Below are 115,343 nucleotides of genomic sequence, written 5' to 3'. Positions count from 1 at the left end.
TCCATACCATTTCGCATACAAGGGTTTCACTTTCTATGCCAGAGTTTCCCAACTCTTTCTGCTATGATATAGATTTGTAACTTCATGTAGATTGTCCTACAACCCCAACATTCGTTGGTTTGGGCTCTTCTACGTTCGCTCGCCGCTACTGATAGAATCATTATTTATTTTCTCTTCCTGTTGCTACTAAGATGTTTCAGTTCACAACGTGTCTCGCTCAAGTAACTATTTTATTCATTACAAGGCAACCGAACATTACTTCGGTTAGGTTTCCCCATTCGGAAATCCCCGTTTCGTAGCTCATATCCAGCTCCACGAGGCTTATCGCAGGTAATCACGTCCTTCATCGACTTCCAGACCCAAGGCATCCACCATAAACTCTTACTTATTTAAAAGTACAATATTTTCCTATTGTTGATGTTTATTCAAGACATTTTAATAAATTATTTATTAATTTTAATTAATAATTAACTCGGTATCAAAACAAATAGACATTTGTTTTAATTGATGTCGTTGTTATATTAATTTTATTTAATATACTATTCAGTTTTCAAAGAACATTTTGAGAGATTGTTCTCTCAAAACTAGATATACACTATTGGACTATTTAACAATAGCAACATAACACAGATTTAAAAATAATAGTCAGTAAAAGTCGTTAATAACACTTAAAAGTGTTTTTTTGTACTCCGTAGAAAGGAGGTAATCCATCCCCACGTTCTCGTAGGGATACCTTGTTACGACTTCACCCCAGTCACCAGTCCTGCCTTAGGCAGTTGTCTCCGTGGTTAACAAAACCGACTTCGGGCATTACCAGCTCCCATGGTGTGACGGGCGGTGTGTACAAGACCCGAGAACGTATTCACCGTAGCGTAGCTGATCTACGATTACTAGCGATTCCGACTTCATGTAGTCGAGTTGCAGACTACAATCCGAACTGAGAACGGTTTTTTGAGATTTGCTCCACATCGCTGTCTTGCTTCTCTTTGTACCGTCCATTGTAGCACGTGTGTTGCCCCGCTCGTAAGAGGCATGATGATTTGACGTCGTCCCCACCTTCCTCCCAATTACTCGGGCAGTCTCCTTAGATCATCTAACTAAGGACAAGGGTTGCGCTCGTTGCAGGACTTAACCGAACATCTCACGACACGAGCTGACGACAACCATGCACCATCTGTCATTCCGTTAGCCTCCACTATATCTCTATAGCTTTGCGGAAGATGTCAAGAGCGGGTAAGGTTCTACGCGTATCTTCAAATTAAACCACATGCTCCACCGCTTGTGCGGATCCCCGTCAATTCCTTTAAGTTTCACTCTTGCGAGCATACTACTCAGGCGGATGATTTAATGCGTTAGCTGCGCCGATGAGTTCCCCATCAGCTAATCATCATCGTTTACGGCGTGGACTACCAGGGTATCTAATCCTGTTTGCTCCCCACGCTTTCGTCTCTCAGTGTCAGTGTATGTCCAGTAAGCTGCCTTCGCCAAGTTGGTGTTCTTCCTTATATCTACGCATTTCACCGCTTCACAAGGAATTCCGCTTACCTCTACATAACTCTAGTTTGCCAGTATCCAATGCAATTTGGGGTTGAGCCCCAAGTTTTCACACCAGACTTAACAAACAACCTACAGACGCTTTACGCCCAATAATTCCGGATAACGCTTGCAACCTATGTATTACCGCGGCTGCTGGCACATAGTTAGCCGTTGCTTTCTGACAAGGTACCGTCAAGATCATAGCATTTCCTCTATGATTTTTTCTTCCCTTATAACAGCAGTTTACAACCCGAAGGCCGTCATCCTGCACGCTGTGTCGCTCCATCAGACTTTCGTCCATTGTGGAAAATTCCCTACTGCTGCCTCCCGTAGGAGTCTGGGCCGTATCTCAGTCCCAGTGTGGCGGATCAGTCTCTCAACCCCGCTAAACATCATCGCCTTGGTGAGCCTTTACCTCACCAACAAGCTAATGTTACGCACCCCGATCCTCTAGCGAAGCAAACGCTTCTTTTATATATTAATCATGCGATTAACATAAGTATCCGGTATTAGCGACCATTTCTAGTCGTTATCCCAAACTAAAGGGTACGTTAAGTACGTGTTACTCACCCATTCGCCGCTAAGTTCCGAAGAACTCCGCTCGACATGCATGTATTAGGCACACAGCCAGCGTTCATCCTGAGCCAGGATCAAACTCTCGAAAAAATTGACTGTCATGTTTTGTATATCTAGTTTTCAAAGAACAATTTTGCATCACCTAAAGCGGTTTGCTTAAATATGATAACACAAAGAAAAAAAACACAAAATATTTTTTTGAAAAAAAAAAAAAAAAAAATAATTAATTAATTTTCGTTTGTGTCTAGAAAATTAATTAATTTAATTTTTCTTTCTTTTTTGTTTTTTGATAACTCTAAAATTACACCATTAAATTGACATAAATTAGGACTTACTGTAAATTTAGATTTGCCATCAAAACGCATTTTCTCGTAAACTTCTTGAAAATTTGCTCCGATTGCTGAATTTGTTGGTCCTGTCATTCCTGCATCAGTTACATATAAAGTACCATTTGGTAAAATTCTTGCATCATTAGTTTGTACATGAGTATGTGTACCGCATATTGCATCAACTTTTCCATCTGCATAAAGTGAGAACACTGATTTCTCACTTGTTGTTTCTCCATGAAAATCAATAAAATGGTAATCAGTTTTTATAGATTCACTAATTAAATTATCAAAACAATCAAAAAAGTTATTTGCATAATCTTCATTTCATGGTTCGTTTAATCTGTTAAAAGCAATTCCCATTAAAGAAGTGACTCTTAATTTGATGCCTTTTACATCAAAAACGTAAGTACCGTGCCCAGCATAAGAGTTAGAAATATTCAAAGGTCTAATAATATTATTGTTGTTAATAATATTTAAAATTTCTTTTTGTGCTCAAACATGATTACCTAAAGTAAAAGCATCAACTCCTGCTGACATTAAGATTTCATAATCTTTAGGAACAAAACCCTTTCTACCCGAAACGTTTTCTGCTTGAGCGATTACAAAATCAATTTTATTGTTCTCTTTAATTTTAGGTAAATACTTTTGGACAATTTTTATCCCAGGATCACCAAATACATCTCCTATAAATAAAATTGTTAAATTCTCAGTTTTTATTGTTGACATATAAAACCTCGATTCTACTAATTTTCAACAATATTATTATAAGATTATAAAGTATTAAGTTAAATTTTAAAATGAAGTTAAAAATTCTTTTTCTATTTCTTTAAATATTTCTTGGTTTTCATTTAAATAATCTTTTAGTGATTTTCGTCCTTGTGCTAATTTTTGATCTTTATATGAATATCAACTTCCTCTTTTTTCGATAATATTCAAATCCACACATAAATCGATTAATTCACCTAATGAATCAATTCCTTTTGAATAAATAATTTCAGATTCTGCTATTTGATAAGGTGCACTTAATTTATTTTTTACTACTTTAAATTTAATTTCATTACCAATTAAATCTTTTCCTTCTGAAATATTTGTTCCTTTACGAACTTCTAACCTAATTGATGAATAAAATTTAAGTGCTCTACCACCACTAGTAGTTTCAGGGTTTCCAAAAACCACACCGACTTTTTCACGAATTTGATTAATAAAAATAACTGTTGTTTTGTTTTTGTTTAAACTAGCTGTGATTTTTCTAAGTGCTTTGGACATAAGTCTTGCTTGAGTACCAATTTGTTGGTCTCGCATGTCACCGTTTAATTCTGACTCAGGGACTAAAGCAGCTACAGAGTCAACTACAATTAAATCAATATTTCCATTTTTGGCTAAAATGTCAACAATCTCTAAAGCTTGTTCTCCAGAATCTGGTTGACTGATAATTAAATCATTAACATTTACACCTATATTTGAAGCATATGTTCGATCAATCGAGTGCTCAGCGTCGATAAAAGCGGCTATCCCACCTTGTTTTTGTATTTCGGCAATAGCATGTAAAGAAATAGTAGTTTTTCCAGAACTTTCAGGACCGTAAATTTCAATAATACGCCCTTTTGGAAATCCGTTAATACCTAAAATTTTATTAAGTTTGTAACTACCAGACGAAAATGTTTCAACTACTGTGTCATCATTTTCACCTAAAAGCATTACGGATTCTCTTCCGAACTTTTTCTCTATTTCTTTTAAAGCTTCGCTTATTAATTGTTTTTTTTCATTCGTTGTTATATTTTCCATAATTTTTCTCCTCATTATTAATAAGCGAAAAAAATCAAAAAATAAAAAAATAAGCTCAAAAAGCTTATTTACGAAGATTTAATTCTGATAAACATTTGTTGTATTCTTCAATACTTGAATTTTTTAAGTGTTGTAAAAGAACACGACGTTTAGCGATTTTAGCCATGAAACCACGACGTGAGTGGTTATCTTTTGGATTTGCTAAAAAGTGAGGTTTTAAGTTTTCAATATCTTCTGTTAAAATAGCGATTTGAACAAAAGTACTTCCTGTATCTTTAGCATTTTTTCCATATTTTTTAACTAATTCTGCTTTTTTGTTTTTTGAAACCATAATTCTCCTTTACGTGAATATGTTTTACCCAAGTTTATAAAAACAATATAAACCTAGAATAAAATTAATTGCAGTTTGCTAGCAAATTATACACTATTAGTCAGAAATTTTAAACAGATCTAAAAAATATTCTTTAATAGTTTTTAGATCATTATCTTTGATATTATATTGTCCATTATGTAACAAATTAAATCTTCCCCGAACTTGAATTATTACTTCTTTTATACTTTCATCTAATTTAAAATCAAGCAATTGAATTTTTTGACATTCATTATTAATTAAAATAACACCATAGTACAAAAAATCTTCAACTAGAATCTCGATTGGATAAATTCCATTTGGTAATTTCACTAAATTATCGATATAAGACCATTCATTATTTTCTAATAACTTAACTGTAAAACTATAATCGCGGTAAAGTAAAGAGTTTAAAAAAACAACATCTCCTTGTTCAACTAATTCTTTTAATTTACTCGTACTTATTTTGACGTTTTTATATTTAAAAAAAGGTACAACTTCACAAAAAGCATTAGGTAAGTATTCATTAATTTGACTTAGTGATTTTTGAGCATTTTTTCCAAATTTAAAATCTGGTCCACTCACAAAAATAAAATTACTAAATGTCCCAGTAAGTTTGGTAATAAAATCTTGTGGACTTAAATTCTTAACTTCTTCAAAAACTAATTTAATTCCATTATCAATTGGAAGTGTACTTAGAATTCGTTCTTTATTTTTTTCGTCAGTAAAAATTTTTTCACTTTTAAATTTACTACTGTTATCAAAAAAAACTAATACCAACTCAAATTCCGGCTTTTCTTTTTTTAGTTCTAGACCTTTTTTGATTAGTTGATAATGACCTAAATGAAATGATTCAAAAGCACCTAAAATAAAAATTTTTTTATCTTTAGGAACTCAACTATCCAAATCATAGATAAGAAATGGTTTTGTCATTAAATTAATTTTAATTCCTTAAGTTTTAAATATGCACCTGCATATTCACAATCAATCGCAATATCCTTGGACACACTTTTGATTCTTGGATTTGCTCTTTGCATTGCTATTCCAAAAAATGAATCTCTTAACATTTCATAATCATTTGAAGAATCACCAAAAGAGATTAAATTATTAAAAGTCAGATTTTGTGTTTTTAATAAATATTCTAATGCCGAACTTTTGTTAACATTCTTAGGGCTTAAAAATAAACCATGACTTCAGCTAGAATTTATTTCAAAATTTCAATTATTTTCTTTAATTTTTTGATTTATTATTTCTGAAACTTCATGTGGTTTATTTGTACTTATTGTCACTAATATAATTTCATCATTTGGAACTATATTAAAATCTAGCGGTTGATAATTTTGAATATTAGGTCTAATAAATCAAGTGTCTAAATTAGCATCTTGACTATAGTAACATTTATCTGCTGCAGTAATTAAAAAAGCATCATATAAATGTTTAGTTTCTTCATAAAGTGCAATCAATTCTGTTTTACTGATTACTTTTTTATTAACATATTTTTGATTATCAACATCAAAAATAAACGCTCCATTTGCCCCAATGAAAAAATCTGGTTTTAATTGTGTAAGGAAAGTGTTAATTGTTGAAAATTCACGAGCTGTTGCCAAAACAGTTAAAATCTCTTGTTCTCTTAATTCATCAAACATTTGAACTACACGATGGTCAAACACAGTTTTACCATTAGGTAAGATTGTCCCATCAATATCAAAAGCGATCATTTTAATTTGTTTTTTTAAATTATTCATAAACACTTAACCTCTTTAAAAACATTTTTTTTACTTTACCGACGTAATTATTCACCTCTAAAATTCCTGCTACTTCATTTTTAGAATTTATTAGTAAATATATCCCATCTGGTTCATTAATTATAATATTTCTACCATCTTTTAAAAATAAATAATCTTTTTTTGAAAATGAGTAAGTTGGCAGTTTAAAGAGTTGACTGTACTCTATTTTTTTATAATCGTCCCCACCTAAAAGATTCGAACTTAACTCTCCTATTTCACATCTGTCTAGCTCTAACATTGTCCCTAAGGAATTGCACATTAGTCCCAAATCATGAACTAAAGTTCGAATATAAGTGCCCTCACTAACTTGAAAATAAATTTTAAATTTTTGTGTCTCTTGGTTAAAATGCAAAAGCTGATAGTCAAAAACTTTAATTTTTTGTTTTTTCATTTCGACATGAATATTCTGTCTTGCTAAATCATAAGCTTTTTTTCCGTTGATTTTTTTAGCAGAAAAAACCGGAGGATATTGAAAATCAATTCGACTTAATTTTAATAATTGTTGATTTAATGTTTCTAAATCTACTACAGAATCCACTTGATTTGTAACGTTACCAGTGCTATCGTATGAATCAGTTGAATACCCAAATTGTCCCTCAACAATGTATCCTTTAATTTTATTATCAATATATTGAATTAATTTTGTATCTTCATCACTAGCTACCAACAACAAACCTGTTGCTAAAGGATCAAGTGTTCCAGTGTGTCCAATTTTCTTAATTCCGTGTTCTTTAGCAAACTGCCTAATAGCACTAAAAGATGAAATATCTTTATTTTTTTTGATTAAATAAAACATTCTGTCTCTTTTCAAAGGTTAGAAAAAAACCACATCTAAAATGTGGTTTTTACATTATTAATTATTATAAGCTCACAAATATCGATTAAACTAACTCAATAATTGCCATTGTTGTGTTATCACCTTGACGTGAAGGTAATTTAATAATTCTTGTGTATCCACCATTTCTGTTTGCGTATTTAGGTGCGATTTCATTAAATAAGTGTGTTAAAACATCAACGTTTTTTTCTGTTTTGATTGGACGTAAATATGCAGCAACAAGACGACGGTTTGCTAAAGTAGGATTTTTAGCTTTTTGAATCATTCTTTCTGCATGTCTACGCATTTCTTTTGCTCTGGTTAAAGTTGTTGTAATTCTTCCATTAACGTATAATTCGCTCACTAATGAACGCATTACTCCGTTTCTTCATTTTGTATCACGTGAATAGATTTGTTTTGGATTTGCCATATATTATTCGTCTCCTTTTTTAAGTGAATAACCATAATCAGATATTTTTTTAACGATTTCTTCTAAAGATTTTTTACCAAGGTTTTTTGTTTGTTCTAATTGATCATAAGTCATATTAGCAATTTCAGAAACCTTGACTTTTCCGATTCTTCTTAAAGCATTTAATGAACGAACAGAAAGGTTTAATTGAGTAATATCCATATCTTGTTCTACTGGTTCATCTTGCACTTCTTCTTCAGCGAAAACATCTAATTTCATTTCATCGACATTTCCAATAAATTTAAAGTGTGCTACTAAAATTTCACATGCTTGTGATAAAGCTTTTTCAGGTTTTACTGTACCGTCTGTTAAAATGTTGAAAGTTAATCTTTCTTCAACTTTTAAACTCGAAGAGTTTAATTCATCAATTTTATAAGATACTCTTTCAATTGGTGAAAAATTCGAATCAACAGCAATGAATTTACCTTTTTTGATTTTCGTTTGTAATTCGCTTTCGTATTTATTTACTAATGCTTTATTTTCTTCACTTGACATGAATCCACGTCCTGGACGTAAATACATTTCAAATTTTAATGAATTAGCATGAGTTACATCAGCAATATGAATATTATGGTCAATAATTTCGATATTTGGATTGTCAACAACTTGTAAATATCTTGATGTAATTTGACCAACTTCGTCTGCTTTTAATTCTACTTTGATAATTTCATCATCTTCAATAACTTCAGGATCGTAACTAAAACGAACATTTCTTAAATTCATAATTAAGGTTGGAACGTCTTCGACAACCCCTGGAATTCCTTGGAATTCATGATTTACACCTTCAATTCTAATACAGAAAGGTGCTAAAGATGTAATACTTGAAATTAATACTCTTCTTAAGGCGACAGCTAATGTGTTACCAAATCCTCTTTCAAGAGGTTCTAAAGTGAAATTTGTTTCAAAATCGTTTACTTTATTGAATGTAGGAATTTTTATATAATCCAGTTTTTTCATTTTTTCCATAAATGCCTACTTTCTCTGATTATTTATTTTTTTCACGTTTTAAAATACGTTTTGGTGGTCTTGTACCGTTGTGAGGAACTGGTGTAACATCCTTAATTTCTGTTACTGTGATACCTGAAACTTCGATTTGTTTTCTTGCAGCATCTTTACCTGCTCCAAGACCTTTTAATTCAACTTTAACTGTTTTAATACCGTGTTCTTTAGCAGCTTCAGCAGCTGCAGCTGCAGCTAAACCAGCAGCATATGGAGTTTTTTTCTTTGTCCCTTTGTAACCAATTGCACCAGCTGATGATCAAGCAATAACATTACCATTTTCATCTGCGAAGGTAACAATTGTATTTTGGTTAGTAGAGTGGATGTGTGCTACACCACTTGTAATATTTTTTTTCTTACTTTTACGAGCCATTATTATTTACCTTTCTTTCCAGCAACTGTTTTTCTAGGACCTTTACGTGTACGAGCATTCTTTTGAGTTGATTGTCCACGTACAGGTAATCCTTTACGGTGTCTAATTCCACGGTAACATTTAATTTCCATTAAACGTTTGATGTTTAAGTTAACTTCTCTACGTAAGTCACCTTCTGTTGTATAAATTTTTGCAGCTTCACGAATTCTTGATAATTCTTCTTCGCTTAAAGTTTTAACACGAGCATCTTCACTAATTTTAGCGTCAGCACAAATTTTCTTTGCTAAAGTAGGTCCGATACCGTAAATGTATGTTAATGACACAACAACACGTTTGTCATTAGGAATTTCAACGTTTAAAATTCTAGCCATTCTCTTCTCCTATCCTTGTCTTTGTTTGTGTTTAGGTAATAAACAAATTACACGAATAACACCTTTACGTTTGATAATTTTACAGTCTTTACACATCTTTTTAACACTAGCTCTAACTTTCATCTTTTCTCCTTAACCAATATTACTTATGTCTATAGGTAATTCTTCCTTGAGATAAATCGTATGGACTAATCTCAACTTCAACAGAATCACCAGGTAAAATACGTATATGATTTACACGCATTTTTCCAGAAATGTGAGCTCTAATAAGCATACCGTTTTCCAATTCCACTTCATATAAGTCAGCAGAATGAGCAACTTTTACAACGGCAGTCATTTTAATTGCATCTTTTGCCAAATTTAGATTCCTTTCGTTAATACAACACCTTTTCCGTTTTTAATTAATACGGTGTGTTCGTAGTGCGAAGTACGTGAACCGTCTTTTGAAATGACTGTTCAGCCGTCTTTTAAAATTTTAATTTTTGGTACTTGAGTTATCATTGGTTCAATGCAAATTACCATACCATCTCTTAAAAGTGGTCCTGTCCCTTTTCGACCTGAATTAGGTATATTAGGATCTTCATGTAATTCTAAACCGATTCCGTGTCCACAAAATTCACTAGGTGTATATAAATTTTGACTTTTGATATATGTCCCAATTGCATAGGAAATGTCCCCAACACGAGCACCCGGTTTAATCGCTCTTAAACCAACATTAAATGCTTCAATAGCAACATCGATCAATCTTTGATCTTCTTTACTAATCTTACCAACACCTTTGGTAAAAGCACTATCACTTTTGTAACCTTTGTAGTCACACCCCAAATCAACGCTGACAATGTCACCTTCTTTTAAGACGTAATTACTAGGAATACCATGGATCAATTCTTCATTTACAGATATACATGCTGTAGCCGGAAAGTCATATAACCCTAAAAAAGCAGGTTTTGCTCCCCGTGCAATTATTTCTTTAAAAGCTAATTGATCAATATCTTTTAAAGAAACACCTGGTCTTACAAAGTCATAAATTATTTGCTTAACTTCTGCCAAGATTTGACAACTTTTTGTAATTTTTTCAATTGCATCTTTGCTTTTAATTCTTATCATAATAACCCTTATTAATAGAAAAAAATACATTTACAATGCAAATGTATTTTAATTTTATATTATTTTATTAAAAATAAAATTTTTTCTGCAATTTTTTCTGGTGTTTCAGTAGCATCGACTTGAATTAAACGTTGAGACTCTTTATAGTAGTTTAAAAGTGGTTCAGTTTGTGTTTTATATACTTCAAATCTCTTGATTATCGCTTCTGGTTGATCGTCTTTTCTTTGGATTAATTCACCGTCACAATTGTCACATTTGTTCTCAACTGAACTAGGTTTAAATTTGATGTGGAATCCAGTACCACAAATAGAACAAGTTCTACGTCCACTTAATCTTTCTAAAATAACTTCTTGCGGTGCAAATAATTCAACAACAACAAATTTATCATCTTGTGAAATTGAATCTAAGAATTCAGCTTGTTTGATTGTTCTTGGATATCCATCAAGAATCATTTTTTTGTTTTGTTCTCTTAAATCATTAATTTTATTTTTTACAATTTGATTTGTAATTTCATCTGGTACGTAATTTCCACCTTGGACTAATTCTTTAACTTTTTGTCCTAATTCAGAATTTTTGTTAATTTCTTCACGGAAAATACTTCCGGTAGAAACGTGAACCATTTGAGTTTTTTCTGAAACTATAGCTGCAGCTGTCCCTTTACCAACACCAGGAGGTCCCATAAAAATAATGTTGTTTTTTACTATCATAATAATCCATTCTTTCTGTTATTTTTATTTTTAACAAAATTTGCTCTTGTTATTCGTTTTGCTTTAGCTAATTTTGTGGTCTTATTTCTTGCCTTTAATTGTCCCCAAGTTTCTAATGAAACACTAACTAAAATCATTAATCCTGTCCCACCAAAAGCAGTCTGAGGGGTTAAAATATTGAAAATAATTTGTAACGGTTGCATAATAACCAATAACACTAAGTAGAATGCACTAAAAATACTTAATCTAAATACTATTCCGATTAAATAATCTTGTGTTTCTTCCCCAGGTCTGACACCAGGAATAAAGGTTGAACTCTTAGCAAAATCTTCTGCTATTTTATCAACACGAGATTGTTGAATCCCCATCAATAATGAAAATACAAAAGTTATTGTAACTAACAAGATCAGTCCCAGCGGGCTTGTGAATTGTAAGTTTTCTCTAATTCATTGTCTTGAGAAGTTATCTGCTGGTAAAATATTCGCTATCATAGTCGGAAATGATAAAACCATCATCGCAAAAATAATAGGCATAATACCACCAGGATTTAATTTAATTGGTAGCTTTCCCATCTCTTTGATATTACGAGAACGTCCTGAACCAACTTGTTGAATTGGTATATGTCTTTCAGCGTTGTAAACAATAGAAATTATTAAGACAACAAATAAAAATACTAAAACATAGAATGCAAAGTTAATTGTCCCAATTGCGGTACTTTGCGAATCTGAATTACCTGCTAATTCGATATACGCACCTCTAAATTGTGCAGGTAATCTCATTGCAATACCGACAAAAATAATTAAACTTGTCCCATTACCAATCCCTTTATTTGTAATTTGCTCTGAAAGAAATAAAGCAAATAATGAGGCTGCGGTCAGAATAATCGGAATGTAAAAATAGGTAATTTGACCTATTGAAATTAAATCAGTACCTGTTATAGTAATGAAACTATTTTGTAATGATTTAGTTAAGAAAATTGCTTGCGGATAGGCAATTACAACAGTAATAATTCTTGTAATAATATTAATCTTACGTCTGCCCTGTGGACCGCTTTGACTTAATTTATAAACAGGTGGAAACAATCTAGATTGCAACACCATCATAATTAAAGAGGAGTTAATAAATGGACTGATACCTAAAGCAAAAATTGAAAACTGTGAAAGTCCTCCACCTCCAACTAAGTTTAAAGTATCAAAAAAAGCATTGTTACTTAGAGAACTTCCGGTATTTAACTTAATAAATGGACTAGTAATAGTGGTACCAATCACATAAATAGTTAATAAGACAATTGTATAAAGAAATTTTTTGGTAATGTCTTTATTTGTCCAAAAATCCGAAAATTTATTTTTTAGATTGAGAAATATTCAGCTCAACCTTGTTATTAAATTATTCAATATTTTCATTACTCTCCTATTTAGCAATGTTAATTATATAAAAATTTTGAATAAAAAAGAATAAAAGCTACCAATACAGTAGCTAATAGAGTATCATTCAATGGTCTTGTTTGAATTTATTTAGTTCTTTATATCAGTTAAATCCTTTTTCGTGTGATTTATTTGTTAAAAATGTACGTGGATTAAAGTAAAAATTGCACGGTCTATGTTCAAATGCTTTTTTGTGTTTTCTATAGCTTAAATGAACATTTTCACAAAAACATTTTGGACATGATGATATAAAGGAACTAGCATATTTGTATAAATCTATTTCTAAATCATTGATGAATTTTTCTCTAACGCAAAATGGTTGGTTATAAAATAAGTTTTCTGCGTTGTTTAATTTGTATTCAATTTGTTCTTCAATTATTTTTGTCATATTTTCTCCTCATATATATAATGTTGAAAAACTGCAAAAATAAAAAAAATAATAGGTTTTTTACCTATTATTTGGATATTATAATTCGTTTACTGAACCACCAGCTTGTTCAACAGCATTTTTTGCTGATTCACTAGCTTTGTGTACAACTACTGTTAATTTTTTAGTTAGAGTTCCATTACCTAATAATTTAATAGGTAAAGTTCTTTTAATTAATCCTTTTTCAAATAATGATTCAATGTTTACTTCATCACCATTGTTGTATTTTGCTTCTAAGTCCTTTAAGTTAATAACTTGAAATTCAACGTGGTTAACATTTTTGAATCCACGTTTTCCGATTCTACGGAATCAAGGAGTTTGACCCCCTTCGAATCCTAATCTGTGTCCTTTACGTTTGTTTTGTCCAGATTGTCCCTTACCAGCTTGTTTCCCTTTTCCGGCTGCGTGTCCACGTCCTTTACGGTGTTTTTCTGGTCTTGAACCTTCAGTGTATTTTAATTCATGTAATTTCATACTAAATTAAATCCTTTACATCTTTATCTCTAATTTGAGCAATTTGTTCTGGTGTACGTAAAACTTTTAATGCTTCCACAGTAGCTTTAACGATATTAACTTTTGAACGTGATCCGTAAGTTTTAGTTACGATATCTGTATACCCTGCTAATTCAACAACAGCACGAACTGTTCCTGAAGCGATAAGCCCTTTACCTTTAGGAGCAGGTTTTAACATAACTTTAGAAGCTAAGAATTTAGCGTTTGTTTCATGTGGTACTGTTCCATTGTAAAGAGGTACGTTTACTAAGTTGTTTTGTGCGTCTTTAACAGCTTTTTTAATTGCATCTGGAACTTCATTCGCTTTTCCGTGTCCGTATCCAACCAATCCTTTTCCATTTCCGACAACAACAAAGGCTGAGAAACTAAATCTTCTTCCACCTTTAACAACTTTAGTAACACGAGCAATATCAACTACTTTTTCGTTGAATTCGCTACGAACTTCTTCTCTTTTTGGACGACGAGATTCTTTTCTAACTGGACGTTTTGCACCTTCTGTACGTGATTTTTTATCTGATTTTTCAGAAGGTTTACGAGTAACTACTTTTGTAGAATTTTCTTTGTTTTCTACATTAACATTTTTTTGGTTTTCCATTAGAATTTAACTCCCTTTTCTCTTACAGCTTCCGCAAAAGCTTTAACACGTCCATGGTAAATGTACCCTCCACGATCAAATACAACTTCTTTGATACCTAATGCGTTAATTTTATCTCCCATTAGTGCACCTAATTTTGAAGCTGCAGCCACATTTCCACCGTATTCAGCATCTTTTAATGTTGAAACGCTAGCTAATGTAACTCCTTTTGAATCATCGATTAATTGAGCATATAAATTTTGGTGTGATTTAAAAACGTTTAAACGAGGTTTAACAGCTGTCCCTGAAATGTGTTGACGTAGACGAACATGCTTAATTTTTCTTGCTTGATTTCTAGATAATTTAGCCATATTTTATTCTCCTTCAAACAACTATTTAGAAGCTGTTTTCCCTTCTTTACGTCTAATGTATTCACCTTTATATGCAATTCCTTTTCCAGAATATGGATTAGGTTTTCTAATAGCTCTAACTTGTGATGCAAATTGACCAACACTTTGTTTGTCAATTCCACTAACTGAAACTTCAGTAGGTTTAGATACAACAACTTGTACATCAGAAGGAATGTTTAATGTAACTTCGTGTGAGTAACCAGCACTAATTACTAATTGACTTCCTTTTAATACCGCTTTGTAACCAACCCCTTTAATTTCAAGATCTTTTTTGAACCCTTCACTTACACCTTTAAGCATGTTTGCGATGTGAGCGTTAGTTGTTCCGTGTAGTTGTTTTGTATGTTTTTCTTCGTTTGCACGAACTGTTGTAACTTGATTATCTTCTACTTTAACTGTAATTTTTGGACTGAAAACTCTTTCTAATGTTCCTAATTTACCTTTTACAGTAACTTTAGTACCATCAACTGTAATAGTTGTTCCGGCAGGAATTGTTAAAACACGATTTCCAACACGAGACATATCAACTACCTATCAAATGTAGGCAACAACTTCACCACCTACATTTTCCTTTCTAGCTTGTTTTTCAGTCATAATTCCTTTAGATGTAGAGATAATTGCGGTTCCGTATCCTGATAATACTTTCGGTAATTCATCAGCTTTTACGTAAACTCTTAATCCAGGTTTTGAAACACGTTTAATACCAACGATTGCTGATTGTGTTCCTTTGTATTTTAATGTAACAAGTAATGATTTTTTAACACCTTCACCTTCAACTGAAAATGAAGTAATGTATCCTTCTTCTAAAATTAGTTCAAGAATTTTGGCTTTTTTATTTGAGTAAGGAATTGAAACAGTTTTGTGTTTTCTTTGATTTGCGTTTTTAATACGCACAATCATATCTGAAATTGGATCTGTAATAAACATTATCAACTCGCTTTCTTCATACCTGGAATCTTACCTTCATGAGCAAGATTTCTAAAACAAATACGACATACTTTGTATTTTCTTAAAACTGCGTGTGGACGTCCACATAATTCACAACGTGTGTAAGCACGAGTAGAGAATTTTGGATGACGTTTCGCTTTTTCAATTAATGCTTTTCTAGCCATTATTTATCTCCTTTTTTCTCAAATGGCATACCAATTAATTCTAATAAACTTTTAGCTTCTTCATTTGTATTTGCACTTGTTACGATTAGGACGTCAAGTCCTTTAATACGACGAATTTTGTCAAATTCGATTTCTGGGAAAATGATTTCTTCTTTAACACCTAAAGCATAGTTCCCTCTTCCATCGAAAGCTTTAGGATTTGCACCACGGAAATCACGAATACGTGGCATTGCAACATTGATTAATTTTTCTAAGAAATCTCACATTCTTTCTCTACGAAGAGTAACTTTACCCCCCATAGGCATTCCTTCACGTAATTTTCATGAAGCGTTTGATTTTTTAGCAACAGTTTGATATGGTTTTTGTGATGAAATTTGAGTTAATTCGTTTAATACTTCTTCGATTGCTTTTGAGTTTGAAACTTCTTTACCAGCTGTCATGTTAAGTACAACTTTTTCAATTCTTGGAACTTGCATTACTGATGAATAATTATATTTTTCTTTTAAAGCTGGAACAGCTTTTTCTAAATAAACTTGTTTTAAATTCATATTAGATTTCCTTTTGAGTCTTTCTTGCAACTCTTACTTTTTTACCATCTTTTACTAAGTATCCAATTTTTGAGAATTGAGCTGGAGCATTTTTTCCTGCTTTTTTAACTAAAATCGCAATATTTGAAACATGAATTGGAGCTTCTTTAGTTGAGATAGAACCTTCTGTATTTTGTTGTGATGGTTTGTTGTGTTTTGTCACCATGTTTAAATCTTTAATAATAACTGTTTGTTTTTTGTGATCTACAGATTCGATACGTCCTGTTTTCCCTTTTTCACGACCAGCAATAACGATTACTTCATCGTTTTTCTTAAATTTGATTTTGTTCATATAATTTTCCTCTTATTATAAAACTTCAGGTGCTAGTGAAACGATTTTTGGGAATTTTTCACGAATTTCACGAGCAACAGGTCCGAATACACGTGTTCCACGTGGTGATAGATCTTCTTTTAAAATAACAACAGCATTATCATCAAAACGAATGTATGATCCATTTTGACGTTGAATTCCATAACGACTTCTTACAACAACAGCTTTAACAACTTGACCTTCTTTAACCATACCGTTAGGGATAGCTTTTTTAACTGAACACACAATAATATCACCGATTTTTGCTACTTTTTTCTTACTTCCACCTAAAATACGGATAACACCGATTTCTTTAGCACCAGAGTTATCAGCTACGTTTGCTTTTGATAATTCAATTAGCATTATTTAGCTCCTTCGATTGCACGTTCTTTAATAGAAACTAATCTAAAGTGTTTTGTTTTAGATAATTTACGTGTTTCCATAATAACAACAATATCGTTTAATTTAGCTTCATGGTTTTCGTCATGTACAGCGAAACGTTTTGTTGATTTAAAACGTTTTGAGTATAGGGGGTGTTTTTTGTAAGTATCAACAGCAACAATAATAGTTTTTGGAGTTTTACCGGCTGAAACTACTGTCCCAACACGAGTTTTTCTTTGATTTCTTTCCATATTATTTTGCTCCTTTTTCATTTAAAGCAGTTAAAACTTTAGCAATATCTTTTCTGATTAATTTAATTTTGTGTGTTTGGTCTAATGAACCAGTTGCGTTTTTGAATCTTAAGGTTCATAATTCAGCTTTAAGGTCATTCACTAATTTTTGAAGTTCTTCTGTGCTTTTTTCTTTAATGTCTTTGTATAACATTAGTTTTCTCCTTCTTGTTCTTTCTTAACAATTTTTCATGTAACAGGAAGTTTGTGACCACCTAAACGTAAAGCGTCACGTGCGATTTCTTCTTTAACTCCACTAACTTCAAACATCATTGTGTTAACTTTAACAGCTGTATATCATTTGTCAGGAGAACCTTTACCAGATCCCATACGTAATCCAATAGGTTTAGAAGTTTTTGCAAAGTGAGGGAAGATACGGATAATAACTTGTCCTTCACGTCCCATACGTCTTGTAATAGCAATACGAGCACTTTCGATTTGACGAGCATCTACTCATGCACTTGAAGTAGCTTGTAAACCAAATTCTCCAAAAGAAACTTTGTTTCCTTTGTGTGCACGACGTTTATCGTGTTTTAATAAGAAAGGTTTACGGTATTTAGTTCTTTTTGGTTGAAGCATTATTTATCTCCTTCCAAAATTTCACCTAAAGAAACTCAAACTTTAACACCAATAGCACCGTAAGTTGTACGAGCTGTAGCTGTTGCATAGTGTACGTTTTGTCTTAATGTATGTAGTTTCATTTCACCTTCTGAATATCCTTCAGTACGAGCCATGTCCACTCCATTTAAACGACCACTAACTGCTGTTTTGATTCCTTTAGCACCTGCACGTAAAGCATTTCTAATTGCCATTTTTTGTGCAATACGGAATGATTCACGGTTTTCTAATTTTGTTGCAATCATTTCTGCTAATAATTTAGCGTTTAAATCAGGATTTTTTAAGTCTACAACTTGTAGATTTAATTTAATGTGTTTGTTTTTAATGAATTTTGTTAATTTAACTGTTAGGTCTTCAATGTTTTTACCTTCTTGACCTAAAATTGCTGCTGGTTTAGCTGTGTGTAAAACAACTGTAACTTTATCTGCTTGAGTTCTCTTGATTTCTACTTTTCCGATTTGGTATTGACGTACTAACTTATCAAAGAATTTATAAATTTTAGCGTCTTCAACTAATTTGTTACCAAAATCTGCTTTATCAGCAAATCATGTTGTAACATGTGGTTTTGTTATACCGTAACGAAATCCATTTGGATTAACCTTTTGTCCCATTAGTTTCTCTCCTCTAAAGTAATTGATAAGTGTGATGTACGTTTAAAAATAGAATATGCTCTACCTTGACTTCTTGGTTGAAATCTTTTAAGAGTAGGTCCCTCATTAACTAATACTTCTTTAACAAATAATTTTGATGCATCCATACCATGATTGTTTGTAGCGTTTGCAATTGCAGAGTTTAATAATTTAACGAATAATGGAGCAGCTTTCCGGTTTATATTTTTAAGAATACCAAGTGCCAAACGAATATCTTTTCCTCTGAAAAGATCTGCTACTAAACGAGCTTTACGAGCACTTACACGTTGCATTTTAACGTGTGCTTTTGCTTGTTGTGTATTCATTATTTCTTCTTACCTTTATCTGCACCGTGTCCTGAGAATGTACGTGTAGGAGAAAATTCACCTAATTTGTGTCCTACCATATCATCTGTAACATAAACTTCGATAAATTGTTTTCCGTTGTGAACTGCAAATGTTAATCCAACAAAGCTTGGGAAGATTGTTGAACGTCTTGATCATGTTTTAATTGGTTTTTTAGGTGCTTTACCTTCAACGATTGCATCTACTTTTTTAAGTAAATGTTCGTCAGCAAATGGACCTTTTTTAAGACTACGAGCCATTATTTAGCATCCTTTCTTCTTCTTAAAATCAATTTGTTAGAAGGTTTCTTAGTTTTTCTTGTTTTAACACCAAGTGCTTTTTTACCTCAAGGTGTAAGAGGAGCTTTACGACCGATAGGTTGTTTACCTTCTCCCCCTCCATGAGGGTGGTCTACAGGGTTCATTACTGATCCACGAACTGTAGGTCTAACCCCCATGTGTCTGTTTTTACCAGCTTTTCCTAAATTAACTAATAAGTGTTCTTCATTTCCAACAACACCAATTGTTGCACGACAACGAGCTAAAATACGACGTGTTTCACCTGATTTTAGTCTAAGAACAACGTATTTACCATCGTCATCTTTACCTAAGATTTGAGCAGAAGTCCCCGCACTACGAGCGATGATTCCCCCTCCACCTGGTTGCATTTCAATATTGTGTACAAATGTACCTTCAGGAATGTGACTTAATGGTAATGCATTACCAACAATAATGTCAGCACCTTCTCCTGAGTAAACTACTTGACCTAATTTAATTCCTTTAGGTGCAAGAATGTATCTTTTTTCCCCGTCTGCATATGCTAATAAACAAATGTTTGCTGATCTATTTGGATCATATTCAATTGTTTTAACAATAGCTGGGATATTATCTTTATTACGTTTGAAGTCGATAATTCTGTAAAATCTCTTGACACGTCCACCATGGTGACGAACTGTAATTTTACCTTGGTTGTTACGACCTGCATTATTTTTTAAAATCACTAATAATGATTTTTCAGGTGCGTGTCCACTAAGGTTTTGTTTGTAATCAAGAGAAGACATATTACGACGACCGTTTGTAGTTGGCTTATAGTGTTTGATAGCCATGTCTTTCTCCTTTGCTTAAAAATAGTTGCGGTTCTGTCTTTTAAGCAACAATAATTCCGCTTAATTTTTATTTATTTTTCTATGTTATTGTATTTAATAAGTTGCGGTATATTTTATTCACCACCAACTTTTCTAGTTGTTATTTTTTTAGCAACTGGAGCTTTTGTAGCTTTAGTTGCAACTTTTTTGTTTTTAGCAGCTAATTTTTCTGCAGCTCTTTTTTCTACTGCAGCAGCTTCTTTTTTAGCAGCTTCTTTAGCTTTTTGTTTTTCTTTTAACTCTTCTGAATTAACTTCTTCTTCAGGGAAGAAATTAATTACTTGACCTTCTGCTAATTTAACAATAGCTTTTTTGTAACGGTTTGTGAATCCGTGGAAACGACCGATGTTTTTAGGTTGTTTTTCAACTTTGATTGTGTTAACTCTCTCAACTTTTACTTGGAAAATTGTTTCAACTGCGTTTTTGATTTGGAATTTGTTAGCGTTGTAAGCAACTACAAATGAATAAACATTTGATTCCATTTGTTGGTAACTTTTTTCAGTTAAAACTGGTTTTTTAATAATATCTGTTAATTGCATTATTTAAATTTTCCTTCCAAAATACTTAATGATTCTTGAGAAATAACCATAACATCAGCTAATAATAATAATTCAACAGAAAGTGAGTGTGCTTTTACTGTGTGTACGTTTGGTACGTTTGCAGCTGATTTGTAAACAATTTTATCTTCTGTAACAACTAAAACGTGTTTTAGATTTTGAATACCTTTTTCAGCTAATTTAGCAACAAATGCTTTTGTAGAAATTTTGTCTAATTTTAGATCATCAACAACAACTAATTTATCATTTGCTAATAATGTTAATGCTGATTTTAAAGCAGCGAATCTAACTTTTTTGTTAACTTTTAATGAATAATTTTTCTCTGATTGTGGACCGAATGCTCTACCACCACCAACGAAAATTGGGCTTCTTAATGAACCAGCACGAGCTTTACCTGTCCCTTTTTGTCTTCAAGGTTTTTTACCTGTCCCACTAACTTGAGCACGGTTTTTAACTTGGTGTGTACCTTGTCTTCTTGATGCTCTGTCAGATAAAACAGTGTCGAACATTGCTTGTTCATAGATTTTTTCGCTTCCAAATAATTCTTTTGGAAGGTTAGCTTCAAATTTTAATTCAACGTTTTGAGGAGCTTTTTGATTTTGTGCTTTAGCCATAATTATTTATCTCCTTCTTTCGCTTGTTCTTTTTCCTTAGCTTCAGCTTCTTCAGCAGCTTGAATTAAAGGTAAAAGTTCTGATGAGTGCATTCCTGCAACAACTTCAACATTGTATTTTTTAGCTTTTTCAACTAATTCATTCATTAAAATAACTTCTTGTACGTCAACAAGTGTAATTGCTTCGTGGTTTGGTAAACCTTTAACAGCTTGTTTAATTGTAACAAATGATTTTTTAGGTCCAGGAATTGATCCTTTAATTAAAATAAGGTTTTCATTTGGTAACACTTTAACAACTTCTAAGTTTTGAACTGTTGTTCTAACGTTTCCTAAATGTCCAGGCATTGTCATACCTTTAACAACTTTGTTACCACTAATGTCCCCTAATGAACCGGTTTGACGAACAGGTTGTGAACCTCCCCCTCCACCGTGTGATTTAGGTCCAATAGCTTGGTTGTGTCTTTTAATTGTCCCGGCAAATCCTTTACCTTTTGATGTTCCAATAACATCAACAAGTTCCCCGGCTGAAAAAATTTCAGCAGCAGTAATAACTTGTCCTAATTCGTAACCTGACATGTCACGAATTTCTTTTACGTAGCGCTTAGGTGTTGTGTTAGCTTTTTTGAAGTGACCTGTTTCGGGTTTGTTTGAACGACTTGCTTTTTTATCAAAAACAGCAAGTTGTGTAGCTACATAACCGTCTTTTTCACTTGAAAGCACTTTTGATACAACATTTGGTTGAACTTCAACAACAGTAACTGGAACAGAAATTCCAAATTCTGTATAAATTTGAGTCATTCCAATTTTACGTCCTAAGATTCCTTTCATATTTTCTCCTTAAAATTCTTAAACAGCTCTTTTTGCTGTGTATTTTTATTTAACTTTGATTAAAACTGCAACACCAGCTGGTAATTCTAATCTTTTAATTTTATCTTGTACTTCTTGGTTAGGGTTTTCGATAACAACCAATCTTTGACTTGTTCTAGATTCAAATTGTTCACGGCTTGGTTTGTTAATGTGAACAGATCTTAAAATAGTAACTTCGTCTCTTTTTGTTGGAAGAGGGATTGGTCCACTAACTTTAGCACCTGATTCTTTAGCAACTAAGTAGATTTTTTTAGCTGCTTGATCAACTAAAGCGTGATCGAAACCTTTCACTTTAATATTTAACTTGCTCATTGTTGTCTCCTTTGTTCATTATATTGAACTCAACTCCATATAAAAACTCATCATAACCTTGACAACATTGTTACAATGACAACCTTATACTTCATAGTTGTAGTTGCTTTTAAATTATATAGATAAAAATTTTTTTGCAAAATCAAAAAATGACTTTTTTATTTCTGACAACGCTTTTTGGTGTATCGTGTTTTTTAATAAAGAAAAAAAGGTAAAAATACCTTTTATTCTGCCCCAGAAATTGCTTTATCAATTCATTCTTTCAAAATTTCTTTAGGATAATATTCATATCCTTTGTTTAAAATTTTATCTTTAAAATAAATAATATGTGTTGGAACTTTTAAAATTTGTCACTTATTATCTGTTTCTCTAAATAATTTTGCTTGTTTAGCATCAATTTTGATAAATTCAATTTTTGCTTCATTTTTATATTCATTAGCAAGAGAATTAATAATCCGTGCCATCATTTTACAATCACCACATCATTCAGTTGTAAATTCTAAAAAATAAATTGTGTCTTTATTATTTTCTAATAATGATTGTACTTCTTTTCAACCCTTAACTTCCATTACTTGTCCTTTTCAATTGGTGAAATGCTTTTAAGAAAATCTTCCATACTTTGAACTTTTTTGTTTGTTGTCTTGTTTTTTGGATTTCTTAAATCTTCTTCCGCGCTGTTTTTAATTACAATTTCATCTTTATCAATTAAATTAACCTTATCACTTTCAAATCTTGGTTTTTGCTCTTTTGGTTGTTCGTAGGTTTTTAACACTGGTTTTTGGTGTCTTGATTCAATTTCATCATCATCTAAATCTTGGGGATGATACTGCGGATTAGTGTGTGATTGTGTAGCTGTGTACGATTTAATTTCAAAATCGTCCCAGTCATGTGGTTGTTCTTGATATTCTTCTTGGTACTCAATATGTTTTGCTTCAGGTTCTTGATTTAAAGGTTTTAAATCATAGTCAACATCTTCTTTGACAATTTTAACAACTGGTTCGTTTTTCGCTTTAGGGACATTATCTTCGTGTTTAAATTCCATTCTTAAAGTGTCCACAGGAATCTCTTTTTCTTTTTTATTTGAATCTAAAAACTCTTGATAATATCTTTGGAATGCAGCAAAATTAATCTTTTTTGACTCATTTAAAGCAAATAATTGTAGTTGTACAAATTTATGGTCTACAGGTCCGTTGAATTTTCTAGCTACAAAATAAATAAAATTAGTATATTTTTTGAAATTTGCGGTACTTAAAAAGTAAAAATTACGTGATTCATAGTTTTTCACAATACTTTTTAAACTACCATCTGAACCTAAAAACATTTTGATTGTATAACGAATGTCAATTAAGAATAATTTTAAAATTGCAAACAAGCTCAAACCAATTACAATTAACATAGGCAATAAACTTGATACAGATAAATAATATAAACAGTTATAGATGCTATCTAAAATAACTCCTAAGTTGTTTTGTACATTTGGTCCTTTTCCGCCGTCTTTATATAGTTCTCATCATCCGCTGTGGAACAGATTTTTTTGTGATGGACTAAATTCAAAATCACTTAATTTACTGTAATAATGGTTTAAATGAATTGACAAAGTAACAATAAAGAAAAGTAGAATCAAGAAAATATTAATTTGTTTTTTTAATGTAAAAACATTAACTTTTCTAATTCGCGAAAAGTACGAAAAAGCATGATGCGGTTTAACTAATGATAAAATGTGAAATGACATTGAAATTAAGACTAAAAAACCTATGATGATGATTGAATTACCAAATAAAATCCCAAAAGAATAACGATAGAAATAACCAATAAAACTGATATCAATATAAGTTAAAATAATAAAAAATACTAATAAGCACATTATTATTAAAAACTTAATTACTTCTCAAATAATATTTGGTTTTTTAACTAAAAAACGATCATCAGCTTCGATTTCTTCGACATATTTGAAACCTAAATTATTAAATACTCTTCGGTTTTTGATTAGTTTAAATAAACCAAAAAGACCTATTCGAAACGGATTTCTAGTTTTTTTTGTAATTTCACGATTTAATTTTACACGTTCTCAAAAATTCATTTTTTTACCTTTTAATCTGCATTAAACGTAATAGCAACCATAGGTTCTTTATCGTAAATTTTATAGATTTTCTTTCTAATAACTTTTCTTAGTCTTTCTTGTAAGTCTTTAAGACCTTTAAATTGTTCATCTTGAGTGACTTGAATAATTACACTCTTGATTAATTTATCAATTTCAGCTTTATCTTCACGTCCAATTACGCCAATATAATTTGTTTTAATGTTCGAATTAATTTCCTTAGTTCTTGAATTAAAAATTAAGCTTACAATTACTAATCCCTCACGACCTAACAATTCACGTTCTGAGATAACTTCAGTTGAAATGTCCCCAATCCCGAAACCATCGATAATAGTGTCCCCGCAAGGTTTGATTTTTCCATTTGTACTAAATAACTTACCATTTAGAAAATGTGCGATTTTACCATTTTGTAAAACAATAGGTGTTACTTCATTTTTAGCGAATGTTTCGCTGACATAGTTGCTAATGTCAATTAAATATCTATATAGTCCCTCAACTGGGATAAAGTATTTAGGTTTTAGTACCTTAAGAAGGTCCACCACATCCTCTCTAGCAGGACGGTGTGAGTAATATTCGTGGTGTGTAACGTCAGTAATCATTGGTGAAATTTTAGCAACTTCATCCAGAGCAAACGCTGCTAAAGCCTCAATCCCATTGATAGGCGGAGCAATCATTAAAACACGGTCTGTTGGTCTTAATTTTAAGAGAATATCATTGTTGTGTGCAATTCTTAAAAATCTTGAATATAATCTTTCAATTGAACCAGTCACTAAAATTACTGCGTTAGGATGTTTATTAAGATTTTTATGTTCAATTATCTCAGGTAAATTAATGTCATTTTTAATTTTCTTGAGTAAAAACAATAATTGAGCATAAGTTTTACCATAAGCTGTTACTGGTCGATTCGTTTGCAATGCTAAGTTTAGAATTTGGTCGATCGCAACCATTTCTTCATCATAAGCTCCAACAATAATTCGAGCATCATCTGGTGTTTTTAAGAAAGCATCTTTAACCATTTGTGGTAGCACAATTTTATCAATCGCATAACCAGAATAATTTGAATGTCCTGCATCAGTAATAACGGTTAAAATTTCACGATTTTGAGTAATTTTCTTAATATCTTCATAAGATGATTGACCATAAATCCCTAAATCACCTTTTACATAGTTACATAAGAAAATAATGTCACCATCTTTTGTGACAAAATCGTACCCAACTGACCCCGGCATGCTACCAGCAACCATAAAATTACGCACAGTCACGTCGTTAAACACATTTTCTTTTTTCAAAATTTCAATCTTATATTCTTTTGGACTGATTTTATATTTGTTCAATCTATCCATAATTAAAATTCGATTAAAAGGTGAAGAATAAATTGTTAAATTTGGAATTTGCATCACCAATCATGGCAAAGCAGAAAAAGTTTCGTTTTTTACGTCTGTAATAAAAACACCTCTAATTTTTTCTTTATTTTTCTCTAAATATGAAAAATCAGGTATTAATGTATCCACACCATAAGTTGTATTAATTGGTACTTTTGCACCTGCATTAATAATAAAAATATCATTTTCTGTTTCGATTACGTAACAGTTTTTACCATTTTCATCTAATCCACCAAGTGCAAAAAAATTAACATGAGACATGTAAACCCCTTTCTAAATTAAGTTCAGATCTTTAGTCTTTATTGACTAAAACTTTTTAAATTATAAATAATTTATTTACTTTATTAATAACTAAAAGCAACATTATTAAAAAATGTTGCTTTTACTATTAGTTAACTTAAATAATCTGAAATTGCTTTTGCAGCAATAGCTCCATCACCTGCAGCTGTAACAATTTGTCTTACATTTTTAACCCTAATGTCCCCAGCTACATAAATACCAGGTACATTTGTCGACATTGTTAATTCATCAACAATGAAAAATCCGTTTTCATTTTCCAAATTGAGATTTTTTGCAAAATCAGAAGCAGGAATCATACCGATGTAAGGGAAGAAGCTATTAATTTCAATTTTTCTCTCTTGACCGTTTTCATCTTTGAAAATTGCGTACTCTAATAAATTGTCCCCACCAATTTCCAATAATTGTGAATTGTAAAAACATTCTACATTTTCTTTGCTTAAAAGATCTTCAACAAGTCTTTTTTCAGCTGTAAATTCTGCATCTTTTGTTAAAACATAAACTTTTGAAGCGATCGAAGAAAGGTATGTGGCCTCTTCAACTGCAGAATTACCACCACCTAAGACTAAAGCTGGCATGTTTTTGAAAATAGGACCATCACAAATAGCACAGTAACTAACCCCACGGTTCGTGAATCTGTCTAAATTTTTGACAAAAGATGGTACTCTGTTCAACATTCCAGTAGCAATTAAAACTGTTTTTGACTTAATGACTTCCCCAGATTTTAATGTTGTTTCTTTTTCGAAATCAGAAATTGATTCGATATTTACAACTTCACCATATTTATAAACAGCCCCAAATTTTTGTGCATGATTGAAAAATTCTGTAGCCACTTCTCAACCTTCTGCCATTTCGGTACCTAACCAGTTTTCAATTTTAGAAGTTGATGATAATTTTCCACCAGGAGTACCTTTTTCCACAAACATTACACTTAGATTTGCTCTCGAAGCATAAAGAGCTGCGTTTAATCCTGCTGGACCTGATCCAATAATTAATAAATCTCAAATTTTATTATTCATTTTCAACACCTTTTTTCTTTAATAATAAGTTAATTATATTTGAAAAAGATGATTTTTGTACTCATTTTTGATATAAATCGACGTTTTTCATTTCATAATCAAAATAATAACTTTTTCTTACTCTTACATATTTAACTCTTGAAAAGAATTGGAAATACATAAAAATAAGTGCACCAACTGAAGCAAAAATTAAAGAAACAATAACATATAAATTAAATGAATCTTGTCTCATTGGTTCCATAACAGTTCTGACTATTCCATAATAAAGTAAGTATAAACCAGATGTTGCTCCTGGTCTGAAAACACCAAATAAGTTGAATATTCAAACAATAATAATGTATCCTGTCAAGGTTGAGAATCCCTCATAAAGGAAAAGTGGATATCTATAAGCACCGACTCCTTTTCCAAAAAGTTGTTCTGAGAAAGAGTCTACAATAAACATATGTTGAGCAAAACTTTTTCCAAAAATTAATGATGATTTTCCTGAGTAATCAATTTTTCCGTATAGCTCGTGGTTTGCAAAGTTTCCCCAACGACCGATAAATTGTCCCACCAAAATCGTAGGAATAATTATGCTAGCCACTTTACGTACATCAATATTATTTCTTTGAGTATATCCGTAAATAACACAACAAATTGCCGCTAAGATGATACCCCCTTGAATTGAAAGACCACCATCTCAAAGTGCGTACCAATGTGAGTTTGCAAACGGATTATCTTCGTAAAGCAACGCCTCGACTACATATCCCAAACGTGCTCCAAAAATAGCTGTAGGAATAACTATTAAAATGAAAGTAAGTAAAATTTCGATTTTATACTTTTCACGGTATCAAAAAAATAAAATGGTTAAGATTGAAGAAAGAATCCCCAACATAATCATTAAAGAGTAGACATGGAAATTATAACTACAAATTGAAAATAAATAAATTGACTCATTTGCTCTTATCGGAGCATCTGGAGTTCATGGTGCATTAATAGTATTCATTATCTCTCCTTCTTTTTTCCATTTCTTCTAAAATACTGTTTCCATCGTGTCTTGCTAAATAAGCACTAACTGCAGCCTCAATAAGAGAAGCTGTGTTTCCACCATCTTTGACTGGTATTTGCATTTTTTTGATTGAACCTTTTAAAATTGGATACTCTAAAAAATGAATTCCTAAACGATCTAACTCGTGTTGATTTTGTTTTTGCACTAATTCAACAACCAAATTGATCGTACAGTTTGAAGCTATCGCATTGATACCATATGTGTACTTAACATCAATAATACCAATCCCACGAACCTCTAAAAAGTTTTTGGTAATAAGCGGAGAACGCCCGACAAAACGTCCGCCTGAATATTTAATTAAAACCGCATCATCAGAAATAAATACATGTCCCCTTTGAATTAAATCAAGAGTTGCCTCTGATTTACCTAGACCACTTGGTCCAACAATAAGTACACCAACACCCCCTATTAAAACCAAACATCCGTGTACTTGTGTTTCTTGTGTATAAAAATCATTTAAGTAAGTACCGATTGTTGTGGTAATTAAAGATGTTGAATCTTCAGAAACTGCTACCGGTATTTTATGTTCATTAGCCGCTTGAACTATTCATTTTTGAACACGCTCTGAAACCCCTTTTGATAAAATCACAAGTGGCGGATGATGCTGAAAAACAGCGTTTAAAGCATCAATTGTGTTTTCCTTACCAATAGAATTAAATCATTTACTTTCTGATGTTCCTCAAGAAATAATGTTACGGCCAACACGTTCATTTTTAATTGAACGTGTTAATTCTAATCCAACACGCTTAATTGCTGGTGAATAAATATTCAAATAATTTGGATTATTGTCTGCATTGACGATATTTAATGAAAATTTTTCAATTATTTCAGTTGAACTAATTTTTCTTTTATTCATAAAATCCTTTATTTATATTGATAAAAATAATTATAGATTAATTTTTAATTAATTCCCAATATATCTTTTAGAAACTCAGCTGTATAACCTTTTCCAGAACGTGCAACTTGTTCAGGTGTCCCAGTTACAACAACATTACCACCATTAACACCACCATCTGGTCCTAAATCAATAAGATAATCACAAGATTTGATTAAATCTAAATTATGTTCAATAATTAAAACAGTGTCCCCATTGTCCACGATTCTATTTAAAATTTTGATTAAACCGGCCACATCATGCGTATGTAAACCAGTAGATGGTTCATCAAGAACAAATAAAGTTTTACCTGTTGGAGTTTTTTGTAAATAGGTAGCTAATTTAACTCTTTGAGCTTCCCCGCCGCTTAGGGTTGTTGAACTTTGACCTAATTTAATATATCCTAAACCAACATCTTCTAAAATTTGTAGTTTTTCAACAATTTTTGGTTTATTTTCAAATATTTTCATTGCATCTTCAACCGTTGAATCCAAGATGTCAGCAATTGTTTTATTATGATACTTAATCTCAAGAGTTTCACGATTATAACGTTTTCCATCACATTGGTCACATGGTACGTAAACATCTGGTAAGAAGTGCATTTCAATTTTTAAGTAACCATCCCCAGAACATTTTTCACAACGTCCCCCTGGGACATTGAAACTAAATCTAGATTTGGTATATCCTCTAACACGTGATTCTTCAATATTAGTAAAAATATCTCTAATATCGTCAAAAACACCTGTATAAGTTGCTGGATTACTTCTTGGAGTACGTCCAATTGGAGATTGCGAAACTGGGACAACTTTATCAATATTGAATAGTCCCGAGATCGAATCAAATTTTGCTTTTTTCTTTTCGTTACTAATTGCTAATCCTAATGAATGTTGTAAACCACCAACTAAAATTTCATTAACTAACGTACTTTTTCCTGAACCTGATACTCCTGTAACACCAATTAATTTACCTAAAGGTATGGTTACATCGATATTTTTTAGGTTATTTTCAGACGCATTCTTAATTGTTATTACTTTACCATTACCGCTTCTTCTGCTTCTTGGAATTGGTATTTTATATTCACCTGAAAGATATTTAGCAGTAATTGAGTTTGGTGATTTTAAAATGTCGTCAATTGTACCCTGAGCGACGACCTCTCCACCATGCACACCAGCTTTTGGTCCGATGTCTACAATTCAATCTGCTGAGTACATTGTTTCTTCGTCGTGTTCAACGACAATAAGAGTATTACCTAAATCAACCATTTTTCTTAATGCATTAATTAGTTTTAAATTATCTTTTTGATGTAAACCGATTGAAGGCTCATCTAAAACATAAAGAACCCCAGATAAATTCGAACCGATTTGAGTAGCTAATCTGATTCTTTGAGCTTCCCCACCGCTGAGCGTTTCCGCATTACGATTTAAAGTTAAATAATCTAAACCTACATTTTTCAAGAATGTTAAACGACTAATTAATTCATTAGTAATTAACTTCGAAATATTCTCTTCCATTTCATTGAAATTTCTATTTTCAACCGCTTCTAAAATATCTAAAACAGGTAATTGAACATAATCATAAATATTTTTATTATTAATTTTAACCGCTAAAGCTTTTTCATTTAAACGTGAACCACGACACTCTCCACAAGTAAATGTCCCCATGTACTTTTTCAGCCAATCTCTAATTCTGTCACTTGATGTATCGTAATATTGTCTTTCGACTTTTGTTAATATTCCATCAATGATCTTTGTGCGTCTAATTTTATTACCAGAGCTTGAAATCAGTATAAAATCAATTTCTTCCTTGCTACCTCATTTAATAATTTCGATTTCTTTTTTAGTCATTTGTTCAATCGGTTTGTCAATCGAAATACCATAATGATCTAATAGAACCTTGAATTCTTGTCATTCAAGATTTTGTGTTCCTACTGTGTTTTCAAAAATTTTAATCGCTCCTTCTCGAATTGTTCTTCAAGTTTCTTGAACTAACGCATCAAAATCAGCTTTAATTTCAACACCTAAACCTTTGCAGTGTTGACACATTCCAAAAGGAGAGTTGAATGAAAAAAGTCTTGTTTCGATTTTAGGCATTTCAAAATCTTTATAAATACATGAGTGCGATTTAGAATATACATTAGTTTCTTTGATATCTAAATTCTCAATTTTTACCATACCACCAGATAAATCGGACGCGATATCTACCGCTTCTGCAATACGATTGTAATTTTCTTCATTTAAAACAATACGATCGATAATTAAATCAATATCGTGTTTGATATTTTTGCTTAGTTCGATTTTATCTTCTAATAAAAAAATATTACCGTCGATTTTAGCTCTTATGTAACCGTCTCTTTTCAATTTTTCAAGTAAATTTTTATGTGTCCCTTTTTCTTGTTCAACTAAAGGTGCATAAATGATCAATTTACTATTTTCTGAATTTTCGTAAATTGAGTTTAATATGTCTTTCGAAGTTTGAGAAGAAATTTCAATGTTGTGATTTGGACAATATGGTTTACCAACTCTTGCAAACAACAATCTAAAATAATCATAAATTTCAGTAACTGTCCCAACTGTCGAACGGGGATTGTTATGAATTGTTTTTTGCTCAATTGAAATCGATGGTGAAAGACCATCAATACTATCCACATCAGGTTTAGTGGTACCGCCTAAAAACATTCTGGCATAAGCACTTAAGGAGTCTACGTATCTTCTTCGTCCCTCTTCATAAATCGTATTAAATGCTAAACTACTTTTACCTGAACCACTTAATCCAGTGAATACAACTAATTTATTTTTTGGTATTGTCAGTGAAACATTTTTTAAGTTATTTTCACGTGCTCCTTTTACAACAATTTCGTCTTTTGCTGACATTTTCGCTCCTTTATTTTTTAGATTGTAACTCTAAAATAATGTCTCTTAATTCAATAGCTCTTTCATAATCAAGCTCCTTTGCAGCTTGATTCATTTGTTCTCTAAGTTTTTGAATTAATTCTTCTTTTGATTCTTTTCCTTTTTTAGTTTTTGTATTGACTTCATTTGTTAATATTTTTTCAACTTGATTTTCTAAATCGTCCCCGTGGATTGGTTCTGGGATTGGTTTAATAATTGTTTGCGGAATGATGTTGTGTTTCTTGTTATACGCAATTTGAATTGATCTTTTTTCATTATTATCCCTAATACACTCTTCCATACTTTTGGAAATATGGTCCGCATAGAAAATAACCTTACCATTAACGTTTCTGGCTGCACGTCCAACAATCTGAATTAAGCTACGTGTATTACGCATAAAACTTTCTTTGTCTGCATCCAACACAACAACAAGCGAAACCTCAGGTAAGTCAATCCCCTCTCTAAGTAAATTAATCCCAACAACCACATCAAAAATCCCTTTTCTTAATTTTCTTAAGATTTCATTTCTTTCAAAGGTCGTGTGTTCAGAATGAATATAAGCGGCTTTTATGTTTTTAGATAATAAATAAGCACTTAATTCTTCAGCCATTCTTTTAGTTGTGGTTAAAATAATCGTTCTTTCATTTTTGCTATTTTGTAATTGAATTTGATCGTAGATGTCTTCGATTTGATTTTCAGTTGGTTTAATTTCAATTGTCGGATCTAAAAGTCCGGTCGGTCTAACATATAGCTTGGTAATTACACCTTCGGTTTTATCCAACTCATAATCTCCCGGAGTAGCTGAGATATAGATCTTTTGGTGGTTGAATGACTCTTCAAATTCTTCGAATTTTAATGGTCTATTTTCCAGTGCCGATGGCAATCTAAATCCGTACTCAACAAGAGTTTCCTTACGACTTCTATCTCCTTTATACATACCATTTAGCTGTGGAATCATCATATGTGACTCATCAATGATAATTAATGCATCATTTGGTAAATAATCAAATAAAGTATATGGTCTTTCTCCAAAGGTACGTCCATCTAAATACATTGAATAGTTTTCAATTCCATTACAAAAACCATACTCTTTCATGTCGTCCATATCGTTAATTACACGATCACGAATCCGCTGAGCTTCTAATAACTTACCTTGATTTTGAAAATGTTTTATTCTTTCTTCTAATTCGCTATTAATTAAAGGTATAACTTTGTCAAAAACTGAGTTTTCGACCGCGTAAGCCTCCCCAGGGTAAATTGTGTATACTTTAAATTTTTCTATTATATTTTTTGTTAATTTATCTACATGGTAAATTCCTTCAATTTCGTCCCCGAAAAAATCTACTCTAATTAAATAATTTTCACTGTCCGCAGGTGTAATAAAAACAGAGTCGCTTTTAACTAAGAAAGTCCCAGAAACGTGGTCAGCATCATTCCGATCATACTTAATTTGAACCAATTTATTTAAAAACTTCTTCATTCCATATTCAAGTCCGACATAAATTTCAAAAATATTTTTTTGATATTCATTCGGATTTAAAGCACCATAGATTGACGAAACTGAAGCTACAACAATAACATCTCTTCTCTTCATTAGCGAGTTAATTGTGGACATTCTTAGTAATTCAATATCTTGGTTAGTCGCAGAAACTTTCTCAACATAGGTGTCCGATGTCGGGATATAAGCTTCAGGTCTATAATAATCAAAATAACTAACAAAATACTCTACAGCATTGTCAGGAAAGAAACCTTTTAACTCGCTATAAAGCTGGCTTGCTAAAGTTTTGTTGTGTGACAAAACTAAAACTGGTCGATCAAAATTTTTGATAACATTTGCTATCGTAAAAGTTTTACCAGATCCAGTTACACCGACTAAAATTTGTTCTTTTAATCCATCATTAATTCCCTCGACTAACTCGGAAATTGCATGTGGTTGATCACCGCTAGGTTGATAATTAGCTTTTAAATGAAAAATACTCATAACAATAATTTTATATTAAAAAATGCATTCCCAGTGGAACGCATTTACAATAATTATTATTAAAAAATGAAATAAAAAAATGGCGATCACGAGAGGATTCGAACCTCCGACCACAAGCTTAGAAGGCTCGTGCTCTATCCAGCTGAGCTACGCGACCACGCTAATAAATTTTAGCACATTTTTCAATTTTGAAATAAAAAAAGACCAATAGACACAACACTTCCTGATGCGGCTGCTACGATTAAGTCCTGACCGAGTTACTGGGTTATTGTTCTAAAGGCCTATTTATTATATCATGATAGTCTAAAAAGCACTTTGTGGAAAAATTTTTTTCACATTTTATTTCAAAATAGTGTTATATTTGTTATCATTTAGATATGAAAACAATTTCTTACAAAGATATATCAAAAATGGCCAATGTTTCAATTTCGACTGTAAGTAGATATTATAACAACGGTTACGTTTCAAAAAGAACAAAAGAAAAAATCGAAAAAGTAGTTCAACAATTCGAATACTATCCAAATCATGGTGCTAGATTAATTCGTGGTAGGGACAATTCAATCTTCATTATTGTCCCAGAATGACCACAAGGTTTATACATGGCAATTGCTAATGGTATTGTACAATCAGCAAAAATTCACAACAAAAAAGTAAATACAACATTTACTGAAGTAAGCACAAAAGAATACATTGAAACAGTTAGATACGTACTATCATGAAGACCAACATCGTTAGTTTTATTTGTCCCAGAATACGATGAACAATTATTTAGTTATCTAAGAACAATTGAAGATACTTCAATCGTAGTCTTCGGACACGAAGTTGAGGGATTAAACTGAATTAAAGTTGATGAAACACATGCATTCTACAACTTAACTAACGTTTTCCACTCCACAATTACTGATAATCAAAAAATGATGTTAGTTGTTGACAAAAAACTAAACAAGGTTCAAATTGAAGACCGTAAACAAGGTTTTATTAACGCATGTAACGATTTAGGTATCGAATACGAAATCTATGAATTAGCTGGAAAATCAAAAAGTAGCATTGCAGAATTAAATAAATATACTCGAAAACAAAAAATTTCAAATGTTGTTTGTTCAACACACGAAGTATTTATCTCATTAAACGTTTTAGGGGATAAATCTCTTCGTCTAACAGATTTTGGATATCAATCAGTTTATGACTATATTAGAACATATAAAGCAAAAATCTTTGTCGACTATCCAAGCATTGGTGTAGAAATTGAAAACATGATTTGAGTTCATAATGTTGACTATGTATTAAAATCTAAATTAATAAAAACACGTATCATTAGTTAATAAAACGTGTTTTTATTTTATATAAAGGATAAAAAATGATTAAACTCGGAAGTCACATTTCATTCAAAGCTCCGGACTATTTAGTCAGTGCGGTCGAAGAATCATTAAATAATAAAGCAAATGTTATGATGATTTATCTAGGAGCTCCACAAACTACTAAAAGAGTACCAGTCGAAAAATACAATATTGACAAGTACAATCTCTTCTTTAAAGATTTAATTAAACCTGATGACATTATTGTACACGCGCCATATATTACTAATGCTGCTAATCCCGAAAAATCCCTTTTTGCTTGTCAATTCTTAATTCAAGAAATCGAAAGAATGAACCACATTGGTGCAAAATACTTAGTTTTACATCCTGGTTCTTTTACAATTTTTACACCGGAAAAAGCACTAAAAACACTTGTAAATAGTCTTAAATACATTCTTTCAAAAACCAAAGATGTGGTCATTTGTATCGAAACAATGTCTGGAAAAGGTAGTGAAATCGGGATTACTTATGAACAAATAATGTACCTTATTAACGAAGTCAACGATGAACGTGTGCAAGTTTGTTTAGACACTTGTCACGTATGAGATGCTGGATATAACATTCAAAATTACGAAGAATTTAAACAAGAATTAAAATCATCAGGCATTTTTAAACACATTAAAGTGATACACCTAAACGATTCAAAGAATCCTCTGAACTCACACAAGGATCGTCACGAAAATATTGGAAAGGGACACATTGGGACTGATGTTTTAAAGAAACTAGTCCACGATCCGGACTTTGATAATATACCAATTATTCTCGAAACTCCTTGAGTTGACAATAAACCAATTTACAAAGAAGAAATAGAATTATTATTAAAAAAATAAACTAAAATACTTTGCATTAGTATTTTTAGTTTTATCGTATAATTAAAAAGTATACATTTTAAATATATTTAAAAGGAGTAATTATGCCAAGAGAAGGTTTCACATTGCAATGTGCTGAGTGCAAAATGGAAAATTACATTAGTAAAAAGAACAAAAAAGCTCATCCTGAAAAAGTAGAATTAAAAAAACACTGTTCAAAATGTAATGCTCACACAAACCACAAAGAGAAAAAATAATCTTAATTGCACACATTTTTTGTGTGCTTTTTTTACCTCTTATGAGGTGACAGTCAAGGCATAATTAACATGAAAAATGACAAATTACTTTTAAAAACAAATTGACTCAGCTTATATGAAACAGAAAAGGGATTCATTTATGCGGAACGTAAAGGAGTTGATAGTATTGCTGCTTTAGTATATAAAAGTACCTCAGACGGTTATCAATTTTTAATCCGTTACCAACCAACTCCTAACATTTTAAATAAAAAATTAAATCCGACTTTACTGTACCCCTCTTGCATTACCGGGACAATTGAAGATTGCGAAACTCCACTCGAAACAGCTATCAAGGAAATAAAAGAAGAAGGTGGTTTGATAGTTAAAACTAAAAATTTAGTCTCTGATAGTTTTTATTTAGCAACCACACAGAGTAATGAAGTTGTGTACTCTTTTTTATTTGAAGTGGACACAAATACCGAAACTGTCCCTATTTTGAATGACGGTTCTTATTTTGAATCAATTAGCAAAAGCATTTGAGTTTCGCAAGAAGAATTAGAAACTATGTTGCTAGATCATTTTGTGCATTCTTCGTTATTACAAACATTTTTATTATTCAAATTTAAAAATAAAAAAATATAATTAAATAATTAAAGGAGAAAAAATGAATAGAAAAAGATTAGATCAAATTTTTAAAGATTTAAAAGTTGACGCTATCGTATCAGAAGCTCCACAAACTAGATTATGATATGCTGGAGTTCAAACTTCTGATGGTTTCATTGTTATTGAACCAAATGAAGCGACTCTTTTTGTTGACTCACGTTACATAGAATATGCTCAAAAAGAAGCTAAAAACGTAAATATCGTTCTATTAAAAGGAACAGCAATGAAAGATTGATTTGAACAAAAAAAATTCAAATCAGTCGCTTTTGAAAGTAACTATTTAGTTAAAGCAACTCAAGATCGTTTAGTATCTTTAATTCAACCTCAAGAAATCAAATGAATTAACGGACAAGAATTGAGAATAGTTAAAGACGAACACGAAATCGAATTAATGAAAGAAGTTATTCAAAAATCACTTGCTGCTTATGATGAATTAATGACATGAGTAAAACCAGGAATGACTGAAAAAGAAGTTGCTGCTTACTTAAATTATTTATTAAAAAAACACGGTTGTGATAAAGAAGGATTTGATGAAATTATTGCTGCTGGAGCAAACTCAGCTGAACCTCACCACCATCCAACTGATAAAGTTTTAGAAGAAGGACACTTATTAAAAGTAGACTTTGGTGGACTATATAAAGGATATACAGCAGATATTACAAGAACATCAATTTTAGGTGGAGAAGATAAAGCAAAAGATCCTAAAATGGTCGAAATTTTGAATATAGTTAAAGAAGCTGCTGCTGCAGGTAGAGCTGCTGTTAAACCTGGAATGACAGGAAAAGAAATTGACCAAATTTGTCGTGATTACATAGCTGCAAAAGGTTATGGAGATTACTTTTTACACTCAACTGGTCACGGCCTAGGAATTGATGTACACGAATTACCAAATGTTTCAGTATACTCTACAACTCCATTTGAGCCAGGAATGATAATCACTGTTGAACCAGGAATTTACATTGAGGGACTTGGTGGAGCTAGAATTGAGGATGATGTTTTAGTTACTGAAGACGGACACTTAGTTTTATCTAGATTAAACGAAAAATAAAACAAAATAAAAAGCGAAATGTACTGTGAAACAGTTGTTTTCGCTTTTTTTGTTTATTTTTTAATCAAGCTCACAATTTTATTAATATTATTTTTAATTGCTTGAAACTTAAATTGATTCGTTAAGAAATTTCTTTTCGGATCATTAAATGATTCAACTAAAATATTTAATTTTTTCTGCTTTTTCTTGTATCAAATTTTTAAAACGCTTGAATCATTTAACTTTATTTTATAAATGAATTTATTGTGAACATCTTCATAAGTTCAACGAGTAATCTCTGAAATAAATAGATTTTTAGTAAATGCTTGATTTACTCTAAAAATATTATCTAACTCTGATTCTAATTCGAGATTAAATGAATAAGAAAGTTTTTCAGAACTAAAGAGTCCGTATTCTTTGTGAAAAGTATCTATTTTACTATCTAATAGGTTATTTTTCTTGCTATATGCACCTAATAAATAAGTTAAATTTGCAATGAAATCAATATTATTTAAAGAGAAAGAATAATCATAACCTGATGAAAATTGGTTCGCACTAGCATAAAAAATAATGTCTTTTTCATTACATAATTCATCTTCAAAAATATAATCAATCTTATTTTTTTCTAAATATAAAATAAGTTCTTCGCTTGTATTTAATGGCAATAAAATTTTTTTACCTTCTCATGAATGACGCATATAATCACTATAAATAAAAATTAAATCATTTGTAGATAAATCAACTAATTTATTTTTAATCATTGCTTGTGCACTTACTTGAGATTCTGAATTTAAGTGTCAAATTAATTCAGCTTTTTTTCTCGTATTTTTATTATTTAAGAAACATAAATTATTAAAAAGGTTGGTCAAGTTGATTTTATCTCGATTAACTTTACATTCAAAATCGATCATAAAATTCTTATTATTATGGAAACTGAATTTATCAAAATATTTGTTTTCATTATTCTCAAGATAAAAAACCTTGTTATAACTTAGTTCATTGATTCTTATTTCAGAACTTAAAATTATATCTTTATCATTATAAATAAGGTTGTTTAGGAAATTTGTTTGCTTTTCTGAATCGAGTAAATAACCCTCGTTGTCAAAAATTTTGAAATATCACTTCTTATCATAATCGTCAAATTTAAAATAAATCCCACCATTAAATTTATTTAACACAAAAGCGCGACGAACAGTATTTTCATCTAACTCAAAAGTTTCAGGATAGGTGTAAATAACGTGTCCAAATTGTGAAAAAAGTCTGATTACATTATTTTTTAAACGGTTTTTAATACCTTTGTCAAAAGCAATAAATAGATTCATTTTTCTAAATAAACGGTAACAAATTTCTTGACAAATTTTTAATACAGTTAATTCATTAAATGAGGAATAACCGAAATCATCACTAAATAAAATTCCTTTTTTGGTGATTTGAGGTAATTTTAAAAATCATTCAGAGTTAACTTGAAAATTATTAAAAACTATTTTTGTTTTTTCTAATTCTTCAGGTTGATTTTTAAAGTAATTAGTTCAAATCGAGTAGTAATCTTTTTCATTCATATTGTTAATTATATAACAAGGTAATAAAAAAACCGCAGTGCGATTTTCTTATTCTATGCTTTCTACGTTTTTGATTACTTCTACACTTGTAATTTCATCATCTTCTTTTAAATTAATGATTTTTACACCTTTTGTGTTTCGAGAAGTTTGTGAAATTTCATTTATGTCTAATCTAACAGTCATTCCTTTTGAAGTAATAATTAATAATTGATCACTTAAGTTTACGAATTTAGCAAAAACTAAGTGACCTGCCTTATCAGAATTAATCGCGGATACACCTTTACCACCACGTTTAATAACTCTAAATTCACTTTTATCTGTGATTTTACCAAATCCTTTGCTTCCGATTGATAAAATGTATTCACCTTCTGATTCTGCACTAGCACTAATTATGTTTTCGTCGTCACTTAAATTCATAGCTTTAACTCCAATTGCTGTTCTGCTAAGCGGACGCACATCGCTTGATTGGAATAAAATAACATTTCGATTGTTATTTGCTACAAGGACTTTATCTTCTTCTTCTAAAATAAATGCTTGAACTAAACTATCATCTTCATTTAATTTAAACGCTCTTAGACCAGATTTATTAATTTTTGCAAATGAACTAATTGATGTTTTCTTGATAATACCTTTTTTGGTTATTGTAGTTAAAAACTTGTCATCACTGTACTCATTGACAGGTAAAAGTGAAACAATTTTTTCATTATTAGCCACATCTAAGGTTGGGATAATGTTAATAAACGGAGTCCCTTTACTTTGTTTGCTTCCCTCAGGAATTTGGTAAGCTCTAACTTTGTAGACTTTACCAAATGATGAAAATAGCAATAAATCAGTATGTGTTGAACTTTGAATGATTGATGAGATATCATCGTCATCATAAGTTTTCATTGTGTTTGAACCAACTCCACCTCTTTTTTGAGTGTGGTAATCGTTTAAATTGATCCGTTTTACATAACCTTTAACGCTGGTTGTAATAACTATGTCATTTTCAGCGATTAAATCTTCTTCAGTAATGAATCCAGCTGAATGATAGTCAATTTCGGTTCTTCTCTCGTCTGAATATTTATCTTTAATTTCATTTAATTCAGTTACGATTAAATCAGTTAATTTTTCTTTTGAACCTAAAATTGATTTGCAGTATTCAATTTCTTTTTCTAGTTCTTTGATTTCTTCATCAGTTTTTTCAATACTTAAACCGGTCAATCTTCTCAAGTTCATGTCTAAAATCGCTTTAGTTTGTTTTTCACTTAAATCAAACTTTTCACTTAATTTGTTTTGAGCTTCTTGATCAGTTTTTGAAGATCTAATAATCTTAATTACTTCATCAATATTGTCTGTTGCAATTCTAAAACCTAATAAAATGTGGTGTCTATCTTCAGCTTTTTCTAAATCAAACTGTACTCTACGAGTTACCACATCTTCTTGGTGACTTAAATAAATCGATAAAGCATCTTTTAAATTTAACAATTTTGGTTCGCCATTGACTAACGCAACCATATTTGCGTTAAAATTTTGTTGCAATGGAGATTTTTGGAATAGTTTATTTAATAAAATGTGCGGATTGTAACCTTTTTTAACACTAATTACAATTCTTAATCCTTTTCTGTTTGATTCATCACGTAATTCTGCAATTCCTTCAACTACCTTAGTTTTATGTAATTCAACAATTTTTTCAATAATTGTGGTCTTTTTAATTGCATAAGGTATTTCAGTTACAATAATTTTTGATTTACCATTTGAATATTCTTCAACACTACATTTACTACGAACAGGAATTTTACCTTTTCCAGTTTCATAAGCATCTTGGATACCTTTAACACCTAAGATAGTTGCACCAGTTGGAAAATCGGGACCTTTAATGTGTTGCATTAGTTCACGAATAGTGATTTCAGGATTTTTTGCTAAAGCAATAGTTGCATCAATAGCTTCACCTAAATTGTGTGGTGGAATTTCAGTTGCTAAACCAACAGCAATTCCAGATGCACCCGAAACTAATAAATTAGGAAATCTTGAAGGTAAAACTACCGGCTCTTGTTGTGTACCATCGTAGTTGTCAGTAAAGTCAACAGTATTTTTCTTAATCCCCTCTAACATTTCAGAAGCAACACGACTCATACGGGCTTCTGTATAACGCATCGCAGCAGCTTGGTCACCGTCGATAGAACCAAAGTTACCTTGACCGTCCACAAGAGGATATCTCATTGAAAAATCTTGTGCTAAACGAACCATCGATTCATATACTGCGAAGTCCCCGTGAGGGTGGTATTTCCCCAAAACGTCCCCAACAATCCGAGCACTTTTCTTTCTTTCACTTGAGTGAGTAATCCCTAGTTCCATCATGTCAAATAAAATTCTTCTATGTACCGGTTTTAAACCGTCCCGGGCATCAGGCAAAGCACGAGAAACAATAACTGACATTGCATACTCAAGAAATGAGGTTCTCATTTCGTTATCGATAACTATTGGATGTAATCCATCGATTGGTTCAGTTAAAATTTGAGGTTGCACTTGATACTCTTCTTTATCTTGTGGTACCTCTTCTTCATCATCGTCGTTTTTATTAGTTGTTTGATCTTTTTTACGAAAAACCATACGGTTATCTTCTTCGTATTCGTATTCTTGATCAGTTTCTAAATGAACTAATTGATCGTCTTTTATATCTTTTTTATTTTTATCGTCCATATATTTTCTCACAATCACTTAACACTCTTGGCTAAGGTTTTAATATATAATATATATTAAATTTTACCAAAAAACAACAAAATAAAAAGAGCCATAGCTCTTTGAAACTTAACAAGGTTTTTTAGCTTCTAGATAATTGATATTTTTACCAATTGATGATCATTTTATTTCGTATCCAGTCATAATATTGTTTGAATTTTTTTCATTATTGTGTAAATCGATTGTAAGAAATGTTATATTTCACTTATTTTCTTTTAAACTTTCGATTGAATATTCAAATAATTTATCATTATCAGTTTTAAACTTTAAAACTCCGTTATTACTTAGAATCTTAGCATAAGAATTTAAGAAAGTTTTATATGTCAATCTTCTTTTTTCATGTCTTGCTTTTGGTCACGGATCGCTAAAAGTTAATCAAATGGTGTCACATTCACCAACAAATAACTCATCAATGCTTTGTGCATCTTGACAAACCACAAATAAATTCTTTAAATTTAGATTTTTTGCTTTTTTGACTATTTTTGCTGCTACAGTTGCAAATTTTTCAAAAGCAATAAATCTTTTATCAGGATTTAAATGAGCCATTTCTGTAATCATTTCACCTTTACCTGCTCCAATTTCCAAAGTATCATCATTTTTTAATGTAAAAGGAAAATTTTTGATAGTATATTCATAATCTTCTAATGTTTTTTTAGCGTTTTTATCATTTCTTAATCTCATAGAATTTAATTTTACCAAAGAAAAATAAAAACCCGTACGCACGGGTTTAATAAATTCATTTTTTAAGCAATATTATATGTATTTAAACGATTTTTAAGATTTCTTCTTTTGATTTTCTTTTACCTTCTAGGTTATTTCTTTCAGTATGAATTATTTCAATTTTTTCGTTTGAACGTGTGTGTACTCCGTATTTTTGTCCCCTTCTAAAGCCTTTGATTAATCCCTCAAGATCTTCTAAGTTGTTTGCTTGAGCAATAATTTCTCCGTTTGAGATTAGTTTAGCTTTGTATTTGTACATAAATACCTCCACATTATCTATATTTTAATTTTATCACTTTCAACGTCCTATTTTCAAAACACGAATACAATTCCATAATATTTTCATACCCAAAAATTGCATTTTTTATTTTAAATCTGCTAATTTCATAACTATTTCTTTATAATTTAAAATAGTTATTAAACAGATAATAATGGAGCATAATGAACAAAAAAGACGTAATACTTTTTGGATTAGAAAATTCAATTAAATTAGCTGAAAAAATATCAGATTTATTAGAAATACCTTTAACACCGATTGAAAAAACAATTTACGCCGATGGTGAAATAATGATGGTTTCAACAAAAACTGTTCGGAACAAAGATGTTTTTGTTGTCGCAAACACATCAAGACCTGTTAACGAAAACATCATGGAATTATTGTTATTCATTGACTCACTAAAAAGAGCCAGTGCAAAAACAATTACAGTATGTTTAAGCTACTACGGTTATGCTAGACAAGATCGAAAAGCTAGCGGAAGACAACCGATTGGTGCTAAATTAGTTGCTAATTTACTCCAAACCGCCGGAGCAACTAAATTAATTTGTGTTGATTTACACAATCCTTCAATTCAAGGTTTCTTTGATATCCCAGTTGACGACTTGAGGGGACAATATACTTTAGCAAAAGCTGTTAAAGAAACAGGTAAAAAATTCACAGTTGTTTCACCTGACCACGGTGGGACAGTTAGAGCTCGTAAATTAGCAGAATTAATCGCAGACACTGTAAAAATTTCTATTATTGACAAAAGACGTGTTGGTGTTAACCAAACAGAAGTTATGGGCTTAATTGGGGACATTGAGGGACAAAATGCGGTTATAGTAGACGACATAATTGATACTGGTGGTACAATATTAAAAGCTGTTGATACTCTTAAAAAACACGGTGCAAAAGACATTATAGTCGCTGCCAGTCATGGTATTTTCTCAAAAGGTTTTGATGCATTCGAAAATAATCCAAACGTTACAATGGTTATTGTGACTGATTCAATTGATAACTCAAAACTTGCTGAAAAATACTCAAAACTAAAAATTGTGTCTTTAGCAGATTTCTTAAGTGGTGTTATTAACGTTTCAATGAAAGGCGAAAGTATTTCAAACTTATATTTAGAATCAAAGGCCAGTTTAAATGGAAAACACTAATCAAAAATTAGTACAAAAATTTTGCGAAAATAATGGTTGAGATTTTAACAAACTCGACCTTTATTTTAATTTAATTGAAACTTATAATAAAGTAATGAATCTGACCGGTTTTTCTAGGGACAAACTCTGAGGAGAAGGAATTTTAGAATCCTTAATTTACATGCAAAATGCTGTTGATGAAAATTCAGAACATATTCTTGAAGTTTTGGATATCGGAGCTGGTGTAGGGTTCCCTTCACTTCCTTATGCAATTTTTTCAAAGCATAATTTTACAATTTATGAACCTTTACAAAAACGTGTTAACTTTTTAAACATTGTTATCGAAAAATTAAATCTCAAAAATATACAAGTTAAAAGAGTCCGTGCTGAAGAAGTGACTGATAAAAACATTTTTGATGTTGTTGTCGCTCGTGCGGTAGGGACAGTCAAAACTATGTTAATGTCATCATTTCATCTTGTAAAAGTTAATGGTATAATGTCATTGATTAAAGGTAAAAATTTACAAAATGAAATCGATGAAGCTTATCCAATTTTTAAACTGTTGAAATACGAAACTAAAATTGATAAATTAGATGTTCCTAATTTGGAAAAAGAAAATTATGTTTATAGCATAATTAAAAAGCGTTCATGTCCAAAACAGTTTCCTTTTTCATGAAAAGAAATTAAGAAAAATATATAAAAATTCTCTACCATCGCATGGTAGAGTTTTTTTGACCTTTAATGCATTTTTCTTGTTTTATCCTTTTAGAAATCTATCAGGACTCAAAACACTAATAATCCCAGGTTTCCAAGTTGCTTCAATTAATTTTAAAAATAGCCTTTATTTATAGGGCTATTTACTTTTTTTAAAGAAAAAATTAGACACATAGATTTATAAAATGTAGTCTAAATCTTTATAGATTTTATTTAGTTCTCCTGCGTTTCCAAGTTGTAATGAAGAAAAAAACAAATACACCTACAAATAAGGCGTATTTGTTTTTTTGCTCTTTTAAATTACGATGATAGACCATCAATCGCATATTTAAAATCACTATATATTTTGTTTAATTCTTTATGTTCTGGGTCTAAATTATTCTCGATTTCACTTACAACTTTACCATTCACTGTCTTTGTTGTAATTGTTATAAGTTTCAATGCATCTATAAACATATTTATTGTGAGTTTTTGGATCTCTCCATTATCTTTATAAAATTTCTTTAATTTATAAATGCAATATTTCAAAACAATTAGAGATAAAAAGCATAAAAATACGTGAGATTGAATATGCTCGTCTTTATAAACGTACATCGGTCTAACTTCAATTGCTGATTTTAAGGTTCTGAAACCTTCTTCCACTTTTCATTGTCCCTTATATATTTCATTCGCTTCTTTTGAATCTATGTTTGTTATATTTGTTTCAATCATATAAAAACCATCTTCATTAGCGACTTTTTTAATTTTTTCGATATTTAATCTTCCGAATGTTTTACCATCTACATCCATATACTTTTTCTTATATTCAGGAACCAAAGCACTTAATGGTAATTCACCATTAATAGACTTTTTCTCCAATTTATTAATAAGATTTTGTCTTTTTATTTTGTCTAAAGTTTGTTTTGAAGGACTAAAATAGACAAATTGTTTTCTAAAGGTATCGCTATATCTTTTTTTATTTTTGTTTTTAGCTCAAACAGATTGGACTAATCTAGATTTAGTAAAATAATCATTTTCTTGAACAAACCCTTGATCATTTACTATAAATGCTTTATCTTCTTTTCCAAGAATATCAATACGTTTCTGAACTATATATTTATATCCTTTTTGTTCTAAATATCTTAAATTTGCATTTTGACTAATACCTTTATCAGCAACTATTATTGTGTCTTTTGTTTTGTAAATTCTTTGCATTTCGACTAAAAATTTCACAAGAGTTTTAGAATCTGCAGTATTTCCTTCGAAAACTTTATAGTGAAAAGGAATACCATTGTTATCAACTGCCATAGCCACAACAATTTGATCTTCATCATGCTTTCCATCTTTAGAAAAACCCCTTTGTCTCAAACCGTCTCTTGAAAAACTTTGAAAATAAACAGTTGTATTATCAAAATGCATTAATTTTGTGTTTCTAGTTGTCAATTCTTGCATTTTGTTATAAATATTGACTAAAATTGCATTTTTATATTTTAAAAAAGTATCAAAATGGTTATAAATTGAAGATTTTTTTATATCTATCTGATGTAAAAAGTCATTTTTGTTTTTGTATTGACAAATATAACTTCTTGGTTGAATTATTCTTGTTGCGACAATAAATTGCAATACTTCTTCTAAAGATTTGTGTTTGGTTTTCGGCAATCCTTTAAATAAATCTAGTTCTTTAATTACTTTATAAATCAATTCAATACCAACGTTTTTTACATTTGTTTCGACAGATGTTGGGTTAAGCAATTGGAAAAATTTGGTTTTAACTTCAATTTTATCTTCTCCAACAGGAACTAATCTAGCAATCGGTTTTAAATCATCGATGTTTTGTAGAGAATATTTTTCTTTAATTTCTTCTCAATAACCTAATCCAACTAAATTCCCAATCCCTTTACCGTATCCTTTTGATATTCCTAACGCAACGTAAATCCCTTTTGGATTTTTTCTTTTATACAAAATGTAGTTACTCATATTTATATTATACATTATTGTCATTGTAATCATTGTAAAAAGTTAAAATAATTAAAAATTGTACTTATATACTATGTATATAAGTAATAAGGTAAAAGGTATAAAAAAGAGCTTCCAACTTGGAAACTCAGGGTGTCCTAATGGAAATTGCTATCGGGCTACCACTTTATAATAAGTGGTATTTGTATTATTATCTCGTATTACTTTTCTTTTCAGTTTGTTTGTTTTGAAGTATCAACATAACCCTTGAATTATATTCTCTTAGAAAATCTTGGATAATATAACTTTCTGCCGCTCTTAAATGATCACAATTTTCTGGGTCATATTCTTCCATTTGATATTCATCATCAAAATCATATGCACTATTTTCTAATAAATAATCAATTTTTTTAAGAGCATCTTTTTTCAAATCTTCGCAATTAATATTAATATTAATATCTGCTATTTCTTGAAGATAAGGATCTAGACCACAGTCCATAATAGTAGGTATATCTTTTTTTTCATTGTCCAATCACTCATTAAAATCTACAATTTTAATTTTTTGATTATCTGGTATATCTTTTAAAAAAACATCTTCGAAATATTCATAGTATTTATCTGCTAAAGCTTCAAAATTAAAACTTGAAGCAAGTTTATTAAAATCACAATCTTCTTGAATGATTGTTTTACATAATTCATCTTGATTTCTTTTAATTTCTTGTAATAATTGTTCTTTTGTAAGCATTTTTATTTCCTTTAATATTATTAACTCTTGTATATAAATATGTTATACTTTATCTCATTTTAAGCTTCTTTAATAAATGAACTCATATAGATTTTCATAAACGAATAAGTTAATAATTTTTGATGATTGTTTTTATAAATATTATTTTTCTGTTTCAATACTACTAACTGGGAAAGGTATATTAAATTAAATAATCATGAATTTTACTTTCTTTATGATATAGATTTTTCACATTCCTATTTGGAAAATATATTCCTTATCAAAGAAATAAAATTTTATTGAAAGGAATTTTGATTAAGGAACAAATGAATTTGACAAAAAAACAAAAAATGCATGTACCTCCTACTGTTAAAAATACTTGAGCGAAAATTCGTTCAGGTTTAGAACAGTTTGGTCGTGCTATGATTTTACCTGTTTCTATCATACCGGTGCTTGCAATAATCGGAGCTCTTGGATATATTTTGCAAACAGTTGGAAATAAAACAGGATGAATGAAAATAGACGCTTATAAAGCAGCTGCAGACGCTGTTAAAGTAATTGGTATGGCTCCAATTTACAATTTAGACATTCTTTTTGCAATCGGATTAGCCGCAGGATTAGCAAAAGAAGAAAAAGTTAGTGCCGCACTTGCTGGTGGAGTTGCTTTGATTGGTTTATATTTCGCAGGATATATAATTCTTAAATATACAAGCATATTAAGTACCTTTACTGCTGAGGTTGACCAAAATATTAGAAGTACACTTAAACCTGCAAACGGTGAAACATATACAGATAAGGAATTAGCTAAAATTAAAGATTTAGTTAATGCAGTTGTAAAATCACTTACAATTGAACGTTTTGGAAAATACTCTAAATCATTTAACCTAAATGCTTTAGGTGGAATTTTAGCAGGTTTAACTGGATTTATTGTTCACAAATACACATATAGATTACAATTCCCTAAAGCAATCGCATTCTTTGGTGGACCTAAATTCTCACCTGTTGCATCATTATTAGTTGCATTTATTTTAGGTATACCATTGACATTAGTTTGAGTTCATGTTCAAAAAGCGATGGATAGTATTGGTTATGGAATTAGAAGTATGAAAGCTGGTGGTTCATTCTTATATGGATTTACAAACAGATTATTACTTCCTTTTGGATTACACAATGTACCTAACGCTATTTTAAGATATACCCCAGCTGGAGGTACTTGAACTGCACCTGACAATTCAGTTGTAACTGGATTCTACTCAATTTTACAAGCGAAATTAAGCCATGGTGTTGAGATTACAGCTAACGACTCGATGATTTCAAATGGAACATATCCAACAAACATGTTCGCTCTCCCTGGGGCTGCTGTAGCTATGTTCTTAGCTGTACCTAAAGAGAAAAGAAAAATTGCCGCACCTATTATTTTCGGTGCATTAAGTTCATCAGTTCTTTCTGGTGTTACAGAACCTATTGAATTCACATTTATTTTCACCGCACCTATTCTATGAATAGTACACGCGTTCTTAACTGGTTTCACATACATGTTTATGTACCTTGCTGGTGCTGGAATGGTTTCAGGGACAGGTGAAGGGATCATTACATGATTAATCTTCAACGCTCCTGCTTATGAAATCGTATCTCGTGTATGAATGATGTGAGTATTAGGACCAATCTTCTTCTTAGAATATTTAGTTGTATTCTACTTCTTAATTACTAAATTAAACTTAAAAACTCCTGGACGTGATGACCAAGAATTTAGATTATTTAGTAAAAAAGACTTTAGAAACAAAAATAAAACTGATCAAACAAATACAGATCCTGATTTAGCTGGTGAAAAAGCTGAAGACGTCGAAATGGCTAAACAATTAATCGAACTTTACGGTGGTTTTGAAAACATGAACGAAATCGGAGCATGTATTTCAAGATTAAGAATCTCAGTAAAAGATAAAGACAAAGTTCAACGTGACCAAATTAAGGGGCTTGGAGCTATGGGAGTAGTAGACTCTGGAGAACAAGTTCAAAGTGTCTTTGGTGCTAAAGCAATGGTTTACGCTCGGATCATGAACATTTTACGTCGTAAAGGATAAATTAAAGTGTATATAACAATTGGTATTTTGTGTGCATTTGCTGTTGTGTTATTCATTGCCGGTTTATTAGTAATTGTACATAGACGAAAAAAACAGATTAAGTATGAAATCACAAAAGATATGAAATATACTGAATCTATTTACTATACATTTATTAAGTATTGACCGTACACATTAATTTTTTGTAGTTTGATTATAATCTCAACAGCAATTAGAATATTGCTTTTAAATTAAATTAGCAAGTAGTGCAAAATAAACATTAATACACAATCCAAACAATAAAGAATCAACATTATCTGAAGTTTTTAAAAATTCTTTAATGTTGATTTTTATTTTAGATGATTCCAGCTCAAAGTTTGGGTTGCTTTGTGAAGAGAAATATACAACTTTAGAATCGTTATTCATTGCTAAAATTGTCGGAATTAAAGTTTCAGTTGTATTTAAAGAATTCGAAATACAAATAACCAAGGTTTTTTCATCACTTCTAAGTGCTAATGCATAACGATTCGAAAACTCTTCTGGTAAATAAATTGGATAACCTAAACGTTTGAGAATTGTATAAAACTCACGAATTGAACGTAATGCGCCTCCAGCTGCATTGATGATTATTTGATTTGAACTCTGAATTAATTCAGCAAATTTTTTCATTTGCTTATTATTGATATTTTCGGTAAAAATATTAATTTTTTCAGAAATTAACTTATTATCGATTAAACGTTTTTTATGAGTTAATTTTTTATCACGATAATGCAAAAGTTTTTGCTTAAATTCTTGAAAATCATTAAAACCGATTTTACGAACAAATTTAGAAATTGTGCTTTGTGTGGTAAAAGCTAAATCAGCCAACTCTTGACTATTGACTTTTTCTAAATTGTTTAAATTAGTTAAAATCTTAAAACTAATGGTTGAATATACACCTTCAGTGTATGTCATTGTTAATAACTTTTTAATCAATGCACTACTTTTTATATTGCTATTAAAATTCATAAATAAATTATATTATTTTGTAGGAGAAAAATATGAAATATGACTATCATATGCACACTTTTTATTGCAAACACGCCGACGTTAGTGTTAAAGAGTTAGTTGAAGAATACCACAGAAGAGGTTTCATAGAAATTGGTATTAGTGATCACATCCCATATCCTGGGGAATTAGATTCAAAAGACAACTCACGTATGTACCTTAGCGAAATGCAAACTTATTTAGATGAAGTTCACTTCTACCAAAACAAATATCAAAACGAATTAAAAATCTTTGCAGGTTTTGAAAGTGAATACTTTCCAACAATGGATCATTGATACCGTGAAGTTTTACGTAGAAATGACGTAGATTACTTGATTTTAGGTATCCACGCAGTCGAAAATTTAGATCCAGAAAACAATTTTAATAAAAACTGTACCAATAAATATCAATTAAGTAGATATTGAAAATCCCTTGAAGAAGGGATGCGTACTGGTCTATTCCTTTATGCGGTGCATCCCGATTTTTACATGAAATCATATGAATCTTGAGATCAAGATTGTGAAGATTTAGCTAACAAAATCTGTGATTTAGCACTTGAATTAGATTTTCCGCTCGGATTTAACATTAATGGTTTTTGAAAAGGTCCGCGTCTAATTGGACAAACCGTGCGAAACAAATATCCAATTCACGAATTTTGACAAATTGTCAAAAATAAAGGTGTTAAAATTATTTTAGAATCTGACACACACCACAAAAAACAACTATATGACCAAGATATCATTCAACGCACTTACGGTCTGCTTAAAGAATGAGAAATTGACCACTTATTAGTCGAAAAAGTGGATGTGTTGAAATATAAAGAAAAAGTTGCCAAAATCTTAAAATAAAAGTTAAATTAAAATCTCCGTCTTATTATCTAACGGAGATTTTTTTATATCTATAAGAAATTCATTAAATCATCAACTTGCTCTTTTGTTAAATTTTGTGTTTGACTTAGCACTTCCAAAGTATCAACATTTTTTTGTAAATTTTGCTTCATTTTTGCAATCTTGTTTGACACACTTAATAGTGATTGAATTGCAATTAAGGTTGTAATTGCTACCGAAATAATTGAAATTACCACAAAATAAATCATTGTTTCTTGCGGAAAGGTATTATAACGAATCGAATACAAGTTTAATACTATAGTTGTAGCAGAAATAAAAATAGAAGCTAAACTTAAAAAGATATAAATCCCTTTACTTTTGAAGTATTTTTTCTTAGCAACTTTAGCTAAATTGTCTGCTTTTTTAATTACATTAGTTTTATTATTATTGGCTTTGCTCATTTTTTGCACTTTCCTTAATTAAACTTTCTCTTTGATAACGATCGAATGAAATAATATATAAGATTCTTTTGTAAAGTACATACTCCGGTTTGGTTGTATTTTCTGGAGAATAATAAAGTTCTTTTCCTTTAAAAAGAATATACTCTAGATCAATTCTTTTTAAATTAGTTTTAGCATCCTCAAATTTACTTCCAACAACAAAAAAGCTTAAAATTCCACTGATAAATGAAACACCAGCATTGATGATTGCGGTTAAAATAATGTATAAAGTTGAGTCATTTAAAAATGTTCGATAAGGATTATCTTGTCCTAATCATTTGTTATTACCAGCTAAAAACAAAACTACAGCAATACCTAAAAAAGTCGAACTAGCTATTGTAATTAAGTTAAGTGAGTAGTAAAGTGTCCCCAAAAGGTACTTGTTTAACACTGCTTTTTGTCTTCTTTTTTGAAAAAAACGATCTATTTTTAACATTTTATCCCTTTCTTAATTGTTCTTTTACCACATTCATCATCACAATTTTATTTTTGTTTTTCAATTTCAATCACAATACATCAATATATTTGTCTAATTCTTCTTCATTGATAACTTTAGCATCTAATTTAACTTTTAAATCCATAATTGTATTTCTAATTTTTTGATAATCACTAAATCTCATATTGACTTTGTAAATACTTAAAGTAATTGTCAAAATGAAGTTAGCAATAATAAAAATTGTAAGAATTAAAATTAATATAAATGGTGTTCAGTTTTCTGCTTCTTGATTAATATCTTTGTTTCTCATTTTTTGTAGCAAAATATTTAAAACCAAAATGGCCAAAACTATTACAACGATGTTGCAAATAGTAATTGTTGTTCCAAAAAAACTATCTAATAATTTGTAAATTTTTAAATTTCGACGGTCTTGGTCGATTTTTTTCTTAAGAGCGTTAATAATGTTTTTCATTCATCTCCTTTTAAAAATATTTTGTAAATTTATCGATTTTCTTTTCTTCTAGATAACTATATATTTTATTATATTTTTAGTCAAAAAAATTCGCAATTTAAGTCAAAAAATTTTCTGTTATTTTTACCGTTTTTCGACTAAAAAAGCAATTTATATTAAAAAAATAGCTATTTTTTGCATTTTTTATTTTTTTGTAATAAAATTAAAATATAGATAAAAGGAGAATTAGAAATGGAATTAAAAAATAAAAACCAAAATTGTGAATGCAAATGTGGTTCTAACTGCCCATGCTCAAATTGCACATGCAAATCTCAATGCAACTGCTAAATAAAACAAGGTAAATTCAAATTACCTTTTTTATTTGAATAAATTTAACCAATAAAATATAAAAAATCATTTTTTTAATTAAAAATCGTCGTTTTTTGCTGTTTTTGCTATAATAGTTAAAGTATAACATCGCTTATATTAAGGAGAATCATGTTAAAAGAAGTTGTTAAAAGTGATATCCAAGAAGATTTAAAAAAAGGACTAAAAGTTTTAGTTTTCCACGCAACATGATGTGGACCATGCCGTATGTATAAAAAATCTTTAGAAGAATTATCAGAAAAAATAGGTCTTGATATCTACAGAGTAGATGTTGATAAAGATCAAGCTTTCGCTGCAGAAATGGGGGTTAACTCAATTCCTGCAACATTCGTTTATAAAGAAGGATCATTATTAGCTTCATTCCAAGGTTACAGACCTTATGAACAATTAAACGAAGAAATTAATACTTTAAAATAAAAATCTAGGATTTAGCTCCTAGATTTTTTTAGTATCCTTCAGGGAATAATGCTGTTTTGTGTGTGCCATCTTCAAATCCGTCAGGATAAATTATTCTGAGATTTTCGCGATATGAATTAGTTTGTTTTGGATATAACTCTTTATTTGAACCATCAATTAAATTATACGGTTGTAGGATTCCATGTGCTAATTTCACTTGTGTTCTTTGAATTAAACTTGTGAATGATGCTGAATCTAATAAGTTACCATAGGTATTGTTTGCACGAACACCACTATAAATACCAATAATTTCTCCAAATTCATTATAAACTACTGAACCTGATGCTCCATAGTACAATGACGAGAATTTAATGTTGTAATTTACACCATAAAAGTTTAAGTATGGTTTGTTTCATAATAACTGTGGACTTGGATTTCCACTTTCTAGTTTTGAATCATAATCCAATGTTGCAAGTGCAAAAGCTCTTTTATTTTCAGGTGATTTAAAGTATGAAGTTAATTCTGTTGAATCACGTTCAGTTGGATTATTTTGCATTCAGTATGTTTTTCTGGTTGCACTATTTTTAGGATATCCACCAATATACACATCTTTTGCATTGGCTAACGAGATAGCTTCATAATCTAAATGTTTACCTTTAAGTCTCATTTTACCAGCTGACAAATAATCTGCACTTAAGAATGGTAAATCGTCTACAAAACGATTTGGAGTTTTATTATTAGGGTTTTTATTTCTATTGATGTAATTATCTAATGCTTTAATCGCTTTATTAATTCATCCTTTAAATTTACTATTTAAACGCGGCGAATCTAAATCAACATCAAATTCGAACACACCAAAATCTGAGAAATAAGGAATGTATCTCATTCTAGACATATTCTCCAGAATCTTCGTTTTCTTTTCTTTTTCAACTCTATCATATGTCGGTGCTTCTAATTGATCACCTATTATTATTTGATTTTTATACTCTCTGGTCTTGACTGGGGAATATAAAGTTGAATCACGAATATAATCCACAGCACCAAAAACCATTTTCGGATTCTCAAGTCCTAAAGTTTTTGAATTGTAATAAATTGTATTTCCACCTCGTGAATTAATATATTTGCTGTACGACTCATTAGGTATGCTTCCAAAGTTAGTTGGAGTTTGTTCTGTTTTACCTAAATCAAAATCGACAACAGTAGAACCAGTTGGATCAAAGTAACCTAATTTTTTATCTAAAGTTGTCCCCAACGTATTGCTCATTTGTCCCAGAACGTGCATATTGCTTGCCATGAAAATTTTGTACTTATTACTGTTTTGGTATTTATGATAATCTAATATTCAAGCGGTACCTTGATAGATGTCTCTAATAACCCCACCATTCGGAGTTTCTTTAAATGCATATTTGATAGAAAAAGTACGATCGTAAATTTCTTTGTAAATGTCCACTGGGGACATTTTAGTAAACTCAGATGCAAAGTCGGGATATTTGTGTGCATTTTCATCAAATTTTGGTATTTGAATTGGACCAGTTGGAAAACTTGGTACTACGTTGTCATCGAATTTCAAGTCCTCTTCAACTTTATCTTCTGGTTGTTCGTAGATTGCTTTTTTAACACCGTTTTCATCAATGATTTCTTTAATTTTTTTCAACTTAATTTCAATTGCTTTAAATGACAATTTATGCTCTTTAGAATATTTTTGAATTCATCGGTTTTTTTCGACTATTGATTTTTCCAACTCACCAATTTCAATATTTGTTTGCTTTAATAAATTCTCACTTTGAGAAATTTGTGTTTGATTATTTTCATAATCTCTTTTTGAGTTTAAATAATTTGAATATGTGGTTACTTTGTCTAGTTTTAATTTGTTATATTCACTGTTTATTTGGTTTATTTTAACAATAAGATTTTTAAGTTCGATATCTGTAATTTTTGGATATTCATTGATATTAACATTTAGACCAATTGCTAATTTACCAGAAATTTGTATACCATCTTCAGATTCAAAAAAGTTAAATTTGCTTAATTTTTCTAATTCACTTTCCCTTTTGATTTTGATTTCGTTGATTTGCTCTTGAAGTTTTTCAAATTTTTGATGTTCCGCTTCATATGCTTCTTTTAACGAGTTTGCAGCACTTAAAAATGCTTTTTGTCTCTCGATTGTCTCATTATAAAGTGAGTATTTTTGTTCAATTAGATAACGAGCATTTAAAATATCTTCTTTATACTCATCGATTATTTTTGCACTACCTTGTTTTACTTCAGGTTCAGGATTTCTATCGTTAATTTCTTTTTTTGGTTCAATCGTTTTAATTTGACATGCGACCAATAATGGTGAATAAGTGCCTATTAATGTTGTTGCTAATAATATTTTCTTTAATTTATTTTTATTCATATTATTCCTCAGTTAAATTAAAACGATATTCAGCAGGTATTTTGCTAACACCTTCTGGGAACAAACGAGTTTTAAATTGTCCACCATAAAGTTTTAGTAATGATTGACGGAATGATGTTCTTTGGTTTTTACCACCACCATAAACTAAATCATACGACTCCAATTTATATTTACCATATTGACCATCATAATCATACCCAGGACTGCGTAGGGCTTGTGAAAGGTTAACAAGCGTATTTCCTAAATTGTCTGTAGTTAAGTAGTTTACGGCTAAAATGTTATTATTTAAGTCACGAATACTACTTCCAGATGATCCGCCTAGTGGTTGTCAAGTAGTTAAAACATAACCTAAACCATAGTTCATAAAACCATATCCTTGGTAACTTGAACTCTTATCTCTAAATCCCTCTACGTTAAAAGGTTCATCTTTTGTACTTACATAAATAGGATTAGTAATAGTCATATCAGTAACCCCAGGCTTGTCCACAAAGTTACGGTAAGCTAAGTTTTTTGATAGTGAGTGTCCAAAGTCCCTAATACCATCCCCTTGTGTGTTTGGTTTATTGGTTCACAAGCTTGCTGTATATTTTAAAGCAAACTTGCGATCATCACTTAAAGCAGCATTATTTATTGAATAATCAGTTTCCGCACTAGGATAACCTAAAGCAAGGAAATTTGCATTAATTCTCGGGATAGGGACTTTTTGATTTCCGTCTGTGTACTCAATTACTTCGGTTTCTCATTCATGATATTTACTTAAAACATCATAATTAGCCGGTTTTGCCTTTTCAGATTCTGGTAAGTCAGCGTAGTTATTAGTAATTACACGTGCTAATTCACTGCTGCTTTCGACAAAATTTTCACCACCTGAAACACCTTCAGCTTTTTTGGTGTATTTTAATTTATTTGACGCTAATTTACCAAAATCAACTTCTAGAACTGCAAAATCTGCAAATTCTTCAATATTTTTATGTTTACTATTAGGATCGAGGTACGATTTTGGAGATTGTTTTAAGAAGTCCAGAGCAGCATAAACTATTTTGACTTGAGCTGGTTCTAAATCAACCTGTTGAACATAAGGATCTTTATCGATTGTGTCCAGCTCAATATTTAATGGTACGTCGCTACTAAAATTGTATAAACTAATCCCAGTTGTGATACCGATAAAGTTTTCGTATTTTTCTTTTTTTCTAAAAGCTTTATTGTAGTTAATTAGTCATTCAGAAGGATTTGCTATATCTTGATATTTACTGTAAAAAGCTTTATATTCAGGATCGTCTTCACCTCTGCTCGCTTTGATTTGATCTGCTCTAACTTTTGCCTCGTTAAATTCCGCTTCTAAAGCATTAAATTCTAACAAAGCATCACGTAGTAAATCATGTTCTTCTCGAATTCTTGCATTATTTACGTACAATTCATCTGAATCTCGATCTGTATTGTTTTTATGAAACGGCATAACTACGTGTAAATTGGTCGCAATGTATCATTTTGTTGGGTATGAACCATCCTCGGGAATTTCATAATCTAATATTCAAGCAGTACCTCAAGATTGTTTTCCGGATTTTACCGATTTAGTATCTGGATCTTTTGCAATCTCAGGGTTTTCGTTATTAAATACAATGCGATAAGTATCTAATGCCATTCTCTTGTAATGTTCATTCATTAAAAATCTTGGTTTACCACGATCCCCAGATTTTGAGTCGTAGTATTTTCGAACTGGTTTTATTTTATTTGGATTTAAAACCAAATCTTTATTCGCATTTGGAAGTGAAAAATTCTTAATATAAGCGTCTTGATAAAAGATTTGATAATTTGCAGCTGAAATTGTATTAAATTTATCAACTACATCCTTATTTACATTTTTATAGTTATTGATGATCGTATCAGCTTTATCTTCTTCTTTTAATTTGTATAGAAGTTCTGTTGAATATCTTAATTCATATTCTTTATATTGACCAAGATCTTTTTCGTACTTCGCAAGCTCTGCATCAATATTGAGAATATTAAGGTATTCCAATACTTCGGCACGAATTTTCTCATCTTCAATTTTTTGTTGAACTTCTAAAAGATATCTTTTAATGTCATCTTTGTTTGTTAAGCTATTTAATTTTTCGTGCAATTCAGCTTTTAATTCAGCTGACAAAGCTTCAGATTCATTAATTAATTTACGAACGACATCTTTATGTTTTTCTAATAATTCTATCGATCTTTGTCTTATTCTGATTTTTAACAATTCTTCTTTAATATTTTTAACAGCTTCTTCAAGTGCTCCACGTGTGTTTGCTGCTTCAATTTGCTGTACAAACGTATTTTTTTCTTCTTCGGTTAACTCAGTTTTTTCTTTGAGCTCTGCAATTAAGCGATCTTTGTTATTTTTAAACTCATTAAGAACATTTTGATTTTTAAAGTTTTTATTTTGTTCATTAATATGTACATTTACTGTACAAGAACCTGATAAGGATATCCCAGCTATTGCGGTTAAGGTCGAAAAGAATAACAACTTCTTTTTGTTTCTTTTCATAAGATTAACCACCTATTTTAATATCATCAACCGATTTAATGTATAAAAATGCACGAGCAGGTACATCTAAAAATTCACCTGATAAAATTCTTTCAACTGACGAAATTGTCTCATTTAAAGGTACATACACACCTGGTTCATGTGTGAAATGTTCAGTCATAAAGAAATATTGTGAAAAGAAGTTTTGTAATTGCAAAGTTTTCTTAACAATTATCTTAGATTCATCGTCCAATTCTTCCATACCAAGGATTAAAATAACATCTTCTAATTCTTTATATCTTTGGAATACTTTTTTAACTTCTATAATCGCATTATAGTGTCTTTCACCAATAATAACTGGATCCACACTAGTTGATGTCGATTCAAGTGGATCAAAAGCAGGATAAATATTTTTATATGCTACTTCACGAGAAAGCACCAGCGAACCATTTAAGTGACTAAACACCGCTACTGCTGATGGATCAGATAAATCGTCCATTGGTAGGAAGACAGTTTGGAAACTTGTAATTGCTCCGTTTTGGTTAGTGAACAATCTATTTTCAACTTGTGATATTTCTGTATTTAATGTCGCTTGGTATCCACCAATCGATGTTTTTTTGTCTAATGAAACAGCTGTTTCACTCCCTGCTTGTAGGAAACGGAAAATGTTATCGATAAATAATAAAACATTTTCTTTATTATTGTCTCTTAAATACTCAGCTGCAGTTATCCCAACTGGGACAATTGACATTCTAGCTCCAGCTCTTTCGTTCATTTGTGAAATATACATAATAGAATTATCCATCAAGTCTGATTTAACTAAATCTTGATATAATTCAACCCCTTCACGCGAACGCTCACCAGCACCAATGAAAATTGATGAAGTTTTATTTTGGTTTTTTGAAAGGTTAAAAATGATTTCTTTCATTAAAACAGTTTTACCAACCCCGGCTCCACCAAAAATACCAATTTTCGAACCTTTTAAAATAGGGATAAAGAAGTCAATTGCTTTAATCCCAGTTTCAAGAATTGTTGGTGCAAATGAATAATCGAAATTTTCAATAATGGTTGAATCCATTTCTACATATGTGTGTTTGTCTTTTTTATCTGTTAAAGAAATACCATTAATGTCAAAAATATTTCCTTTTGCTTTTTGACCAACTGGTACCATAAATGATTTACCTGTTGGAAAGACTTCTTGATTAATTTTCAAAGCTTCTTCACTATTTACGATGATTGCAAGCAATTTTTTATCATTTACAATTTTTTTAACCATTAAGGAAGATGAATCATTTTCGGTTTTAATAATGTGGTTGATTTTTGGTAACTCTTGATTTTCAAAAGTAATCTCAACAACATCACTTCAAATCTTACTTATTTTTGCACTCATTATTTAACTCCTGTAATTTCATTGTAAATTTCAACTAATTTGCTTTGATCTAAAGGTAAAAATTTATCATTAGAATTAAGTTTTCAATCTAGTTTATTAGCTTTTGAAAATTGATCTAAAGAATATTTAAAGAAATTTTTTGCAATTTCATCATTATTTTGTTTATTCGATAATAGATTATTGAATAATTCATTTGCTTGTTTGTTTTTCTCAATAAATTTATCAACAAATTTTAAAACTAATGGCAAGTCTTTAATTTCACTCAAGAAACCTCATGTCACTAATTTCGATGTCATAAACATAGCATTTTCTGAGTAGCTTGAAACACCTTTTTGGATAAACATTCTTTCAGCTAAAATACCATTTGAAATCAATTGACTAATGTCGTCATTTAAGTCATATTTAAGTGATGATAATTTAATTTGTCTTTTGTATGATTTGTATAACTTACCAACTTCAGATGCAACACGAGCAATATGTGCTTTTTGAACATTTCCACCAATCCGGCTAACTGATAAATCAATGTCCACAGCTGGAATTTTACCTGCTGCAAATAATTCGGAATTAGTAACGATTTGACCGTCGGTAATAGAAATAACGTTCGAAGCAACTAAAGAAGTAATGTCATTTTCAACTGTTTGAATAATTGGTAAAGCTGTAATTGAATATTTGTTTTTAAATTTTCCACTACGTTCTAAAAGACGAGAGTGAGTGTAGAACATGTCCCCAGGGAATGCTTCTTTTCCAACTGGTTTATTGGTTAATAAAGCAATTTCACGAACAATATTTGCGTGGTTAGTTAAGTTGTCAAAAACAATCAAAACATCTTCTTCGGGGCAAATATTTTCCGCATGTGTCATACCGATATAAGGTGCTAAATATTGCTCATATGGATTACTTGATGAAGCATCGATAATTATAGTGTAGTCCATTGCACCATTTTCTTTAAGTAACTTATAAGCAGCTGTAACTTGCGATTGTTGCTGTCCTATAGCTACATAAATACATTTAATACCTTTACCTTTTTGATTAATAATTGTATTTAATGCAATGTGAGTTTTTCCAGTTCTACGGTCCCCAATAATCAACTCACGTTGTCCCCGACCGATCGGGATTAATAAGTCAATATTAATGTATCCTGTATAAAGTTGTTGTTCTAAAGGTTCATAATCTAACAATTTATTATCATTGTTAAAAATATTATTTTCATGTTTGTAATATCCTTGTGTAAATTTTTCATTAATTGGATATAACACATCATTATTAGTGTTAATAATCTTTCCAAAAATATCTTTTGGTGTTTTAACTTTTTCACTTTCATGAATTGCTACAACTTCTGAACCGATTAATAAATCATTAACCCCAGCACTAGCAAGACAGAACGCTCGATCTGTGGTTGATGAAATTAACATCATTTTGATATCTTGTTTTGAATTTTTTAAGCAAAAAATTTGATTTTGTTGATATTCATAATTACCTGAAATTTCTACAACATAGTCAAAAATTGCTGTTACAATAGGATTTTTCATTATTAAATTCCTCCAATAGCAAAAATAATCATAGCGATTGCAATTCCTAGTGACATTACAGAAATTCCAATTAATACAAAACTATATTTTTTGCCTAATTTTATTTTTTTGTTTTTACTAAATCTTAAGACTAGTCAATTAATTAAAGTGGTCAAACCTAATAAGGTGAAAATAGCACTAACAACATAATAAAGTGTCTTTTGTTTTTCGACATATCCGATCGTTTTAGTTGATTTAACACGATTATATGTTTCTTTAAGCTCAATAACTTTAGGATTATTCGTGTCATTTGGATTAAGTTCATCAGTATTTGTTAAAACAGCTAACTGAATCAAAATATTTTGAATTTTATCAATCACTTCAACGTTTTTATTGTACTTGTCTTGAATACTAAAGGTGTTAGAATTAATTAATCCTTTTCAGTAGTCAAGGTCAAAGTTTAAAATTTCAAAAATTTTATCCAAGGTTGCTAAATCGAACTTAAACATCTGGAATTTTTTAATAATTTCTTGTTTAAGTTCTTTCTTCTCAAGTCCTTCCTTAGCATCGAAAACGACTTTTTTATAGGTATTGTAAAGATATTCGAAAAATTGATATTCAACATTAGTATCATTTTCAACTAAACTACTTCTCTCAATTGAACCTAAAAATAGATTCATTAAATCTCTAATATAGTCAGACGATTCAATTGTTAACTCTTTTTCTTTATTTGACTTGATAATAGTATCTTTGTATTTTTCAATTATTTTTTTAAGCTCTGTGTGATAATCATCTTTTTCCGAAATCATCTTATTTAGATTTACGATCATATTAAACACAGATAAAATTAATTCTTGATTTCCTAAATTTTTAAGTGTAATTTTAGAACCAATACCAAGCGCATCGTAAAATTTAACAATTGTTTCACGGACTAATTTATTTGCTGCTTCTTTAGATCTAGCAAATTCTTTTGAATCATCTTTTAAAATTTCAGTTTCATATGTACGTGAAATACTTAAGTTATTTCTATCTCGAATTAAAACCACAGCTTTTAATCTATCTTCTGTTTTTCTAAGTGCAATAATTGAGTAATGATAACGAGTAAAAATAGAATTTTCAAATTTGAATCTTAAATTTAACTCTGATAAATTGCTGTTATCAGATAATGCTTTTCACTCATCATAAAATTCAGGTTTAAAGTTTTCTCAAAATTCAAATGAAATATAAGGTATTAAATTAGGGACGTTTTCGGTAAAAGCATCAATATTATCTAAAGGATCTGTTACTTCTTTAGGATTCGTGACTGGAATAACAGGAGGTGTTTCAGGTGGTGTTTCTTCAGCATCTGAATTTGAGTTTCTATCTAAGTCAAATCGTAAAAACCTCTTTTCAATTTTCTCTTTAACATAGTCATCTCATTCACTATAACCATTTGGTAAAGTAATTTCAATACCATTATAGAAATCATCAAACAAAATTTCTGTAGTGTCTGAATTATCACTATTTTCTAGTTTTTCACTCTTTAATTTTGGTATATCTCTTTCATTGACAAAAATCTCGTCAAATTGCGAATTCAAGTCCGAAAAATATTTTCTCGTCTGTTCTTGTAATTCTGCATAACTCATAGCATTGATGTTAACTGTGAATTCATCTTTGCGAGCAATATCATCTTCAAAGTAAGTTGTCCCCAATACCGTACCGAATTTAATATTTTCATACTCACGATCATCATAAATTACATTCGAAACGTAAATATCTTTATTTAAAGCTATAACGTAGGGATAAATAATTTGAAAACCAAAAGATTTTGGATCATCGAGAATGTCAAAACGTTTTCTCTGTAGATAGTCAGCAACTTTGTGGTAATAAATGGCTTTAATGATTTCTTCGGTTTTTTCCTTTTCACTCTTACGAATAATCTCATTAGCTTTATTTCTTAAATCAACTATTTTATTATCGATTATTGTTGATAATTGTCTCTTTAATTCCAAATCTACAACCTTTTTGAAAGAATCAAAATTTGGATCTAAAGTAGGTTGCACTTCTTCTTCATTTGGTTGTGTTGGTTGATCTGCCTCTGGTGAAGCTGTAGTTGTCCCAGTGCTAGGATTTGCAGAAATTACTAAAGGAAAGGTTGAAAATAAACTGACTGAACCTAATATTAATCATTTATTCTTTTTCATTCTTCTCCTTTATTTAAGTTGAAATTGACAATTGCTGTTAATCTAAATAATTCTCTTTTTTTGAATATAGTTTCGATTGAAACATCAGTTTGAATATTATTTTTGTGCATTTCATTCAATAAATCAATTTCATTTTTTAGTTCTTTAACTGCTTTTTTATTCACTTCTGGTAAATCATTTTTATTTTGTGCGTTTTTGTAAAATTCTAATTTCGAATTTGAATAACGCAATTCAATTTCATTTTCCTTATAAGAAGCAAATACATTCTCTAAAATCAGATAAATAGTTCGATTGCGATTTCGCATAGTGGTATGAATACGAATTAGAACTCTGGTATAACTGGCAACAGAATTTGGTGTAAAGGTTGTTCAAGAATCTTTTAAATCATTGTTAAATTCCAATTTATTAATGTTAATTTTGTCTATTTCAAATGTTTGTGATACTAATTTAAGTACTGTTTTACTCATTATTCTTCCTTATAGTTCCCCGCTGTGTGCAATAAATCTTTTTTCGAACTTAACAATGAAAGTTGTTCAACTTCCAATTCCCGTTTACCACGTAGCATTGACAAGTGCATTTGTTTGTATTTCTTTTCTAAATCATGAATTTTTTGATTTTGAGCAACTAATTTATATTTTTCATTAATTAATGCTGATTCATTAAGTAATGTAAACACCATATAAGTTAAATAAGAATTTAATTCCGAATTAATAAATTTGTTTAAATTTGGATAAATATTCATTCTTTTAATATTCATCTCTTTTTCCATTTCTAGATGTCGAACATTTAAGTTAAAATCCATCTTCGAAAGTGGTAAAACACTTAGAAAACTTTGTTTGGTTTTACTTGAATTAATAACAAAATTAATATTAAAGAATCCATTTTGTTCCATAAATTCCAAAAGAAACTCAGGTAAAATGTGAACCAAATAATCAATTTGATTTTCACTGTGACTAAAAAGAATTTTGTATTTATTTTGTGTTGCAAAATTAATTGCTCGCTGACCAATCGGAATTATCAAATCATTCTTTTTGATATTCTTAATTAGATTTTTTTCATACTTTAAATACGAGTTAGTTGAATATTTTTCTTCTTCAGTTACATAAATTCAAATTGTTTTAGAAATTGAAAACTTGTTAGATTTTTTGATATTAAAGATATTAAAAGTTGTTTCACCATTTAAAATCGGATTATTAACTATATTCGAACCTAAAAGACTTTCAATTATTCTCTTTGAACTTAATGCTCTTTCATAGTAAAAACTAATTTGTTTAGATAATTTAAGAATGTTAATTAATGTAATATTCTTGTTTGACTCGACTATTTTCATTAATTTCGAAAAACTATTAAGTTTTGTTTTGATTTTTTTAATGTGCATTATTTAATAAATTTCTTTCCAAAATAAATCGAATATTTATCAATCAAGACATCGTATTCGACAATTATTTCCGGTACAATCTCGACCAAAAATCCTTTATTTAAGAGTTTTTCGATTACTTTATTTAATTCTTGCAAGATGTGGTTGGTTTCAGGATCGTTAGCGATTGATAAATTTAAAGATTTTAAATTCACATTAGGTTCATGACTTAAAGTTGGAACTAAAGAGTGTAAACTGAATCTTGTATCACGAACAAAACTAATAATAAAATTCTTAAACACAATTTCATTACGAGTCTCGATTTGTTCTTGTGATTTTTCAGTTATTTCAATTCAGATTGGATTTTTTGAACTTAAATTCAATTCTAAAAGCACCTCATTTGTAAAGGTTGAATAATCTAAAAAGTTCTTTGATTCTCTTGCTTTTTCATAAGTTGAAAAAACTAAATTTTGATACTCAATTTCTTCTTTAGAATATTTTTTGGTTTTTTTATTAAATAACATTTATTTTTTCTCCCTTTCTCTCTTTACCAACTCTAAGGTCGTTTCGTTTGATATAGAATAGTAATTTTGATCATTCATAAATTTGGTAAACAAATCCTGCAAAAATTATTATTAAGGCACTAATTAAGAAAATATCTGAAATATGAATTATAAAAATGAAAATTGACGAAAGTAAATTATTGTTATGAACTGAAATAATGATGTCTAAAGTTTGGAAAAAGACTGCAAACAACGTTAAAATTAACACTAAAGTGTTTGTAAGTAAAAAGCTTTTTGATTTTTTGACATTGTCGATAAAACGGCTCGCAATCATTCCGCTCGCAATAAAAGCATTTAGTAAGATTAAAACTATTAGATTGATAAATGGTTGATTTTGAACGAACCGAATTGAAAGACATAAAGCAACTAAAAAGAAAAATGATAAGGAAATCAAAAAGCGGTTTAAATTGATTTTTTTCATTTTGTCTTTACTCAAAATGAATAATAAGATTAGTGTTATCAAAATAATCAAATAACTACCGATGAAAATTAAATAATAAATGTGTTGAATTTTCTTGGTAACAAACACAAAATTATTTTCTAAACTCATTCCTAAATGTTTTGTTGCAAAAATAATTAATGAAACAGATGCACAAAGAACAAAATTGAGCAAACTTTTTAAAATAAATTTTACTTTTTGTTCGTTGTTTTTGTTTGAAAAATAAGGTCAAAATGATAAAACTATTGAAAATAAACTTAATAAAACAATAATTAAAATGTATAAGAAAGCATATCGATTAATTACAACATTTAAGTTATTGTCAAAGAATCTAAAATTGCTGTTTTGATCAGTGAATAATACGTCGATTCAACTTTTATTCGGAATTGCGGATTCATTTGTTTTACTAATAAAGATATAAAGTAATGTAATTCCGAATATAACGATTAAAAATCTAATAAAAGAACCTGATAATAACATTAAATTCGATTTATTGTCGATTGGATTCTTTTTTCTATTTCAAATAATTCAGCCTGTTTGAACTATTAGATTTAAAAATAAAGCAATAATGATTAAAACAGTATTATTGATAATAACTTCTTTACCAGTGTCGAATGTGATTGGAATTGAAAATAATATTCTTAATCCCGCTAATCCTAAAATTATGAAAATTATCGAAATAGCTAAAATCACAAATATATTTAATGAATATTTTCAAACACTATAAGCTGAAAATAAACAATAAATAAAGGTAAATACTAACATTGCAAAATTAATCAAAAAGATGAAATTTCTTGCTTTGTAATTTGGATTCGAAAAATTAAACAAATTTTCTAAATTTATAAAAGTTTGATTTTGATTACTATTATCCAAAATTGTTTTTAGAGAAAAAATCAAATACGTCAATGCAATAAAGAAAATTATTAAAATCAACCTTTTAAAGTTGGTATAAATTAGATAATTTGCAACTCTTTTAAGTTTTTGACTAATCAAAATTGTATCCTCCTTTTCCTCCGACTACAACATTAAATTGACTACTATATGCTGGAGAGCTTTTTAGTGTTGCAGCAACATCTTCATCGTCGACGATTATTGTTCTTACTGCGGGACTACCATTTTTAAGACCTTCTAATAAACCTTGTAATTGATGAGTTCATTCTCCATGGAATTGATCAGCTCCTCCACTAAGATGAATTTTAGTTGTTGATGAATCACCAAATAAAATTTTTGGTTTTTCAGTAGGACCTCATTTTCCTAAAACTTTGACAAATTGACTATCACAGAATTCTGAAATACTAATTTCAAACACACTACCATTTGATGGTAATTTAAGAACACGGAATATGTATTTACCTAAATTAATACCTTTGAGTGATTTTAAATTAGTTTCAGATAAGTCAATTTTGATTGGTCATCCCTGATCACCATGTGCACCATTGAATACTTTTCAATCTCTATGTTCAAATAAAACTAAATTCATACCTTTATTTACATCATCTAGAGTACTTCCAGCGCCTGGTCTTATAACGTTAAATTGGATAGGACCATATTGTACTTGTATTGAATTGTAGTTGTCGTGACCATATGTATTAGTATAATCATGTGCGACAAATTCCGTATTTAAGAAAGAAATAGGATCGATTCCTCAACCATATCTATTTCCACTAACATCTCCTATATTATCGTTAATATTAGGTTTAGTTGTAACTAATTCAACTTGTTTTAAACGTTTGTCTTTTAAGTATTTAAGACCTGTCATTTTTGTGGTTTCAAAATTCAATGTCAATTTATCGATTTGAAGTGGTAAATTCTTGAATATTTCACTCAAATCTTGATTAGCATCATTTAATCCAATATTTCTAATGAATAAACCTGAAATATTAGGATGTTTTTTTAAGTATGTCAAAATATCTCTTACAGCATTAGGATTAGTAGCATCCATAAACGCCATAAGTTGTTCACCTTGTTGTTTACCTGCTTCATTTGAACTTTCAGGTGTATAAGTGAATGTTACTATACCTCCACCATCAATCGTTATACGGTGTGTCTCATCATTTTCTGATATTCTAGATTCACCACTTGGAGCTCTATAACTTGAATCTTGAGCAGAAAGATTAGTGGATTTTCAACCAGGATATTCACCACGTCCTTGCATTCCACCCGATCTACCATACTTATCTCATTTAGTATTCGAGTATCTAAATCCTCTTTTTGTTGAATTAAGTTTTTTATTGCGAATATATACAGGATTGTTATCGTCAGAAACAAATCCTAAAACCGGATATGGTTCATATCAATTTTTTGGTGGAATTAAAACTTTACCTTCTGCCATATATTTGTCGAAATTTTTTAAGTAATCATTAATATAAGCGTCTCATTGATTGGCAGCTGCTTCTCTCATATCAGCGACAGTATCTAATTGAGTATTATTCATTGCAAGACCAAGTTGTTTGAGTGATTTTTCGCCATTTAATCATTGAACTACTTTTTCTCTCTCGAAATCTTGTAAAGTAGGCATTAATTCCGCGATCGTGTTAACATCTACTTTTTCTCTTCTGATTTTTGCTGAAAGATTTCGCATCTTTAATACGTATTCACGTTGTTTTGATCTATCAGATGAATCTAATGTTACAGGATTCGATGGAGGAATGTCAAAACTAGGTGGATTCGGATCATCAAGCTCAGATTCATTTAATAAACGACCACCATTCGAAACAACTCTACCACCACTTGTTTCATTTGAACTACTAGTATTAGAGTTATTATTAGAATCGGTATTAGGTTGATTTATCGTAGATGAATTCGGTTGATTATTAGGTGTATTCTCATCATTTGGATTATTTTCAACAGGAGGTTTTGGTTTCTCTGCGGGTTCTTCAGGTTCTGCTGGAGGTGGAGTAACAGCCGGTTTTTCAATTAATTCAACAAAATATGAGTTAGTTAAATCTTCTTTACCAATCACTAAGTTCGGATTTTGACCGTCAACTAATTTATATTTTTCAGGTACATATGAACTTGCATAAAGTTCAACATTATCTCATTCATAAAGTTTTACATCTTTAATTACATTACCATCATTAAGTTTGTAAATTACACGAGTGTAAACTTTTTTTCTTGGAATGTAAACTTGCACTTCATTTACTTCACCAAGTTTTATTTTGGTTATGTCAAATTTTTCAGCTACAATGTCGTATCCTTCAGGAATATTTGATTTAATCTCATTTTCGGTAATTTTTGTATATCTAATTTTAACTATTGGAGTTGTCTTGATTAATGCAGACTCAAGCACATAATTAATTGTTGTTGTTTGTAAATCAGGTTTTTCTTTAACATAAAATACAAATTCCCCTCCATCGACAATTGGAGTAAGTTCATGATCTTGGTGTTCCTCAAATTCGTAATTTTCTGGTAAATATTCGTTTGGATCTACTGACTCATCTTCATAAGTTTTAACTTCTTTAATGTAAATTGTGTCTTCTTTAAGTGTACGATAAATCAATGTTGTTTTAAATTCTTCTCTTAATTTAACCACTGGAACTTTATTAATAAGACCTAAAAGGATGGTCGAAAGGTCAAAATCGTCCTGAATTTTATAGTCTTTTGGTACTTTTTCTTGAACATTAATTTCATCTAAATTTTCAGTTTCAAATTCAACATTATCTCCGACTTGTTCTTCTCCATCCATGAATTTAACAGTTGTAATCTTGATATTTTTAATTAAATTGACGAAAATTTTGTTTTCTTTACCAAGGAAAACCTCAATTTCATTTACATTTTCATGTTTGGTTTTGTCAATTTCATAACCTTCTGGAATATCATTCGTAATATCAATGATTATCGGTTTTTTTGCTTCTTCTTCATCATCAGGAATCTTAATATCAAGTCTTTTAACCTTAATAACTTCATCTTCAAAAATGAACAATAATTTTGTCGCTTCTTTTTCTTTTACGTTGTTGTCAGTGATCGAATTGAATTCTGTACGAATGATGATGTTAATTTTGTCAGATAATGTTGGATCAACATAGGTTTTTGAAACAGGTCTATTTTTGATTATGTCACTTTTTTCTCTACCATAGTAGATAAAACTTGTAATAAGAGCAGATGTAGTAAGAGTTCCACCTAAAACCAAAGCACCTTTAAGCAATTTATTTCTTTTTGCTTTGTTCATTATTTCTCCTTTTTTAAATATAAATATTTAAAAAACCTACCAAAAAAAAAAAAAACAGAGTTTTAAAAGTCGATTGAATTACTCTCAAAAAACTTTTATTCACTCGTTTTGGTATTTGTGTTTTTTAAGTTTAAATCAAATGTACATATATCATATTGTTTTTTCGTACTTATTTCAGCAAAAAAACATATTTTCATCATTTTTTTATATTTTTATGCATTTTTTCATTCATTCTGGAAATTTTTTTCATATTCGACCACTTTTTTTTTTTTTTTTGAAAAAACTTTCAGCTGATTTGGAAGTTTTTAACATGCTTTTTTGAATAAAAAATAGAGATTTGACTCCCTATTTTAGATTAAATTTTAAGAAAATTTACGTGAGTATTTCGTTCTTCATCATTTTGTCTTTTTCAACTCATGGATTGAAATAGTTTGGATAATTGTATAAATACCACCAAAGACTCAATAAACTTGAACACCAGCACTGAAAATCACAGTTAAGAACAAGAATAAAATCGACATCATTCTTTGTGTTTTTTCTGATTTTTTAAGTGCTTCACTTTCAGCTAATGTCATTCTTTCGTTTGATCTTCGTTTATTTAAATAACGCGGTAAGAATTGAGAAACGAATTGAATTGCAACAGCAGTGATGATGATAAATAGATATTGTCACTCACCACCAAGTAATTTTTGGTATGATGTTGAACCGAAGTTAATACCTAATCAAACAGTAGTTTTGATTTCAGGCATACCTTGAATAACACGTCACATCGCGAAGAAAATAGGCATTGACACAATCATTGAAGCAAATGAATCTAATGGTTTAATGTTGTGTTTTTTGTATAAAGCACTAATTTCTGCTTGTTTACGCATTTTCATTTGTTTGTTATCTTCGAAACCTTTGTATTTAGCTTCGATTGCAGCTTTTTTAGTACGTAATTCTTCTTGAATTGATTGACTTACAATTCCACGGAATGATAAAGCGAGACCGATTGAACGAACAATAATAACTGCTAGAATAATCGAAATAATTGAAGCTCATCCGCTTAAATCGCTACTAAATGACTGTCTAAATGATTGAGTAATGTAGTTAATTGGATAAACAAGTAATCCGAAATATGGACCTAATTCTCATGCTTTTGCTCATGATGTAACTGGTTTTTGAGCAGTATCATTACGTAATTGTAATGTATAACTAATTGCAGAGTATTCAACCATTCTTTTTGACTCATCAGTAAATGTTGATGTATCTTTATTAAAGACTTGATTAAAATCTCCACCACTAATAACATTAATGTTTAGTAAGTTTAAATAACTAAATATTGTTTTATTATATAACTCAATTAATGCAATTTGATTTGTATTTAACGAAACTTCTTCTCCGTTAACAAATTTATCGTACATATTTTCTTTAATAAATGTACTAATATCTTTACCTTCGAAGTATTCGTTTACATTTCATTTTGCGATTGAATTCACATATAAAAGATTTAAAACATCTCTTGCATATTTAATGTTTGCATCAGCTTGTTTTTTAGCGTCAGCACTCAAAATATCATATCCACCTGCTTTAGTTTGTGGATTAATACTTAATTCTTTACCAATATGACCTAATGCGAAATAATTTTCGTTAGCATTGTTTGAATAAACATACTTTTTAAATTTTGCTTTTTCATCAACACCTTCAGCTAGTTTAGTAGGTTGTCAATCAAGTACTTTTTCAACTTGATTTTTTGAACCTTCTTTAAATGATGCAACTGGAGCTATTACATAAAATTCTTTCATTTCATCTTCTGAGAAAATTGAAGAATACTCTGTTGAATTTTGTGTTTTAAATAAGTATTTATCATTTAATGAATAAATATATTGTGCGTCTCCGTTTGATAAATTAGCTTTATCAGCATTATAAATTGCAACTGATGATGAATATCCACCATATTCACCATAAGTACCGTTATTTGCTTCAGTTTGTGCTTTTAATTTCGCTATTATATCTGCTTTACTTTCATAATAATTTTTATCATTATTAATACTAAAAGTTGGTAGTTTTAAAGTAGAATTGGTGTTATCTTTTTGATTATAAATTGTCTGACTTTGTTCTTTTGTGTCAAATGCACTAATCTTTGGTGCGATTTTATCAGAATTACGATAAAGCTCGACACCACTTCCTGTTTGAGAAGAAGATTTGAGCGTAAAGTTTTGAACACACCCTGTTAGGGTTAGTGCAGCAACAAGTACGTAGATTACAATTTTTGTGTATTTTCAAAAATTCTTAAGACGATCCTTACGTACTTCTTTTGGATCATTACCTCTTGTAAAATAGTCAAACTTTTGAGATCTGTTATTTTTGTTTTGTTTCATTTCTTAATTTTTCCATTAATTTAGCAATTGATTTTTGTTTAACTGCAAAATCTGTAGTTAAAAAATCTTTACGCACAATAAAAACGAATTGGTAATTCAAATCATAAATGTCCAATTCATGAATTATTGCACGTAATTGCCTTTTGTAAAAGTTGCGACCAACCGAACCAGCGAATTTTTTCGGTACTGTGATACCTGCTTTAAACGAATTTGATTTTAAATAATAAATGATAATGTGTCGATTAACCAATTGATGGTTTGAACGCATTACCTTTTCAAATTCTCAGTTCTTTTTAAGTCGGTGCTCTTTTTTCATTATTTATCAGAAACAGTTAAACGTTTTCTACCTTTAGCTCTTCTAGCTGCCAACACTTTTCTACCATTAGCTGTTGACATTCTTGCTCTAAACCCGTGAACTTTAGCGTGTTTACGTTTGTTAGGTTGGTAAGTTCTTTTACTCATTTTCGCCTCCTTCTACATGTTATAAAAATAAGCTTATAAATTATATATTAAAAAATACTTTTTTTATTATGCTTTTGTGGTATAAAAGTTTTTTTGTGAAAAATTCAAAAAATAAAAGAAAAAGATAACACCTTTTAAATCACTTATTAATTTATAAATAAGTGGTTTTTGTTATCTTTTTTATTTTGAATTATTATCAAATTTTGATCATTTTTTCTGAATTAAAATACATTCCATCACCTTCTTGAAGGTTGTATTCTTTTTGGAAATCTGGATTATTTTTTAATTGAACATTTGCTCTTAATTTTGCTGGTGCGTGCACATCAGTTTGTAATAATAATTTTGATAATTTATCAGTATATTTAATTCTTCAAATTGTTGCATAATTTTCGAAGAAGTGTCTAATGTTGTAATCACTTTCTCTTTTTGCTGCTTCAAGTGCACAAGCAAAACCTCCCATGTCGGCAATATTCTCAGAAACTGTTAACTTACCATTACATGGTCCATAAGCTGTCTCTACACCTTCAAAAAGATTAATTACATCTTGAGTTTTTTCTTTAAATTTAGCAAAATCTTCTTCAGTTCATCAATTTTGCATATTACCTTTTTCATCGAAAAGAGCACCATTATTGTCAAATCCGTGTGAAATTTCGTGAGCAATAACTGTTCCGATTCCACCAAAGTTTTGACTTGAATCTTGATCTAATGAATAGAAAGGTTTTTGTAAAATTCCAGCTGGAAACACGATTGAGTTTGTTGTAGGGCTGTAGTATGCGTTAATCATTGCTGGTGTCATACCTCAAAGTTTTTTGTTAACTTTTTGGTTGTATCTTGATAAGTTTCAACGTGTTGATAATTTACCAAAATTAATGATGTTTGAAATGATGTTTCCACCATCAGTGTAGGTTTGTACTTTATATTCATCGTAGTATGGTTCAATCTCTTCTGGATAACCAACCATGATGTTTAATGTGTTTAATTTTAAAATTGCTTTTTCAATTGTTTTTGGAGTTAAAAATGTGTTTTTTTCTAATCTTTCTTTATAAACTTGTACCATGTTGTGAATCATGTTCTCAACATCTTTTTTCGCTTTAGGTCCGAAGTATTCAATTCCATAATATTGTCCAACCGGCATATTAAAGAATGATAAAGCTGTGTTGTGTGCATTTTTTTCTTCAGATTCAGCTTCTTTTGTCCCTGAAACAAATCTTCCGTATTCACCAGATAAAATTCTTGTATCGTTATCTAAAAACTTAGCAAAGAAGAATAAGTTTTTAACAACAAGAAAATCACGGTACATTTCAAAGTTTTCTTCAGTGAAAATTTTTCCAAAGTTATCTAAAATATGTGCACTTCCTAAAATAATTTTTTCAACATCTTGATTAACTAATTGTTTTACATGAACATCAATGTCAAATCCAAATTTTTCTTTTAATACTGTTAATTCAGTTGGATTGTAGAAGTTTGTAACGATCGCTCTTTCTTCACTTGAAAGTTGCATTGCAACTAACAATTCATCAAATTTAAGTGTATTTGCAATAATTCTGTCAATTTCAGATTCGTTTTTACCAAATTTAACTAATAATTTTCTTGCAACTTCACTATATTTATTTAATAATTCTGATTTTCGTTTTTCATCTTGGTATTGTTTTTTCTCAGGTAATATAATACCAGGCACACCTAATCACATTGTATAGATTTCACTGTTTTTGAAATCGTTGTAACAGTCTACAGAATAAGGTAATCCGTAAATTTCATCACTTAATTCAACAAATTTTTCATTAATTTCACTAAACGATTTTAATGATTCGATTTTGCTAATGATTGGTCTAATCGGATCCATTCCAAGTTTTTTTCTTGTTTCTCAATCAGAAACCATTTGATAAAACTTAGCATATTCATGAATTCTAGAATCATTTGGTAGTTCTTTAGAACCTGAAGCTCATCCTTTTGATAAATTAATTAATAACTTTTCTAATTCTAGGTCTAAAACAACGAAAGTTCCGATAGACGAGCGATCCGCAGGGATTTCGTGACTATCTAATCATTCTTTATTCAACGCATCATAAAAGTCGTTTTTTAATAAATTTTTATCCATTTTTCTCCTTTTTTATTTTGGTAATATTTATTATTATATTGTTTTTAAGTTATAAATAAATTATATAATTAAAAAATTATGAGTAAGAAAAGAAGCAATTTTATAGATGCACACAACCATTTAGTCTACACATATTATGATCCAATTCATGTTGATTGAATCATTGAGCAAATGGTGGCAAATAATATTGAATTTATGATTTTAAACGGTGGACATTCAAAAGAAAACAAACAAATTTTGGAAATTGCACAAAAATTTGATCATCTAAACATGATCAAACCAGTTATTGGAATTCATCCTGAAGATTGTCAAGGTGCAAATGATTTTGAACGTTATGAACACTTAATCAATGATAAAGTTGTCGGAATTGGTGAAATAGGTTTAGATTATTACTACGAAGACGCAGCCACAAAAGAAGACCAGTTAGCAAGTTTTGAAAATCAATTGAAACTAGCACAAAAATTAAATCTTCCTGTTGTAATCCACATTCGGGACAAAGAAAATGAATGAAATGCTTACGCAGATGTATACAATCTACTTAAAAAGTATCCGGTCAAACATATGTTACATACTTACAGCGGGAATCTTGAGTGGACACAAAAATTTATTGAGTTGGACTCTTATTTTAGCTTTAGCGGGACAGTTACCTACGGAAGTAACCAACAAGGTCGTGATGTTATTAAAATTGTCCCACTAAACCGGATTTTAGTAGAAACAGACGCCCCTTATTTGCGACCACATCCTTATGCTAACGAAAAGAACGAACCAAACAAAGTAATTTTCACAACATACTATATTGCGGGACTTTTAGGACTGGGGATGGATAAATTTGTTGCAAAAATTAACAGTAATTTAAGAGAGTTATTTAAATTAAAATAATGAAAAAAGAAGTTTACGCAAAGAAAAAATTTGGTCAAAACTTTCTGACCGACCAAAATATAATTTCAAAAATATTAAACATTCATCCACTTGAGGGGAATAAAATTCTTGAAATTGGTCCAGGAAGGGGAGCGCTTACAAAAGAATTAGTAAAACAAGCTAAAGAAGTGGTTGCATTCGAGATAGATGGGGACATGATTAATATTTTAAATAAAGAAATTACTTCTGACAATTTTAATCTTGTCCACATGGACTTTTTGGAGTCTGACATTAGCGATTTTAAAGGTTTTTTGGTTATTGCAAATATTCCTTACTATATTACAAGTGATATTATTTTTAAATTATTGGATTACCGTCAAAATTTTATAGCAGCAACTTTAATGGTTCAAAAAGAAGTAGCGGAGCGAATTGTTGCGAACAAAAATTCGAAAGAATATTCAAAATTAAGCGTTACCGTTCAATCGATTTGTACACCAAAGATTGAGTTTATTGTTAAAAAAACGTCATTTTCTCCAGCTCCTAATGTGGACAGTGCGATTATTACATTAAAATTTGATAAAGAAAAAACAGATTTTGAAAAACTTAAAGATTTTTACAAATTATGTTTTTTAGCTAGACGAAAAAAATTATCTTACTCACTCAAAACAAAATATTCAACAGAAGCGATAAAAAATGCGTTTGAAAAATTAGGTTATGATGATAATTTAAGAATTCAACAATTAGACATCTATGAAATTGATGAATTATATTATTTACTTGAGAATAGAACCGATAATTTATAAAATGGTTCTTTTTTTATTTTAAAGTTGGTTTATCTAAAATATAATATTTTTATGTTTTCGAAAATAAATAAATATAAAAATAAAATTATTGGTTTTTTATGTATTTTAAGTACTGGTTTAGTAGCTTTAAGTGGATCATGTGAATTTGGTTTTTTCAGTCGTTCAACAAATAAAAAAGCTGATCCGGTTAAATTGGAGATTAGCAAAATATCTGATGTTTTTGACTATGATTGAGAACAATTAGAACCACAAACTTCTCAAATAAAACCAGAAGCTTGATTAGAACCTTATGTAAAAAACGATTTAGAAAAAATAAACAATTTCAAAACATTAGAGCATAGTGTTCCGGTTGAAATAAAAAACACTATTACAGGTTTAGAAAGATATTATTACTACTACATTAGTCCTTATACAGGAGTAGAATATCGTGATTTTGCATATTATGATACAGATGGAAATCGCAGATATCTACTTGGTGAAAAAGGATTGATTTTACTTGATTATTTATTTAACCAAAAAGTAACTTTTGGTCCTGAAATTTTTTCATTAAATGCTATCAATATTAATGATTTTGAAATTATTGGTAAACAATACAACGGTTTTTACGTTCCAAACTTACGTGAAATTTTCATTAATGCTGAAGCAATTACTGATAAAGGTATTTCAATTGAAGTTAAATGTAAATTTTTAATTAACACTATTTTTCATGAATATATGCATCATTGAGCAAATGAATATGCTGAAATTGGTTTAAATTTTAATAATGATCAAACAAGTGAAAAAATCATTTCAGAAAAACCTAATTTGTATAATCGTTGAAATAAAAATTTTATTAATGAATTTAAGAAAATTCTTAATTTTAATGATAAGAATATCGTTAATGAAGATAAAAATAGTCTTTTAATTTATAAAAACTACAGTTTAAATGATTTGTGGAATGTTTCAAACAAAGAATATAAAATTAATGAAGAAGAATATAAAAGATTAAATAAATTAAATTTAACTAAAAAATACATCTTTAACAACAATAAATTTTTAGATGTTAAATTTAGTTTAGAAAGAATCAAATATTACTATTCTATAGATGAATTAGTTTCAAGAGAGTGAACTAAAATTGCTTTTTCACCTTTTACAAACTATCGTGATGATATTAATTTTGAAAAGAGCACTTCACAAAGTGATTTATACTATCGTTTCAGCTGAAAAGGTCTTGAAACTATCAGAAAAGATTATGTTGATACTTTAGATATAAATGGAAACATGATTAAAAGTGATCAATATAATTTATATTACTCAGCATTCTTTAATGATTATTTAAAAATTAGACCATATCTAACACACTCAACAGTCGTTGTTGAAGATATGAAAGAAGATAAAGATACTAAAAAACCTTTCAACACCTATATTTATCCAAATGACGTTTACAACTTTAATAGAGCTAAAGAATTGTATGATTTATATTTAAACACGATGAGCTATGGTTATAATATTTCATCAATATTTGCTCATCATTCTTTTGGTGTACTTAAAGTTGAAAAATTAGATGTTACCGTGCAAGAGCAAAGAGATTTAATTTCAAAAATTAAATTTACTGGTTATCTCGATGAAAAGAAAAATTATGACGGTTTTGTGCTAAAAAATAAAAAAGGTGAAAAAGTAGCTTTACCATTTGAAAAACACGCTGAATTCCGCTTCTTTGCAAACCAAAACGATTTCTTTAAAAAGAACTACGAAGAAGTTAAATTAAAACCACAAAACCAATATTTATATTATGTAACTAAAGATTTTGTTGATTTAAACGAATTAGATTTAAGCGAACCAATTTATTGATGAAATGATTTGAATAAAAATAATGTAGTTGATGAAGATGAAGTAATTGATGAAGAAATTACTATCAATCCTAACCAAGTTATTACTAATTTAAGATCGATTAATGATCAATCATCAAAAAAGGTCGCATATTTAGAAAAAAAAGATAATAAAGTAAAAATACATTATAATTCTTAAGCATCACGGTCAGAAAAGGATTATGACTAATGATAAGAAAATTTCCGAACCTGAAAGTCGGGAAAATGATAACGGTCCAAGCTTATAAATATAATGGACAATTATATCGACAATGAAATAAAGCGAAAGTTTTATACAATAACCAAAACCATATTGTTTTGATTTTATTTAAAACAAAAGTTACTGAATCAAGCGGCAAAGGTTGGGTATATCGAGAACCTGTAATATGGTTTTTTTCAAAGAAAAATATGTTTAATGGCCTTATTTTACTTAAGAAAAATGGTCATTATACGTATATTAATCTAGCATCAACACCAATTTTTGAAGATGAAACTTTAAAATTTGTAGATTATGATCTAGATGTGAAATGCTATCCGCATAAAGATTTAAAAATTGTTGATCGTGATGAATTTTTTACAAACAGCAAAAAGTTTAAATATCCACAAAGTCTCAAAAATGCAGTTTACAAAAATCTTTCTGTTTTAACTGAGATGTATAATAATTATCAGTATTTTTTTAATGATAAAATAATTGAATACTACTTAAAAAAAGCAATTGAAGATAAGATAATAAACTTTAATTTTAATGAAATCAAACAAAAAAAACAAAAATAAAATCCTGATTCAACATCAGGATTTTTTGGTCATTTATTAATGAAATGGCGCGCCCGGCAGGAGTCGAACCCGCAACCTTTAGGGCCGTAACCTAACACTCTGTCCAGTTGAGCTACGAGCGCAATTATGGAGGCACCAACGGGATTCGAACCCGTAATCAAAGTTTTGCAGACTCATGCCTTGGCCATTTGGCTATGGTGCCATATATCGAATATTATAACACAAAGCAAGTAATTGGTGCTATATAATAATAGCATATTTTTAAAAAGTTATATAATAAATATTATGACAATAAAAACAATAATTAATATTGTCTCTTGAATCACTGTAATAATTACAATCTCATTAAGTATTCCACAATTAATCAAATTATTCAAAGATAAAAAGACTGGTAAAGTAAATTTTATTTCGTTTTGAATTTTTCATATCGGGATTTTATTATGAACCTGTTATGGAGCGGTAACAAAATCACGCATTAATGATGTTCAAGTGGATTATCATCCGTTCTTAAATGTTATTATTGCAGATGGAATTTCGTTATTTATTAACGGATTAATGATGTTTCTTCTTTATTATTATCTTCCAAATGTTTCAAGAAAGACAATTATCAAAGCTTCTGTAGCGATTGTTGCTACATTAATAATTAATGTATTTTTAGTTTGAATGTGAATCTTTACAAAATGAAGAATTAGCGAAAACGCATCATCAATTTTTGCTCTTATTGCACCTGCATTTACTACTTTTTCTTTTGTACCACAATTGATTACTTCAATTAAAAGTAAAAACTGAAAAGGCGTTTCGCCATACATGTTCTTGCTTTATACATTAAACAACATCGTTTGAATTATTTTCTGAATTTTAAATATTTATGTTGCTGCGAGTGCTGGGGCTTCACTAATTCACTGAATAATCGCTTTGTTATGACAAATTATTTCATTAGTGATTTATTCATACCAACTTTGAGCAACCATTCACTACAACAAAAAACCAAAAAATGCTTAATTAAAATCTCTACCTATTATAGATAGAGATTTTTTTATTTAACTTTATTCAACATCTTCAGAAACAACACGAATAAGTGTGTCATTTACTCAAACAATGTCACCAGGTTTGATTTTCGAACTTCTTCCTTCAGCTTTTTTTCCGTTAATTAAAACTTTATTTGATAAAAGGAATTTTTTAGATTGTCCACCGCTTTGTGTTTCGTCAATTTTCTTTAAAAATTGAGAAACTTTAATCGATTCACCTTTAATTTTTACTGTCATTATGCTCCTAGTATCTTCTTAATGGTGTTATTAATTGTTTATTAAATTCATTTGTTTTCGAAACAACTAACATAATTGTTTCATTATCATTAATGCAAAGATTAATGTCACCATCATCATAAATATTTATTGCTTCTTTTATGAAATTATAGTTAAAATCAATTTCAATTGGTTTTCCTTCGAGTTTAAAATTGGTTGTTGATGCTTCTGATTTACCAATTTCAGGCATTTCAATCATTAAATTAAGATTTTCACTATCTATTTTAAATTGTAACCTATTACTTTTATCTTGGTTAATAAAAATAACTTTATTAATTAATCTTAATAGTTCATTTTTATTAATTGTAATCATTCTGCTAAAACTTTGTGGAAAAATATTATCAACTTTTGAATAAGGAATGTCATTTACAGTCGATTGAATTACTGTGTTTTCGTAAGAAATTCCGATTTTTGTATCATCATAAAAAACAAATATTTTTTTTGGAGCGTCCTTTGTTATCATATTTTTTAAATTACGTCCGGTTACTGAAATATTCATAGTTAAATCATTACTGATTTTAACTGTTTCGGTTGAAAGTCGGTATGTGTCGGTCGCAATTAATCTTAGGTTACCTTCTTTGATTGTTAGGTTAATACATTTTAAAATTGATTTCTTATCATCATCACTCGCAGCAAAAATAACATTACGAATCGCTTTTTCTAGTCTTTCGCTAGAAATTTCAAAACGTTTGTTACTTTGTTCAAAATTAATTAAAGGAAAGTGAGCATCAAGAAGATTAATTACATATTCGGTCTTACCTTCTTTTATTGTTAAGACATTACCTTCAGAAAAAATTAAAATTTCACCACTAAGTTTTTTAATAATGTTTTTTAAATAAGCTGCATTTACTAAAATAACACCTGGTTCTTCGACTTTAATTTTTATTTCATCTACTTTAATTGTTTTTTGAGCTGATATTGTTCCGTCAGAAGCTGTAAAAATAATTTGATCATAATTAACATCAATATTTATACATCTAAATTGAGAATACACGTTAATTGGATCTGTGTACTTAGTTAAAAATTCGATTAAGTTATCTAATAGAGATTTAACTATAGTGATTTTCATATTTTCTCCTTATATAAAATATATATATATATATATATGTTTTGCACATTGTTTAAAAATAGCAAAACATTAATATTTCATTCAATTTTTAGTTATTTTTTAACTTTTTGATTAAAAATGGTATGTTGATATCTGTTAATTATAATTTTTAATATCTTCGCTTAATTCTTTAACAGTCCGCTCTGTTGATGAGTTTGTTGATAACTGTCTTTTTATTTTTTTGTGAGCATGAACAACTGATGAGTGATCTCGAGAGAAAAAGTCTCCGATCGCTTCAAAAGACATTTCTAAAACTTCACGACAAAGGTACATCGAAATGTGACGAGCAACAACAAAAGAGCTATTTCTACTTTTACTTATAATATCTTTTTTATTAATTTTGTAATATTTTCCTACTGTGTCGATAACAGCATTTGGTGAAATTTTGTCAATGGTTTTAGTGATATTTTCAAAGCATTTACGAACATAATAAAAATCGTTTTTGTTTTCTAAAAAATCTTTTTTAAAGAACACAATTCTATTTAATCCACCTGAAAGTTCGCGGATATTTTTATTATGATTCCGTACAATAAATTCTTTTGATTCATCAGACAACAATGAAGGATCGAAGTTTTTACTTTTTAAGTAATAATCTAAATATTTTAAGTAATCTTTGTTTGTTGGTTTGTTAATTGATGTTAAAATTCCTGATTTTAATCTTGAAATGATACGGTCTTCAAACTCAATTGTCAATTCATCAATACCTTTTTCGCAACCGATGATAGTTATTTTTTTATCATTGATTCGATTATCAATGATATTGAATAAAAATCTTAATGTACTTTTCTTATTTCCGTAAGAAAAATTTTGTAAATCATCTAATATTAAAACATCGAGCGAGTTAAAGAAATTCAAAAATTTTGATTTTTCAGCAACTTTGTTTTCTAATAGTATTTTTGTAGCTTTTTCCGAAAATGAAGTTTCATTAATATATAAAGCGTTGACATTTTTATTTTGAAGTTCAGCACAAATAGTTTTTAAAAGATGTGTCTTCCCCATTCCGGACTGACTCGAAATAAAAAGAATTGGAAAATCGAACTCATTTTTAATTATTTGCTTTGAAATATAAGTTACTTCATCATTAAAATCTGCAATAAAGAAATTGTCAAAATTGTAATCTGAGTAAGGAATAATTTGAGATTCTTTGATGATTTTCTTTTTCTTTTCACTTTTTTGATGTAAAACAACTTCATCATCATTAATTGTTTTTGGTAAAACTAAATTATTTGATTCAAAAATGTTAATTTTATCCTCTTCTTGAATTGACTCTATTTCTTCATTACTAATTTTCTCTTGAATGTAGTTTACTGAAACAGATTTAACATGAAATTTTAAATCTTCAACTCCACCTAAATCTTCAAAAACCTTTTTCAATAAATTTTTGTAAAAGGTTTTAACTTCTGATAAACGTTTTTCGGGAATTGTAGTTTCGAAATAAACATCTAACCCTTCTTTTTTAACAGCTTTTCAAGAACTAAAAAGAGTTTTGTAAGTTAATCGGTCAGTATCTAATTCATTACGAACGCGACTTAAAAATTCACGAGTGAAAAAATCTAATTCTTTCTGATTTTTATTATTCATAATATATATTTTATTATATAAATGAACAAAATTGTAAAAGTAGTTAATTAAAATTTATAAACATGTTTTAAACAGAAATATAAACAAATTTTTTAACTATTTTATAGCTGTTTTTGGACTTTATCAACTAAATTTATTTTTTGTTGATAAGTTGTTAATATCTATGTGAATAAAACTAATATTTTTTCTTAAAATAAAACACTAATATTTATGCTATATTATTTATTAATATGGAAAGTAAATATATTGGAAAATTCACTAAAATGATAAAAGGAGTACCTGCTCAAAACTGAGGTTTATTCCTGTTTAAAATTTCAGAAGGAAAAATAAAAAACACTTCTTTTTTAGTTTATGCAAAAAACAATTTACCTGAAACTTTTGTAACTTATGAAGTAGTTTTAAAAGACGGAAATTATCAAAACAACAAAGAGTTGGTGTCATTTTCAAAAGTTATTTTAAAAAGTGAAGTAGTTTTTAAATATTTAAAAGAAGTTGGATTGGACAAAATAACTTTAAAAACAATTAAAGAAAAATATGATAACGATTCAGAATCTTTTTTAAATGATTTTAAGACTAAGAAAAATGATTTGATAAAACTTTTAGATAAAAATGATGTAATCGAAAAGATTGAACAAAAAATTCTGTTTTTAGAAGAAATGATTTTATTTGAGCAAAACGGACTTGGTGATGCTTTGGTGAAAGTTCAAAACACAATTTTTCCAGATCCAAACAACATGATTCCGTTACAAAGTTATTTTAAAACCAGAAATATTTATAACTTCGTTTTCCAAAGAAAGTTGAAATTTGAACAAGTTGAAAAAATCGTGAGTTTGTTAAATTTACCTGTTGGTTATAACAATCGTCAAATCGGATATTTGATTAATGTTTTGCAACAATTAGAAGTAAGTAATGATACAAGATATAAAATAAATCAAGTTTTCCATGAATTTAAAAAACACTCTGAAATTGGCGAATCAGACTTTTCTGAAATAATCAAAGAAGCAATTTTTGCAGGTATTATCATTGTTAAGCAAGAAAAAGATGATTTATGAGTTTCTTTAGCTGATGTTACTGAAAAAGAAAAGTTTATTGCTGATGAATTAATAAAAATTGATAATAAAAAAGCTAAAAAAGTAACTTACAAACAAGATTTTGAGAATATTTTTGATAAATATCAATTCGAAGCATTTAAAAATGCATTTGAACATAATGTATCAATTATTTCTGGTCAACCTGGTTCAGGAAAAAGTTTCTTGATTAAAGGGATTATTGAGACATTTTTGGACAATAAATATCATAAAAAAGAAATTGTGGTTTTAGCTCCGACAGGTAGAGCTTCATCAAATATCATTAAAAAAACAAATTTTAAAGCTTCGACAATTCATAGTTTTTTAAAACTTGATAAAGATTCTTTTGATTCAGCAAGTAATTATGAAGCAGAACCTTTCATGTATGATGATTATAAGATTTTAATCATTGATGAGTTTTCAATGGTAAATTTAGACTTATTCCATTTATTATTAAGTTCATGTCAAAAATTGGAAAAAGTCATTCTCATCGGTGATTATAATCAGTTACCTTCGATTGACATTGGATACTTATTATTTGATTTGATTGAGTCACAAAAATTTGCAACTACTTTTCTTAAAGAGAATCATCGAAGTGATAATGAAGAAATTGTTAAACATTTTTTAGCGATAACTGATATAAATGAAGTACCGATGTTTGATGATAAAAAAGTAAAACATGTAGAACCTATTTTAAGCGATTATATTCCGATCATAGAAAAGACTTTTAAAGAAAAGTATAAACAATACGGTATTGATAATTTGGTTATTTTAGCACCGCAATATAAAAATTCAAACGGAATTCATAATATTAATAAAGCGATTCAGAAAATTGTTAATCCAAAATCGAAAATCATCATAACTAAAAATGATGGTAATTTTAAAATTAATTATCGGATGAACGATCGCGTAATCCAAAATGAAAATCGTAGACAAGATGAAGTTTATAACGGTGATATTGGATATATTAATGATGTTGTTTATGATACGAAAACCGACAAAATCATCTCTATTAGTGTCGATTTTGGTGATGACAAGATTGTTGATTATACAGAAACACAATTTAAAAATGAAGTTAGCTTAGCATATGCGATTACCGTTCACAAATTCCAAGGTTCTGAATCTGATTGCGTAATTTTCATTGTTGATCCTAATACTGATGGAATGTTAAGTCAAAAATTAATATACACCGGAATTAGTCGAGCAAAAAAAGAACTGATTATAATTGGTGATCGTTCATATTATTTTCAAAAGGTCGCGAGTGAAAAAAATAATAAAAAAGAAGTTTTTACACTTCTAAAACATTTTTTGAAAAAGTAAGTGTTAAGCTTACTTTTTTTGTAAAAAATATGGAAAAAATATGAAATTAAAAAGTTTTTATCAAAAATGAATGCCAAAAAAGATTATGATAAAAATATATAAATAAAAAATAGCAATGATGATTTGCTAGAAAGAGGTAAATATGAAAGGTTATGCAATGAAACGTATAGGAGAAGCTGGATGAATTGAAAAAGATCGTCCAAAATGCGGACCTAACGATGCAATTCTAAGACCGTTGGCTGTTGCTCCATGTACTTCAGATATCCACACAGTTTATGAAGGTGGAATTGGTGAAAGACACGACATGATTCTTGGTCATGAATTTTGTGGTGAAGTTGTAGAAGTTGGTAGTGAAGTAAAAAGCTTCAAACCTGGTGACAAAGTACTTGTAGCAGCTATTACTCCAGAATGAAATTCAAGAGAAGCACAAGCGGGATACTCAATGCACTCTGGTGGTATGTTAGCTGGATGAAAATTCTCAAATATTAAAGATGGTGTATTTGGTGAATTTGTTCATGTTAATGATGCAGAAGGTAATTTAGCACACATGCCTGAAGGAATGGATTATGGTGTAGCTTGCATGTTAAGTGACATGATGCCAACTGGATTCCATGCCGCTGAGTTAGCAGATATTCAATTTGGTGATGTAGTTGCAATTTTTGGTATTGGACCAGTTGGATTGATGGCTACAGCAGCAACAAACCTTAAAGGTGCTGGACGAATTATTGTTGTTGACTCACGTGAATTAGCATTTAAAGTTGCAAAAGAATATGGAGCAACTGACATTGTTGATTTTAAGGTAGCACCAAGTGACGAACAAATTATGAAATTAACAAATAACGAAGGTGTTGATAAAGTTATTATTGCTGGTGGTGACCAATCACTATTTGCTACAGCGATGAAAGTATTAAAACCTGGTGGAAAAATTGGTAATGTTAACTACCTTGGAACCGGTGAATTCATCAAAATCCCTCGTGTTGAATGAGGTACCGGAATGGCTCACAAACAAATTTTCGGTGGACTAATGCCTGGTGGAAGATTAAGACTAGAAAAACTAGCAAGATTAATTACATACGGAAAAATTGATCCTTCAAAAATGATTACACACAGATTAGAAGGATTTGACAAAATCGAAGAAGCGGTTCGTCTAATGAAAGAAAAACCAGCTAACTTGATTAAGCCAGTCGTAATTATTGAAAAATAAAAAAATAAAAAACCAAATATGTGCTATTTAAACTAGGACTCGAAATATGGACATTCCATATTTCGAGTCCTAGTTTAATTTTTAGGCACATTTGGCTTTATTTGTTAATTATTTATTTAGTAAACTTTTAATTTTTGTTTCAATTCACTTTGCAAATTCTTTAAGTTCATCAGTAATTTTAGCATCAAAACGATCTTTAATTGGGGAATCAATATCTAAAACTCCATATAACTTTTCATCAACAATGATTGGGATTACTATCTCTGATTTACTATTTGGATCACATGAAATGTGTCCAGGAAATTGATGTACATCTGGAACAACCACAACTTCTTTAGTAGTAGCTGCGTGACCGCAAACTCCTTTGTTAAATGGAATAATTGAGCAAGCTACTTTACCTTGAAAAGTATGTAAGTATAAAGTTTCATTTTTAGCTAAATAATAACCAACTCAATTAAGGTTTTCAACTGTATCATTAATATAAGCAGTTGAGTTTGCAAGTAATGAATTTAAATTAATTTCTTCATTTAATAAACAAATATATTCTTGTTTTTTCATTACATTATTATAAGTAAAAAAATCCATTTTCGACTTAAAAAATTATCTTTTTTGCACTTTTAAAATTTGGAAAAGCGACGCGGAAGTTAAGTGGCAAAAATATAACAATGCTTTTTGAATGTTTAAATTATAAAAAAATAATAAAAAAGAGTGATAGTAAAAAAATATTATCACTCTTTTAATTTACATTTAAATTATTCAAAAAAAAGAAAAAGAAACTAGATTTATCTAATTTCTTTATTGGTGGAATTAAACAAAGATTTTGAAGTTTGTAACTTTTTCGGTTAAGAATTTTTTAAATTCTTCTAATTCTCTAATACTTAATCTTAAATTTTCTAAATCCTCAAATTTAATTCTTGAAACATCTCAACGTAATTGGTAATTATTTGCATTTAAGAAATCTAATAAATCTTCCATAAATCACTCACAATATTTTTCGCTGAATTCTAGACCTTTTCTTAAGTTTTCGCCAAGTTTGATTGTAAAGTGACGGTTGTGAAAATCAACAATATTAAAGTCAAATGATAAACCTAACTCTTGAGATGTTTTGGTTTGTATTACTGTATTTTCCATATTTTTATTCTAATACTTTTTAGGTTGATTTTACAGATTGGTTCTGATTTTTATGGAAAAAAATGGAAACAATATTTTATTTAAAAATGGTATTAATTTTACTAACAAAGAAGTCTTAAAAGCAAAAAATTCATTTTTTAAATAATTGATAAATAATATAATTATTTTAATATTTAGGAGATTTATGTTAAACATTAAATATATTTTAGAAAATGAACAAAAAATCAGAACAGATTTAGTTAATCGTGGTTTTGATATTTCAATTTATGATAGATTAGTCGAATTAGGAAAAGTGCGTGGAAATTTAATGTTCGAAGCTCAACAAAAGAAAGCTGAATTAAGTAAATTTTCAAAACAATTCGCAGTTTTAAAAAACCAACCAGAAGAATTAAAAAAAGTTAAAAACGAAATTGCAATTATTAAAAAAGAACAAATCGAATTAGAAGAAAAAGCTAAATCTTTAAATGATGAATTAGATCAATTATTATTAGCAATTCCAAACGAACCGCTTGATGGAACACCTGTTGGTAAGGACGAAAACTTCAACAAAGTTTTAAATGTTAAGGATAAAATCGGTCGTGGATTGGTTGCTGGAGTTAAACCGCATTATGTAGTTGGTGAAAAACTTGGTTTATTCGATATCGAAACAGCAACAAAATTAAGTGGTGCAAGATTTGTTTTATACAAAAATCGTGGTGCTAAATTAGTTCGTGCATTAATGAATTTCATGTTAGATTTACATGAAACCAAAGGATACCAAGAAATTTTACCGCCAGTTTTAGTGCGTGATCAAATGCTATATGGAACTGGTCAATTACCAAAATTTAAAGATGATTTATTTACAATCAAAGATTGAAATCTATATTTAATTCCAACTGCTGAAGTTCCTTTAACAAACATTTATAACAATGAAATAGTTGATTTATCAACTCCTGCTTGTTTTACCGCATTTACCGAATGCTTCCGTTCTGAAGCTGGAAGTAGCGGTAAAGATACTAAAGGAATTTTAAGACAGCACCAATTTAAAAAAGTTGAATTAGTTAAAATTACTACAAAAGAAGATGCTTTAGCTGAATATGAAAAAATGTTAGAAGATGCTAAAGATGTGTTAGAAAAATTAGAAATACCATATCGTGAATTATTATTATGTACTGGTGATTTAGGATTTTCAGCACGTAAAACAATTGACTTAGAATTATGATTACCAAGTGAAATTAAATTTAGAGAAGTATCATCAGTAAGTTATGTTGGAGATTTCCAAGCTCGCAGAGCAATGATTAGATACAAAGATGCTAATGGTGAAACTCAATATGCTCACACAATGAACGGATCTGGATTAGCGATTGATCGGATTGTAGCTGCAATTTTAGAAAATTATCAAAATCCTGATGGAAGTGTTAGTGTACCAAAAGTCTTAGTTCCTTATATGAACGGACTTGAAATTATTGAATAATCAATAAAAACAGACTAGAATAATTAGTCTGTTTTTATTTATTCTATGTATGTAATTTTATAGTGTAAAAAAATTGAATATGACTTATTTATAGAGTTATTTGCAAAACGAGAAATTACAATTTGGAAACAAAAATCTCCATAAATGAATGGAGACTAAATTAGTTTGCGTATTTGTTTCTTTTGATTTTTGGAATTTTGAGAACTAAAGTAAACTCACCTTTAATCGCTTCTCTTTGAGACAAAGTGTCAAATATGTTTTGAGCAGTTCCTTCAAAAAATTCTTCGTACATTTTGGTTAATTCTTTAGCTAAAAAAATAGATTCTTGTCCTTCAAAAACGTTAGTAATATCAGTTAAAACATTCAAAATTTTATGTGGTGAAACAAAATAAATGTATGTTCCTTCAGTTAATTTTGATAAAGAATTAATTCTTTGTTGTGATTTATCTTTAATAAAACCGCAAAAAGTGAATGTATTGCTTAAACTTGAAAGAGCAAAAGCGGTTGTAACCGCACTAACACCAGGGATTAATTCAAATTCAACACCGGCACTTTTTGCTTGACGAAGCACTTCAAAACCTGGATCTGAAACAATCGGCATACCAGCATCTGAAACTAGAGCGACGTTTAAATTATTTTCTTGAATTAATTTTAAAATCCCTTTAGAACCATTTTTTTCATTAAAGTTGTTGTAAGTGATTAATTTTTTGTGCGAAATTCCAAGAGCATTCAGTAATTTTAAAGTAACACGAGTATCTTCACAAGCGATAACATCGACAAATTCTAAAGTTTTGGTAGCTCGAATAGTAATATCTTCTAAATTACCAATTGGAGTACCGACAAGATAAAGTTTAGCCATAAATCCTCATTAAATTAATTAATAAATTTTCTTTTTGTAAGTGAAAATTACAGTTACTATTGATTGCTTTAAAATAAAAATTAATCACTTCAAAAAAGTGATGAAGTTCGATATTTTTGCGACGAGCAAAAGAGTTAAAACGCAAAAATTTATCGTAATTTACTTCGTCTTTACGGATGATCGAAGGATTGGATGCAAGGTGAATTAAGTTAATTAACAAACGAAGAACAAAAATATTTTTAGTATGGTTTTCGGTTAAATTTTGATCTAAAAAAGCATATAAATAAAATTTATTTTGCACCGAATTTAAAAAACTTTCGATTAATTCATTGATAAATTTAATATTTTTCACATCAGTGTATTTTAATGCTGATTTGGTGGATTCACAACTTCAAGAAAGTAAAAAAGAAATTGTCAAATCAAGTGATGAATTCACTAAATTTTGATAAATTGAATCTGGGTTTTCTTTAAATATTTTAATAATTTGTGAACGTGAGCGAATAGTTGGAATTACTTTATTCAAATTCGAACTTGACATTAAAATGATGGTATTTTTTGGTGGTTCTTCTATTTGTTTAAGAATTGAATTGATTGCATTAGTGCTAGTGTTTTCAATATTTTTGATAACAACGATTTTTAGTTTATCAGGTTCAACACTACTATATTCTACTTTGTCAAAGGTAATTTGCAACTCTTCTTTACTAATACTTTTCTTTTCTGAATCGGAAGCGAGAACAAAAATATTGTGTTGAGCAGTTTCAGTATCAAAAATATCTTTGACTTGACTGTGATTAATTAAATTCACGATATAAGTTAATTCTTTAGAACAATCGTAATTTTGTGGAGCATCAATTAAATAACAGTGCGATAAATTTTTATTTTTTTTAAAAAAGATGTCTAATATTTCTTTTGTTTTTTCAGTTATCATAATAGTTTTTTATCACTAATGAATTGTTGGAATTTTGGATGTGATTCTAATTTTGAAACTGTCTCAGCAAAAACTGTTTCAACGTCTTGTGTTGCGTCAACAATTAAAAAACGCTCTGGCTCTTGTTTGATTAATTCTTTAAAACCGTTGTAAACATTTGAGTGAAAAGCAGAAGATTCGTTATCTAAACGATTTTGTTCATCGCTTGACATACGTCTAAATAAAGCAGTTTTAGCATCGATATCAAAGAAAATTGTGACATCAGGATAAGTTTTTTCGATTACCAACTCAGTAATATTTTTAACTCATTCTAAACCAAGACCACGACCAAAACCTTGATATGCATAGAAGCTGTCGATGTAACGATCACATAAAATAAAACTTCCTTTTTCTAATTCTGGTCAAATAACATGTTCTAAATGAATTCTACGACTAGATGTATACAATAAAGCTTCAGTTTTAGATGATAATTTTGATGAATTATCTAAGATTATGTTACGGATTTTCTCTGCTTCTTGTAAACCTTTTCCACCTGGTTCACGAGTTAAAATGAAATTGATTTGCGGATATTTATCTCAGAGATATTCGTACAATTTATTTATTATTGTAGTTTTACCTGAACCATCTAAACCTTCAAAAGTGATAAACATATTTTCTCCTAATTGGTTCGATTTTTTAAAGCTTGTTTTAAAGTAATGTGATCCATGTAATCGACACTTGAACCGATTGGTAAACCGATTGCAAGTTGTGAACAATTGATTTCATTTTTAATAAAAACACGCTTTAAAATTTCCATTGTAATTTCACCTGCAAGGGTTGGACTAATAGCTAAAATGACTTCATCAAAGTCCTTTGCATACTCGACCAATTTATTTATTTTTTGTTCTATTTCTTCATTTGAAACAAATTCTTGATCAAGAGAATAAGGAAAAATAAAGTATTTTCCTTTAAAAAAACGGTTATTTTCGAATTTTTCTAAATTGTTATGATTTTCGATAATCATTAATTGATTTTCTCGATCTGGATCAAGACAAATTTGACAAAGAGTTTGCTGCGTAAAATAACCACAAATTTCACAGTGTGATATATCAGTAATCATTTTTTTTAACATTGTAATGACTTTTGCTGAATCTTTAGAATCAGTTTTTAAAAATCAATCTACAATTCTCTCTGCTTGTTTTTTACTAACACCATCGATTTTTCGAACGGTGTCAATTGCTTCTTCGATAATTTCGAGTCTATCCATATTAAAATGGCATTCCACCTGGCATTTGTGGAGTTAATTTTTCTTGTTCTTCTTGAATTTGTTCGGTCAATTCATTAATTGCAATCATTAATAAATCTTCTAAAAGTTCTTTATCATCTGGATCGATTAGCATTTCATCAATATTGATTTTAGTAATTTTTAAATCACCTGTACCGATAATTTCAATTCCTTGTTTTTTAACAGTAAATTCTTTTGACTCTAATTCTTTTTGTTTAGCTTCCATTTCAGCTTGCATTTTTTTTAATCTTTTAATCATTTCTGGATTCATAAATACCTCTTTTATTTTTGTTTAATTTTTGGTTTAAAACCAAATATTTTTTGCATTTCTTGTTCTTTTGGATTTGGTAAAGAATAAGGTGTAATTTTTTTGTTCTTGGTTCATTCACGTTTATTTTGTTTTATTTCTTTAACTGTTTCTCTTAGTAACACAACATCTGGAGTGCTTAAGACATAAACGTGCATGAATTTACCAAACACATCTTTTAAATAATCTTGTAATCAAAGTGTATCCTTGTTTTTAATTAGTTTATCACGTTTGATTAGATCATCAACTCTTAAGATTATGAAATTTTCTCCTGCACCTGGAATTGATACATCTCCAGAGTCGAAAATTTTATATTGCTCAATGTATTTTTTATTTGTTAAATTAATGTCAAATAATGGCATTTTCAAAATCTGACGATAACGGTTCGAAATCTGTGAATCAATCTGTAAAGCAGCATTAACTCAATTATCAAACTCACTCATTTCTACCAAATCAGTTTTTGGTTCTTCAATACTTAATTCCAATGTGTGTTCTTTGGCCTGGTTGCTTAAGGAATTCATTAGTGAAATTTCACGTGTATCGATATACGCTGGTTTTTCAAATTCGGAAGTAGTTTCAACATCATTGACTAAATCTTTGTGATTGTTGATTGTTTCGACAAATTGGTTGATTAATTCATCACTTTGATTTATTAATTGAGTTGAATTATCTTCTTTGGAATTAAATAAAGCACTTTGATTTAATTGTTCTTCAATATTTTTTTTAGATTCTAAAAATGGATCTGAATAAATTTGTGTCATTTTATCATCAGGACTAAATCCAAAATATTCATCATCTTGATATGTGTTGTTGTTTTGCTCAATCTCAGTTGTTTGTGTTTCAACTTCTTTTTTAGAAAAATCGATTCCGTTATTTAGTGATGAATCTTGATTTGAAAAGTGAAGTTGATTCAATTCTTTTTGAGTTTTTTGGTATTTTTCAACTTCTTGAGTAATTAAACCTTTGATTAATTCAAGGTCGAATTGGTTATTTTTAGCATCAAAATCAACAATCGGAGCATAATTATTTTCGCTACGAATTTGAGATTGGATTTTCAATGCTTCCAGAATTCCGTATTCTGCAATTTCAAAAGGAATTTCAGAATAAGTAATTTTTTGGAATAACTCTTGAGCAAAAGGAATGAAACGCAAAATGAATTCTTGTGATAACTTAATAGTTTTGACTTCATCTAAAGTTAATGTTTCTAGCAGATTTTCATCCTTAGTTTTATTGTAGATTAAATAATCTTGTGCTACATTAATTAGACCTTTAATGTAGTTAGTTGCTTCCATACCTGAATCTTTTAATTTCTTAAATAAATTCATTAATGGTTTAACTTCATTTGAATAAATCATTGATAAAGTTTTAATTAATAATTCATTTGACACAATTCCAAAAGTTGAAAGCACATCCTGTGTGCGAATTATATTATCACCATAAGCAGCACATTGATCAGCGATTGATAAAGCATCACGCAGTCCACCATTTGCTAAATTTGCAATTAATGGCAGTGCTGATGGTTCTATTTTGATATTTTCATGATCTAAAATCGCTTTAACTTGCTGAATAATAACTGGATTTGGAATTCTACGAAAATTAAAACGTTGTGTTCTTGAAACAATTGTTGCAGGAATTTTTTGCGGATCAGTTGTTGCTAAGATAAAAATTGCATGAGCTGGCGGTTCTTCTAAAGTTTTTAAAAGAGCATTAAAAGCACTTTTTGATAACATATGAACTTCATCGATGATGTAAATTTTATATTGACCTAAGCTTGGTGTGTGTTCAATTTTCTCTTTTAAATCACGAATTTGGTCTACTCCATTATTTGAAGCAGCGTCCATCTCAATAACATCTAGATTATTGTTAAGATTAGCGTAACAATTTGCACATGCTTGTGTTGGATCTTCATTATGTAAACAATTTAAAACGTTAGCGAAAATTTTAGCAATAGACGTTTTTCCAACACCACGAGGACCGCTAAAAATATAAGCATGACTGATTTTTTTTGTTTTTAAAATGTTTTCCAAAGTACGAATAACATGATCTTGACCTTTAACTTCTTTAAATGTTGTAGGACGATATTTTCTATATAATGCTTTATAACTCATTTACCGCTCCTTTTTAATATTTATATTTTATTAAAGTATTAATCAAATTTTTAAAAAAGATTAAAAACTTAATAGTGCTATACATCTAGACTCGAAATATAAACATTTCATTTGTTTTTTGACTTATGAGTCAGAATTTTGATATTTATAGCATAAGTTTGAATTTGAATTGGCTAATTGCGGACAAAAAATACTAGATCGTCCCCTAGGGGCGGATAAAAAATAATGACTTTTCATTTTTTATATATTAATAATTTTGAATATTTCTCTTGCACAATAGAAAAATCATTTAAAAATATTTTACTTAAAAAACTATAAAACAGGTATTATAGTAAAAATCAAAAATTTAACTTGCTTAACTGTCCCCAGGGGACAATTTAACCATTTTTAAATAAAGAATAAAAAATCTCCATTAGAAATGGAGATAAATTATTTGGTTAATTTTACAATTTTTAATTGTTCTCAATTTTGAGATTTACGACGATTGAACTTAATTTTTTTGTTTTCAATAGTTAAGAAGAATTTGTCTTGGTAACAGTAAATAAAGAAAACAATAGCAAAAAATAATGATCCAATCACAATTTGTGAGATAAGTGAAAATGGTCACGATGTAAAAGGATAAAGTTTATCGTTAAATTCGTTAATTGGTCGACGACCATTAAAGAAATAATTTGTTTTTCATCTTGGATTGTGAATGTATGTGTCTGTAATAGAGTTAATCACAAATGTAAGAACAATTAAAAACATTAATAAAGCTCACGCTTGAATAAAATTACGACTTGAGAATTTATATTCTTTGATTACAACAACAATAAAAGGAGTTAAGAAAACAAATAAGTGTGTTAATAAAAATTCTCAGTAAATGTAGTTATCCATTCCAATTGTGAAATGAGTAAGTTTTCCGTTATGGAAGTCAGAAATAAATTTAGTATGATCTGGATTTCAATATCCGACAACAAAGTATCCTAAACTTGGAATTGAGAGACCAATTAAAGCCCCAACAATCGAAGTAAAAGTAATGTGTTTGATATTTTCAATTTTGCCTGAGACAAAGATAAATCCGATTAAAAATAAATTCAGACGACATAAATGAAGCGGAATCATTTCTCAAGTGTTGTAGAAGTCTTGACTAACTAGAATTATTATTCTGACAAAAGCTAAAAAGAGAACTAAAGCCCCGATAAATTGAAATATTTTTTTATCATTTTTGAATCATTTATGTGTTTCAATTAAATTTCTATATCTTTTAGAAATTTCGTACCGGAACAATCACACTAAAACAAAAGCAACAAAGGATAACGCGAACAGTAAATAGAATACTTTTTCGCTAATTCCCTTGAATTCTAGTGAATTACCTAGAAAAGAGAAAAAACCTTTTTCAAAATTCATAATTAAAAAAACACACCGAAAACTAGTTTTGTGTGTTTTCTCTTTCAGCTCTTCTTTTTGCTCTTGCGGCTTCTTTAGCTAATTTGTGTGCTCTTTTAGCAGCACGTTCTTTGTTTTTTAATCTTACGATTTTACGCATAATAAGCTCCTTTTTGTTTTTTTATTTTATTATTTCATAGTAATAAAGTTATTACTAACATAAGTATCGAATATACAAATAATTTTATCTTAAAATATTTAAAACAATATTTAAAAATTGCAAAAAGATGAAAAAAATAGAGTATTTTCCTTTTTTGTTTGACTATTGTTTAAAAGAGTTTTTAATACAAAATCTGATGATTTGACAAAACAAGAAAATTTGACTGTTTTTGGTAAATTTAAAACATAAATAAAAGAGATTTTTTCTAGCACTTTAAAAGAAAAGTGAGAAAAAATAAATAATATATAATATAAATATGAATTTTTTAGAAAATAGAATGCAAAAAGCACTTGCAAAAATTAGTAAAAAAACAACAATTAAAGAAGAAGATATTGTTGAAGTTACTCGTGATATCAAAATGGCTCTTTTAGAAGCCGACGTTAACTTAAAGATAGTTAAAGAATTTGTAAATAATGTTAAAGAAAAAACAATTCAATCAAATTTAATTGGAAAATTAAATCCATCACAACAAATGATTAAAATTGTTCATGAAGAATTAGTGGATATTTTAGGTGGTAAAACAGTTGAACCACAAATCAAAGAAAAACCTTATGTGATTATGATGATTGGTTTACAAGGTTCTGGTAAAACCACTACAACTGCTCGTTTAGCTTATTATTTTAGAAAGAAAAAATTAGTTGAAAAACCTTTAGTTATAGCTGCTGATGTTTATCGTCCAGCTGCTGTGGATCAATTAGTGACTTTAGCAAAAAGTATTCAAGTTGATTATTTTGAAGAAGGTGTTAAAGAGACTCCACAAAATATTGTGAAGCATGCTTTAGAACAAGCAAAAGAACAAAAAAACGATTTGATAATTATCGATACAGCTGGTCGTCTTGCAATTGATGAAAAATTAATGAATGAATTAGTCGAAATTAAACAAATTGCGAAACCAAATGAAATTTGATTTGTTGCTGATGCTATGTCTGGACAAGATATTATTAATGTTGCACAAACTTTCCATGATTCGTTAAAATTAACCGGTTCGGTTATTACTAAGTTAGATTCAGATGCTCGTGGAGGAGCTGCATTAAGCTTAAGAAAAGTACTAAATATTCCGATCAGATTCATTGGTACTGGTGAAAAAATTTCGAATTTAGATTTATTCCATCCAGTTAGAATGGCCGACCGTATTTTAGGAAAAGGTGATGTTCTTTCTTTAATTGAGAAAGCAAGTGATGTCATTGATGAGAAAAAAGCTACTAAAATGTTAGAAAGAATGTTTTCTGGTGAATTTTCACTAGATGATATGATGGAACAACTTGCTCAAATTAAAAAACTTGGAAAATTCTCAAAAATTTTAAAAATGTTACCTGGTAACTTAAGCAACAAAATTAATGAAGAAGAGTTAGATAAAGCTGAAGAAAAGATGAAAATTTACGAAATTTTAATGTTTTCAATGACTCGTAAAGAACGTCAAAATCCAAAATTATTACGTAATGCATCACGTAAAGAACGTGTAATTAAAGGAAGTGGACGTTCAGCACAAGAATTTAATAGATTGATGAATGATTATGACATGATGTCAAAACGTATGAATGAGATGTCAAACAAACTTAAAAAAGGTGGTGGATTCAATCCGTTTGGCGGACTCGGTGGTCTATTTTAGTTAAATTTAGAATTAAAAATATTAGACCAACAAATGAAGAAAAACAAAAATCAGGACAATTATTTGAAGATTTTAAAGAATATAAGGAGCTTATAAGTAAAAAAACTATTGAAATTGCATAAATATGTATAATTGGATACATATTATATATATATATATATATAAAGGCGGTGTTTTATGAAAAATAGAAAAAAGATTAAAAAGATTGTATTAGCATTTAGTGCTACAAGTGGATCTTTACCTTTTTTATTTTTACCAATTTCTCAAAGTAATATAACAGGAAGTTTGCGGGAAATTGATAGTAAATACATGAGTTATAGCCAATACAACAAAGTACAAGACGATGGTATTTATACTAATTATAATACCATTGAAGGTATGTTTTTTGAAGGATGAGCTGTATGGAATAAAAAACAACCTATTTATTTTGGCACAAATCCAAATTACAGTAAAAATGAATCTGGGTATGATAAATCTAGATACTATATCAATGATAGAAATAATTGATATAGATTATATGATTATGATACAAATAAAGCGAAAAGAAATAGATATGGTGAAAATAGTTATAATCCTGCATGAGATTTATTGAATCCTTCTTTAGTTTTAAGTAGCGACTTAATTAATACAAGATATAACTGACAAAGAAATAATAATCAAGATTCTTCATTTTTCAATGGAGATGGATGAGATTCAGTTAATGATACAAAATCTTTCAGAATTGGTTTTAATGTTGACAAATTAAGATCTGATGATAGAAAGTTTTTTGTAGGACTTTGAATTTCTGAAGATTTAATTCTAACTGGAAATATTAAAGCTATTCTTTCCACAAGAAATTCAAATGTACAATTTCAAGAAGCAATTGCAAATCCACAAAATGTTAAAGTTTATAATATTTCAGTCGATGAAAAATATGATGTGAATGACATAAAGGGAGATAGAGGCGACGCCACATGATACGGAAAAGAAGAAAATAAATATCTAATAAATCCTTGAATTTCTAAATCATATGACTATACAGGTGATTTTAGACGAGGTGATAATCATTCAGGTTTTAAATTCTATAGTTCTAATCCAAATAATGAATATGCACAATTCACAAGATATTATGTTCAGGACGAAGGAAGATATACAACAGGTAAAACTTGATTAAATTCAATGCATTATGGTTCTTTTTATAAAACCTTTCCAAAAGAAATAAATCAAAATATTGTTGATCAATATGGAAAATTATGAGGTGGGGTTAATAATGATTATTTCAGAAAAAGAACTATTGCAAACATGATTATTCATGATGAACCATCATTATCTGGTGATTGAAAATATGCACCAGTTGAATATAATGGAGATGAATATAAATTAGGTTTATTTCAAAAACAATATAAAGATAAAAACGACTATATTTATAATTCACTCAATAATAATGCGGGTTCATTATTGATTTTGGAAATAAAATCTGAGGATGAATCTACTGCAGGTTTTACACCATCATTACAATTAGAATTTACAGTAAAAAGGAATCCAAATACAATTGATAATAACGGTGTACGTAGCGGAAATAATGCTAGTCCTCTTTCAAGAGATGCTTCGTCTAAAAAAACATATATTGGATTTGGACAATTTAAATACGAATTCCATAATTATGCTAATAGACAATTTGGTTCATTTATGAAAATGGCAGATCGTCAAGCATATCAAAATATTAAATTCAATACCACAGAAAAATTGGTTAAAAGTGAATATCTTTTAGATAATGATAAATTACCTAATACTACTTTATCTTTAATTCAAGATAATAATGGATCTCAAAGACTAATTCATTCAGTGAATAAATCAAAGTATAATGAAGTAATAAAACAAGACAAAATTCTTGCAGAATATAAAACAAAAAATAATGTTGATTCTTTAACTCAATATTCAAATATAAATAATTTAAGACTTAAAACTAGTTTTGTAAATCCTGAAGACAATAAAAAATGAAAAATTGTTTCTGAAAATTCTTATTTATCTCCAAATCCAAATATTTTTTCTTTTAATACAACAGATCATGATGGATACCTGAATTTTAATGAAATTAGCTATGATTTAACAGATTATGAAAAACTAAAAAGATTTGCAAATGACAGAACAAAAAATAAATGATTAACTATTAAACAAATTAATTATTTATTATCACAAATTGAGCAAAACGAAAACTTTGATAAAACCACATATTCTTTTAATAATCGTAAATGATTTGAATATTTCAAGCAAGAAATTTCTAATTTAAATAATTTACAAGGTCAAGCGGAAACAAAAAGAGCTGAATTAAGAAATTTAGTTCTAAGCACAACAGATAAAACGGATTGAAATAGTGAAATTAGCAATAAAGTTCTTTTTGCTTTTGCAGATCAAAGAGAAGCTAAAGGACCGGCTTTAAAATTATTAGAAATTGAAGGATGAAGTAGTAACCCTTCTACAGCAAAAAAATATGATTTACAATCAGAACTAAACTTAAATAGTGAAGCAGTAGATAGAAACGCTGATTCAAAAGTTACTTTACAAACTGAAGCTGAAGTTACAAAATATATATCAGATGTAAATGATGTTATTACTAAAATAAAACAAACAGGTAAAAATAATTTAGAAAATGAATTCATTGATGCTTTAAATAGTCAAAGTATTACTAATAAGAATTGAAGTAATTATAATTACATACAAGGTACTAAATTTATAATTAATGCAATTAATTCTGCGCTTTCAAGATACAACACTCCTTATGATATAACTACTTTTGTTCCGGCTAATAATATACAATATCAAGGGAATAAAAACACAATTTTAAACAAAATAAAAGCTTTATCTGCTTTATATGATGAAATTCAAAAAATTCAACCAATTATTGAAAATATTAAAAATGATAAATTGGTGTATGGTAAAACAAGTAGTAAACCAACCATTGATAATGCTTGATATACCAATTTTGTTACAAAATTGCAGAACAGCAATAATGTATCAAGTGATTCATCTTATGCTTTTTATTCACAAGGCAATTTGGATACTTTTAAAACACAAAATGCAAGTAATTTAAAAAACAATTGAATTGATAAAATTCTTGAATTAAATGGAAATAAAAATCAATTTATAACTGATATTAATTCATTTAATTATTTAGACACTTCTGTGAAAGAATCATTTATTCAAAGAATACCAACAAATAAAAACTTTGTTTATTCTGAATCAAATTATCAATTAACTGATAATAGAAAGACAATTAATGATCAATTAACTACATTAATTGATGAAGCATTTACTCAAGCAAAAACAAAAGCAAAAGAAAAAATAAATAGTTTTTCTTATGTTTCGCAAACATTAAAAAATACTGCTTTAAATAGTATTGATAGTGCTCAGATTTATAAAAACAAAACTGATAACGCTCAAGATAGTTGAGTTTATTTTGGAAATGACAAAAATTTAAAAACTATTGTAGATGAATTAGAAAAACAAAATAATTATCATAAGGAATTATTTGATTATTTAGATTCAAACACATTAAATGGTAAAAATAATGTTTTAACTCAAAAACAAAAAGAAGCATTTAAAAATGATATTCTTTCTAAAAATTTTGCTGATCAAAATGAAGTTAATGGATATAAAAATTCTATTAACAATGTAAATGATGCAACACAAAATTTAAAAACTTATGTAACTAATTTAAATACTAATACAGATAAATATAATTTTGCTTCTCCAGATAAAAAACGTGATTTTAATGCTTATAAAATGGTTGCTGATTCATTAGTAAGTGGTAAATCAAGTGTAATTGATTCTTCACAAATTTCTAAATTACAAGAAAATTTAACTAATGCTTATAATGCTCTAGATGGTGATAGTTATATTAATAAAATAAAACAATTGCAATATTTAACTGAGAATTTACAAAATCTTATAATCAATCAAATCAAAGCAGCAGCTCCAAATCAAAGACAAGCAATTTATGAAAAAGCAAAAAAATTAAATGATGATTTTGGCACAACTGATTTAACTTTAATTAATACATATAATTCAGCTAAATCAAATTCTGATTATACTAATGGATCAACAGTAAGAAAATCTACCTTTGATTCTGCTTTAGCCAATCTTAATGCTAAATTAAATACATCTAAAAACAAATTGGAACAACCAAATCCAACTCCAACAAATTACACAAGCTTTATTGAAAATTATATTAGTCAATATGATCAATTAAAATCTACTATTGCAACTGCTTATAACAATCTTGATGGAAATGAAATTACCGCTGAAAAAGCAAGATTAAATGCAATTAATTTAACTTTTGATTATCCAAGTAAAAAATCAACATTACCTTCGCGAATTACAGAATCAAGAATTACAAATGATTTGGCAAATAATAGTAACGCAAACGTAATTAACACCAATTTCAACAAAAATGACACTGATGGAACCGTCGGTTTTAACTATCAATTAGTTTCAACAGATTCTAAATTTGATTATTTACCAACAGATGAAAAAATTAAATCAGATATTAAGCCTGCGACAATTAATGGATTTTTAACTCTTCTTGAACAAAAAAGACTTGAGGTTATTAAATACATCAATGATAGCTCACATTTAATTCAAAGTGAAAAAACAACTTTGAAAAGCGAAGCAAATTCTGCCGATTCAATTCCTGCTTTAGAAGCTATTCACGAAAAAGCTAAAATTTGAGAATTATCAAATACTGTAAAAACAGAATATTCATACTTAAATAACAATCAAATTCAAGCTGTTGTTGACAGGATTCGTGCTAAAACAAAATTAACAGAAGCAAACACAGTCTTTACTACTGCTCAAAACTTAAATGGAGCAATGAAAAACTTGCATGACAAAGTTATTGAAGAATTAAAAGTTCTTATTCCTAATAATTCATTAAATGATGATCAAAATAAGAGTACAAAAACAGCTATTGATTACAAACTTTCTGATCCAAATAAACAATCAGCTTATGATCAAGCTTTAAAAAATGCTCAAGATCTTTTAAATAAAACAAGCGGAGAAAATAAAAATCAAAGTGAAGTAAATGGAATTTTAAGTGCTTTAAATACTGCATACACAGCATTAAATGGTGATGAAAATAGAAGTGATTTACATTCAAAAATCGAACAATTATCTCATTTATCAGTAACTCAAAAACAAGATCTTAAAGATTTAGTTGATGCATCTAATTCCAAAGCTGATGCTCAAACCATTTACGAAAAAGGTAAATTACTTAACGATAAAATTGCAGAATTTAAACAAAAAATAACCGATGCAGAGCGTGTTAAAGCTACTGAAGCATATACCGAAGATACAACTGCAAAACAAGGAACTTTTGATAATGCCTTAGGTAATGCAAAATCAGAATTAGCAACTTTGCAAATTGAAAGTTTAAGTTCTTTAAATGCATCTGCAATTGAAACTAAAGCTAATGGCGTAGCAACAAAAACAACAACTTTAAATAATGCTATTGAAGCTTTAGACGGATACAGAAACAAAGTTAAAAAATCATTAGATAACTGAGAATATTTAACTCCACAACAAGTTAAAGATTTACAAGATAAGGTTGATAGTAAAAGTAAAAAACCTACTGATGATGAAGTTAATGCGATCTTAAGTGAAGGTCTTCGCTTAGCGAAAAATACTGCTAAAACTAAAATTACCTCAGATATTTATCCAAATTTAAGTACTTCAGAAATAAATACTTATAAAGGATTTATCGATTCAGCTTCATTAACAAAAACAACAGGTCAAAAATACGACAAAAAACTTAAATACTTTGTTAATCAAGCTGCTCAAGATAATAAAACTAAACAAAATGCAATTGATGCAATTAATACTCTTGATGCATTAACTCAAGCTCAAAAAAATATTTTTATTAATAGCGTTAAAGCTGAAGTAGTTGCTCAAAGTGAATCAATCAAAAACGAAGCGACTGAATTAGATAAAGCAATTCAATTGTTAAATGAAGAAGCATTAAGAGAGCTTAAGATATTAAGTGAAAACGATGCTTTAACTACTCAAAATATGTTTGCTGCAGCCAAAACCGCAAATAAATACGAATTAGCTAATAAAAATTTAAAAGACGCTTATGAAGTAGAATTAGCTAAAGTTCAAGGTTTACTCACCAAAGTCAATGTAACTAAGAGTGAAATTGACAATGCTAAAACTTCCTTAAAATCAGCATTTAATGCTCTTAATGGTGATACTAAATTAACTGAAATTGAAAAAGAAATCGATAAATTAAATAATTTAACTGATAATCAAAAAGAACAAATTAAGAATTTAGTAACAAATGCTGATACACAAGAAAAAGTAAATCAAATTCTTGAAAAAGCTAAAGAATTAAATAAAGCAATTGGTGACTTAAAAGCTAAAATTGAAGAAGCGAAAAACACAAAACGAGATGCAATTTACTCAAGTGATACAAGCGATAAAAAATCAACTTTTGATAATGCAATAACTGAATCTGAAACTAAATTAGATGAGCACTTAAAAGTTAACTTAGGTGACTTAAGTAATGAGCAAATTCTTGAAAAAGCCAAAGAAGTTCAAGCAGATATTAAAACTCTTGATGATGAAATTAAGAAATTAGACGGTAAAAAACAAGCTCTCAGAGATGAAATTAATGCTTACAGTACTGATTTAATTTCTGAAGAAGAGAAAAAATCTTACATTCAACGAATCGATGCTTTAGATCGAACTAATCCAGATCCAGATCAAGCAAATCAGATTTTAAGTGATGCATTTAATAAAGCTAAAGAAAAAGCAAAAGAAATTGTTAATGCTTTAGATAACTTAAGTGATGCAGATAAGAAAACTTATACCGATGCTTTAACTAATGCATCTAAAGGTGCAGCAAGTACTCCAGATAGTAATTTAAAATCAATTATTGAACAAGCTAAATCGGCTCAAAAAACAAAACAAGACGCAATTGATCGTATTAAAAAATTACCTAATTTAACTCCTGATCAAAAATCAGAATTAGAAAAACAAATTAAAGAAGGTACAACTAGTGGCGTTGCGGATACTGAGAAAAAAGCTAATGACTTAAATAATGCAATTCCTGAAGCGAAAAATGAAATTACCGCTAAAGAAAATAGTAAAAACACTATTAACTACAAATGAGCCGATGATAATCTTAAAACTGCTTTTGATGAAAAACTTAAAGCTCTAAAGGATTTAATCGCTTCAAAAGATGCAACCGCAGAACAAATCAAAGCGGCTAAAAAAGAATTACAAGATGCTGCAGATGCATTAAATGGTGATCAAAAACATACAGCTTTAGATAATCGAATTGATCAATTAAGCAATATTGATGAAACACGCAGAAATGAACTTAAAGATAAAATCAAGACTCTTGATAATTACTCTGAAGCTGAAAAATTAGTAACTAACGCTGAAAGTTTAAATGAAGCAATTCAAAAACTTAAAGATAAGATTACTGCAGCTGATAATACAAAAAATCAAGAAGTTTATACTTTAGATTCAGATACTAAGAAAAATGAGTTTAATGAAGCAATTAATACAGCTAAAAAAGAATTGAAAGCATATCAAGATACTAATTTAACTACTTTAGATGATACTGCAATTCAAGCTAAGAAAACTGAAATTGGAACTAAAGTAACTGATTTACAAGGTGAAATTGACAAATTAGATGGTTACCGTCACGCGTTTAAAGAGTCGTTAAAAGATAAATGAAACTTATTAACTGATAATGACTTTAATACTTTAAATAGAATGATCGATGATCCAAAATTTAATAAAAATCCGCAAGATGCTGATAAACAAACAGTTTTAGATAAAGGTTTAGAACTTGCTAAAAATAATGCAACTGCTAAATTAACAAAGCAAAATTATCCTAATTTATCATATGCTGACTTACAAGCTCTTAAAAATGAAGTTAATGTTGCTATTTTAAATTCAAATGCTGCGACAACAGACACAAAATTTGACGACAATATTCAAGCTGTGTTGAATAAAGCTAGTCAACAAAATCAAGAAAAACAAGCTAAAATTGCCGAAATTCAAAAATTAAGTCACTTAAATCAATCACAAAAAGACGCTTTAGTGCAAGAAGTTAAGGATTTATTACATTCACAAGCTCAAAGTGTGCTTGAAAAAGCTAAAACTCTTGATACGAAAATGAAGCAATTAAAAGATAAAGTTGCTGAAGAGTCTACAAACAAAGCTTTAGACGCATACCAAAATGCTTCTGAAGGTGTTAAAAAAGCATACGAAAATGCATTAGAAAACGCAAAAAATGTTATTAATAACCAACCTGCAAATAATGGAGTTTCAATTCCGGCAAATGCTGATGCAACCCAAGTTGATCAATTAATTAGTGCTTTAGATACATCTTTAGTTGATATTAAGAAAGATGCGGCCAAAAATGCTGTTGATAATCTAAACAATCTTTCTAAAACTGAAAAGAATGAGTATAAAAATCAAATCGATCAAGCTAATACTTCAGAAAATGTTGAAACTATCAAAGAAAAAGCTAAAAATGCAAATGATAAAAAACAAGAATACATTGATAGAATTAATCAAACACCTGGCTTAAGTGAAGAAGAAAAGCAAGATTACATTAATCGAATCAAAGAAACGAAATTTGATAGTAGTGAAGCAAATAATGAACAAAAATTCGAAAATATCGTTCTTGATGCAACAAAACAAGGATTGAAAAACCAAATTGATGGTACTTACGCTTACTTAAATCCAAAACAAAAAGAAGATTTAAAAAACTTAATTGATTCTAAAGCTACAATTGCAGAAGCACAAGAAGTGTTTAATTCATATTCGGGATTAAATGAAAAAATGAGAAAACTTAAAGATGAAGTAATTCCTGCAATTGAAGCAAAAGTTCAACAAGATCTAAATAAAAAATACTCAAAAGCAACTGCGACAACTAAAGATGTTTTTGATACACAATCAACAGCTGCTAAAGATTTATTAACTTCAAGCACAAACAATGGTGAAAATACTTTAAAAACTTTTATCGCTAATGTTAATACTAATAATAGTTTAGAAAACTTGTTTGCAAAATTAGATGGTGAAATTGTTGTAGCTAAAGAAAAAATTAACGATAAAACTCAATTTGCAAATCTAAATAAGAGTGAAATTGAAAAATTAAGTGAAAAATTAGATGCAATCAATTTATTAGATGATGATTATGCAAGTCAAATTTCTAAAGTAGTTGATCAAGCAAGTCCAATTAATACAGCTAAACAAGAACGTATTAATCAAATTAATGGTTTAACCAACTTAAGCGATGAAACTTCAGACACTAATCCTGTTTCAGAAAAACAAGCTTTAATTAATGAAGTTAAAGATACAGTTGTTGAAATTAATGCAAATGCAAATCCGATTTCAATTACTCAAAATAGTGCAAATGCATTAGATGCGATTGTACTTAAAGCTCAAAAACAAGATTTAATTAATCAAATTGATGCAACTTATGAACACTTAAATCCAAAACAAAAACAAGATTTAATTAGTGCAATTCAAGACGCAAATGACTTAAATACAGCACAAAACGCATTTAATGATGCCGCAAGTGTTAATACTAATATGAAGTCATTAAAAGACATTGTTAAAGAATTTACTGATAAAGATGTTGCTAATTTAGATGATTATAAATTTGCTTCTGATCCTGCAAAACAACACTATGATGATGTTTTTGCTGCTGCAAAAGAATTAATTAACTCAAGTCAAAATGATGGAAACGCAAATCCTAGTTTAACAACCTTAATTGCAGATAATTCAACTTTAGGAAGTGTTAAAGAAGCTTTTGTAAATCTTGATGGACTTAAAAATAAAGCGATAAAAGCTGTTAAAGCATTAGATAATTTAAACACTAGAGAAGTTCAAAAATTAAGCGATCAAATTAATAATGTTTCAAATACTGATGCGAACAAAGCTCAATTAATTGATGCAATTGTTGATAAAGCTAACGAATACAATCAAGCTAAAGCAGATACAATTGCTGAATTAGAGAAATTAACTGATTTAACTAAAGAGCAATTAAAAGATTATGTTAAAGAAGTTAAAGAAGTAGAATTTACTGACACTGACCAAAATCCAAGTGCTCAAGATAAATTAGACAAAATCTTGGATAATGCTAAAAAACAAGGTTATAAAAACTTAATTGATCAATTAAATTCGATTAACCAAAACCAAAAAGATGCTTATAAAGCTCGTATTAATAATGCTCAAGATGAAGCAAAAATTAATGAAATTCTTGAGGAAGCTCGTGCTTATGATGAATTAAAAGCAAAAGCGGATGCATTAAAAAATTGAATTAGACAATTACAAAAATACAATCGATTATCGTTTATCTGAAGATGAATTTAAAACAAGTTATGATGATAAATTGACTGATTTAGCCAATGAAATTAATGATCAAAGTCACGCAAATGATTTAGCTGCATTGCAAGAATTAGTTAAAAATGCTCAACAATCAAAAGAAGCTTTAAATGGAATTGAAAAGAATTCGGAAATTGCTCAAGCTATCGAGAAGTTAAACAATTTAAGTACAGAGCAACAAACACAACTTAAAACTCTAGTTGAAGCTCAAAATTCTTTAGCAGATGCACAAACAATCAAGCAAAACGCGACTGACTTAAATACTAAATTGGCTGAATTAAAAGTAAAATTAACTGATGCAAATAAAGTTAAAAGTCAACCAATTTATCTTTTAGAATCACAAAACGAGAAAGATGTATTGAATAACGCAATTACTCAAGCAAATAAATTGCTAAGTAACGTGCAAAATACTCAATTTGATCAAAATAATTTAACTAATTTAGTCACTTTAGCTCAAGATGCACAGGCTAAAACAGAAGCTTTAGATAATACTATCGAACAATTAAATGGTGTGCACAAAGATTTAATTGCAAAAATTGATGAATTTGAATTATTAACTCCTGAAGAAAAAGCGACATTAAAAGAAACTGTAAAAACATTTGATAAAAACTTGACTAAAGAAAAAGTTTTAAGTCATCTAAAAAATTATTTAGAAAATTCAAAATCAAATGCACAAACACAAGTAGCTCAATTAAGTAATTTAAGTGACAGTGAAAAAACCGCTTACAAACAAAAATTAACAAATGCAGGTTTAAAATACCAAAATTCAACCAATCCAGATTGACCAATTCAAGTTCAAGATGAAAATAATGCGAAATTAAAATTTGATCATGATGTGGTTGCTATCTTCAAACAAGCACAAGCAGATAATGCTGCAAAAGAAACTTTAATTAATCATATTAATAATAATTTAGCAAACTTAACTCAAAATCAAAAAGCTACTTTAGTAAATAAAGTTAAAGCTGCAAATGTATCAAAAGTAACAGATTTAACTAAATATGCTGATGATTTAGATAAAGCAATGTTAGATTATAAAAATGAAAACTTTGGTGATATCAAAAATGAAATTGACTATACACAAGCTTTAAGCGAAAAACAAAAAGCTTTTGATGTACAACTTGAAAACCAAAAGAATAATACTGACGTTCAAAATGGAGCTGATTTTGATTTAGATACAGTTAAAGCTGAACGTGCTAAATTAATCGCAGCTCGTGAAGCTCTTGATGGTGAAGAACGTTTAGCAGAAGCCAAAGCTAAGGCTAAAGCGAAAGTTGACAATGAATATAACAACTTAAGCGATGCACAAAAAGAAGCTGCTAAAAATCTAATTGACAAGCAAAATACAATTGCAGATGTCGAGGCTAAAGATGTTAATCATTCAGCTCTTAATTCAGCAACGGAATTATTGAATAAACATATTTCTGAAGAAGATACAACCAAAGCAGATATTAAATATACTGGTTCAGAAGCAGCAAAACGTCAAGCATATGATGATGCAATTACAACCGCTAAAGAATTACAAGCAAAATTACAGGATACAAATACAGTAGCAGATGAATTACTTAATACTCAAGCAATTCAAGATATAAATAATAGAGTTCAAAGTGCATTGGATGCTCTAAATGGTGAACAAAATATGCAAAAAGTTCGCAATGATGCAAGCAATGTAATTGATTCATTAGAAGAATTAAACCAAGCTCAAAAAGATAGTTTAAAGCAAACTATTTCAAAACAAACAACTCCTGAAGCGGTTGCACAAGAAACTGCAAAAGCACGTGAACTTGATGCGGCAATGGAAAAATTAAATGACGTGTATGAAGTGGAGTTGGTTAACAAAACTAAAGAATCAATTCGCTATACCAATGCGGATGAAAAATTGCAAAAGAATTATGATGATGCATTACTTGCAGCTGCAAAAGTTTCAAAAGTTTATGAAAGTCAAACTAATAAGAAAACTGCATTAGTTGATATTAAAGCTGTTAAAGAATTAGTAACAAATCTAGAAAATGCCAAAGCTGCATTAAATGGTGATGAAAAACTAAACGAAGCTCACAATGATGCTGAAGAATTTATTAACAAATTACAACATCTTAATGATGTACAAAAAGCAGAATTAATCAAACAAGCAAAAGAGAAAGATTCAATTATTCAAACTCAAGCAATTAAAGATAAAGCTCAAAAACTTGATAATGCAATGAAAGATTTAAAAGATGCAATTGCGACTGTTGAAAAAGAATTGCAAGCAAATCCAGTTAAATACGACAATGCCGATCAAGAATTAAAAGATGCATACGATCAAATTGCTAAAATTGCTAAAGATTTAGTTGATCCAAGTGGAGAAAATAAAGATCAAAATGCAGTTGAAACAATCAAAAATAGCTTAATTGATGCTAAAAATGCATTAAATGGTGATGCAAAACTCGCCAAAGATAAGAATGATTTAATTAATGAAATCACTCAAAATCCTGACTTGACTCCAAGTCAAAAAGATAAGTTAGTTGAAGTTGTAAATCAAGCAAGTAACAGTGACGAGCTTGAAAAAGCAAAAAAATTATTTGATACTATTAAGTCGAAAATGGAAGAGTTACGGAACGTACAAAAACAAGCAAAAGAGTTACAAAATAGTGACAAATATGCAAATGCAAGTGTCCAAACTCGCCAACCTTTAGATCAAGATATTGTTAAAAATTATGAATTCTTAAATTCTGATTTAAGTGAACCAGTTGATTGAGCTGCAATTAACGATCAAATCGATCAATTAATCACTAAAACCAAAACAGATATGGCTAACTTAACTCAAGAAGCTCAAGATAATTTAGATCAAGCTAAAGAATCAGCTTTAGGATACTTAGATGATTTAAGTAGCTTAAATAATGCTCAATTAGACAATTTCAAAGATCAAATTAATACCGCTAACTTAATCACAGATTCTTCGGATTCAATCGAAAGCATTAAAGAAATTGCAAATGCATTGAATGATTTAATGTCAAAATTAAATGATTACATTGAAAATGTGGTTGAATCAGCAAATGATGTTGATCCTCGCACAAATGTTAACTATATTAATGCGGATCAAGAATTAAAAGATAATTTTGATAACTCATATGCAAATGCAACAACATTAGTTGATAAAGAATTAGGTGCAAATCTTAATTTTGATGAAACTAATGATGTATACTTAAAACTTAAAAAAGATTTTGAAGCACTTAATGGTGAACAAAACAAACGCTTAAATGCAGGGGAATTAGAAAAATTAGTCAATGAAGCAAGTGAGTTTGTCCAAAAAGCTCCTTACACCACTTCGACTCCAGAAAAACAAAATGCTTATGATGTTGCAATTGAAGATGGTAAAAAAGTTCTTGAAAACCTTGAAAGTGCAACAGTTGAAGAAATTCAAGAAGCAATTGATAAAATCAAAGATGCAATCAAGCAAATTTATGACAATAAAGATGACTTGAAAAACATTGTTGATGAATTACCAAATCTTTCTGAGCAAGAAAAAGAACATTTTAAAGATCTAATTCAAAATGAAGAAGATCCAGTTAAACGTGATGAAATTCTCCGTGAAGCTCAAAAAATCAGCGATCAAAAACAAGAATTAATTAATTTAATTAATGAACAACCTAATTTATCTGATGCAGATAAAGAACAATTAAGAGATAAAGTTGTAAATGCTGACTCAAGTCAAGAAAACTGATATGACAAACTTAAAGATGATATTACTAAAGCTAATGAATTAATTAAGAAATTAGTTGATGAAATTAGTAACCATACTTTAAATAATGAACAGTTAGACCAATTAATCAAAGATCTTGCTGATGCTGGTGTAAAAAATACAGATTATGACAAGATTGTCGATGGATTGAAAAAATACAATGACTTAACAAATGCATTAACTAACTACCGTAATTCACATGTTCTTGATGAAAATTACCAAGATCTAAAAGATGCTTTAGTTGCTGCAATTAAAGACACAGTTGATTTTGCAGTTACACACGAAGAATTAAGCAAATTAAAAGATCAATTAGTTTCACAAAAAGAACAATTGAATCAAGTTGCTAACGCTGAAATGAATTTAGTTGATTCATTAATTAATAAAGATCAAAGTAAGTTTGATGAAGCGTTAAATTCAATTAATGAAATTATTTCAGACAAATATGGTGAATTTAACAAAGAATTAAATGATAAAAACTACTTTAAAATTACCAATATACCTGCTTCACAAATTAGTGAAAATGATATTAATTTAATTAATAGCATTGAACAAAAAGATGCTTCCGAAGTAATCTACAGCGCACTACAAGAAGCATTAAAAACAAAATCGAAACCAGATAATTTAAGTATTTTCTGATGAATTTTACTTGGATTATTTACTGCAGGAATTGGTGCTGGCATTTACTTTCTTGCTAAAAAGTCGAAAAGAGACGAAGAATAAAAACTAATTTCCAAAACAAAAAGTTGAATAGCAATATTCAGCTTTTTTTGTGCAATTTGTCCGCATATTAGGTCGACTGTCCCAGGAGAAGGTTTATAGTATTCGAATGTTAAACCAATATTAGAGCAACTGTCCCCTAGGGACAATTCAAAGATTTAAGCGATATGAGATCAAAAAAAGACAACTCATTTGAGTTGTCTATCTTGGTTGTTGAATTAGTTAATCAATTTAGTTAAGAAGTAGGAAATTAGTATACACAAGATACTTAAAGCAAATAAAATTATTACTCAAATTCAAATTCCTTTGATTCTAATTGATAGATATTTTTTGCGATTATAGTCTTGAATTTCACTTTTAATCTCATTGTAACGTTCTTTCTTTTCGTCAGGAGACATTAATTGAATTTGTTCAATATTTAAAGTGTATTTCGGAATATAAAAGACATCTTTAAACACGTTCGAAGCTTTAGTTTTAGGTTTTTCTGAATTTGAGTTTGTGCTTTTTTTGTTTTCTTGCATGATAAAAATATTTTACCAAATTCGTTGTATTATTGGTCTTTAAAATTGAATAAAAGTGCTCAAAAATTGTTGAATTTTATTATTTTACGACCTTTGATAAATTATATTACACAAAAGTAATATTATTTTGTGATTTCGATTTGCGAAAAAGTTAAATTTATAATAAAATATATACATTATGAACAAAATATCTATTTTTGATGATCAAAAAGTAATTTTTAATGAGCAAAATGCTTACAAATATATCGATTATTTAGTTGAATTTCTCAGAACTAAAGTCTCAGAAGCACATGCAAAAGGATTAATTGTTGGTATTAGTGGTGGAATTGACTCTGCATTGGTTTTTGCACTGGCGCAAAAAGCATTTCCAAATGATGTTTTAGGTGTTGTAATGCCAATTAAGGATATGTCATTTGATAATCCGCACATTAATGAGCTAGAAAAAAATCTAAATACCAAGTTTTTAACAGTTAATTTAGCACAAACCAATCAAGAAATTAATAAACAATTAAACTTATCAAATCATTTAGCAATTGCCAATGTTATGCCGCGTTTAAGAATGACCACATTATATGCACTTGCTCAGGAAAAAGGATACTTAGTTTGTGGTACTGATAATTTAGATGAATATTACATCGGATACTTTACTAAGTATGGTGATGGTGGTGTTGATTTATTACCAATTTCACATTTAACTAAATCTGAAGTTCGTTATTTAGCCAAATTATTAAATGTTCCTGATTCAATAATTAATAAAAAACCATCAGCCGGTTTATGAGAAGGGCAAAGCGATGAAGATGAATTAGGATTTAGTTACGCAGAATTAGATTATTTCTTAAAAAACGAAAATGATCAAAATGCACTTGCAAAACTTAAACCGGAAACAATCCAAAAAATTACTCGTATGCACAAAAATAGTCAACATAAAAGAGATGGTGGATACCGTCCACTGAGTCCAGAAGAATTAAAAGGAGAATAATATGGCAGGACACTCACACTCAGCAAATATCGCACACCGTAAAGGTGCTCAAGATGCCGTAAGAGGTAAAATTTTTCAAAAATTATCAAAAGAAATTTATGTAGCAGCAACCGCATTAGGTGGACCAGATCCAGATACTAATCCAGCTCTAAAATTAGCAATTGCAAAAGCTAAAGCAAAAAACATGCCTAAAGATAATATCGAAAGAGCTTTAGCAAAAGCTAAAGGTGACAAAAACTCATCAGCCTTTATTGAAACTATTTTTAACGCAACTGTATCAGGTGGAGTTAACTTTATCGTGGTAACATTAAGCGACAACATCAATCGTGTAACATCAAATGTGCAAGCTTATTTTAATAAGCAAAACGGAAGTATGGGAAAGACAGGTCAAATTCCATTTTCATTCGATAAAAAAGGGATTATTGAATTAACTAAAGATAAAATTGATGAAGATACTTTATTAATGGCTGTTTTAGAAGCTGGTGCTGAAAACTTAGAAGTTAGCGATGAAACTTATGTAGTTACAATGCTTCCTGAAAACTTTAGTGCAGTTAAGGCAATCATTGAGGATTCGCTTGGAATAAACGAATTCATTCAATGTGAAGTTACTTATTTACCAAATACTTATGTACAAGTTGATGCAGAAA

103 protein-coding genes, 3 tRNA genes, 2 rRNA genes and 1 pseudogene (2 of these 109 running past the window's edge) are annotated in these 115,343 nt (G+C 29.3%); 23 read left to right on the top strand and 86 right to left on the bottom strand.

All coding sequences use genetic code 4. The features are described from left to right. The 47 genes and pseudogenes from BLA55_RS01990 to BLA55_RS01760 all read right to left on the bottom strand — a co-directional run. A 23S ribosomal RNA gene (locus tag BLA55_RS01990) occupies positions 1-395 on the bottom strand; it reaches 2,507 nt to the left of the window's first position. Between the two features lie 300 nt (positions 396-695). Next, positions 696-2,202: ribosomal RNA gene (locus BLA55_RS01985) — 16S ribosomal RNA — on the bottom strand. Together the 16S and 23S rRNA genes form the textbook arrangement of a ribosomal RNA operon. Before the next feature lie 137 nt (positions 2,203-2,339). Then, positions 2,340-3,158 carry a TIGR00282 family metallophosphoesterase gene (locus tag BLA55_RS01980; RefSeq protein WP_073372768.1) on the bottom strand — a complete coding sequence of 273 codons (819 nt, stop codon included), beginning with the start codon at positions 3,156-3,158 and terminating at the stop codon, positions 2,340-2,342. Between the two features lie 75 nt (positions 3,159-3,233). Beyond that, on the bottom strand, positions 3,234-4,226 hold the full coding sequence (recA, locus tag BLA55_RS01975; RefSeq protein ID WP_139553180.1) for a recombinase RecA: 993 nt from the start codon (positions 4,224-4,226) through the stop codon (positions 3,234-3,236). Positions 4,227-4,290: 64 nt separating this feature from the next. After that, the gene (gene rpsO / locus BLA55_RS01970; RefSeq protein WP_073372437.1) at positions 4,291-4,557 is read right to left on the bottom strand and encodes a 30S ribosomal protein S15; all 267 of its coding nucleotides are present in this window, start codon (positions 4,555-4,557) and stop codon (positions 4,291-4,293) included. A 96-nt stretch (positions 4,558-4,653) separates the two neighbouring features. Next, the gene (locus tag BLA55_RS01965) at positions 4,654-5,508 is read right to left on the bottom strand and encodes an FAD synthase (RefSeq protein WP_073372436.1); all 855 of its coding nucleotides are present in this window, start codon (positions 5,506-5,508) and stop codon (positions 4,654-4,656) included. Continuing rightward, complete coding sequence (locus BLA55_RS01960; protein ID WP_073372435.1) at positions 5,508-6,320, bottom strand: YcsE-related riboflavin metabolism phosphatase; 813 nt, start codon at positions 6,318-6,320, stop codon at positions 5,508-5,510. Before BLA55_RS01960 ends, BLA55_RS01965 begins: the two co-directional genes overlap by 1 nt. After that, positions 6,313-7,158: a tRNA pseudouridine(55) synthase TruB gene (truB, locus tag BLA55_RS01955; RefSeq protein ID WP_073372434.1), complete on the bottom strand. Its 846-nt coding sequence runs from the start codon at positions 7,156-7,158 to the stop codon at positions 6,313-6,315. Before truB ends, BLA55_RS01960 begins: the two co-directional genes overlap by 8 nt. 85 nt (positions 7,159-7,243) lie before the next feature. Continuing rightward, positions 7,244-7,606 carry a 50S ribosomal protein L17 gene (gene rplQ / locus BLA55_RS01950; protein WP_073372433.1) on the bottom strand — a complete coding sequence of 121 codons (363 nt, stop codon included), beginning with the start codon at positions 7,604-7,606 and terminating at the stop codon, positions 7,244-7,246. Between the two features lie 3 nt (positions 7,607-7,609). Beyond that, on the bottom strand, positions 7,610-8,611 hold the full coding sequence (locus tag BLA55_RS01945; protein WP_073372432.1) for a DNA-directed RNA polymerase subunit alpha: 1,002 nt from the start codon (positions 8,609-8,611) through the stop codon (positions 7,610-7,612). A 19-nt stretch (positions 8,612-8,630) separates the two neighbouring features. Then, entirely contained in the window at positions 8,631-9,017 is a 387-nt protein-coding gene (gene rpsK / locus BLA55_RS01940; RefSeq protein ID WP_073372431.1) for a 30S ribosomal protein S11, read from the bottom strand. 2 nt (positions 9,018-9,019) lie between these two features. Further along, positions 9,020-9,388: a 30S ribosomal protein S13 gene (rpsM, locus tag BLA55_RS01935; protein WP_073372430.1), complete on the bottom strand. Its 369-nt coding sequence runs from the start codon at positions 9,386-9,388 to the stop codon at positions 9,020-9,022. Between the two features lie 9 nt (positions 9,389-9,397). Next, on the bottom strand, positions 9,398-9,511 hold the full coding sequence (gene rpmJ / locus BLA55_RS01930; RefSeq protein ID WP_073372429.1) for a 50S ribosomal protein L36: 114 nt from the start codon (positions 9,509-9,511) through the stop codon (positions 9,398-9,400). Positions 9,512-9,530: 19 nt separating this feature from the next. Continuing rightward, entirely contained in the window at positions 9,531-9,725 is a 195-nt protein-coding gene (gene infA, locus BLA55_RS01925; RefSeq protein ID WP_247709109.1) for a translation initiation factor IF-1, read from the bottom strand. Between the two features lie 23 nt (positions 9,726-9,748). After that, positions 9,749-10,495: a type I methionyl aminopeptidase gene (gene map, locus BLA55_RS01920; protein WP_073372427.1), complete on the bottom strand. Its 747-nt coding sequence runs from the start codon at positions 10,493-10,495 to the stop codon at positions 9,749-9,751. Between the two features lie 59 nt (positions 10,496-10,554). After that, positions 10,555-11,202: an adenylate kinase family protein gene (locus BLA55_RS01915; protein ID WP_198763815.1), complete on the bottom strand. Its 648-nt coding sequence runs from the start codon at positions 11,200-11,202 to the stop codon at positions 10,555-10,557. Then, the gene (secY, locus tag BLA55_RS01910; protein WP_408634182.1) at positions 11,196-12,596 is read right to left on the bottom strand and encodes a preprotein translocase subunit SecY; all 1,401 of its coding nucleotides are present in this window, start codon (positions 12,594-12,596) and stop codon (positions 11,196-11,198) included. Before secY ends, BLA55_RS01915 begins: the two co-directional genes overlap by 7 nt. Positions 12,597-12,678: 82 nt before the next feature. Beyond that, positions 12,679-13,014, bottom strand: coding sequence for a hypothetical protein (locus BLA55_RS01905; protein ID WP_073372425.1), 336 nt, complete (start codon positions 13,012-13,014; stop codon positions 12,679-12,681). Between the two features lie 78 nt (positions 13,015-13,092). Then, positions 13,093-13,527 (bottom strand): 50S ribosomal protein L15, encoded by a 435-nt coding sequence (gene rplO, locus BLA55_RS01900; protein WP_073372424.1) that lies wholly within the window; start codon positions 13,525-13,527, stop codon positions 13,093-13,095. A gap of 1 nt (position 13,528) precedes the next feature. Next, positions 13,529-14,161 carry a 30S ribosomal protein S5 gene (rpsE, locus tag BLA55_RS01895; RefSeq protein ID WP_073372423.1) on the bottom strand — a complete coding sequence of 211 codons (633 nt, stop codon included), beginning with the start codon at positions 14,159-14,161 and terminating at the stop codon, positions 13,529-13,531. After that, positions 14,161-14,511 carry a 50S ribosomal protein L18 gene (gene rplR, locus BLA55_RS01890; RefSeq protein ID WP_073372422.1) on the bottom strand — a complete coding sequence of 117 codons (351 nt, stop codon included), beginning with the start codon at positions 14,509-14,511 and terminating at the stop codon, positions 14,161-14,163. Before rplR ends, rpsE begins: the two co-directional genes overlap by 1 nt. Before the next feature lie 21 nt (positions 14,512-14,532). Further along, positions 14,533-15,072, bottom strand: a complete 540-nt coding sequence (rplF, locus tag BLA55_RS01885; protein WP_073372421.1) for a 50S ribosomal protein L6 — start codon at positions 15,070-15,072, stop codon at positions 14,533-14,535. Between the two features lie 9 nt (positions 15,073-15,081). Beyond that, on the bottom strand, positions 15,082-15,477 hold the full coding sequence (rpsH, locus tag BLA55_RS01880; RefSeq protein WP_073372420.1) for a 30S ribosomal protein S8: 396 nt from the start codon (positions 15,475-15,477) through the stop codon (positions 15,082-15,084). After that, on the bottom strand, positions 15,477-15,662 hold the full coding sequence (locus BLA55_RS01875; protein ID WP_036463585.1) for a type Z 30S ribosomal protein S14: 186 nt from the start codon (positions 15,660-15,662) through the stop codon (positions 15,477-15,479). Before BLA55_RS01875 ends, rpsH begins: the two co-directional genes overlap by 1 nt. Next, positions 15,662-16,210, bottom strand: coding sequence for a 50S ribosomal protein L5 (rplE, locus tag BLA55_RS01870; protein ID WP_073372419.1), 549 nt, complete (start codon positions 16,208-16,210; stop codon positions 15,662-15,664). The genes BLA55_RS01875 and rplE overlap by 1 nt, the downstream gene beginning before the upstream one ends. Position 16,211: 1 nt before the next feature. Beyond that, entirely contained in the window at positions 16,212-16,541 is a 330-nt protein-coding gene (gene rplX, locus BLA55_RS01865; protein WP_073372418.1) for a 50S ribosomal protein L24, read from the bottom strand. 15 nt (positions 16,542-16,556) lie between these two features. Beyond that, a complete protein-coding gene (gene rplN, locus BLA55_RS01860; protein WP_073372417.1) occupies positions 16,557-16,922 on the bottom strand; it encodes a 50S ribosomal protein L14 in 366 nt (121 codons plus the stop codon). Next, positions 16,922-17,191 (bottom strand): 30S ribosomal protein S17, encoded by a 270-nt coding sequence (gene rpsQ, locus BLA55_RS01855; protein ID WP_073372416.1) that lies wholly within the window; start codon positions 17,189-17,191, stop codon positions 16,922-16,924. The genes rplN and rpsQ overlap by 1 nt, the downstream gene beginning before the upstream one ends. A gap of 1 nt (position 17,192) precedes the next feature. Further along, positions 17,193-17,384: a 50S ribosomal protein L29 gene (gene rpmC / locus BLA55_RS01850; protein WP_073372415.1), complete on the bottom strand. Its 192-nt coding sequence runs from the start codon at positions 17,382-17,384 to the stop codon at positions 17,193-17,195. Further along, entirely contained in the window at positions 17,384-17,809 is a 426-nt protein-coding gene (rplP, locus tag BLA55_RS01845; RefSeq protein ID WP_073372414.1) for a 50S ribosomal protein L16, read from the bottom strand. Before rplP ends, rpmC begins: the two co-directional genes overlap by 1 nt. Then, positions 17,809-18,459: a 30S ribosomal protein S3 gene (gene rpsC, locus BLA55_RS01840; protein ID WP_073372413.1), complete on the bottom strand. Its 651-nt coding sequence runs from the start codon at positions 18,457-18,459 to the stop codon at positions 17,809-17,811. Before rpsC ends, rplP begins: the two co-directional genes overlap by 1 nt. Then, positions 18,459-18,803, bottom strand: a complete 345-nt coding sequence (gene rplV, locus BLA55_RS01835) for a 50S ribosomal protein L22 (RefSeq protein WP_073372412.1) — start codon at positions 18,801-18,803, stop codon at positions 18,459-18,461. Before rplV ends, rpsC begins: the two co-directional genes overlap by 1 nt. Continuing rightward, positions 18,803-19,081 (bottom strand): 30S ribosomal protein S19, encoded by a 279-nt coding sequence (gene rpsS, locus BLA55_RS01830; protein ID WP_073372411.1) that lies wholly within the window; start codon positions 19,079-19,081, stop codon positions 18,803-18,805. Before rpsS ends, rplV begins: the two co-directional genes overlap by 1 nt. After that, positions 19,081-19,926 carry a 50S ribosomal protein L2 gene (rplB, locus tag BLA55_RS01825; RefSeq protein WP_073372410.1) on the bottom strand — a complete coding sequence of 282 codons (846 nt, stop codon included), beginning with the start codon at positions 19,924-19,926 and terminating at the stop codon, positions 19,081-19,083. The genes rpsS and rplB overlap by 1 nt, the downstream gene beginning before the upstream one ends. Positions 19,927-20,039: 113 nt before the next feature. Beyond that, a complete protein-coding gene (gene rplW, locus BLA55_RS01820; protein ID WP_073372409.1) occupies positions 20,040-20,504 on the bottom strand; it encodes a 50S ribosomal protein L23 in 465 nt (154 codons plus the stop codon). Beyond that, positions 20,504-21,130, bottom strand: a pseudogene (gene rplD / locus BLA55_RS01815) (50S ribosomal protein L4); the annotation flags it as partial. The gene rplW and the pseudogene rplD, both read right to left, overlap by 1 nt. 8 nt (positions 21,131-21,138) lie before the next feature. Continuing rightward, positions 21,139-21,963 carry a 50S ribosomal protein L3 gene (rplC, locus tag BLA55_RS01810; protein WP_073372407.1) on the bottom strand — a complete coding sequence of 275 codons (825 nt, stop codon included), beginning with the start codon at positions 21,961-21,963 and terminating at the stop codon, positions 21,139-21,141. Between the two features lie 45 nt (positions 21,964-22,008). Next, positions 22,009-22,314, bottom strand: coding sequence for a 30S ribosomal protein S10 (rpsJ, locus tag BLA55_RS01805; protein ID WP_073372406.1), 306 nt, complete (start codon positions 22,312-22,314; stop codon positions 22,009-22,011). A gap of 224 nt (positions 22,315-22,538) precedes the next feature. Further along, positions 22,539-22,883: a thioredoxin family protein gene (locus BLA55_RS01800; RefSeq protein ID WP_073372405.1), complete on the bottom strand. Its 345-nt coding sequence runs from the start codon at positions 22,881-22,883 to the stop codon at positions 22,539-22,541. Then, complete coding sequence (locus BLA55_RS01795) at positions 22,883-24,394, bottom strand: hypothetical protein (RefSeq protein WP_073372404.1); 1,512 nt, start codon at positions 24,392-24,394, stop codon at positions 22,883-22,885. Before BLA55_RS01795 ends, BLA55_RS01800 begins: the two co-directional genes overlap by 1 nt. A gap of 11 nt (positions 24,395-24,405) precedes the next feature. Then, positions 24,406-26,055 (bottom strand): ribonuclease J, encoded by a 1,650-nt coding sequence (locus tag BLA55_RS01790; RefSeq protein ID WP_073372403.1) that lies wholly within the window; start codon positions 26,053-26,055, stop codon positions 24,406-24,408. Positions 26,056-26,186: 131 nt separating this feature from the next. Next, positions 26,187-27,110 (bottom strand): NAD(P)/FAD-dependent oxidoreductase, encoded by a 924-nt coding sequence (locus BLA55_RS01785; RefSeq protein WP_073372402.1) that lies wholly within the window; start codon positions 27,108-27,110, stop codon positions 26,187-26,189. Further along, complete coding sequence (gene lgt, locus BLA55_RS01780; protein WP_073372401.1) at positions 27,103-28,095, bottom strand: prolipoprotein diacylglyceryl transferase; 993 nt, start codon at positions 28,093-28,095, stop codon at positions 27,103-27,105. Before lgt ends, BLA55_RS01785 begins: the two co-directional genes overlap by 8 nt. Next, positions 28,082-29,014: an HPr(Ser) kinase/phosphatase gene (gene hprK, locus BLA55_RS01775; RefSeq protein WP_073372400.1), complete on the bottom strand. Its 933-nt coding sequence runs from the start codon at positions 29,012-29,014 to the stop codon at positions 28,082-28,084. The genes lgt and hprK overlap by 14 nt, the downstream gene beginning before the upstream one ends. Before the next feature lie 44 nt (positions 29,015-29,058). Continuing rightward, a complete protein-coding gene (gene uvrA / locus BLA55_RS01770; protein ID WP_073372399.1) occupies positions 29,059-31,902 on the bottom strand; it encodes an excinuclease ABC subunit UvrA in 2,844 nt (947 codons plus the stop codon). 10 nt (positions 31,903-31,912) lie between these two features. Next, the gene (gene uvrB, locus BLA55_RS01765; RefSeq protein WP_073372398.1) at positions 31,913-33,901 is read right to left on the bottom strand and encodes an excinuclease ABC subunit UvrB; all 1,989 of its coding nucleotides are present in this window, start codon (positions 33,899-33,901) and stop codon (positions 31,913-31,915) included. A gap of 80 nt (positions 33,902-33,981) precedes the next feature. Next, positions 33,982-34,058: transfer RNA gene (locus BLA55_RS01760), tRNA-Arg, on the bottom strand. A gap of 220 nt (positions 34,059-34,278) precedes the next feature. Here BLA55_RS01760 and BLA55_RS01755 point away from each other — a divergent pair. The 5 genes from BLA55_RS01755 (at position 34,279) to BLA55_RS01735 (ending at position 38,012) form a co-directional block, all read left to right on the top strand. After that, a complete protein-coding gene (locus tag BLA55_RS01755) occupies positions 34,279-35,223 on the top strand; it encodes a LacI family DNA-binding transcriptional regulator (protein ID WP_073372397.1) in 945 nt (314 codons plus the stop codon). Between the two features lie 35 nt (positions 35,224-35,258). Continuing rightward, on the top strand, positions 35,259-36,086 hold the full coding sequence (locus BLA55_RS01750) for a deoxyribonuclease IV (protein ID WP_073372396.1): 828 nt from the start codon (positions 35,259-35,261) through the stop codon (positions 36,084-36,086). Positions 36,087-36,169: 83 nt separating this feature from the next. Continuing rightward, positions 36,170-36,322 carry a 50S ribosomal protein L33 gene (gene rpmG / locus BLA55_RS01745; protein ID WP_073372395.1) on the top strand — a complete coding sequence of 51 codons (153 nt, stop codon included), beginning with the start codon at positions 36,170-36,172 and terminating at the stop codon, positions 36,320-36,322. Between the two features lie 69 nt (positions 36,323-36,391). Continuing rightward, positions 36,392-36,943: an NUDIX domain-containing protein gene (locus BLA55_RS01740; RefSeq protein WP_073372394.1), complete on the top strand. Its 552-nt coding sequence runs from the start codon at positions 36,392-36,394 to the stop codon at positions 36,941-36,943. A 22-nt stretch (positions 36,944-36,965) separates the two neighbouring features. Beyond that, the gene (locus tag BLA55_RS01735) at positions 36,966-38,012 is read left to right on the top strand and encodes an aminopeptidase P family protein (protein ID WP_073372393.1); all 1,047 of its coding nucleotides are present in this window, start codon (positions 36,966-36,968) and stop codon (positions 38,010-38,012) included. A 53-nt stretch (positions 38,013-38,065) separates the two neighbouring features. Here the strand turns inward: BLA55_RS01735 and BLA55_RS01730 are convergent, their stop codons facing one another. The 4 genes from BLA55_RS01730 to BLA55_RS01715 all read right to left on the bottom strand — a co-directional run bounded on the left by BLA55_RS01730 (position 38,066) and on the right by BLA55_RS01715 (position 43,250). Next, complete coding sequence (locus BLA55_RS01730) at positions 38,066-39,550, bottom strand: MAG5620 family putative phospho-sugar mutase (protein ID WP_073372392.1); 1,485 nt, start codon at positions 39,548-39,550, stop codon at positions 38,066-38,068. A 48-nt stretch (positions 39,551-39,598) separates the two neighbouring features. Next, entirely contained in the window at positions 39,599-42,232 is a 2,634-nt protein-coding gene (gene gyrA / locus BLA55_RS01725; protein ID WP_073372391.1) for a DNA gyrase subunit A, read from the bottom strand. Positions 42,233-42,340: 108 nt separating this feature from the next. Then, positions 42,341-42,952 carry a tRNA (guanosine(46)-N7)-methyltransferase TrmB gene (gene trmB, locus BLA55_RS01720; RefSeq protein WP_073372390.1) on the bottom strand — a complete coding sequence of 204 codons (612 nt, stop codon included), beginning with the start codon at positions 42,950-42,952 and terminating at the stop codon, positions 42,341-42,343. An 82-nt stretch (positions 42,953-43,034) separates the two neighbouring features. Beyond that, a complete protein-coding gene (locus tag BLA55_RS01715; protein WP_073372389.1) occupies positions 43,035-43,250 on the bottom strand; it encodes an MAG6790 family protein in 216 nt (71 codons plus the stop codon). A 182-nt stretch (positions 43,251-43,432) separates the two neighbouring features. On the opposite strand from BLA55_RS01715, the gene BLA55_RS01710 reads away from it, so the two are divergent. After that, a complete protein-coding gene (locus BLA55_RS01710) occupies positions 43,433-44,410 on the top strand; it encodes a ribose-phosphate pyrophosphokinase (protein ID WP_073372388.1) in 978 nt (325 codons plus the stop codon). Then, positions 44,397-45,089, top strand: coding sequence for a 16S rRNA (guanine(527)-N(7))-methyltransferase RsmG (rsmG, locus tag BLA55_RS01705; RefSeq protein ID WP_073372387.1), 693 nt, complete (start codon positions 44,397-44,399; stop codon positions 45,087-45,089). The genes BLA55_RS01710 and rsmG overlap by 14 nt, the downstream gene beginning before the upstream one ends. Before the next feature lie 314 nt (positions 45,090-45,403). On the opposite strand, the gene BLA55_RS01700 is transcribed toward rsmG, so the two are convergent. Beyond that, the gene (locus BLA55_RS01700) at positions 45,404-47,092 is read right to left on the bottom strand and encodes an IS1634 family transposase (RefSeq protein WP_073372386.1); all 1,689 of its coding nucleotides are present in this window, start codon (positions 47,090-47,092) and stop codon (positions 45,404-45,406) included. 157 nt (positions 47,093-47,249) lie between these two features. Continuing rightward, on the bottom strand, positions 47,250-47,783 hold the full coding sequence (locus tag BLA55_RS01695) for a hypothetical protein (RefSeq protein ID WP_073372385.1): 534 nt from the start codon (positions 47,781-47,783) through the stop codon (positions 47,250-47,252). A gap of 305 nt (positions 47,784-48,088) precedes the next feature. On the opposite strand from BLA55_RS01695, the gene BLA55_RS01690 reads away from it, so the two are divergent. Then, entirely contained in the window at positions 48,089-49,843 is a 1,755-nt protein-coding gene (locus BLA55_RS01690; RefSeq protein WP_073372384.1) for a PTS transporter subunit EIIC, read from the top strand. Between the two features lie 225 nt (positions 49,844-50,068). On the opposite strand, the gene BLA55_RS01685 is transcribed toward BLA55_RS01690, so the two are convergent. Then, a complete protein-coding gene (locus tag BLA55_RS01685) occupies positions 50,069-50,830 on the bottom strand; it encodes a MurR/RpiR family transcriptional regulator (RefSeq protein ID WP_084107632.1) in 762 nt (253 codons plus the stop codon). A gap of 32 nt (positions 50,831-50,862) precedes the next feature. Between BLA55_RS01685 and BLA55_RS01680 the strand changes: the two genes are divergently transcribed. Further along, complete coding sequence (locus BLA55_RS01680; protein ID WP_073372382.1) at positions 50,863-51,696, top strand: histidinol-phosphatase; 834 nt, start codon at positions 50,863-50,865, stop codon at positions 51,694-51,696. Between the two features lie 50 nt (positions 51,697-51,746). Here BLA55_RS01680 and BLA55_RS01675 read toward each other — a convergent pair whose 3' ends face one another. From BLA55_RS01675 to BLA55_RS01665, 3 genes are read right to left on the bottom strand one after another with little or no spacing between them, the layout of a single operon-like run. Next, positions 51,747-52,136 carry a hypothetical protein gene (locus tag BLA55_RS01675; protein ID WP_073372381.1) on the bottom strand — a complete coding sequence of 130 codons (390 nt, stop codon included), beginning with the start codon at positions 52,134-52,136 and terminating at the stop codon, positions 51,747-51,749. Then, on the bottom strand, positions 52,120-52,611 hold the full coding sequence (locus BLA55_RS01670; protein WP_073372380.1) for a DUF4231 domain-containing protein: 492 nt from the start codon (positions 52,609-52,611) through the stop codon (positions 52,120-52,122). Before BLA55_RS01670 ends, BLA55_RS01675 begins: the two co-directional genes overlap by 17 nt. A gap of 1 nt (position 52,612) precedes the next feature. Continuing rightward, a complete protein-coding gene (locus tag BLA55_RS01665; RefSeq protein ID WP_073372379.1) occupies positions 52,613-53,083 on the bottom strand; it encodes a hypothetical protein in 471 nt (156 codons plus the stop codon). 477 nt (positions 53,084-53,560) lie between these two features. On the opposite strand from BLA55_RS01665, the gene BLA55_RS01660 reads away from it, so the two are divergent. Beyond that, positions 53,561-53,866 carry a thioredoxin family protein gene (locus BLA55_RS01660; protein ID WP_073372378.1) on the top strand — a complete coding sequence of 102 codons (306 nt, stop codon included), beginning with the start codon at positions 53,561-53,563 and terminating at the stop codon, positions 53,864-53,866. A gap of 28 nt (positions 53,867-53,894) precedes the next feature. Here the strand turns inward: BLA55_RS01660 and BLA55_RS01655 are convergent, their stop codons facing one another. From BLA55_RS01655 to BLA55_RS01590, 14 genes are all read right to left on the bottom strand, one after another. Then, positions 53,895-56,243: an MIP family Ig-specific serine endopeptidase gene (locus tag BLA55_RS01655; protein WP_073372377.1), complete on the bottom strand. Its 2,349-nt coding sequence runs from the start codon at positions 56,241-56,243 to the stop codon at positions 53,895-53,897. Position 56,244: 1 nt separating this feature from the next. Then, positions 56,245-58,764: an Ig-specific serine endopeptidase MIP gene (gene mip / locus BLA55_RS01650; RefSeq protein WP_073372376.1), complete on the bottom strand. Its 2,520-nt coding sequence runs from the start codon at positions 58,762-58,764 to the stop codon at positions 56,245-56,247. A gap of 4 nt (positions 58,765-58,768) precedes the next feature. After that, entirely contained in the window at positions 58,769-60,133 is a 1,365-nt protein-coding gene (locus tag BLA55_RS01645) for an MSC_0618 family F1-like ATPase beta subunit (protein WP_073372375.1), read from the bottom strand. Next, positions 60,133-61,662, bottom strand: coding sequence for an MSC_0619 family F1-like ATPase alpha subunit (locus BLA55_RS01640; protein WP_073372374.1), 1,530 nt, complete (start codon positions 61,660-61,662; stop codon positions 60,133-60,135). The genes BLA55_RS01645 and BLA55_RS01640 overlap by 1 nt, the downstream gene beginning before the upstream one ends. Positions 61,663-61,664: 2 nt before the next feature. Continuing rightward, positions 61,665-63,824 (bottom strand): MSC_0620 family F1-like ATPase-associated subunit, encoded by a 2,160-nt coding sequence (locus BLA55_RS01635; protein WP_073372373.1) that lies wholly within the window; start codon positions 63,822-63,824, stop codon positions 61,665-61,667. Next, positions 63,803-64,291, bottom strand: coding sequence for an MSC_0621 family F1-like ATPase epsilon subunit (locus BLA55_RS01630; RefSeq protein ID WP_073372372.1), 489 nt, complete (start codon positions 64,289-64,291; stop codon positions 63,803-63,805). The genes BLA55_RS01635 and BLA55_RS01630 overlap by 22 nt, the downstream gene beginning before the upstream one ends. Beyond that, positions 64,291-65,202, bottom strand: coding sequence for an MSC_0622 family F1-like ATPase gamma subunit (locus tag BLA55_RS01625; protein WP_073372371.1), 912 nt, complete (start codon positions 65,200-65,202; stop codon positions 64,291-64,293). The genes BLA55_RS01630 and BLA55_RS01625 overlap by 1 nt, the downstream gene beginning before the upstream one ends. Further along, positions 65,202-65,705: an MSC_0623 family F1-like ATPase-associated protein gene (locus BLA55_RS01620; protein WP_073372370.1), complete on the bottom strand. Its 504-nt coding sequence runs from the start codon at positions 65,703-65,705 to the stop codon at positions 65,202-65,204. Before BLA55_RS01620 ends, BLA55_RS01625 begins: the two co-directional genes overlap by 1 nt. Further along, the gene (locus tag BLA55_RS01615) at positions 65,695-67,116 is read right to left on the bottom strand and encodes an MSC_0624 family F1-like ATPase-associated membrane protein (protein ID WP_416389229.1); all 1,422 of its coding nucleotides are present in this window, start codon (positions 67,114-67,116) and stop codon (positions 65,695-65,697) included. The genes BLA55_RS01620 and BLA55_RS01615 overlap by 11 nt, the downstream gene beginning before the upstream one ends. A 52-nt stretch (positions 67,117-67,168) precedes the next feature. Next, the gene (locus BLA55_RS01610) at positions 67,169-70,351 is read right to left on the bottom strand and encodes a putative immunoglobulin-blocking virulence protein (protein WP_073372368.1); all 3,183 of its coding nucleotides are present in this window, start codon (positions 70,349-70,351) and stop codon (positions 67,169-67,171) included. Positions 70,352-70,713: 362 nt separating this feature from the next. Continuing rightward, positions 70,714-72,711, bottom strand: coding sequence for a membrane protein insertase YidC (gene yidC, locus BLA55_RS01605; protein WP_073372367.1), 1,998 nt, complete (start codon positions 72,709-72,711; stop codon positions 70,714-70,716). Further along, the gene (gene rnpA / locus BLA55_RS01600) at positions 72,692-73,027 is read right to left on the bottom strand and encodes a ribonuclease P protein component (protein WP_073372366.1); all 336 of its coding nucleotides are present in this window, start codon (positions 73,025-73,027) and stop codon (positions 72,692-72,694) included. The genes yidC and rnpA overlap by 20 nt, the downstream gene beginning before the upstream one ends. Beyond that, a complete protein-coding gene (rpmH, locus tag BLA55_RS01595) occupies positions 73,027-73,173 on the bottom strand; it encodes a 50S ribosomal protein L34 (protein ID WP_073372365.1) in 147 nt (48 codons plus the stop codon). Before rpmH ends, rnpA begins: the two co-directional genes overlap by 1 nt. 193 nt (positions 73,174-73,366) lie before the next feature. Further along, positions 73,367-75,271 carry a M13-type metalloendopeptidase gene (locus BLA55_RS01590; RefSeq protein ID WP_073372364.1) on the bottom strand — a complete coding sequence of 635 codons (1,905 nt, stop codon included), beginning with the start codon at positions 75,269-75,271 and terminating at the stop codon, positions 73,367-73,369. Between the two features lie 78 nt (positions 75,272-75,349). Here BLA55_RS01590 and BLA55_RS01585 point away from each other — a divergent pair, with 78 nt between their 5' ends. From BLA55_RS01585 to BLA55_RS01570, 4 genes are read left to right on the top strand one after another with little or no spacing between them, the layout of a single operon-like run. Further along, positions 75,350-76,150 (top strand): TatD family hydrolase, encoded by an 801-nt coding sequence (locus BLA55_RS01585; RefSeq protein WP_073372363.1) that lies wholly within the window; start codon positions 75,350-75,352, stop codon positions 76,148-76,150. Continuing rightward, positions 76,150-76,932, top strand: a complete 783-nt coding sequence (rsmA, locus tag BLA55_RS01580; RefSeq protein WP_073372362.1) for a 16S rRNA (adenine(1518)-N(6)/adenine(1519)-N(6))-dimethyltransferase RsmA — start codon at positions 76,150-76,152, stop codon at positions 76,930-76,932. The genes BLA55_RS01585 and rsmA overlap by 1 nt, the downstream gene beginning before the upstream one ends. A 51-nt stretch (positions 76,933-76,983) precedes the next feature. Further along, on the top strand, positions 76,984-78,939 hold the full coding sequence (locus BLA55_RS01575; protein WP_073372361.1) for an MYPU_1760 family metalloprotease: 1,956 nt from the start codon (positions 76,984-76,986) through the stop codon (positions 78,937-78,939). A gap of 29 nt (positions 78,940-78,968) precedes the next feature. Beyond that, positions 78,969-79,553, top strand: a complete 585-nt coding sequence (locus tag BLA55_RS01570) for a DUF402 domain-containing protein (protein ID WP_073372360.1) — start codon at positions 78,969-78,971, stop codon at positions 79,551-79,553. Positions 79,554-79,598: 45 nt separating this feature from the next. On the opposite strand, the gene BLA55_RS01565 is transcribed toward BLA55_RS01570, so the two are convergent. Together BLA55_RS01565 and BLA55_RS01560 are read right to left on the bottom strand one after the other, a co-directional pair. Then, positions 79,599-79,675, bottom strand: a tRNA-Arg gene (locus tag BLA55_RS01565). A 5-nt stretch (positions 79,676-79,680) separates the two neighbouring features. Beyond that, positions 79,681-79,755: transfer RNA gene (locus tag BLA55_RS01560), tRNA-Cys, on the bottom strand. Positions 79,756-79,838: 83 nt separating this feature from the next. On the opposite strand from BLA55_RS01560, the gene BLA55_RS01555 reads away from it, so the two are divergent. Beyond that, entirely contained in the window at positions 79,839-80,555 is a 717-nt protein-coding gene (locus BLA55_RS01555; protein ID WP_073372359.1) for a PQ-loop domain-containing transporter, read from the top strand. 44 nt (positions 80,556-80,599) lie between these two features. Here the strand turns inward: BLA55_RS01555 and BLA55_RS01550 are convergent, their stop codons facing one another. The 3 genes from BLA55_RS01550 to BLA55_RS01540 all read right to left on the bottom strand — a co-directional run bounded on the left by BLA55_RS01550 (position 80,600) and on the right by BLA55_RS01540 (position 83,546). Next, positions 80,600-80,818 carry an RNA-binding S4 domain-containing protein gene (locus BLA55_RS01550; protein WP_073372358.1) on the bottom strand — a complete coding sequence of 73 codons (219 nt, stop codon included), beginning with the start codon at positions 80,816-80,818 and terminating at the stop codon, positions 80,600-80,602. A gap of 7 nt (positions 80,819-80,825) precedes the next feature. Continuing rightward, on the bottom strand, positions 80,826-81,926 hold the full coding sequence (gene dnaN / locus BLA55_RS01545) for a DNA polymerase III subunit beta (RefSeq protein ID WP_073372357.1): 1,101 nt from the start codon (positions 81,924-81,926) through the stop codon (positions 80,826-80,828). A gap of 135 nt (positions 81,927-82,061) precedes the next feature. Then, a complete protein-coding gene (locus tag BLA55_RS01540) occupies positions 82,062-83,546 on the bottom strand; it encodes a helix-turn-helix domain-containing protein (protein ID WP_073372356.1) in 1,485 nt (494 codons plus the stop codon). A gap of 263 nt (positions 83,547-83,809) precedes the next feature. Between BLA55_RS01540 and BLA55_RS01535 the strand changes: the two genes are divergently transcribed. Continuing rightward, positions 83,810-85,933 (top strand): ATP-dependent DNA helicase, encoded by a 2,124-nt coding sequence (locus BLA55_RS01535; RefSeq protein WP_167542427.1) that lies wholly within the window; start codon positions 83,810-83,812, stop codon positions 85,931-85,933. Between the two features lie 157 nt (positions 85,934-86,090). Further along, the gene (locus BLA55_RS01530) at positions 86,091-87,137 is read left to right on the top strand and encodes an NAD(P)-dependent alcohol dehydrogenase (RefSeq protein WP_269466094.1); all 1,047 of its coding nucleotides are present in this window, start codon (positions 86,091-86,093) and stop codon (positions 87,135-87,137) included. 108 nt (positions 87,138-87,245) lie between these two features. Here the strand turns inward: BLA55_RS01530 and BLA55_RS01525 are convergent, their stop codons facing one another. Together BLA55_RS01525 and BLA55_RS01520 are read right to left on the bottom strand one after the other, a co-directional pair. Continuing rightward, positions 87,246-87,695 carry a GAF domain-containing protein gene (locus BLA55_RS01525; RefSeq protein WP_073372766.1) on the bottom strand — a complete coding sequence of 150 codons (450 nt, stop codon included), beginning with the start codon at positions 87,693-87,695 and terminating at the stop codon, positions 87,246-87,248. A gap of 249 nt (positions 87,696-87,944) precedes the next feature. Continuing rightward, complete coding sequence (locus BLA55_RS01520; RefSeq protein ID WP_073372353.1) at positions 87,945-88,268, bottom strand: hypothetical protein; 324 nt, start codon at positions 88,266-88,268, stop codon at positions 87,945-87,947. A 184-nt stretch (positions 88,269-88,452) separates the two neighbouring features. On the opposite strand from BLA55_RS01520, the gene serS reads away from it, so the two are divergent. Continuing rightward, entirely contained in the window at positions 88,453-89,721 is a 1,269-nt protein-coding gene (serS, locus tag BLA55_RS01515) for a serine--tRNA ligase (protein WP_073372352.1), read from the top strand. Positions 89,722-89,881: 160 nt separating this feature from the next. Here the strand turns inward: serS and rsmI are convergent, their stop codons facing one another. The 7 genes from rsmI to BLA55_RS01480 form a co-directional block, all read right to left on the bottom strand. Then, positions 89,882-90,580, bottom strand: coding sequence for a 16S rRNA (cytidine(1402)-2'-O)-methyltransferase (gene rsmI, locus BLA55_RS01510; protein WP_073372351.1), 699 nt, complete (start codon positions 90,578-90,580; stop codon positions 89,882-89,884). Beyond that, positions 90,573-91,508 (bottom strand): hypothetical protein, encoded by a 936-nt coding sequence (locus BLA55_RS01505; RefSeq protein WP_073372350.1) that lies wholly within the window; start codon positions 91,506-91,508, stop codon positions 90,573-90,575. Before BLA55_RS01505 ends, rsmI begins: the two co-directional genes overlap by 8 nt. Next, complete coding sequence (tmk, locus tag BLA55_RS01500) at positions 91,502-92,158, bottom strand: dTMP kinase (protein WP_073372349.1); 657 nt, start codon at positions 92,156-92,158, stop codon at positions 91,502-91,504. The genes BLA55_RS01505 and tmk overlap by 7 nt, the downstream gene beginning before the upstream one ends. A gap of 8 nt (positions 92,159-92,166) precedes the next feature. Next, positions 92,167-92,754, bottom strand: coding sequence for a toprim domain-containing protein (locus BLA55_RS01495; protein WP_073372348.1), 588 nt, complete (start codon positions 92,752-92,754; stop codon positions 92,167-92,169). A 1-nt stretch (position 92,755) separates the two neighbouring features. Then, positions 92,756-93,043, bottom strand: a complete 288-nt coding sequence (locus BLA55_RS01490) for a YbaB/EbfC family nucleoid-associated protein (RefSeq protein WP_073372347.1) — start codon at positions 93,041-93,043, stop codon at positions 92,756-92,758. A gap of 11 nt (positions 93,044-93,054) precedes the next feature. Continuing rightward, positions 93,055-95,187, bottom strand: coding sequence for a DNA polymerase III subunit gamma/tau (dnaX, locus tag BLA55_RS01485; RefSeq protein WP_073372346.1), 2,133 nt, complete (start codon positions 95,185-95,187; stop codon positions 93,055-93,057). A gap of 429 nt (positions 95,188-95,616) precedes the next feature. Beyond that, positions 95,617-96,576 carry a YwaF family protein gene (locus BLA55_RS01480; protein WP_073372345.1) on the bottom strand — a complete coding sequence of 320 codons (960 nt, stop codon included), beginning with the start codon at positions 96,574-96,576 and terminating at the stop codon, positions 95,617-95,619. A gap of 455 nt (positions 96,577-97,031) precedes the next feature. On the opposite strand from BLA55_RS01480, the gene ffh reads away from it, so the two are divergent. The 3 genes from ffh (at position 97,032) to BLA55_RS01465 (ending at position 113,199) form a co-directional block, all read left to right on the top strand. Continuing rightward, entirely contained in the window at positions 97,032-98,384 is a 1,353-nt protein-coding gene (gene ffh / locus BLA55_RS01475; protein WP_073372344.1) for a signal recognition particle protein, read from the top strand. Positions 98,385-98,561: 177 nt separating this feature from the next. Then, positions 98,562-108,752, top strand: coding sequence for a GA module-containing protein (locus BLA55_RS01470; protein ID WP_073372343.1), 10,191 nt, complete (start codon positions 98,562-98,564; stop codon positions 108,750-108,752). Positions 108,753-108,771: 19 nt separating this feature from the next. Continuing rightward, on the top strand, positions 108,772-113,199 hold the full coding sequence (locus BLA55_RS01465; RefSeq protein ID WP_073372342.1) for a GA module-containing protein: 4,428 nt from the start codon (positions 108,772-108,774) through the stop codon (positions 113,197-113,199). Positions 113,200-113,414: 215 nt separating this feature from the next. On the opposite strand, the gene BLA55_RS01460 is transcribed toward BLA55_RS01465, so the two are convergent. Continuing rightward, on the bottom strand, positions 113,415-113,717 hold the full coding sequence (locus tag BLA55_RS01460; protein WP_073372341.1) for a hypothetical protein: 303 nt from the start codon (positions 113,715-113,717) through the stop codon (positions 113,415-113,417). Between the two features lie 178 nt (positions 113,718-113,895). On the opposite strand from BLA55_RS01460, the gene nadE reads away from it, so the two are divergent. Both nadE and BLA55_RS01450 read left to right on the top strand, forming a co-directional pair. Further along, positions 113,896-114,696: an NAD(+) synthase gene (gene nadE / locus BLA55_RS01455; RefSeq protein WP_073372340.1), complete on the top strand. Its 801-nt coding sequence runs from the start codon at positions 113,896-113,898 to the stop codon at positions 114,694-114,696. A gap of 1 nt (position 114,697) precedes the next feature. Next, positions 114,698-115,343, top strand: the 5' portion of a protein-coding gene (locus BLA55_RS01450; RefSeq protein WP_073372339.1) for a YebC/PmpR family DNA-binding transcriptional regulator. 86 nt of this gene lie beyond the right edge of the window; 646 of the gene's 732 nt are visible here — the first part of the coding sequence; its start codon is at positions 114,698-114,700; its stop codon lies off the right edge, out of view.

Source organism: Mycoplasmopsis pullorum, from assembly GCF_001900245.1.
GTDB classification, from domain to species: Bacteria; Bacillota_I; Bacilli_A; order Mycoplasmatales; family Metamycoplasmataceae; genus Mycoplasmopsis; species Mycoplasmopsis pullorum.
Note: the sequence above shows the minus strand (reverse complement) of the source record. Positions and strands in the feature narration are given on the sequence as shown.